The sequence below is a fragment of the Streptomyces sp. C36 genome (genome assembly GCF_040932295.1).
In the GTDB taxonomy this organism is placed as follows: Bacteria; Actinomycetota; Actinomycetes; order Streptomycetales; family Streptomycetaceae; genus Streptomyces; species Streptomyces triculaminicus.
In genome coordinates, this window is the sequence record NZ_JBFQGI010000004.1 from 1 (window position 1) to 112,071 (window position 112,071).

Annotated in this window: 102 protein-coding genes and 1 pseudogene (1 of these 103 only partly in view); 43 read left to right on the plus strand and 60 right to left on the minus strand. The window is 72.3% G+C overall.

Features of this window, described 5'->3' with window-relative positions; all coding sequences use genetic code 11:
- Positions 1-89: 89 nt before the first annotated feature.
- Both AB4K12_RS13475 and AB4K12_RS13480 read right to left on the minus strand, forming a co-directional pair.
- A complete protein-coding gene (locus AB4K12_RS13475) occupies positions 90-635 on the minus strand; it encodes a hypothetical protein (protein ID WP_368434466.1) in 546 nt (181 codons plus the stop codon).
- 122 nt (positions 636-757) lie between these two features.
- On the minus strand, positions 758-1,039 hold the full coding sequence (locus tag AB4K12_RS13480; protein WP_368434467.1) for an SH3 domain-containing protein: 282 nt from the start codon (positions 1,037-1,039) through the stop codon (positions 758-760).
- 127 nt (positions 1,040-1,166) lie between these two features.
- Between AB4K12_RS13480 and AB4K12_RS13485 the strand changes: the two genes are divergently transcribed.
- A complete protein-coding gene (locus AB4K12_RS13485; RefSeq protein ID WP_368434468.1) occupies positions 1,167-3,320 on the plus strand; it encodes a serine/threonine-protein kinase in 2,154 nt (717 codons plus the stop codon).
- A gap of 155 nt (positions 3,321-3,475) precedes the next feature.
- Here the strand turns inward: AB4K12_RS13485 and ilvD are convergent, their stop codons facing one another.
- The 4 genes from ilvD to AB4K12_RS13505 all read right to left on the minus strand — a co-directional run bounded on the left by ilvD (position 3,476) and on the right by AB4K12_RS13505 (position 8,102).
- Positions 3,476-5,326, minus strand: a complete 1,851-nt coding sequence (ilvD, locus tag AB4K12_RS13490; RefSeq protein ID WP_368434469.1) for a dihydroxy-acid dehydratase — start codon at positions 5,324-5,326, stop codon at positions 3,476-3,478.
- Between the two features lie 191 nt (positions 5,327-5,517).
- Positions 5,518-6,147, minus strand: a complete 630-nt coding sequence (locus AB4K12_RS13495) for a TetR family transcriptional regulator (RefSeq protein WP_368434470.1) — start codon at positions 6,145-6,147, stop codon at positions 5,518-5,520.
- Entirely contained in the window at positions 6,144-6,956 is an 813-nt protein-coding gene (locus AB4K12_RS13500; protein ID WP_368434868.1) for a sugar phosphate isomerase/epimerase family protein, read from the minus strand. The genes AB4K12_RS13495 and AB4K12_RS13500 overlap by 4 nt, the downstream gene beginning before the upstream one ends.
- A 213-nt stretch (positions 6,957-7,169) precedes the next feature.
- Complete coding sequence (locus AB4K12_RS13505; protein WP_086569791.1) at positions 7,170-8,102, minus strand: Ppx/GppA phosphatase family protein; 933 nt, start codon at positions 8,100-8,102, stop codon at positions 7,170-7,172.
- A 45-nt stretch (positions 8,103-8,147) separates the two neighbouring features.
- Here AB4K12_RS13505 and AB4K12_RS13510 point away from each other — a divergent pair, with 45 nt between their 5' ends.
- Positions 8,148-9,017: a hypothetical protein gene (locus AB4K12_RS13510; protein ID WP_368434471.1), complete on the plus strand. Its 870-nt coding sequence runs from the start codon at positions 8,148-8,150 to the stop codon at positions 9,015-9,017.
- A gap of 88 nt (positions 9,018-9,105) precedes the next feature.
- Here the strand turns inward: AB4K12_RS13510 and AB4K12_RS13515 are convergent, their stop codons facing one another.
- Positions 9,106-10,701 carry an RNA polymerase sigma factor gene (locus AB4K12_RS13515; protein ID WP_368434472.1) on the minus strand — a complete coding sequence of 532 codons (1,596 nt, stop codon included), beginning with the start codon at positions 10,699-10,701 and terminating at the stop codon, positions 9,106-9,108.
- A 186-nt stretch (positions 10,702-10,887) separates the two neighbouring features.
- Here AB4K12_RS13515 and radA point away from each other — a divergent pair, with 186 nt between their 5' ends.
- A complete protein-coding gene (gene radA / locus AB4K12_RS13520) occupies positions 10,888-12,378 on the plus strand; it encodes a DNA repair protein RadA (protein ID WP_368434473.1) in 1,491 nt (496 codons plus the stop codon).
- A 168-nt stretch (positions 12,379-12,546) separates the two neighbouring features.
- Positions 12,547-13,680, plus strand: a complete 1,134-nt coding sequence (disA, locus tag AB4K12_RS13525) for a DNA integrity scanning diadenylate cyclase DisA (RefSeq protein WP_362255444.1) — start codon at positions 12,547-12,549, stop codon at positions 13,678-13,680.
- Positions 13,681-13,798: 118 nt separating this feature from the next.
- Here disA and AB4K12_RS13530 read toward each other — a convergent pair whose 3' ends face one another.
- A complete protein-coding gene (locus AB4K12_RS13530; RefSeq protein ID WP_368434474.1) occupies positions 13,799-14,638 on the minus strand; it encodes a hypothetical protein in 840 nt (279 codons plus the stop codon).
- A gap of 175 nt (positions 14,639-14,813) precedes the next feature.
- Entirely contained in the window at positions 14,814-15,314 is a 501-nt protein-coding gene (locus tag AB4K12_RS13535) for a pyridoxamine 5'-phosphate oxidase family protein (protein WP_368434475.1), read from the minus strand.
- A gap of 257 nt (positions 15,315-15,571) precedes the next feature.
- On the opposite strand from AB4K12_RS13535, the gene AB4K12_RS13540 reads away from it, so the two are divergent.
- The 7 genes from AB4K12_RS13540 (at position 15,572) to AB4K12_RS13570 (ending at position 22,180) form a co-directional block, all read left to right on the plus strand.
- Complete coding sequence (locus tag AB4K12_RS13540; RefSeq protein ID WP_368434476.1) at positions 15,572-16,495, plus strand: A/G-specific adenine glycosylase; 924 nt, start codon at positions 15,572-15,574, stop codon at positions 16,493-16,495.
- 377 nt (positions 16,496-16,872) lie between these two features.
- On the plus strand, positions 16,873-17,421 hold the full coding sequence (locus AB4K12_RS13545; protein ID WP_086566376.1) for a SigE family RNA polymerase sigma factor: 549 nt from the start codon (positions 16,873-16,875) through the stop codon (positions 17,419-17,421).
- 77 nt (positions 17,422-17,498) lie between these two features.
- Positions 17,499-18,098: a hypothetical protein gene (locus AB4K12_RS13550; protein ID WP_242645474.1), complete on the plus strand. Its 600-nt coding sequence runs from the start codon at positions 17,499-17,501 to the stop codon at positions 18,096-18,098.
- Positions 18,099-18,105: 7 nt separating this feature from the next.
- Positions 18,106-18,816 carry a two-component system response regulator CseB gene (gene cseB / locus AB4K12_RS13555; RefSeq protein WP_368434477.1) on the plus strand — a complete coding sequence of 237 codons (711 nt, stop codon included), beginning with the start codon at positions 18,106-18,108 and terminating at the stop codon, positions 18,814-18,816.
- 60 nt (positions 18,817-18,876) lie between these two features.
- On the plus strand, positions 18,877-20,181 hold the full coding sequence (cseC, locus tag AB4K12_RS13560; RefSeq protein WP_368434478.1) for a two-component system sensor histidine kinase CseC: 1,305 nt from the start codon (positions 18,877-18,879) through the stop codon (positions 20,179-20,181).
- 116 nt (positions 20,182-20,297) lie between these two features.
- Positions 20,298-21,356: an ATP-binding cassette domain-containing protein gene (locus AB4K12_RS13565; protein WP_368434479.1), complete on the plus strand. Its 1,059-nt coding sequence runs from the start codon at positions 20,298-20,300 to the stop codon at positions 21,354-21,356.
- Positions 21,353-22,180 carry an ABC transporter permease gene (locus tag AB4K12_RS13570; RefSeq protein ID WP_368434480.1) on the plus strand — a complete coding sequence of 276 codons (828 nt, stop codon included), beginning with the start codon at positions 21,353-21,355 and terminating at the stop codon, positions 22,178-22,180. The genes AB4K12_RS13565 and AB4K12_RS13570 overlap by 4 nt, the downstream gene beginning before the upstream one ends.
- Positions 22,181-22,303: 123 nt before the next feature.
- Here AB4K12_RS13570 and AB4K12_RS13575 read toward each other — a convergent pair whose 3' ends face one another.
- Positions 22,304-23,038, minus strand: a complete 735-nt coding sequence (locus AB4K12_RS13575) for a M23 family metallopeptidase (protein ID WP_368434481.1) — start codon at positions 23,036-23,038, stop codon at positions 22,304-22,306.
- 338 nt (positions 23,039-23,376) lie between these two features.
- Here AB4K12_RS13575 and AB4K12_RS13580 point away from each other — a divergent pair, with 338 nt between their 5' ends.
- Complete coding sequence (locus AB4K12_RS13580; protein ID WP_368434482.1) at positions 23,377-23,718, plus strand: trypco2 family protein; 342 nt, start codon at positions 23,377-23,379, stop codon at positions 23,716-23,718.
- On the plus strand, positions 23,715-27,005 hold the full coding sequence (locus AB4K12_RS13585) for an NACHT domain-containing protein (protein ID WP_368434483.1): 3,291 nt from the start codon (positions 23,715-23,717) through the stop codon (positions 27,003-27,005). The genes AB4K12_RS13580 and AB4K12_RS13585 overlap by 4 nt, the downstream gene beginning before the upstream one ends.
- A 73-nt stretch (positions 27,006-27,078) precedes the next feature.
- On the opposite strand, the gene AB4K12_RS13590 is transcribed toward AB4K12_RS13585, so the two are convergent.
- Complete coding sequence (locus AB4K12_RS13590) at positions 27,079-29,604, minus strand: ATP-dependent Clp protease ATP-binding subunit (protein ID WP_086572809.1); 2,526 nt, start codon at positions 29,602-29,604, stop codon at positions 27,079-27,081.
- A 501-nt stretch (positions 29,605-30,105) separates the two neighbouring features.
- On the opposite strand from AB4K12_RS13590, the gene AB4K12_RS13595 reads away from it, so the two are divergent.
- A complete protein-coding gene (locus AB4K12_RS13595; RefSeq protein WP_368434484.1) occupies positions 30,106-30,876 on the plus strand; it encodes an SCO3374 family protein in 771 nt (256 codons plus the stop codon).
- Here AB4K12_RS13595 and AB4K12_RS13600 read toward each other — a convergent pair.
- The 12 genes and pseudogenes from AB4K12_RS13600 to AB4K12_RS13655 all read right to left on the minus strand — a co-directional run bounded on the left by AB4K12_RS13600 (position 30,807) and on the right by AB4K12_RS13655 (position 40,055).
- The gene (locus AB4K12_RS13600) at positions 30,807-31,151 is read right to left on the minus strand and encodes an Lsr2 family protein (RefSeq protein ID WP_362255403.1); all 345 of its coding nucleotides are present in this window, start codon (positions 31,149-31,151) and stop codon (positions 30,807-30,809) included. The genes AB4K12_RS13595 and AB4K12_RS13600 overlap by 70 nt on opposite strands.
- A 164-nt stretch (positions 31,152-31,315) precedes the next feature.
- Entirely contained in the window at positions 31,316-31,834 is a 519-nt protein-coding gene (locus tag AB4K12_RS13605; RefSeq protein ID WP_086572806.1) for an amino-acid N-acetyltransferase, read from the minus strand.
- A 9-nt stretch (positions 31,835-31,843) separates the two neighbouring features.
- On the minus strand, positions 31,844-32,239 hold the full coding sequence (locus tag AB4K12_RS13610; RefSeq protein ID WP_362255397.1) for a BlaI/MecI/CopY family transcriptional regulator: 396 nt from the start codon (positions 32,237-32,239) through the stop codon (positions 31,844-31,846).
- A gap of 133 nt (positions 32,240-32,372) precedes the next feature.
- Entirely contained in the window at positions 32,373-32,552 is a 180-nt protein-coding gene (locus AB4K12_RS13615; protein WP_086572804.1) for a hypothetical protein, read from the minus strand.
- Positions 32,553-32,752: 200 nt separating this feature from the next.
- Positions 32,753-33,496, minus strand: coding sequence for a hypothetical protein (locus tag AB4K12_RS13620; protein ID WP_368434485.1), 744 nt, complete (start codon positions 33,494-33,496; stop codon positions 32,753-32,755).
- Between the two features lie 89 nt (positions 33,497-33,585).
- Entirely contained in the window at positions 33,586-34,185 is a 600-nt protein-coding gene (locus AB4K12_RS13625) for a hypothetical protein (RefSeq protein ID WP_368434486.1), read from the minus strand.
- Between the two features lie 170 nt (positions 34,186-34,355).
- On the minus strand, positions 34,356-35,153 hold the full coding sequence (locus tag AB4K12_RS13630; protein WP_368434487.1) for a type III pantothenate kinase: 798 nt from the start codon (positions 35,151-35,153) through the stop codon (positions 34,356-34,358).
- The gene (gene nadC, locus AB4K12_RS13635; protein WP_368434869.1) at positions 35,153-36,169 is read right to left on the minus strand and encodes a carboxylating nicotinate-nucleotide diphosphorylase; all 1,017 of its coding nucleotides are present in this window, start codon (positions 36,167-36,169) and stop codon (positions 35,153-35,155) included. The genes AB4K12_RS13630 and nadC overlap by 1 nt, the downstream gene beginning before the upstream one ends.
- A 27-nt stretch (positions 36,170-36,196) precedes the next feature.
- Positions 36,197-37,858, minus strand: a pseudogene (locus tag AB4K12_RS13640) (L-aspartate oxidase); the annotation flags it as partial.
- A complete protein-coding gene (panC, locus tag AB4K12_RS13645; RefSeq protein WP_362255387.1) occupies positions 37,855-38,730 on the minus strand; it encodes a pantoate--beta-alanine ligase in 876 nt (291 codons plus the stop codon). The gene panC and the pseudogene AB4K12_RS13640, both read right to left, overlap by 4 nt.
- Positions 38,727-39,647, minus strand: a complete 921-nt coding sequence (locus AB4K12_RS13650; protein ID WP_307842921.1) for a DUF2520 domain-containing protein — start codon at positions 39,645-39,647, stop codon at positions 38,727-38,729. The genes panC and AB4K12_RS13650 overlap by 4 nt, the downstream gene beginning before the upstream one ends.
- A gap of 111 nt (positions 39,648-39,758) precedes the next feature.
- Positions 39,759-40,055 carry a hypothetical protein gene (locus AB4K12_RS13655; RefSeq protein ID WP_368434488.1) on the minus strand — a complete coding sequence of 99 codons (297 nt, stop codon included), beginning with the start codon at positions 40,053-40,055 and terminating at the stop codon, positions 39,759-39,761.
- 99 nt (positions 40,056-40,154) lie between these two features.
- On the opposite strand from AB4K12_RS13655, the gene AB4K12_RS13660 reads away from it, so the two are divergent.
- Positions 40,155-41,273 (plus strand): DUF5937 family protein, encoded by a 1,119-nt coding sequence (locus AB4K12_RS13660; RefSeq protein ID WP_368434489.1) that lies wholly within the window; start codon positions 40,155-40,157, stop codon positions 41,271-41,273.
- A gap of 46 nt (positions 41,274-41,319) precedes the next feature.
- Here AB4K12_RS13660 and AB4K12_RS13665 read toward each other — a convergent pair whose 3' ends face one another.
- Together AB4K12_RS13665 and AB4K12_RS13670 are read right to left on the minus strand one after the other, a co-directional pair.
- On the minus strand, positions 41,320-42,000 hold the full coding sequence (locus tag AB4K12_RS13665; protein ID WP_368434490.1) for a response regulator: 681 nt from the start codon (positions 41,998-42,000) through the stop codon (positions 41,320-41,322).
- Positions 42,001-42,046: 46 nt separating this feature from the next.
- Complete coding sequence (locus AB4K12_RS13670) at positions 42,047-43,243, minus strand: sensor histidine kinase (RefSeq protein WP_368434491.1); 1,197 nt, start codon at positions 43,241-43,243, stop codon at positions 42,047-42,049.
- A 121-nt stretch (positions 43,244-43,364) separates the two neighbouring features.
- On the opposite strand from AB4K12_RS13670, the gene AB4K12_RS13675 reads away from it, so the two are divergent.
- Together AB4K12_RS13675 and AB4K12_RS13680 are read left to right on the plus strand one after the other, a co-directional pair.
- Positions 43,365-44,390, plus strand: a complete 1,026-nt coding sequence (locus AB4K12_RS13675; RefSeq protein WP_368434492.1) for an SAM-dependent methyltransferase — start codon at positions 43,365-43,367, stop codon at positions 44,388-44,390.
- A 12-nt stretch (positions 44,391-44,402) separates the two neighbouring features.
- Positions 44,403-45,545, plus strand: coding sequence for an NADH-quinone oxidoreductase subunit D (locus AB4K12_RS13680; protein WP_086566622.1), 1,143 nt, complete (start codon positions 44,403-44,405; stop codon positions 45,543-45,545).
- An 88-nt stretch (positions 45,546-45,633) separates the two neighbouring features.
- On the opposite strand, the gene AB4K12_RS13685 is transcribed toward AB4K12_RS13680, so the two are convergent.
- The 4 genes from AB4K12_RS13685 to AB4K12_RS13700 form a co-directional block, all read right to left on the minus strand.
- Entirely contained in the window at positions 45,634-46,716 is a 1,083-nt protein-coding gene (locus AB4K12_RS13685) for a hypothetical protein (protein WP_368434493.1), read from the minus strand.
- 83 nt (positions 46,717-46,799) lie between these two features.
- Positions 46,800-47,783: an ABC transporter substrate-binding protein gene (locus tag AB4K12_RS13690; RefSeq protein WP_086566618.1), complete on the minus strand. Its 984-nt coding sequence runs from the start codon at positions 47,781-47,783 to the stop codon at positions 46,800-46,802.
- 16 nt (positions 47,784-47,799) lie between these two features.
- Positions 47,800-48,492 (minus strand): ABC transporter permease, encoded by a 693-nt coding sequence (locus tag AB4K12_RS13695; protein WP_368434494.1) that lies wholly within the window; start codon positions 48,490-48,492, stop codon positions 47,800-47,802.
- Positions 48,492-49,223 (minus strand): ABC transporter permease, encoded by a 732-nt coding sequence (locus tag AB4K12_RS13700; protein WP_368434495.1) that lies wholly within the window; start codon positions 49,221-49,223, stop codon positions 48,492-48,494. The genes AB4K12_RS13695 and AB4K12_RS13700 overlap by 1 nt, the downstream gene beginning before the upstream one ends.
- Before the next feature lie 131 nt (positions 49,224-49,354).
- Here AB4K12_RS13700 and AB4K12_RS13705 point away from each other — a divergent pair, with 131 nt between their 5' ends.
- Entirely contained in the window at positions 49,355-50,527 is a 1,173-nt protein-coding gene (locus AB4K12_RS13705; RefSeq protein ID WP_368434496.1) for an ABC transporter ATP-binding protein, read from the plus strand.
- A 66-nt stretch (positions 50,528-50,593) separates the two neighbouring features.
- On the opposite strand, the gene AB4K12_RS13710 is transcribed toward AB4K12_RS13705, so the two are convergent.
- The 6 genes from AB4K12_RS13710 to AB4K12_RS13735 all read right to left on the minus strand — a co-directional run bounded on the left by AB4K12_RS13710 (position 50,594) and on the right by AB4K12_RS13735 (position 55,740).
- Positions 50,594-51,085, minus strand: coding sequence for a DUF3180 domain-containing protein (locus AB4K12_RS13710; protein WP_368434497.1), 492 nt, complete (start codon positions 51,083-51,085; stop codon positions 50,594-50,596).
- A 54-nt stretch (positions 51,086-51,139) separates the two neighbouring features.
- The gene (gene folK / locus AB4K12_RS13715; RefSeq protein ID WP_368434498.1) at positions 51,140-51,736 is read right to left on the minus strand and encodes a 2-amino-4-hydroxy-6-hydroxymethyldihydropteridine diphosphokinase; all 597 of its coding nucleotides are present in this window, start codon (positions 51,734-51,736) and stop codon (positions 51,140-51,142) included.
- The gene (folB, locus tag AB4K12_RS13720; protein ID WP_362255359.1) at positions 51,733-52,092 is read right to left on the minus strand and encodes a dihydroneopterin aldolase; all 360 of its coding nucleotides are present in this window, start codon (positions 52,090-52,092) and stop codon (positions 51,733-51,735) included. Before folB ends, folK begins: the two co-directional genes overlap by 4 nt.
- A gap of 296 nt (positions 52,093-52,388) precedes the next feature.
- Positions 52,389-52,871: a nuclear transport factor 2 family protein gene (locus tag AB4K12_RS13725; RefSeq protein WP_086566607.1), complete on the minus strand. Its 483-nt coding sequence runs from the start codon at positions 52,869-52,871 to the stop codon at positions 52,389-52,391.
- Positions 52,868-53,752, minus strand: a complete 885-nt coding sequence (gene folP, locus AB4K12_RS13730) for a dihydropteroate synthase (protein ID WP_368434499.1) — start codon at positions 53,750-53,752, stop codon at positions 52,868-52,870. The genes AB4K12_RS13725 and folP overlap by 4 nt, the downstream gene beginning before the upstream one ends.
- Before the next feature lie 134 nt (positions 53,753-53,886).
- A complete protein-coding gene (locus tag AB4K12_RS13735) occupies positions 53,887-55,740 on the minus strand; it encodes a phosphatidylglycerol lysyltransferase domain-containing protein (protein WP_368434500.1) in 1,854 nt (617 codons plus the stop codon).
- Positions 55,741-55,910: 170 nt separating this feature from the next.
- Between AB4K12_RS13735 and AB4K12_RS13740 the strand changes: the two genes are divergently transcribed.
- Positions 55,911-57,023 (plus strand): alpha/beta hydrolase, encoded by a 1,113-nt coding sequence (locus tag AB4K12_RS13740; protein WP_368434501.1) that lies wholly within the window; start codon positions 55,911-55,913, stop codon positions 57,021-57,023.
- 193 nt (positions 57,024-57,216) lie between these two features.
- Here the strand turns inward: AB4K12_RS13740 and folE are convergent, their stop codons facing one another.
- From folE to dacB, 6 genes are all read right to left on the minus strand, one after another.
- Positions 57,217-57,822 carry a GTP cyclohydrolase I FolE gene (gene folE / locus AB4K12_RS13745; protein ID WP_368434502.1) on the minus strand — a complete coding sequence of 202 codons (606 nt, stop codon included), beginning with the start codon at positions 57,820-57,822 and terminating at the stop codon, positions 57,217-57,219.
- A gap of 156 nt (positions 57,823-57,978) precedes the next feature.
- Entirely contained in the window at positions 57,979-59,994 is a 2,016-nt protein-coding gene (ftsH, locus tag AB4K12_RS13750; protein WP_368434503.1) for an ATP-dependent zinc metalloprotease FtsH, read from the minus strand.
- A 253-nt stretch (positions 59,995-60,247) separates the two neighbouring features.
- Positions 60,248-60,787, minus strand: coding sequence for a hypoxanthine phosphoribosyltransferase (gene hpt, locus AB4K12_RS13755; protein ID WP_086566629.1), 540 nt, complete (start codon positions 60,785-60,787; stop codon positions 60,248-60,250).
- Between the two features lie 34 nt (positions 60,788-60,821).
- Positions 60,822-61,844: a tRNA lysidine(34) synthetase TilS gene (gene tilS / locus AB4K12_RS13760; protein ID WP_362255338.1), complete on the minus strand. Its 1,023-nt coding sequence runs from the start codon at positions 61,842-61,844 to the stop codon at positions 60,822-60,824.
- 212 nt (positions 61,845-62,056) lie between these two features.
- A complete protein-coding gene (locus tag AB4K12_RS13765) occupies positions 62,057-63,178 on the minus strand; it encodes a zinc-dependent metalloprotease (protein WP_368434504.1) in 1,122 nt (373 codons plus the stop codon).
- Positions 63,179-63,412: 234 nt separating this feature from the next.
- Positions 63,413-64,876 (minus strand): D-alanyl-D-alanine carboxypeptidase/D-alanyl-D-alanine-endopeptidase, encoded by a 1,464-nt coding sequence (gene dacB, locus AB4K12_RS13770; protein ID WP_368434505.1) that lies wholly within the window; start codon positions 64,874-64,876, stop codon positions 63,413-63,415.
- Between the two features lie 83 nt (positions 64,877-64,959).
- Here dacB and AB4K12_RS13775 point away from each other — a divergent pair, with 83 nt between their 5' ends.
- Positions 64,960-65,457 (plus strand): inorganic diphosphatase, encoded by a 498-nt coding sequence (locus tag AB4K12_RS13775; RefSeq protein ID WP_071962293.1) that lies wholly within the window; start codon positions 64,960-64,962, stop codon positions 65,455-65,457.
- 106 nt (positions 65,458-65,563) lie between these two features.
- Here AB4K12_RS13775 and AB4K12_RS13780 read toward each other — a convergent pair whose 3' ends face one another.
- On the minus strand, positions 65,564-67,261 hold the full coding sequence (locus tag AB4K12_RS13780) for a threonine/serine exporter ThrE family protein (protein ID WP_368434506.1): 1,698 nt from the start codon (positions 67,259-67,261) through the stop codon (positions 65,564-65,566).
- A 221-nt stretch (positions 67,262-67,482) separates the two neighbouring features.
- Positions 67,483-68,709 (minus strand): DedA family protein, encoded by a 1,227-nt coding sequence (locus tag AB4K12_RS13785; protein WP_368434870.1) that lies wholly within the window; start codon positions 68,707-68,709, stop codon positions 67,483-67,485.
- A 204-nt stretch (positions 68,710-68,913) separates the two neighbouring features.
- Between AB4K12_RS13785 and AB4K12_RS13790 the strand changes: the two genes are divergently transcribed.
- On the plus strand, positions 68,914-69,282 hold the full coding sequence (locus AB4K12_RS13790) for a YbjQ family protein (RefSeq protein WP_086567616.1): 369 nt from the start codon (positions 68,914-68,916) through the stop codon (positions 69,280-69,282).
- Positions 69,283-69,326: 44 nt separating this feature from the next.
- Here AB4K12_RS13790 and AB4K12_RS13795 read toward each other — a convergent pair whose 3' ends face one another.
- Positions 69,327-70,325, minus strand: a complete 999-nt coding sequence (locus AB4K12_RS13795) for a GlxA family transcriptional regulator (protein ID WP_368434507.1) — start codon at positions 70,323-70,325, stop codon at positions 69,327-69,329.
- A 95-nt stretch (positions 70,326-70,420) separates the two neighbouring features.
- On the opposite strand from AB4K12_RS13795, the gene AB4K12_RS13800 reads away from it, so the two are divergent.
- Positions 70,421-71,362, plus strand: coding sequence for an NADP-dependent oxidoreductase (locus AB4K12_RS13800; protein ID WP_368434508.1), 942 nt, complete (start codon positions 70,421-70,423; stop codon positions 71,360-71,362).
- A 79-nt stretch (positions 71,363-71,441) separates the two neighbouring features.
- Positions 71,442-72,041 (plus strand): Uma2 family endonuclease, encoded by a 600-nt coding sequence (locus AB4K12_RS13805; protein ID WP_368434509.1) that lies wholly within the window; start codon positions 71,442-71,444, stop codon positions 72,039-72,041.
- A 4-nt stretch (positions 72,042-72,045) separates the two neighbouring features.
- On the opposite strand, the gene AB4K12_RS13810 is transcribed toward AB4K12_RS13805, so the two are convergent.
- A complete protein-coding gene (locus AB4K12_RS13810) occupies positions 72,046-72,471 on the minus strand; it encodes an ATP-binding protein (RefSeq protein WP_368434510.1) in 426 nt (141 codons plus the stop codon).
- Between the two features lie 128 nt (positions 72,472-72,599).
- Here AB4K12_RS13810 and AB4K12_RS13815 point away from each other — a divergent pair, with 128 nt between their 5' ends.
- The 3 genes from AB4K12_RS13815 to AB4K12_RS13825 all read left to right on the plus strand — a co-directional run bounded on the left by AB4K12_RS13815 (position 72,600) and on the right by AB4K12_RS13825 (position 74,762).
- Positions 72,600-73,415, plus strand: coding sequence for a helix-turn-helix domain-containing protein (locus AB4K12_RS13815; RefSeq protein ID WP_368434511.1), 816 nt, complete (start codon positions 72,600-72,602; stop codon positions 73,413-73,415).
- Positions 73,412-73,621, plus strand: a complete 210-nt coding sequence (locus AB4K12_RS13820) for a DUF397 domain-containing protein (RefSeq protein WP_368434512.1) — start codon at positions 73,412-73,414, stop codon at positions 73,619-73,621. The genes AB4K12_RS13815 and AB4K12_RS13820 overlap by 4 nt, the downstream gene beginning before the upstream one ends.
- Positions 73,622-73,856: 235 nt before the next feature.
- The gene (locus AB4K12_RS13825) at positions 73,857-74,762 is read left to right on the plus strand and encodes a hypothetical protein (RefSeq protein WP_368434513.1); all 906 of its coding nucleotides are present in this window, start codon (positions 73,857-73,859) and stop codon (positions 74,760-74,762) included.
- Here AB4K12_RS13825 and AB4K12_RS13830 read toward each other — a convergent pair.
- Together AB4K12_RS13830 and AB4K12_RS13835 are read right to left on the minus strand one after the other, a co-directional pair.
- On the minus strand, positions 74,705-76,981 hold the full coding sequence (locus AB4K12_RS13830) for a DPP IV N-terminal domain-containing protein (protein ID WP_368434514.1): 2,277 nt from the start codon (positions 76,979-76,981) through the stop codon (positions 74,705-74,707). The two genes, AB4K12_RS13825 and AB4K12_RS13830, sit on opposite strands and share 58 nt — an antisense overlap.
- A gap of 48 nt (positions 76,982-77,029) precedes the next feature.
- Complete coding sequence (locus AB4K12_RS13835) at positions 77,030-77,698, minus strand: DUF4097 family beta strand repeat-containing protein (RefSeq protein WP_368434515.1); 669 nt, start codon at positions 77,696-77,698, stop codon at positions 77,030-77,032.
- A gap of 223 nt (positions 77,699-77,921) precedes the next feature.
- On the opposite strand from AB4K12_RS13835, the gene AB4K12_RS13840 reads away from it, so the two are divergent.
- Positions 77,922-78,677 carry a helix-turn-helix domain-containing protein gene (locus AB4K12_RS13840; RefSeq protein ID WP_368434516.1) on the plus strand — a complete coding sequence of 252 codons (756 nt, stop codon included), beginning with the start codon at positions 77,922-77,924 and terminating at the stop codon, positions 78,675-78,677.
- Positions 78,678-78,801: 124 nt separating this feature from the next.
- On the plus strand, positions 78,802-79,299 hold the full coding sequence (locus AB4K12_RS13845; RefSeq protein WP_368434517.1) for a hypothetical protein: 498 nt from the start codon (positions 78,802-78,804) through the stop codon (positions 79,297-79,299).
- Here AB4K12_RS13845 and AB4K12_RS13850 read toward each other — a convergent pair.
- Positions 79,296-79,781, minus strand: coding sequence for a nuclear transport factor 2 family protein (locus AB4K12_RS13850; protein ID WP_368434518.1), 486 nt, complete (start codon positions 79,779-79,781; stop codon positions 79,296-79,298). The genes AB4K12_RS13845 and AB4K12_RS13850 overlap by 4 nt on opposite strands.
- Before the next feature lie 91 nt (positions 79,782-79,872).
- Here AB4K12_RS13850 and AB4K12_RS13855 point away from each other — a divergent pair, with 91 nt between their 5' ends.
- Entirely contained in the window at positions 79,873-80,475 is a 603-nt protein-coding gene (locus AB4K12_RS13855; protein ID WP_368434519.1) for a PadR family transcriptional regulator, read from the plus strand.
- A 37-nt stretch (positions 80,476-80,512) separates the two neighbouring features.
- Here AB4K12_RS13855 and AB4K12_RS13860 read toward each other — a convergent pair whose 3' ends face one another.
- The 4 genes from AB4K12_RS13860 to AB4K12_RS13875 form a co-directional block, all read right to left on the minus strand.
- Positions 80,513-81,103: a PadR family transcriptional regulator gene (locus AB4K12_RS13860; protein ID WP_368434520.1), complete on the minus strand. Its 591-nt coding sequence runs from the start codon at positions 81,101-81,103 to the stop codon at positions 80,513-80,515.
- 127 nt (positions 81,104-81,230) lie between these two features.
- Positions 81,231-81,770: a DinB family protein gene (locus AB4K12_RS13865; protein WP_368434521.1), complete on the minus strand. Its 540-nt coding sequence runs from the start codon at positions 81,768-81,770 to the stop codon at positions 81,231-81,233.
- Positions 81,771-81,881: 111 nt separating this feature from the next.
- The gene (locus AB4K12_RS13870) at positions 81,882-83,357 is read right to left on the minus strand and encodes an aldehyde dehydrogenase family protein (RefSeq protein WP_368434522.1); all 1,476 of its coding nucleotides are present in this window, start codon (positions 83,355-83,357) and stop codon (positions 81,882-81,884) included.
- 85 nt (positions 83,358-83,442) lie between these two features.
- A complete protein-coding gene (locus AB4K12_RS13875; RefSeq protein WP_368434871.1) occupies positions 83,443-84,306 on the minus strand; it encodes a helix-turn-helix domain-containing protein in 864 nt (287 codons plus the stop codon).
- Positions 84,307-84,629: 323 nt separating this feature from the next.
- Between AB4K12_RS13875 and AB4K12_RS13880 the strand changes: the two genes are divergently transcribed.
- Positions 84,630-85,124, plus strand: a complete 495-nt coding sequence (locus AB4K12_RS13880; RefSeq protein ID WP_368434523.1) for an ATP-binding protein — start codon at positions 84,630-84,632, stop codon at positions 85,122-85,124.
- 78 nt (positions 85,125-85,202) lie between these two features.
- On the opposite strand, the gene AB4K12_RS13885 is transcribed toward AB4K12_RS13880, so the two are convergent.
- Entirely contained in the window at positions 85,203-85,442 is a 240-nt protein-coding gene (locus AB4K12_RS13885; protein ID WP_368434872.1) for a DUF397 domain-containing protein, read from the minus strand.
- A 551-nt stretch (positions 85,443-85,993) separates the two neighbouring features.
- Between AB4K12_RS13885 and AB4K12_RS13890 the strand changes: the two genes are divergently transcribed.
- The 3 genes from AB4K12_RS13890 to AB4K12_RS13900 all read left to right on the plus strand — a co-directional run bounded on the left by AB4K12_RS13890 (position 85,994) and on the right by AB4K12_RS13900 (position 89,464).
- Positions 85,994-87,022, plus strand: coding sequence for a rod shape-determining protein (locus tag AB4K12_RS13890; protein ID WP_368434524.1), 1,029 nt, complete (start codon positions 85,994-85,996; stop codon positions 87,020-87,022).
- A gap of 133 nt (positions 87,023-87,155) precedes the next feature.
- Complete coding sequence (locus tag AB4K12_RS13895) at positions 87,156-87,611, plus strand: tellurite resistance TerB family protein (protein ID WP_086565990.1); 456 nt, start codon at positions 87,156-87,158, stop codon at positions 87,609-87,611.
- Between the two features lie 191 nt (positions 87,612-87,802).
- Entirely contained in the window at positions 87,803-89,464 is a 1,662-nt protein-coding gene (locus AB4K12_RS13900; RefSeq protein ID WP_368434525.1) for a S8 family serine peptidase, read from the plus strand.
- 19 nt (positions 89,465-89,483) lie between these two features.
- Here AB4K12_RS13900 and AB4K12_RS13905 read toward each other — a convergent pair whose 3' ends face one another.
- Both AB4K12_RS13905 and AB4K12_RS13910 read right to left on the minus strand, forming a co-directional pair.
- Entirely contained in the window at positions 89,484-90,605 is a 1,122-nt protein-coding gene (locus AB4K12_RS13905; protein WP_368434526.1) for a type III polyketide synthase, read from the minus strand.
- Between the two features lie 180 nt (positions 90,606-90,785).
- Positions 90,786-91,139, minus strand: a complete 354-nt coding sequence (locus AB4K12_RS13910; RefSeq protein WP_368434527.1) for a winged helix-turn-helix transcriptional regulator — start codon at positions 91,137-91,139, stop codon at positions 90,786-90,788.
- Between the two features lie 280 nt (positions 91,140-91,419).
- Between AB4K12_RS13910 and AB4K12_RS13915 the strand changes: the two genes are divergently transcribed.
- Positions 91,420-92,064 (plus strand): ScbR family autoregulator-binding transcription factor, encoded by a 645-nt coding sequence (locus AB4K12_RS13915; RefSeq protein ID WP_368434528.1) that lies wholly within the window; start codon positions 91,420-91,422, stop codon positions 92,062-92,064.
- Between the two features lie 56 nt (positions 92,065-92,120).
- Here the strand turns inward: AB4K12_RS13915 and AB4K12_RS13920 are convergent, their stop codons facing one another.
- Positions 92,121-92,621 carry a flavin reductase family protein gene (locus tag AB4K12_RS13920; RefSeq protein ID WP_086569031.1) on the minus strand — a complete coding sequence of 167 codons (501 nt, stop codon included), beginning with the start codon at positions 92,619-92,621 and terminating at the stop codon, positions 92,121-92,123.
- A gap of 222 nt (positions 92,622-92,843) precedes the next feature.
- Here AB4K12_RS13920 and AB4K12_RS13925 point away from each other — a divergent pair, with 222 nt between their 5' ends.
- Together AB4K12_RS13925 and AB4K12_RS13930 are read left to right on the plus strand one after the other, a co-directional pair.
- The gene (locus AB4K12_RS13925; RefSeq protein WP_368434873.1) at positions 92,844-94,388 is read left to right on the plus strand and encodes an acyl-CoA carboxylase subunit beta; all 1,545 of its coding nucleotides are present in this window, start codon (positions 92,844-92,846) and stop codon (positions 94,386-94,388) included.
- 325 nt (positions 94,389-94,713) lie between these two features.
- Entirely contained in the window at positions 94,714-95,127 is a 414-nt protein-coding gene (locus AB4K12_RS13930) for an SgcJ/EcaC family oxidoreductase (RefSeq protein ID WP_368434529.1), read from the plus strand.
- Positions 95,128-95,191: 64 nt separating this feature from the next.
- Here AB4K12_RS13930 and AB4K12_RS13935 read toward each other — a convergent pair whose 3' ends face one another.
- Positions 95,192-96,772, minus strand: a complete 1,581-nt coding sequence (locus tag AB4K12_RS13935) for an MFS transporter (protein WP_368434530.1) — start codon at positions 96,770-96,772, stop codon at positions 95,192-95,194.
- A gap of 109 nt (positions 96,773-96,881) precedes the next feature.
- Complete coding sequence (locus AB4K12_RS13940; RefSeq protein WP_368434531.1) at positions 96,882-97,511, minus strand: ScbR family autoregulator-binding transcription factor; 630 nt, start codon at positions 97,509-97,511, stop codon at positions 96,882-96,884.
- Between the two features lie 225 nt (positions 97,512-97,736).
- On the opposite strand from AB4K12_RS13940, the gene AB4K12_RS13945 reads away from it, so the two are divergent.
- The 7 genes from AB4K12_RS13945 (at position 97,737) to AB4K12_RS13975 (ending at position 110,412) form a co-directional block, all read left to right on the plus strand.
- On the plus strand, positions 97,737-98,711 hold the full coding sequence (locus tag AB4K12_RS13945; protein WP_368434532.1) for a DUF1702 family protein: 975 nt from the start codon (positions 97,737-97,739) through the stop codon (positions 98,709-98,711).
- Between the two features lie 110 nt (positions 98,712-98,821).
- Positions 98,822-99,790, plus strand: coding sequence for a DUF1702 family protein (locus AB4K12_RS13950; protein WP_368434533.1), 969 nt, complete (start codon positions 98,822-98,824; stop codon positions 99,788-99,790).
- Positions 99,791-99,862: 72 nt separating this feature from the next.
- Complete coding sequence (locus tag AB4K12_RS13955) at positions 99,863-101,713, plus strand: CRTAC1 family protein (protein ID WP_368434874.1); 1,851 nt, start codon at positions 99,863-99,865, stop codon at positions 101,711-101,713.
- 5 nt (positions 101,714-101,718) lie between these two features.
- Complete coding sequence (locus AB4K12_RS13960) at positions 101,719-102,705, plus strand: enediyne biosynthesis protein (protein ID WP_368434534.1); 987 nt, start codon at positions 101,719-101,721, stop codon at positions 102,703-102,705.
- Positions 102,702-108,566 (plus strand): SDR family NAD(P)-dependent oxidoreductase, encoded by a 5,865-nt coding sequence (locus tag AB4K12_RS13965; RefSeq protein WP_368434535.1) that lies wholly within the window; start codon positions 102,702-102,704, stop codon positions 108,564-108,566. The genes AB4K12_RS13960 and AB4K12_RS13965 overlap by 4 nt, the downstream gene beginning before the upstream one ends.
- A complete protein-coding gene (locus tag AB4K12_RS13970; protein ID WP_362255255.1) occupies positions 108,563-109,021 on the plus strand; it encodes an acyl-CoA thioesterase in 459 nt (152 codons plus the stop codon). The genes AB4K12_RS13965 and AB4K12_RS13970 overlap by 4 nt, the downstream gene beginning before the upstream one ends.
- Entirely contained in the window at positions 109,018-110,412 is a 1,395-nt protein-coding gene (locus AB4K12_RS13975) for a cytochrome P450 (RefSeq protein ID WP_368434536.1), read from the plus strand. The genes AB4K12_RS13970 and AB4K12_RS13975 overlap by 4 nt, the downstream gene beginning before the upstream one ends.
- 111 nt (positions 110,413-110,523) lie before the next feature.
- Here the strand turns inward: AB4K12_RS13975 and AB4K12_RS13980 are convergent, their stop codons facing one another.
- Positions 110,524-111,291: a helix-turn-helix domain-containing protein gene (locus AB4K12_RS13980; RefSeq protein WP_207246860.1), complete on the minus strand. Its 768-nt coding sequence runs from the start codon at positions 111,289-111,291 to the stop codon at positions 110,524-110,526.
- A gap of 45 nt (positions 111,292-111,336) precedes the next feature.
- Positions 111,337-112,071, minus strand: the 3' portion of a protein-coding gene (locus AB4K12_RS13985) for a ParB/RepB/Spo0J family partition protein (RefSeq protein WP_368434537.1). Its footprint extends 240 nt past the window's final position; only the last 735 of its 975 coding nucleotides appear in the window; the start codon falls outside the window, past its right edge; it ends in the stop codon at positions 111,337-111,339.

The window sequence follows — 112,071 nt, forward strand, 5'->3', positions numbered from 1 at the left end:
TCGGGCAAGCCGAAATTCTTCCCGTTCAGGGGCCGTGCAGGTAGTGGAGGTTGTTGCCGCCTGGCAACTCGGAGAACTCTACACGACGTTCAGGGGTGCTTGCGCCGCCGCTTCGCCGCCCTCGCCGCCGGGTTGCCCGCGCGGGTGGAGCGACGGCGCTCGTAGCGGGTGCGGGCCTGCTCGTACTCCTCGCGGTGGAGCTTCTCGCCCGGGGCTTCGACGAGGCCCCGGAAGAAGTAGGCGAGGAGGGTGCCGATGAAGCCGATCATCATGAGGCTCTGCATCGACCGCTCGACGGCCGCGTCCTCCGCGGTGTGCGGGCGGCGGCGTACGAAGCCTTCCCACGTCCTACGGAAGGCCAGTGAGCTGCACACGGCAAAGGCGACGACGACCAAGGCCTTGATCAGCCCGCCCACCTCGGCGATGGCGAGGCCCTCGTAGCCGAGGCGCAGGACGAAGGCGCCGACCGCCGCCGCGGCGAGGGAGCCGACCACGAGGCCGGCTCGGCGCAGGGCGTAGCCGCCGTCGTGATCGACCCACGTCGTGCCGAAGAAGCGGATCGGTTCGGGGCGGGGGCCTGCCGTGCCGTCTGCCGGCGCGTGCTCATCGCTCACCGGCGCGTGCTCATCGCTCATACGCCGATTATCGCCAGGGGCGCCGTCTGCGGCCCCGGCTCCCCCGCCGTCGCGGATCCGCCGTGGGCCCCCGGCCGCCGGACTCCCCCGTTGTCCGACCCTGCCGTCGCGGACCGCCGTCGTCAGCCCGCGCAGCGCTCGGCCACGTAGCCGGTGCTGCCCGTCTTCACATAGGCGTCGGACACGTACTGCCCCGGCGCGATGCAGTCCCAGACGTCGGTGGTGCCGCAGGGGCCGGAGACCGTCTCGCCGCGGGTCTGGCAGCGGATGGGAACGCTGGAGCCCTGCGGAAGCACCTTGACGAGTCCGCTGTCGGTGCTGGGGCCCGTGCGGACGTTGACCTGGTGTCCGGGCGCGAGCGGGTAGTAGGCCATCTGGTTGTCCCCCCGAGGAGTGGATGACATGTGCAGGCCTAGTAACGCCACCGGCACGCCTCCCGGTTCCCACCTGCCGCATCGTTTAGGCTCCGCAAGCCGCCGAATGCGGCCAAATGACACGGGTGACACGCACGGGTGACACGGGGGTGGGGGCATGCCGCCACTGGGCGGTGCCGGGACGGGACCGCAAGCGGACGATCCGGAATATGCGGGTCAGTACCGCCTGGAGCGCCGCCTCGGCTCCGGTGGCATGGGTGTGGTGCACCTGGCGCGCTCGGCTTCGGGGCTGCGGCTCGCGGTGAAGGTGGTGCATGCCGAGTACGCGGTGGACCCGGAGTTCAGGGCGCGTTTCCGGCAGGAGGTCGCGGCGGCGCGGCGGGTCAGCGGGGCGTTCACGGCTTCGGTGGTCGATGCCGATCCGGACGCCGGGCGGCCCTGGATGGCCACCCTCTACGTACCCGGGCCCACCCTCTCCGACCGGGTGAAGCGGAACGGTCCGTTGGCACCCGGTGAGGTGCGGCGGCTGGCGGCCGGGCTCGCGGAGGCGTTGCGCGACATTCATCGTGCGGGGCTGGTGCACCGGGACCTCAAGCCCAGCAATGTGCTGCTGGCCGAGGACGGGCCGAAGGTGATCGACTTCGGCATTTCCCGCCCGTACGACAGCGAGCTGCGCACGGAGACGGGAAAGCTGATCGGTACGCCGCCCTTCATGGCGCCGGAGCAGTTCCAGCGGCCGCGTGAGGTGGGGCCGGCGGCGGATGTGTTCGCGTTGGCGTCGTTGCTGGTGCACGCGGCGACGGGGCGGGGGCCGTTCGAGTCGGAGAGTCCGTACATCGTCGCCTATCAGGTGGTGCACGACGAGCCGGATCTGACGGGTGTGCCCGACGATCTCGTCCCGCTGATCCGTGCCTGTCTGGCGAAGGAGCCGGCCGACCGGCCGACCCCGGACGCGATCATGGCCATGCTGCCGGTGGTGTCCGAGGGCACGGATGCCCTCGCGGCCGCCGCGAGGCCGGGCGAGCCGCTCTCGCGGGCCGGTGGCCTGCCCGAGCGTCCGTCGTCCGGCGATGACGGTCCCGGCGACAGTGCCCGGGGCGGCGCTCGCCGCCGTGCCCGCTGGATCGCCCTCGCCGCTACGGTCGTGGTGGCGCTGGCGGCGGGCGGGGCGTGGGCTCTGAACGAGATCGACGGCCTGGGCAGGCAGCCGTCGCACGCGCGGCCCGCGCCCGCCGGGGCGTCGTGGAAGCCGTGGGAGACGTCCGTGCCCGAGGACCCGGCGGGCAAGGGGGAGGTGCGCGCCGGCTTCTGTACGCACGCGGACGGCGCGCTCTACTGCTCCGCGCGCGGGGTGCACGCGGCCCGGATAGACGCCGCCACCGGCAAGGTGGCCTGGCGGCGGGCGGGCGAGGCCGCGCGACCCGGCGGCGGGACGCCCCGTGCGCCCGTCGTCTCCGGCGGGCTGGTGCACTCGCTGTCGCCCGACAAGCGCGAGCTGGTCGCGCTCGATCCGGCCACGGGCGATCCGCGCTGGAAGCGGGATGTGTCCGCGTACGGGGGGCGGGTCTATCACGCGGGGGACGCCGTGCTGCTGGTCGCCGCGGACGGCACGGTCACCGCCGTCGACGGCGGCACGAACCGCGAGCTCTGGCGGCACGGGCTCCCCGGCGGCATCAAGCCGGTCTTCGCCTTCTACGGCGGCGGTCCCGCCTACGCCCTCGCGCCGTCCGCCGACGGCCGGCGTACGACCGTCGTCGCCGTGGACGCCGTACGGGGTACGACGTCGTGGCAGTGGACGACGGACGGCGCGCTGACGGCCGTGGGGACCGGGCCGGGGGGCGTCCTCTATCTGACGGAGAGCGATGCCCGTACGCGAGTGACGGCCGTCGTCCGTTACGCCCCGGGGATCGGGCGGGAGCGGCGGATTCCGCTGTCGACGCCGCTCGAGGCGACGAGCGTGGTTCCGTACGGCGAATCGGTGTACGTGCTGTCCTCGGACGGCGGTCTGACCGCGCTGCACACGGGCAGGGGCGTGACGGACTGGCGGCTGGACACGTCGGTGGCGAACGCGTCGGCGCTCGTCGCGGCGGAGGACCGGCTGTACTTCTCCGCCGCCGACGGACGGCTGCTGGCCGTGGACACGACGAAGGGCGCGCTGCTCGGAACGACGTCGCCCCGCCTGGCCAGGGCCGGGCGGGGCTACCTCGAGATGATGCCGGCACCGGTGACGGCCGAGGGGAAGGTCTTCGGGGCGGCACCGGACGGGACCGTGTTCGCGGTGGACGGGCGGAACCCGTCCAGGTGGCGCTAGGGGGTGTCCGACGGGCCGGCACGGGCCCTGCGGCGCCTGGCACGGCAGGACCCCGCACCGACCCGTCGGACACGCCCTACTCCGTCGGCCGGTGAGCTCCCCGGCGTACCGCGGGATCCGCACCGGCCCATGGGGCCCGCCTTCGGACCCGCGTGTCAGCCCAGCTTGCCGACGTCCCTCACCGCGCCCTTGTCGGCGCTGGTCGCCATGGCCGCGTACGCCTTGAGCGCCGCGGAGACCTTGCGCTCGCGGTTCTTAGGCGCGTACGTACCGCCGAGGGCCTCTCGGCGGGCCGTCAGCTCGGCGTCCGGAACGAGCAGTTCGATCGACCGCTTGGGGATGTCGATGCGGATGCGGTCGCCGTCCTCGACGAGCGCGATGGTGCCGCCGGATGCGGCCTCCGGCGAGGCGTGGCCGATGGACAGGCCCGACGTACCGCCGGAGAAGCGGCCGTCCGTGACCAGGGCGCAGGCCTTGCCCAGGCCACGGCCCTTGAGGAAGGAGGTCGGGTAGAGCATCTCCTGCATGCCGGGGCCGCCGCGCGGGCCCTCGTAGCGGATGACGACGACGTCGCCCTCCTTGATGCTCTTGGTGAGGATCTTCTCGACGGCCTCCTCCTGCGACTCGCAGACGACGGCCGGGCCCTCGAACGTCCAGATCGACTCGTCGACGCCGGCCGTCTTCACCACACAGCCGTCGACGGCGAGGTTGCCCCGCAGGACGGCGAGCCCGCCGTCCTTGGAGTAGGCGTGCTCGACCGAGCGGATGCAGCCGCCGGCGGCGTCCACGTCGAGGGAGTCCCAGCGCTCGGACTGCGAGAAGGCGGTGGCGGAGCGCACACAGCCGGGGGCGGCGTGCCACAGCTCGACGGCCTCGGCGGAGGGGGAGCCGCCGCGCACGTCCCAGGTCTTGAGCCAGTCGGCGAGCGAGGCGGAGTGGACGCTGTGGACGTCCTCGTCGAGCAGCCCGCCGCGGTAGAGCTCGCCGAGGATGGCGGGGATGCCGCCGGCGCGGTGCACGTCCTCCATGTAGTACGTGCCGCCGGGGGCGATGTTCGGGGCGACCTTGGCCAGGCACGGGACGCGGCGGGAGACGGCGTCGATGTCCGTGAGGTCGTAGTCGAGGCCCGCCTCCTGGGCTGCGGCGAGCAGGTGCAGGATCGTGTTGGTGGAGCCGCCCATGGCGATGTCGAGGGCCATGGCGTTCTCGAAGGCGGCCCGGGTGGCGATGTTGCGCGGCAGGACGGACTCGTCGTCCTGCTCGTAGTAGCGCTTGGTGATCTCGACGACCGTGCGGCCGGCGTCCTCGTAGAGCGCCTTGCGGGCGGTGTGGGTGGCGAGGACGGAGCCGTTGCCGGGCAGGGACAGGCCGATCGCCTCGGTGAGGCAGTTCATCGAGTTGGCCGTGAACATGCCGGAACAGGAGCCGCAGGTGGGGCAGGCGTTCTCCTCGATGCGCAGGACGTCCTCGTCGGAGACGTTCTCGTCGACCGAGTCGACGATCGCGTTGATGAGGTCGAGCTTGCGGACCGTGCCGTCGACGAGGGTGGCCTGGCCGGCCTCCATGGGGCCGCCGGAGACGAAGACGACGGGGATGTTCAGGCGCAGCGCGGCCATGAGCATGCCGGGCGTGATCTTGTCGCAGTTGGAGATGCAGATCAGCGCGTCGGCGCAGTGCGCCTCGACCATGTACTCGACGGAGTCGGCGATCAGGTCGCGGGAGGGCAGCGAGTAGAGCATGCCGGCGTGGCCCATGGCGATGCCGTCGTCGACGGCGATGGTGTTGAACTCGCGCGGGATGCCGCCCGCCGCCTTGATCGCGTCGGAGACGATCCGGCCGACCGGCTGGAGGTGGGTGTGGCCGGGCACGAACTCGGTGAAGCTGTTCGCCACCGCGATGATCGGCTTGCCGAAGTCCTCGCGCGCTACGCCCGCGGCCCGCAGAAGGGCTCGGGCGCCCGCCATGTTGCGGCCGTGGGTGACAGTGCGGGACCTCAGCTCGGGCATCCTGCTCCACTCCTCGAATCCTGGAATCGGGTGATTCCGGGTTGGGGATTACGCGTCTTTCGAGCCTACGCCGCAGATCCGGGATCCGGACATGGTTTCCGGTATACGAGACGGCGCGGGGCGTGTCGGGCGCCTGCGGGGGCGCGGTGGCTGCGGGCGGCCGTCGCCGGGGGCGCGGTCGCCGGGAGGGCTCAGCCGCCCATGAGGTGGCGCTGCACCGCCGGGGCCGTCATGGCGACGACCTGCTCGATGTCGGCCGAGGCCAGCGGCTCGATCTTGATGACGTGCCGCAGCATGGACACGCCCACCAGATGGGCCGCGGCCAGCTCGGCGCGCAGCCGGGCGTCGGGGCCGCCGAGCTCGGCGGCGACGCGGATCATCACCCTGCTGCTGATCAGGTCGCGGAAGACACCGGCCGCCGTGTCGTTGGCCAGCGCCGAGCGGAGGATCGCGAGCATCGGCTCACGGGTGGCCGGGTCCTCCCACACGCCCAGGACGAACCGTGCCAGCCGTTCCCCGGCGCCTTCGGCGGGCCCCTCCGCGACGGCGGCCGGCGCCTTGAGGGCAGGGGCCACGGCCTCCTCCACGGCGGCGGCGAAGATCCGTTCCTTCGGGCCGAAGTAGTGGTGGACCAGCGCGGGGTCGACCCCGGCGATCTTGGCCATGCCGCGGATGGAGGCCTTGTCGTAGCCGTGCTCGGCGAATTCGGCGCGGGCGGCGGCGAGGATGCGCTCGCGCGCGCCGGGCCCGGCGGCCGCGTCCGTACGGGCGGGGCGGCCGCGCCGACGGGGTGCGGGCGGCGGATCGGCCGGGGCCGTCATGACCGTGGGACGCCAGTCGGGGAGGCGAGGTGCAGACGGGTGAAGGCCAGGGCCTCCGCCAGGTCGGCCTCGCGCTCGGCGGCGGACATCGCGCGACGGGTGTTGACCTCGATCACGACGTGCCCGTCGAAGCCGCTGACCGCGAGCCGTTCCAGCAGCTCGGCGCAGGGCTGCTTGCCGCGGCCGGGGACGAGGTGTTCGTCCTTGGCGGAGCCGTTGCCGTCGGCCAGGTGGATGTGGGCGAGCCGGTCGCCCATACGGTCGACCATCTGCAGGGCGTCGACGCGGGAGGTCGACGTGTGCGAGAGGTCGACGGTGTAGTGGCGGTAGTCGTCGTTGGTGACGTCCCAGTCGGGCGCGTAGGCGAGCATCTCGCGGTCGCGGTAGCGCCAGGGGTACATGTTCTCGACGGCGAACCTGACATCCGTCTCGCCCGACATCCGCCAGATGCCGCGGATGAAGTCCCGGGCGTACGAGCGCTGCCACCGGAACGGCGGATGGACGACGACCGTGCTCGCGCCCAGCTTCTCGGCGGCCGTGCGGGCCCTTTGGAGCTTGACCCACGGGTCGGTCGACCACACCCGCTGAGTGATCAGGAGGCAGGGGGCGTGGACCGCGAGGATGGGCACCTGGTGGTAGTCCGACAGGCGGCGCAGGGCCGCGATGTCCTGGCTGACGGGGTCGGTCCACACCATGATCTCGACACCGTCGTAGCCCAGGCGCGCGGCGATCTCGAAGGCCGTCGCCGTCGACTCGGGGTACACCGATGCCGTTGACAGCGCGACCTTCGCATCCGGAATGCGCACCACTGGCTCTGTCACGAAGGACAGCGTATGCCCGCCCCTCCGGCGGCGGGCAGGTGGTCCGGGTGCGGCCTGTGTCACCTGTCGGCGACGACGCCGTCACCCACAGGTGGTCACACCGGTGGTCAGGCCGGAGGCCACGTGGGTGGTCACGTGGGTGGTCATTGGTGGTCACGCAGGTGGTCGCACCGTCGCGCCCGGGCCTCCCGCCACCGGCCGCTACGGCGTCGGCAGGTGATCCAGCCTGCGCAGGATGACGCCCTCGCGCAGCGCCCAGGGGCAGATCTCCACTTCCTCCACGCCGAACAGGTCCATCGCCGCCTCGGCGACGAGCGCGCCGGCGAGCAGCTGCTGGGCGCGTCCCTCCGACACGCCGGGGAGCGCGGCGCGGCGCCCGGAGGGCATGGCGGCGAGCTTGGTCACCCAGTCGGCCAGCGCCTTGCGGCTGAGGGTGCGCTGGACGTACAGACCGTCGCCGGAGCGGGCGGCTCCGGCGATCCGGGCGAGCTGCTTGAAGGTCTTGGAGGTGGCGACGGCGTGGTCGGGGGTGCCGTGGCGGGCGAAGGTGCCGACGTGGCGGGCGATCTCCGCGCGGACGTGGCGGCGCAGGGCCCGTACGTCCGTGGGGTCGGGCGGGTCGCCGGGGAGCCAGCCGGTGGTGAGGCGGCCGGCGCCGAGCGGGAGGGAGGCCGCGGCGTCGGGGTCCTCGTCGAGTCCGTAGGCGATCTCCAGGGAGCCGCCGCCGATGTCGAGGACGAGGAGTTTCCCTGCCGACCAGCCGAACCAGCGGCGGGCGGCGAGGAAGGTGAGCCGGGCCTCCTCGGCGCCGGTGAGGACGGGCAGGGTGACGCCGGTCTCCTGCTGGACGCGGGCGAGCAGGGCGTCCGCGTTGGTCGCCTCGCGGACGGCGGAGGTGGCGAACGGCAGGACTTCCTCGACGCCCTTGTCCTCGGCGGCCTGGAGGGCCTCCTGGATCACGGCGACGAGGCGGTCTATCCCGGCGTCGCTGATGGCGCCGTCGTCCTCGAGCAGTTGGGCGAGGCGCAGCTCGGCCTTGTGGGAATGGGCGGGCAGCGGGCGGGCACCGGGGTGCGCGTCGACCACCAGGAGGTGGACCGTATTCGAACCCACGTCGAGGACACCGAGTCTCATGGCCTGAACGCTACTGCTGCCACTTCTGGCGCATAGGCTGGAGGGGTGGCGAAGACGAAGAAGGCGAATCCGGACAAAACACGGGACAAAGCCTCCAAGAAGCAGACAAAGGGTGCCGGCAAGGCTCCCAAGACCGTGACGGTCGCCGCCGATGCCGCCGTCGGCGCACCGGACGAGGTCGGGCTGGATTTCGCCCGCGCCTGGGTGGAGTTTCCCGATCCGGCCGATGACGAGCAGATCTTCCGCTGCGACATGACCTGGCTCACCTCCCGCTGGAGCTGCGTCTTCGGCAGCGGCTGCCAGGGCATCAAGGCGGGCCGCGCCGACGACGGCTGCTGCACCCTCGGGGCGCACTTCTCGGACGAGGACGACGAGAAGCGCGTGGCGGGGCACGTGGCCCGGCTGACGCCCGACATCTGGCAGTTCCACGACGTCGGCACGGAATCGGGCTGGACACAGCTCGACGAGGACGACGGCGAGCGGCAGACCCGGCGCTGGAACGGCTCGTGCATCTTCCAGAACCGGCCGGGTTTCGCGGGCGGCGCCGGCTGCTCGCTGCACATCCTGGCCCTGAAGGAGGGCCGCGAGCCGCTGGAGACCAAGCCCGACGTGTGCTGGCAGCTGCCGGTGCGCCGCACGTACGACTGGATCGACCGGCCGGACGACACGCAGGTGCTGCAGATCACGATCGGGGAGTACGACCGGCGCGGCTGGGGCCCCGGCGGGCACGACCTGCACTGGTGGTGCACCTCCGCGCGGTCCGCGCACGGGGCCGGGGATCCGGTGTACGTCACGTACCGGGCCGAGCTGATCGAGCTGATGGGCAAGAAGGCGTACGCGCGGCTGGTGGAGCTGTGCGAGGAGCGGATGGCGTCGCTCCTGCCGATGGCGCCGCACCCGGCGGACGCCCGCTGAGGCGACTGCGGCGGCTGTGGCGACTGAGGCTGCTGTGGCTGCTGCGGCAGGGGCCCGGCTCCGCGACGGCGGGTGGCGAGGGGCGGCGTCATGACGGGGCCCCGCCCTTTCCCTCCAGCGTCACCACCGAGCCGCCCGGCGCGACGGCCACGCGCGCCCGCCAGGCCCGGGCGGGCTCCCGGGCCCGGTCCACGGTCACCACGACCGTCACCGTCCGACCCGGCCGCAGGACGCCGCCGGGCTGGCTCAGCCGCAGCCACGGCGCGTCCGCCGACATGGACCAGCCGACCAGCTCGCCGCCGCTGGCGGTGAGCGTGATGTGCGTGGCGGCCCCGCCGGGCTGCGCCTCGACGGTCAGCCGCCCGGGCCCGGTGCCCAGGACGGCGACCGAGACCTCGGACAGCCTCTGAACCGCCGGCCGTCCCGTCGGCGGCGCCGGTTCCGCCGCCGCTTCCTCCTCGTATCCGTACGGATGGTCGTACGAGCCCTCGCCCGGGCTGCCGCCCAGGCTGTCGGGGGCGGATACCGAGGCGGCGCCCTGCCCCTCCCCCATCGGGCCGCCTCGGTAGGCGGCCCACAGCGCGAGGACGGGCGCGGCGACGACCGTCGCGACGACGGTGGTGGTCACCGCCCGGCTGCGCAGGCGACCGCGGCGGGCGGCGCGGTCCTTGGGCGCGAGCGGGAAGCCGCCACGGTCGAAGCGCGGGGCGGCATGCGCGGTGGCCCCGCGCCGGCGCGCGGGGCGCGGGCCCAGGGCGCGCAGCAGCGCGGAGTGCACCGCGGGCCGGGGGGCCTCGAGCACGGGCAGGGGCGCGGAGGACGCCGCGGTACCGGGCCAGGGCTCGCCGGCGGTGGCCCGCTCGGCGGTGCGCCGGCAGTCCGCGCACTCGTCGACATGGCGCACGAGCTCGCGCCGGAGGGCCGCGCCCAGCAGCACCTCCGTGTCGCCCACGAAGCGCGTGACGGTCGCGCAGCGGCCGGACTCCACGACGGCGAGCGCGGTGCGGGTGCGCTCGACCTCGCAGGCGGCGCTGGACAGCAGGCCCCGCGCGGCCTCGTGGTCCATGCGCAGCACGGCGGCGACCTCGTGGGAGGCGAGGCCGTGGCGTACGGCCAGCTCGAGCGCCTCGCGCTGGCCGGCGGTGGTGCCGGCGGCCTCGGGCCAGGCGAGCAGGGCCAGTTCCGCGCGGGCCCGGGGGCCGGTGGCCGAGGCGGGGTCGGCGGGGGGCGTGCCGGGGGTGGCGAGACGGCGCAGGCACTCCCAGCGGGCCAGGGCGTACAGCCAGGCGCGGTGGGCCTCTTCGGCGGCGGGGGCGCGGTCGGTGCGGCGCACGGCGAGGGCCAGGACCTCGCCGAGGGCGGCGACGGCGGCGTCGTGGTCGCACAGGACGGACAGGCAGTAGGTGAACAGGCCGTCGAGGTGGGGTTCGTAGCGGTGCTCGGGGGAGGCCTGGTCCAGGGCTTCGTGGTCCCGGTCGTCGTGGTCGGGGGCTTCGTGGTCCAGGGCTTCGTGGGCGGCGGCCGGCGTGGTCGCGGCCTCGTGGGCGGGGCGGGGGGCCGGGCGGCAGAAGTACGCGGTCCCGACGGCGGGGTTCTCGACGACCGGGGGCTGGGCCGCGCGCGGCGCACGGCGGGATGCGCGGTGCGCGCCGGTGGCATGCGTGGGGGGCTCGGGCGTCATCATCCCGGCGACGGTAGGCGGGTGGTGCCGCCTCGTTCGTCCTGCCCTCCCAGGTTTAACCCATACGGGTGACTCTCTCCCTCAAAGGGGGACAGGAGCCATCCATTCCGCCCCGAAAGCGGCATGCGGCGCGTATTGGTGGACGACGCCCCCCCGACGCTGTCAGTGCCCACCGCTACGGTGGTCCGCATGGCTGCCCGTACCTCCCGCTCGTCCGCCAAGGACCGGCCCTCCTATCGCTGCACCGAGTGCGGCTGGACCACCGCCAAGTGGCTCGGCCGCTGCCCCGAGTGCCAGGCCTGGGGGACGGTCGAGGAGTTCGGCGCGCCCGCCGTCCGTACGACCGCCCCCGGCCGGGTGACCTCGGCGGCCGTGCCCATCGCGCAGGTCGACGGCCGTCAGGCCACCGCGCGCGGCACGGGCGTGCCCGAGCTCGACCGCGTCCTGGGCGGCGGGCTGGTGCCCGGCGCCGTGGTGCTGATCGCGGGCGAGCCCGGCGTCGGCAAGTCGACCCTGCTGCTGGACGTGGCGGCCCGCGCCGCCTCCGACGAGCACCGCACGCTCTATGTGACCGGCGAGGAGTCGGCGAGCCAGGTCCGGCTGCGCGCCGACCGCATCGGCGCGCTCTCCGACCACCTCTACCTCGCCGCCGAGACGGATCTGTCGGCCGTCCTGGGGCACCTGGACTCGGTCAAGCCCTCCCTGCTGATCCTGGACTCCGTCCAGACCGTGGCCTCCCCCGAGATCGACGGCGCGCCCGGCGGCATGGCCCAGGTGCGCGAGGTGGCCGGCGCCCTCATCCGCGCCTCCAAGGAACGCGGCATGTCCACGCTGCTGGTCGGCCACGTCACCAAGGACGGCGCCATCGCCGGCCCCCGGCTGCTGGAGCACCTGGTCGACGTCGTGCTGTCCTTCGAGGGCGACCGGCACGCCCGGCTGCGCCTGGTGCGGGGCGTGAAGAACCGCTACGGCGCCACGGACGAGGTCGGCTGCTTCGAGCTGCACGACGAGGGCATCACAGGCCTGGCCGACCCCAGCGGCCTGTTCCTGACCCGCCGCGACGAGCCCGTGCCCGGCACATGCCTGACGGTCACCCTCGAGGGCCGCCGGCCGCTGGTGGCCGAGGTGCAGGCGCTGACCGTCGACTCCCAGATCCCCTCCCCCCGCCGCACCACCTCGGGCCTGGAGACGTCCCGGGTGTCGATGATGCTCGCCGTCCTCGAGCAGCGCGGCCGCATCAGCGCCCTGGGCAAGCGCGACATCTACAGCGCCACCGTCGGCGGCGTGAAGCTCTCCGAGCCCGCCGCCGACCTCGCCGTCGCCCTGGCCCTGGCGAGCGCCGCCAGCGACACCCCCCTGCCGAAGAACCTGGTGGCCATCGGCGAGGTGGGTCTGGCCGGAGAGGTCCGGCGGGTCACCGGCGTCCAGCGGCGGCTGGCCGAGGCGGCCCGACTGGGCTTCACCCACGCCCTCGTGCCGGGCGACCCCGGCAAGGTGCCCAGCGGCATGCGGGTCCTGGAGGTCTCGGACATCGGCGAAGCCCTGCGGGTGCTGCCCTCCAGACCCCAGCGCGAGAGCCGTGGGGAAGGCCGTGGAGAAGGCCGTGGCGAGAGCGCTCGCGAGGGCGGTCGCGGCGGCGGTCGCCGGGCGGTGGCCGGAGCCCGACCTGAGGAGAGCTGAGGACAGCCCCCTAATAGGCTGGGCGCCAGTAGACTTTGCCCTGGTCCCGCCCGTACGTACGCACCGATGCACACGACCCGCGCGACGCGCACGGCGTGTACGGCGGCGCGTACGCGACAGCCGGGCGGCGGCCCAAGGCACCGTTGACCTTGCGACCGGAGGAGTGCAGTGGCAGCCAACGACCGGGCATCGGGCCCCGGCAAGGCCGGAGGCGCCTCCGGTGGCTCCGGAGTCGACGGGCTGATGCGCTCCTCGTTGAGCGCCGTCGCGCCCGGCACACCCCTGCGCGACGGCCTCGAGCGCGTCCTTCGCGGCAATACGGGCGGTCTCATCGTGCTCGGCATGGACAAGACCGTCGAGGCGATGTGCACCGGCGGCTTCGTCCTCGACGTGGAGTTCACCGCCACCCGGCTGCGCGAGCTGTGCAAGCTGGACGGTGCGCTGATCCTCGACAAGGACTGCAGCAAGATCGTGCGGGCGGGCGTCCAGCTCTACCCCGACGCCTCGATCCCCACCGAGGAGACCGGCACCCGCCACCGCACCGCGCAGCGCGCCTCCATCCAGTCCGGCTTCCCCGTCATCTCCGTCAGCCAGTCGATGCGGCTGATCGCGCTGTACGTGGGCGGCGAGCGCCGCGTCCTGGAGGAGTCGGGAGCGATCCTCTCCCGCGCCAACCAGGCGCTGGCCACCCTCGAGCGCTACAAGCTCCGCCTCGACGAGGTCGCCGGCACCCTCTCCGCGCTGGAGATCGAGGACCTGGTCACCGTCCGGGACGTCACGGCCGTCTCGCAGCGGCTGGAGCTGGTGCGCCGCATCGCCACGGAGATCGCGGAGTACGTCGTCGAGCTGGGCACCGACGGCCGGCTGCTCTCCCTGCAGCTGGAGGAGCTCATCGCCGGCGTCGAGCCCGAGCGCGAGCTGGTCGTACGGGACTACGTCCCCGAGCCGACCGCCAAGCGCACCCGCACGGTCGCCGAGGCCATGTCCGAGCTGGACTCCCTCAGCCATCCCGAGCTCCTCGAACTGCCCATCGTCGCCCGCGCCCTGGGCTACAGCGGCTCCCCCGAGACGCTGGACTCGGCGGTCTCCCCGCGCGGCTACCGCCTGCTGGCGAAGGTTCCCCGGCTGCCCGGCGCCATCATCGAGCGCCTCGTGGACCACTTCGGCGGGCTGCAGAAGCTGCTCGCCGCCAGCGTGGACGACCTGCAGACGGTCGACGGCGTCGGCGAGGCCCGCGCCCGCTCGGTCCGCGAGGGGCTGTCGCGGCTCGCGGAGTCCTCGATCCTCGAGCGGTACGTCTAAAGGCTGGTCCAAGGCCTGGTCCAAGGGCTCCGGGACGACTTCCCGGATATGGGTGAGGGCCCCGCGGCCGCGGGGCCCTCACCCATATCCGTAGCGCTTCAGGCCTGTCCGTGGCGCTTCATGCCTTCTCGAGGACGAATTCCGTCCGCTCGGTGACGCCCGCGACCTTCACCTCGACCCGGTACCTGCCCGGCGTGACCGCCGCGGCGCCGGACGGCGTCGCGCAGTGCGGGGCGGTGCGCCTGCGGTCCCACTCCAGCGTGCGCTTGGTCTCGCCCGAGCCCGGCACCTCGAAGAGCACGGCGCCGTTTCCGCGCGGGCAGTCGTCGGACGCCCACACGTGCTCCTCGCCCTTGCTGTCGGTGATCTTCAGCAGGGCGGCGGCCGCGCCGAAGTTCACCTTGCAGGCGCTGCTGCCGGAGTTCTCCACGACCAGTTCGAACGTGGGCTTCTCGTCGGGCTTGTAGGAGTCCTTGACCGGACGGATGCTCAGCTTCACGGAGCCCGCCGTGCAGTCGGGCAGGTCGGTGCCCGCCGCGACGGTCCTGCCCTCGCCGGTCACCACCACCCCGGCGCCACCGCCGAAGCCGCCGCCACCGCTCCCGCCGGCCGAGCCGCCGGAACCCGCGCCCGTACCGCCGGAGCCGCCGTTCCCACCGCCCGAACCGGAACCTCCGCCGCTGCCTCCGCTGCCGCCGCTGCCCGAATCACCACGCCCGCCCGGGCGTTGGCTGATGTGCGGACCGGAAGGGGTGGGTCCAGGCGTGATCGTGGTGTCCGTCTGCCCCTTACCGTCAGAGCCCTTGCTCTGCCCGTCCTCGGAGCCGCCGTCACCTCCGAAGGCGAGCAGCCACAACACCACCAGTACGAGAAGGCCGAGCAGGCCAAGCGCAACTGCCCTCCGCCGCCAATAGATGGAGGAGGGAAGCGGCCCGATCGGATTGCGCAGAGATCCCACGCGAAGACTCTACGAGAGATCGGCCGGGGCACCAGCCAGTACCCGCCGTAGGAGTGCCTACTTTTCCCATCATCTGTACGGAAGCGGGACTGTTGACGCCCTTCCGGGGCCGACCGCATACGGAGCGTTGTCGTCGCTTTCGGAGCGTCGCCGTCGCTTTCCGGCCGAATGCGCTTCAGGCCGAATCGGCGTGCGGCCACTCGGTTTTGTGCCCGAAGCCGCGCGCATTGTCGATCAGACGCAGCCAGTCGGGCCGCAGTTGCCACAGCGCGGTGCGCTCCATCGCCGCGCGCAGCCGGTCGTCACGTTCCACATAGGGGAAGCGTGCGCTGTACGCGCGCCAGGCCGCCGCGCGCTCCGCGCCCTCCAGCGGGCGGCAGCGGCCCCGCCCCTGAACACCGGTCAGCTCGGTCCACCGCTGACCGTCGTGCTGTGCGGTGAAGGCGACGCGAGCACCGCCTTCACCGGCACCGGCGCCCGCGGTGAGCGCGCGGCCGTGACGGGTGGTGGCGGAGGTGACGAAGAGAAGGGAGGGGACGGGGCCCTCGTCGACCGCGTAGAGCACGGCGCACGCCTGCGGGCCGTCCTCGTCGGCATAGGCCAGGGTGAGGGTCGTATGCGCCTGGAGGGCGGCCGTGATCTCGGCCGGCGGCGGGGCGGCCTGCGTGTCGGTCATGGATCAAGCCTATGAAGCCGGCCGCCCGCGGGAGCCTGCCGCCCATGGCGGCGGCCCTCCACGGAAGCCGGCCCGAAGACCCGAGGAGAGGCCCTCCGCAGGTCGTCCGCCCGCGGTCGCCCGCAGTCGCCCGCAGTCGCCCGCCCACGGTTGGCGGATCCGGTCACCCGATCGAGGCGTGGTGGGCACAGGCGTATGGCCGAGCCGGGCCCGGCGCGTTTCGTCGCTTCACGCGGGCGTGCCAGGATCGAAGAGTCATGACTTTGATGCCTGCCACTCCGGCTCCGCCGGCCACCACGCCCCAGACGTCCACCCTCCTGCACGCCCCCGTCATCGACTGGTTCCGCGCGCACGCCCGGGACCTGCCCTGGCGCTGGCCCGAGGCCGGGCCGTGGGGGGTGATGGTCAGCGAGTTCATGCTGCAACAGACCCCGGTCAACCGGGTGCTGCCGATGTACGAGCAGTGGCTGGCCCGCTGGCCGCGCCCCGCCGACCTGGCGGCCGAGGCGCCCGGCGAGGCGGTCCGCGCCTGGGGCCGGCTCGGCTATCCGCGCCGCGCGCTGCGGCTGCACGCCGCCGCCTCGGCCATCACCGAGCGGCACGGCGGCGAGGTGCCGAGGGACCACGCCAAGCTGCTGGCCCTGCCGGGCGTCGGCGAGTACACGGCCGCGGCCGTGGCGTCCTTCGCCTACGGACAGCGGCACGCGGTGCTCGACACCAACGTCCGCCGCGTCTTCGCCCGCGCCGTGACCGGCGCCCAGTACCCGCCGAACGCCACCACGGCCGCCGAGCGCCGGCTGGCCCGGGCGCTGCTGCCGGACGACGAGCCGGTGGCCGCCAGCTGGGCCGCGGCGACCATGGAGCTGGGGGCGCTGGTCTGCACGGCCCGTACGCCCTCCTGCGCCCGCTGCCCGATCGCGGACCGGTGCGCGTGGCTGGCCGCCGGCTCCCCGGCCCACGACGGGCCGCCGCGCCGGGGGCAGACGTACGCGGGTACCGACCGGCAGGTGCGCGGCAAGCTGCTGGCCGTGCTGCGCGAGGCGGTGTCGCCCGTTCCGCAGGCGGCGCTGGACGCGGTGTGGCACGAGCCGGTGCAGCGGGCCCGGGCGCTGGACGGGCTCGTGGCGGACGGTCTGGTCGAGCCGCTCCCCGGCGGGATGTACCGGCTGCCGCTCGCGTAACGGCGGTCGCGTAACGCCGGTCTTGTAACGCCGGTCTTGTAACGGCGGTCGGGTAACGGCGGTCGCGTAACGCTCGCCCCCGCGCCGCCGCCCGGTTCGCCACGGCGTGCTGGTGAAGACGCACCGCCCGTCGTCACCACACGCCGCACCAGCCATCACTGGCGTCACAAACCCCTGGTCACAGCCCTGCCCGAATCGGACAGAGCCGCCCTTTCCCCACCCCCCGCTCACAGCTGTTACACAACCTATGGACAGCTGTGCACCAGCCGAAGGGCTCCCGCACATCGCGTCGCAACAGCCCGTCCGTAGCGTCCTACCCGTGCTGGACGACTGCCAGCGTCGCGGGGAACGCAAAGCGGGAATGGAGGCTGTTGAGCATGGCCAGCAGCGGCAAGGTTCTGGACTTCGAAGAGTACGTACGCAACCGTCAGGACGCCCTCCTGCGCAGCGCCCGGCGGCTCGTCCCGGACCCCATCGACGCCCAGGACCTGCTCCAGACCGCCCTCGTCCGCACCTACGGCCGCTGGGAAGGTATAGCGGACAAGTCGCTGGCCGACGCCTACCTGCGCCGCGTCATGATCAACACTCGTACGGAGTGGTGGCGCGCCCGTAAGCTCGACGAGGTGCCCACCGAGCAGCTCCCCGACGCCAGCGTCGAGGACGGCACCGAGCAGCACGCCGACCGTGCCCTGCTGATGGACATCCTCGGCGTCCTGGCACCGAAGCAGCGAAGCGTCGTCGTCCTGCGACACTGGGAGCAGATGAGCACCGAGGAGACCGCGGAGGCGCTCGGCATGTCGACCGGCACGGTCAAGAGCACGCTGCATCGTGCGCTGGCCCGGCTCCGCCAGGAGCTGGAGAGCCGCGACCTGGACTTCCACGCCCTGGAGCGCACCGATCGGGGGCGCGAACGGTGCGCGGCCTGAACGGGTCGGCGGGTTCCCGCCCCGGCAGGGGGCGCAGAGCCACGCCGGCACTGATCACCGGTGGTGCGGTCACCGCGATGGCCGCCACTGCCGGTCTTCTGCTGGCCGGATGCGGTACGAGCAGTGAGGGTGTGCGCAAGGAGGGGCCCGCGCAGACCCAGCCGGCGGCCAAGGCCGCCTCCCCCCGGACGCCCTCGGCGTCCGCGTCGGCCGCCTCGCCCCAGGACAAGGTCGACGCCGTCAAGCTGATCAAGTCCGACCCCAAGGTCGGCGAGCAGGTCAAGAAGAACCTCAAGCCGTGCGTGAAGGACCAGTACCCCGTCGATGTGATCTACGGGCAGCTGACCGGCGGCTCCCGCCCCGACGTCGTGGTGAACGTCCTGACGTGCGGCGATTCCGTCGGCGTCGGTTCCTATGTGTACCGTGCCAAGGGCAACACGTACGAGAATGTGTTCGTGGCCGAGCAGGCGCCCGTCTACGCCGACATCGACCGGCGTGATCTCACGATCACCAAGCAGGTCTACGGCCCGGGCGACGCCGTCTGCTGCGCCTCGGGTGAGGACGTCCTGACCTATCACTGGTCGGACAACACCTTCCGCGAGACCGGCCGCACCCACACCGACTTCGGCAAGGTCGGCAACACCGGCAAGGTGCCGAGCGAAGGAACGGAGGGCTGAGAGCAGCGTGGCCGATACGCATGTCCTCTTCGTCGAGGACGACGACGTCATCCGCGAGGCTACGCAGCTCGCCCTGGAGCGCGACGGCTTCGTCGTCACGGCGGTGCCGGACGGGCTGTCGGGGCTGGAGAGCTTCCGCGCCCGGCGGCCGGACATCGCGCTGCTGGACGTGATGGTTCCGGGACTGGACGGGGTCAGCCTGTGCCGCCGGATCCGTGACGAGTCGACCGTCCCCGTGATCATGCTCTCGGCGCGCGCCGACTCCATCGACGTCGTCCTCGGCCTCGAGGCCGGCGCCGACGACTATGTGACCAAGCCCTTCGACGGCGCCGTGCTCGTCGCCCGGATCCGCGCGGTCCTGCGCCGCTTCGGCCACGCCAGCGGTGCCGTCGGCGGCGGAGCGGCGGACTCCGCCGACGAGACCCTCGAGGGCGGCGTGCTGCGCTTCGGCGACCTGGAGGTCGACACCGAGGGCATGGAGGTCCGCAAGGCCGGCACGCCCGTCGCCCTGACCCCCACCGAGATGCGGCTGCTGCTGGAGTTCTCGTCCGCGCCGGGCACCGTCCTCTCCCGCGACCGGCTCCTGGAGCGGGTCTGGGACTACGGCTGGGGCGGCGACACCCGCGTCGTCGACGTCCACGTGCAGCGCCTGCGCGGAAAGATCGGCCAGGACCGGATCGAGACGGTCCGTGGCTTCGGCTACAAGCTCAGAGGCTGAGCCTCCGGTGGATCGTGGATCGTCCGGTGAACCCCTCGTGAACCCCTCGTGGAACCTCTCGTGGTGAAGCTCGCCCTCCGCAGCGGCCTGCGCTGGAAGGTCAGTCTGGCGATCGCCGCCGTCGGCGCGCTCGTCGCCGTCGCGCTCAGCCTCGTCGTCCACAACGCGGCGCGCGTCTCCATGCTCAACAGCAGCCGCGACCAGATGGACGACCGCGTCCAGATCGCCCAGCGGTACTACGAATCCACCGGCGGCAAGCTGATGCTGCGCGCCAAGGTGGACGACCCCGCGCTGCCCAAGCCGCTGCGCGACGCCGCCGACGTGGGCCTGCGCGCCACCTACCTGCAGGACAACGGCAGCGGGGCCCCCGAGGTATGGGCCTCCACCCCCCTGCGCAACGGCCGGATCCTGTCGATCCACACCCGCTTCAAGGACCGCTACGACATCCTCAACGACCTCGACCGGGCGCTGATCATCGGCTCGGTCTCCGTCGTCCTGGGCGGCTGCGCCCTCGGCATCCTCGTCGGCGGCCAGCTCTCCCGCCGCCTGCGCAAGGCCGCCACCGCCGCCCGCAAGCTCGCCGACGGCGACGACCCGGACGTCCGCGTGCGCGACGCCATCGGCGGCCGGGTGCGCGACGAGACCGACGACCTCGCCCGGGCCGTCGACGGCATGGCCGAGGCGCTGCGCGACCGGCTGGAGGCCGAGCGGCGCGTCACCGCCGACATCGCCCACGAACTGCGCACCCCCGTGACCGGCCTGCTCACGGCCGCCGAGCTGCTGCCGCCGGGCCGGCCCACCGAGCTCGTACGGGACCGGGCCCAGGCCATGCGCACGCTCGTCGAGGACGTGCTCGAGGTCGCCCGGCTGGACGGCTTCGCCGAACGCGCCGAGATGCAGGACATCGAGCTCGGCGAGTTCGTACAGCGCCGGGTGCGGTCCGCGGCCCCCGACGCCAAGGTCACGGTCGTGCGCAACGCCTACGCCTCCACCGACCCGCGCCGCCTGGAGCGGATCCTGGGCAACCTGCTCGCCAACGCCGCCAAGCACGGCAGGGGCCCCGTCGAGGTCTCCGTCGAGGGCCGGGTGCTGCGCGTGCGCGACCACGGCCCCGGCTTCCCCGAGGAACTCCTGCGGGAGGGGCCGAGCCGCTTCCGTACGGGCAGCAAGGACCGGGCCGGCAAGGGCCACGGCCTGGGCCTGACCATCGCCGCCGGCCAGGCCCGCGTCCTGGGCGCCCGCCTGACCTTCCGCAACGCCGACCCGGAGGCGGAGGGGGGCGGCGGCGCGATCGCGGTGCTCTGGCTCCCCGAGTCGTCCCCCACCAGCACGGGCAGCTTCCCGATCATCCAGGTGCCGGACTAGGGCGTGTCCGATGGGTCGGTCACGCCCTAGGGCCTCTCCGCCCGCGGGCGGCCAGCGGGCGCGCGTTGTCAGTGGCATGGGTCACAGTTGAGGGAGTCGCTCCAAGGGGGACTGCCATGACCACCGCCACGACGTACGCGATCCGGGCCGAGGCCCTGGTGAAGCGGTTCAAGGAGACCCAGGCGCTGGCCGGGGTCGACCTGGCCGCGCGCCCCGGCACCGTCCTCGGCCTCCTCGGCCCCAACGGCGCCGGCAAGACCACCGCCGTACGAATCTTCGCCACCCTCCTGCGCCCCGACGCCGGCCGGGCCGAGGTCGCGGGCCACGACGTCGTGCGCGAGCCGGGCCGGGTCCGCGCCGTCGTCGGGCTCACCGGCCAGTACGCGGCCGTCGACGAACAGCTGACCGGCTCCGAGAACCTGCTGCTCATCGGCCGCCTGCTGGGCATGACCCGGTCCGACGCCCGCGCCCGCGCCAGAGAGCTGCTCGAGCGCTTCCACCTCGCCGACGCCGCCGCGCGGGCCGCCAAGACGTACTCCGGCGGCATGCGCCGCCGCCTCGACCTCGCGGCGAGCCTCGTCGGCCGGCCGCGCGTCCTCTTCCTCGACGAGCCGACCACCGGACTCGACCCGCACAGCCGCGGCGAGCTGTGGGACATGCTGCGCGGCCTGGTCGCCGACGGGGTGACCGCGCTGCTCACCACGCAGTATCTGAACGAGGCCGACCGGCTCGCCGACGACATCGTCGTCATCGACCGGGGCAAGGTGATCGCCGAAGGCACCCCGGACCAGCTGAAGTCGCAGGCCGGCGGGCAGGTGCTCCAGCTCAGACCGGTGCACCGGGCCGATCTGGCGACGGCCCACGCCCTGATCACGGAGGCGGCGGGCCCGAAGGCCCGGATCGAGGGCGACGAGATCACCGCACCCGTCAACGACCCGGCGCTGATGCCCTCGGTCGTGCGGCGGCTGGACCAGGCGTCGATCGCGGTCGGCGAGCTGAGCCTGCGCCGCTCCTCCCTGGACGAGGTGTTCCTCGCCCTGACCGGCCACCGCACGGGGCCGGACGGGGAGAGGCCGGAGGGCGGGGGCCCACCGGACGGCGGGAGGCCTGCCGGTGGGGGGCCGGACGGCGGGAGGCCGGACAACGGGAGGCCGGACAGCGGGAGGCCGTCATGACCGCCGCGAGCCGGGCCCCCGCCCCGGTCGTCGCGCCCCGGTTGCGCGGGAGCGGCCGTGTGCGCCCGCTGGACGCCCTGCGGCAGACCGCCACGCTGGCCTGGCGGAGCCTGGTGTCCATCAAGCACAACCCCCTGGAGCTGGTCGACTACAGCATCACGCCGATCATGTTCGTGTTCCTGTTCACCTACGTGTTCGGCGGGCAGATGGCGGGCTCGCCCGAGGAGTACCTGCGGTACGCGCTGGCCGGGGTGATCGTCCAGAACACGCTGTTCATGACCACGTACACCGCGATGTCGCTGAACACCGACCTGACCAAAGGCGTCTTCGACCGGCTGCGGAGCCTGCCCATCGCCCGGTCCGCGCCGCTGTTCGGCCGGATCGCCGCCGACCTCGTCAAACAGCTGTGGGCGATGCTGCTGATGATCGCGCTGGGCGTGGCCCTCGGCTTCCGGATCACCGGCGGCCTGGGCGGCTTCCTGGGTGCCACGCTGATGCTGCTGATCTTCGCCGCCGCCGTCTCCTGGATCGCGGTGCTGATCGGCATGCTGGCGGGCGACGCCGAGAAGGTGCAGGTCTTCGCCTTCGTCCTGATCTTCCCGATCACGTTCACCAGCAGCGCGTTCGTCCGGGTGGAGACCATGCCGGGCTGGCTGCAGGCCTGGGTGCACCTCAACCCCGTCACCCACCTGTCGGACGCCTTCCGGGGGCTGCTGCTCGGCGACGCGTCGAGCAGCTCGGTGCTGTGGACGCTGGCGTGGGCGGTCGGCATCGTGGCGGTGTTCATGCCGCTGGCGATGCGGGCCTACCGCGCCCGGACGTAGCCGGCCCGCGGCGGGCTTCCGGGCGCTCGTACGACGAAGCCGGCGCACCGCGGGTGAGGCGGTGCGCCGGCTCGTGACGCTGTCGGGCCATGCGTGGCCCGTGCAGAGGCGGATCCGGTGGGATCAGAGGTTCTCGCCGTGGGCCTTCAGGAAGCCGACGGGCTCGATGCCGGAGCCGTAGTTCGGGGTGGTGCGGATCTCGAAGTGCAGGTGGGGACCGGACGAGTTGCCGGTGGAGCCGGAGAGACCGATCACCTGGCCGGTGGTCACGGTCTGGCCGACGGACACCTTCACCTGCGAGAGGTGGGCGTACTGCGAATACGTGTTGTCGTCGTGCTTGATCACGATGGCGTTGCCGTACGCCGGACCGTCGCCGCCGCCGTTGGGGCCGGCCTTGACGACCGTACCGCCGTGAACGGCCATGACGGAGGTGCCGGTGCCCACGACGAGGTCCTGGCCGCTGTGCTTGTGGGCCCACATGGAACCGGCCTTACCGAAGGGCTGGCCGATCTGGTAGCCGGCGACGGGGGCGACCCAGCCGTCGGCACGCTTGCGCGAGGCCTCGGCCTGCTTACGGACCTCCTCGGCACGCTTGGCGGCGTCCCGCTTGGCCTGCTCGGCGGCCTGCTTCTCCTTCTCCGCCACCTTCAGCTGGGTGGCGGCCTGCGTGTTCAGCGAGTCGCCCAGGGAGGCGACGGACGCGAACGCGGGGAACCCGCTCACCGTGGCGGTGGTGTCGGCTGCGAGCGCGACCCCGGAACCCAGCGCGACCGAGGCTCCCAGACCGGCTGCCACGACGGCGGCACGGGTACGGAGAACGGCCTTGCTCGAGTTACGGAAAGCGGTGCGCTTCGACATACGGATAAACCTCCAGGCAATAAACAGGTCCCGACTGCGGGCCGGGATCGCCATACCTTGGTAACCAGCGCTTCCCGGTGCTGTCGAGTGGCCCTCTTACTAGCCGACGCCGTAATCGGGGCCGGAATTCAGAGAAGGGCCGACCGCCGTCTCCCCCGGAATTTCGGGGTAATTCCCGAGATCGACTTTTCCGCTATGCGGCGTAGTAGCGCCGAAATGACCTGTGCCCCATATCACCGCGGAGGCCGGTCCGGACCCCGCATTCCGGGCTCGGAGACCCGAGATCGGCGGTACGCTCCGGGCGGCAGATGTGTACGCACCGTGCGGGGGGTCTCGCAGTGAGCAACGGTTTCGAGGACATAGAGCTGGCGGAGGCGGTGCGGGCGATCCGCGACGGCCTGGCGGAGGCGGCGGAGGCCGGGGCCGGGGAGCGGCTGGCGTTCGACGTCGGCGAGATCGCCCTGGAGTTCACGGTGGAGCTCCGCCGGGACGCCAAGGGAACGGGCGGAGTGAAGGCCTGGGTCGTCGATACGGGCACGGAGGCCTCGCGCGGCTCGACCCGCACCCACCGGGTCGCCTTCACCCTCACCCCGAAGGACCGGCACACGGGCGAGGGCTGGAAGGTCGGCAACGACCGGGCGGCGGGACTGTCGGGGTTCAGCCCAGCCGCTGAGCGATGAGGTCGGTGGAGGACCGGCTGGTGGTGGTGCTGGCCGCGCAGCAGGGCAGTGGGGTGTTGCTGACCCCGAACCTGATCCTCACCAGCAGCCACATCTTCGACTTCAGCCGCAGTGCGGTCGCCGAGGCGGCCGCACCCGGCGGCTCCGGCACGGTGAGCTGCGAAGTCCTGTGGGCCGGCCATCCCGACCGCTGCGACGCCGCGCTCCTCCGGGCCCGGCGCGACCTGGTTCCCGCCGACCGCCTGCCGCCGCTGCGCTGGGGCACCCTCGCCGTCGAGCAGCCGGTGGCCGACTGCCAGATCCTCGGCTTCCCGCAGGTTCAGCGGTACCGGGGCGACGAGCTGGAGGCCGCACAGATCGTCGGCACGCTGACGCCTCTGTCCGGGCGGATGCGCGGCAGATACGTACTGCACAGCGACCACCACCCGCCCGGGGCCTACCTGGAGGGATCCCCCTGGGCGGGCCTGTCCGGCGGCCCGCTCTTCGCCGGGTCGGTGCTGCTGGGGATCGCCGCCGAGGACCCCCAGGGCTGGGAACACTCGGCCGTCGACGCCGTGCCCGTCGCGCGCATCCTGGCCGAGGGCCTGTCCGAGGTGCTCGAGCGGTACTGGCCCGACGCCCCGCCCCTCGAGGAACTCAGCAGTCCCGACCCCCGGGACCTTGCCTACGAAGAGCAGTACGCGAAGGCCGTCAAGGCCCGATACAGCCGGATGGAGATCTTCGGGCTCGACGACCTGGGCACGAACGAGAACAGCTGGGACCTGGACACGGCGTATCTGAGCCTGGAGGCGCGGAAGGCAGGCCCGGAGACCTCGCTCCGGCCCGAACGGCGACGCATCGAGGATCTCCTCGGCTCCCGCCCCCGAACCGTCCTGCGGGGCGAGGCCGGCGCGGGCAAGACCACGCTGGTGTGGTGGCTGGCCTCCCATGCCGTCTGCCGCACCATGCCCGAGGAGCTGAGCGCGCTCGACGGCCTGATCCCCTTCGTGATCCCCATGCGCAGCCTCGCCGCCCAGGGCATCACCAACCCCACGCCCGCCCAGCTCCCCACCATCGCCCAGCTGCCGGCGGACGACCCGCCGGCCGGCTGGGCGGGCCGGGTCCTGACAGCGGGCCGCGCGCTCCTGCTGATCGACGGCCTGGACGAGCTGCCCCAGGCCGATCGCGCCCCGGCCCGGCAATGGCTCGCCCAGTTCCTGCGGATGCACCCGGGGACGCGTTGTCTGGTCACGGTGCGACCGCTCGCCGTCGAGCAGTCCTGGCTGGAGTCGGAGGGCTTCGAGGAACTGCAGCTTCTGCCGATGAGCGACGGCGATATCCAGTCATTCGTGACCGCCTGGCACGAGGCCGCCCGCCTGGAGTGCGGCATCTTCTCCGAGGAGCTGCGGGCCGGACAGGAACGCTCCCGCCTGGCCGCCCTCGAGCGCGATCTCTCCCAAGAGTTCCGGCGCAACCCGGGCCTGCGCGACCTGGCCCGTACGCCGCTGCTGTGTGCCGTGATCTGCGCCCTCCACCGCCGCCGCAGCGGTCTGCTGCCGCGCACCCGCTGGCACCTCTACCAGGCCGCCCTGGCGATGCTGCTGGGCAACCGCGATGCCTACCGCCGCGTCGGCGCCCCCGAAGGCATCGACCTAACGGTCGAGGACGGGCAGCAGCTCCTGCAGCACATCGCCGTCTGGCTGGTACGGAACAACCGCACCGAGCTTTCCCACGGCCAGGCGGTGCACCAGCTGAAGTCGGCCATGAATGGCCTACGACAGGTGCGCGAGCAGGGCACAGCGGAACAGGTGCTGACGCATTTGCTCAACCGCAGCGGTCTGCTGCAGGAACGCACGGCGGATTCCATCCAATTCATTCACCGCACCTTCCAGGACTATCTCGCGGCGAAGGAGTTCCAGGACAGCGACAGCCTCGACGAACTGCTGGGCCATGCGCCGGAAGAGCAATGGCAGGACGTCATCCGACTCGTCATCGGGCACTGCGGGAGGAGCGAGGAGCGGCGGGTCATCAAGGCGCTCGTCATGGTGGGTAAGGCCCCGAAGGCGAGTCGGGAGGAAAGGTGGTCGGTACGGACGCTCGCGGCGCAGTGCGCGATGAGCGCGGCATCTCTGGACAACGAGCTGCACGCGGCGGTGTGGGAGGGACTCAGGGAGCTGGGGCCACCACGCAACACGGCAGAGGTCGGCCATCTGTCCTCGCTGGGTCCGGAGGTGCTGGAGATTCTGCCCGGGCCAGAAGAGCTGGACGAGGAAGCCGCCCGACATGTGGTGTGGGTCCTGAGCCCGCTGGGTGATGCGGCGATTCCCCTCATGGCACGTTACGGACAGCATGAGGCGGTCGAGGTCCGCGAGCTCGTCGCTTACGGCTGGCGGAACTCGGATGCGCAGCGGTACGCGGAAGACGTCCTCGCTCCCATTCGGCTCGACGACGTCCGCCTCAGCATCGCGACTGCGGAAGAGCTCTCGCAGCTGCCGCGTCTGGGGGCCGTCAAGACCTTGGCCATCGAAGGCGACCACTCATCGGACACCCTCCGTCACGTGTTTCAAGGCCGTGAGGTCCGCAAGCTGGTCATCACGGGCAACGATGCGCTCTCGGACACGGATTTCCTGCACAGCCATCGGGAAATCGGCTTCCTGTCGGTGTCGGCCTGCCCCCTGTTGCGGGACATTTCTGCGCTGCACCGCTCTAACCTGCGCGAGCTGCACCTCGATGTGTCCGAACTCCCGCCGGAGTGCCTGGCGACCCTCGAGCTGCCGAATCTCTCGTATCTCGGCCTGCGCGGTGTCCCGGACGCGGTGGGCGGTGGCAGACTGCCACCCCCCTTCAGTAGCGTCACCGAGCTGGTGATCAGCGACAGCGACCCCATATCGCTCCAGGGCATCGAAGGCTGGGAAAGCCTTCGCCGCCTGGTTCTTCTGGACTGCCTGGCCTCCCCCGAGGAGCTCAAGCACCTCGCGGGCCTCCCGCAGCTTTCTTCCCTCATGCTCGAGGGCCCCCTCGACGGTCTCCTGAAGCTGGAGGCACTGCCCCAAATAACCGAGCTGGAGCTCGGCCTCACCGAGACCTTCACCGTGGAGGGGAAAATCCTCGAGGCCTTCCCCGCCCTGCACACCCTCTATGTCGAGCGAGTCGGCTCAGGCACCACCGTCGTCGACTTCACGGACGTGGAAGAACTGCCCGGGCACGGACTCGAGCTCTCCAGCCCCACCTGGCAAAAGCTGACAGTTCTGGGTGCAGACCACTTCGGTGATCGCCTCACCATCGGGCACAGGGATGATTACGACTGACCGCCCGCGCAAAACGAAACCGGCCCCGGAACCGTGTCTCCACGGTTCCGGGGCCGGCCCACTCACTTATTCGTTACGCGTCCTTCGACAGGTTGGGCCCGGCCCCGCCCGTCGTGGACTCCACCGGCGGGGTGTCGGGGAGTGCCGACTTCTCCTCGCCGCGGAAGGTGAACTTCTTCTCCTCGCCTTCGCCCTCCGTGCCGACGACCACGATGTGGCCCGGACGGAGCTCGCCGAAGAGGATCTTCTCGGAGAGGATGTCCTCGATCTCGCGCTGGATGGTGCGGCGCAGCGGGCGGGCGCCCAGGATCGGGTCGTAGCCCTTCTTCGCCAGGAGCAGCTTCGCGTCCGCGCTGAGCTCGATGCCCATGTCGCGGTCCTTGAGGCGCTCGTCCACCTTGGCGATCATCAGGTCGACGATCTGGATGATGTCTTCCTCGGACAGCTGGTGGAAGACGACCGTGTCGTCGACGCGGTTGAGGAACTCGGGCCGGAAGTGCTGCTTGAGCTCTTCGTTGACCTTGGCCTTCATCCGCTCGTACCCGGTCTTGACGTCGCCCTGGGCGGCGAAGCCCAGGTTGAAGCCCTTGGAGATGTCCCGGGTGCCGAGGTTCGTCGTCATGATGATGACGGTGTTCTTGAAGTCGACGACGCGGCCCTGGGAGTCGGTCAGGCGACCGTCCTCCAGGATCTGCAGCAGCGAGTTGAAGATGTCCGGGTGGGCCTTCTCGACCTCGTCGAAGAGGACCACGGAGAACGGCTTGCGGCGCACCTTCTCGGTGAGCTGGCCGCCCTCTTCGTAACCGACGTATCCGGGCGGGGAGCCGAAGAGGCGGGAGACGGTGTGCTTCTCGCTGAACTCCGACATGTCGAGGGAGATCAGCGCGTCCTCGTCGCCGAAGAGGAATTCGGCGAGCGTCTTGGACAGCTCCGTCTTACCGACACCGGACGGGCCGGCGAAGATGAACGATCCGCCGGGGCGCTTGGGGTCCTTCAGGCCCGCACGGGTGCGTCGGATGGCCTGGGAGAGCGCCTTGATGGCGTCCTTCTGGCCGATGACGCGCTTGTGCAGCTCGTCCTCCATGCGCAGCAGGCGGGAGGACTCCTCCTCCGTGAGCTTGAAGACCGGGATGCCCGTGGCCGTGGCCAGGACCTCGGCGATCAGCTCGCCGTCGACCTCGGCGACGACGTCCATGTCGCCGGCCTTCCACTCCTTCTCCCGCTTGGCCTTGGCGGCCAGGAGCTGCTTCTCCTTGTCGCGGAGGGAGGCGGCCTTCTCGAAGTCCTGCGAGTCGATCGCGGACTCCTTCTCCCGGCGCACGTCGGCGATCTTCTCGTCGAACTCGCGGAGGTCCGGCGGCGCGGTCATCCGGCGGATGCGCATCCGGGAGCCGGCCTCGTCGATCAGGTCGATCGCCTTGTCCGGCAGGAAGCGGTCGGAGATGTAGCGGTCGGCGAGGGTGGCGGCCTGGACCAGCGCCTCGTCCGTGATGGAGACGCGGTGGTGGGCCTCGTAGCGGTCGCGCAGACCCTTGAGGATCTCGATGGTGTGGGGCAGCGACGGCTCGGCGACCTGGATGGGCTGGAAGCGGCGCTCGAGGGCGGCGTCCTTCTCCAGGTGCTTGCGGTACTCGTCGAGCGTGGTGGCGCCGATCGTCTGCAGCTCGCCTCGCGCCAGCATGGGCTTGAGGATCGAGGCGGCGTCGATGGCGCCCTCGGCGGCACCCGCACCGACCAGCGTGTGGAGCTCGTCGATGAACAGGATGATGTCGCCGCGGGTGCGGATCTCCTTGAGGACCTTCTTCAGGCGCTCCTCGAAGTCACCGCGGTAGCGGGAGCCGGCGACCAGGGCGCCGAGGTCGAGGGTGTAGAGGTGCTTGTCCTTGAGGGTCTCGGGCACCTCGCCCTTGACGATGGCCTGGGCCAGGCCCTCGACGACGGCGGTCTTGCCGACGCCGGGCTCGCCGATGAGAACGGGGTTGTTCTTCGTACGGCGGGAGAGCACCTGCATGACCCGCTCGATCTCCTTCTCGCGCCCGATGACCGGGTCGAGCTTGGATTCGCGGGCTGCCTGCGTCAGGTTGCGGCCGAACTGGTCCAGGACGAGCGAGGTCGAGGGGGTGCCCTCGGCCGGGCCGCCGGCGGTGGCGGCCTCCTTGCCCTGGTAGCCGGAGAGCAGCTGGATGACCTGCTGCCGGACCCGGTTCAGGTCGGCGCCCAGCTTCACGAGGACCTGGGCGGCGACGCCCTCGCCCTCACGGATCAGGCCGAGCAGGATGTGCTCGGTGCCGATGTAGTTGTGGCCGAGCTGGAGGGCCTCGCGGAGCGACAGCTCCAGGACCTTCTTGGCACGGGGAGTGAAGGGGATGTGCCCGGACGGGGCCTGCTGGCCCTGGCCGATGATCTCCTCCACCTGCTGGCGGACCGCCTCGAGCGAAATCCCGAGGCTCTCCAGGGCCTTAGCGGCGACACCCTCACCCTCGTGGATCAGGCCCAGGAGGATGTGCTCGGTGCCGATGTAGTTGTGGTTGAGCATCCGGGCTTCTTCCTGAGCCAGGACGACAACCCGCCGCGCACGGTCGGTGAACCTCTCGAACATCGTTAATCGCTCCTCAGAGCGGTCAGGCAGTTAGGGGTCGGTCCCCTCCCTGTCCTTCCGCATGCTAGTCCCGCTGGGCGGGACAGCTCATTCCAACTGCCGACACCCGTCCGGATCACCCCCGCGCCGGCGGGGAAACCTGCTGCCGAACAGCCGACATCTCCTCCAACCCGATGGTGGGAGACGATGTTCCCGCAGGCCAGGCATATACGCCCACCACCACTACGCCCATGGCGAACGCCCGGCCGGGCCGACACGCCCGTCCATGGCCCCGCCGCCACCCCTGATGACGCGGTCCGGGCCCCGTTGTACAGCCTCTTCCCACGGGGAATGTCTTACCCGTGGGGACTGACACTCCATGCGGCGCGGGGCTTTTCCATCCGCTACGGGCGAACACCCTCGCACCATCCGGAGCGCCTGTGCGCCCCTGCCCTCTTATACGGAGCGTGCCCAACTATCCACCCAGCGTAACCTCTTGGGTTTTCCACAGTTGCACCGTTCATGACGGTAGCCCTCCCGCGCCCGTGCCGCCCCCCGGACGACCCGCACGCGGCTCCGCCCACGGGCCCACCTGCGGTTTCCGCCGCGGACGCGGTGTCACCCGCGGATCCGCGCGGTCGGCGGCAATGGCGCCAGTGGTACGAGTGCGTCCTGGGCTGGCCCACTTGGCCGGCCGCGGAGGGCCGGCCGCTGGAGCTGATCACCGGGGTCCGCTTCGACGCGCTGGGGATGCCCGCCGAGGCCGGGTTCGCCGTGCTCGGCCGGGTGCCGGCCACAGGGCCGGTGGCGCTGGACGGGCGGGCCCGGAGGATGTGGTTCCTGACCGCCGTCGGCAGCGCCGACGAGCTGCCGGGGCTGCTCGCCTGGCTGGAATGGGGCGGGATCGCCCTGGAGCTGTCCGTGCTGGGTCCGGGAGGCCGGCTGGTCGCTCCGGAGCCCTCGGGGGCCCGGCGGGCGCTCAGGGGGCCCTACGGGCCCGGGGGCGCCGTGGAGGCCGTATGGGTGCGGCCTCCCGAGCCCGGGGGCGCCGTGGAGCCGACGCTGCCGGTGGCCGGCCTCGGGGGCGACGGCGGTGCCCCCGATCTCGTACGGCTCGTGAGCGCGGCGGCCACGGAGTGCCACCGGAACCGGCTGCTGCGCGCCGCTCGGGCGCGCAGGGACCAGCCGCCGGACCGGCCCGCGGGGCCGGGGGATCCGGACGATCAGGCGTTGGCCTTCTCGTACGCCTCGCGGATCTCGGCGGGGACACGGCCGCGGTCGTTCACGTTGTAGCCGTTCTCCTTGGCCCAGGCGCGGATCTTCGCGGTGTCCGGGCTGCCGGCGGCCGCGGTGGCACCGGCGCGGGCCTTGCCACGGCCTCCGGCGGTACGGCCACCGGTACGACGGGCCGCCTTGACGTAGTCCGCGAGCGCCTCACGCAGCTTGTCCGCGTTGTCGGTGGTGAGGTCGATCTCGTAGGACTTGCCGTCCAGGGCGAACGTCACGGTCTCGTCGGCCTCGCCGCCGTTGAGGTCGTCGACAAGAAGGACCTGAACCTTCTGCGCCACGGGGGATTCCTTTCATCAGCGTAAAAGGGATTACGAAGGAATAGCAAACCGCCTTTCCCTGAAAAACACAAACCCCCCGGGAAGGTTCAGTCCGCCTTCGGCGTGGGAACGATGGCTTCCGGGCCGGCACGATAGGGGCGCGATTCGGACATAGAGACCGCGCTTCACAGATGCAGAAGCATCCGGCTGTTGCCAAGGGTGTTCGGCTTCACTCGTTCGAGACCCAGGAACTCGGCAACGCCCTCGTCATAGGAACGCAGCAGCTCGCTGTAGACATCACCGTCCACCGGGGTCTCTCCGATCTCGACGAAGCCGTGCTTCGCGAAGAAGTCGACTTCGAAGGTGAGGCAGAAAATGCGCCGCACACCCAGCCAGCCGGCCGTGCGCAGCAGCTTGTCCAGTAGCAGGTGGCCGACTCCGCCGCCGCGGACATCCGGGTCGACGGCGAGAGTGCGTACCTCCGCGAGGTCTTCCCACATCACGTGGAGCGCGCCGCACCCGATGACCGTACCGTCCTCGTCCCGCTCCGCGACCCAGAACTCCTGGATGTCCTCGTAAAGCGTCACCGTGGCTTTGTCGAGCAGGATGCGGTCGCGCACGTAGCTGTTGAGGAGGCGGCGCAGCGCGGGGACATCGCTGGTGCGGGCCCTGCGGACGGTGACGACTTTAGTGAGAGCGGGCATGTCCGGACGCTATCGTCCCGGGGCTTGCGGGGCCTCGTCGGGCCCGTCGAGTTGGGCGACCCGGATCGCGTCGCGGAGGGCTTCGCGTTGTTCGGCCGACATCATGCCGAAGAAGGCGACGAGAGCGGCCGCGGGGTTGTCGCTGAGGGACCAGGCTTCGTTCATCAGTGCGGCCGAGTAGGCGGCACGGTTGGAGACCGCTTCATATCGATAGGCGCGGCCTTCGGCTTCCCGCCGCAGCCAGCCCTTCTGATACAGGTTGTCCATTACGGTCATCACGGTGGTGTAGGCGATGGACCGTTCCTGCTGAAGGTCTTCCAGCACTTCCCGAACAGTGACCGGCCGGTTCCACTCCCACACGCGCGTCATCACGGCGTCTTCCAGATCACCCAGGCGTCGAACCACACGCGAATAATAGTGGGAGATGTCTCGAATGCCGGTTTATCGGGGCGGCAATCCCCCGACTAAAAAAGGGCGCACGGTCCGAGAATTCGGTCCCGGTACGTACGCCCCGGTGCGCCGAGCGTCGTCGCTCGGCTCAGGCCGCGGTGCCCTTGGAAGGCTGCCGGGCGGCCTCGGCGCGGGCCAGCGCGGCGTCGACAATGGCGTCTTCCTTGGCCTTGTTCGCACCACCCTGGCTCTTGATGATCGTCACAACCAGAGCGGTGAAAGCCACCGCCATCACCACGGGCGGGACCAGCGCGGCGACATAGTCCATGGCCTTCGGCTCCTTCTGGATCGGGTCTGCGCATGCGCATGCTGAGCGACCCGACCAGATTACGCGCCCGCCCCGCACGCGGACCGGTCGGGTGGGGCCGGGGCGAACGGGGCGAGTCGGACGGCCGCCCGGCGCCGCGGCGCGGCGGCGATGCGTACCGGCCGGTCGGTCAGAGCGGGGGCGGGCGGGGTCGGGCGGGGTCAGGCGGGGCGGGCCGCCGTCAGGGCGAGGACGGCCGGCGGGGCCGGCTTGCGGCGCGGTGGGAACACCTCGCCGGGCGTCGGGATGGGCCGGCCCGGCTGCGGCTTCGGCGTGGCGGGGGGTGCGGCCGGCGGCGGGGCCGGTGCGGGCCTGTTCGGCGGCGCGGGGGTCTCCCCCGGCCGCGGGCCGGGCCGCGGTTCGGCGGCGTACGGCGTCGGCCCGCCGCGCAGCGCGAGCAGACGGCCGCCCCCGGACTCCGGCCGGGAGCCCGGCACGGTGGGCGCCGCGCGGGCCGTCAGCCGGTCCCGTACCGCCCGCTCGGCGAGATGCTCGCAGCGCAGCAGCAGGGCCCTGCGGCGGGTCGCCTCGGCCTCGCCGGAGGGGGCCGCGCACAGCGAGCGCAGGGCGGCGAGGTCCTCGGCGCCGGGTCCGTAGCCGTCCGCGAGGGCGTCCTGGAGTCGGCGCACATAGCCGGGGGCGGCGCCCGGCAGGGCGTCGCGGTAGCGGGCGAGGTCGGCGAGGAGGAAGGCGCGCAGCCGGGCGCCCTCGCGGGCGGCCTCGGTCATGGCCTCCGAGAGCCGGAGGCGGTCGCGCAGCTCGGCGTCCCGTTCGGGGCCGGACCGGTCGGGGAGGGAGTCGGTGAGGGAGTGGGGGCGGAGTGCGATGTCGAGGGCACGGCGCAGCACGCGCAGCTCGTCCGCGCTGAACGCCATGCCGCCGCGGGATCCATAGGGCGTGGGCATGGGCTGACTTTAAGTGCTAAGCGGACAAAATTCGCTTAGCACACCATCTCGGGCGTGGCATGACGGCCGCACGGCTCGAACGCGCGGGCTCAGTTCTCCCGGCGGCGGGCGGCGCCCAGGGCGATGGCGCCGGCGGAGAGCGCGGTCCCGGAGGTGGCGGCGATGAGCAGGGTGCCGGAGGCGACCCGGTCGCCGGTGGTGCGGTGCGGCGTGCCGGAGCCCGTCACCTCGACGGGGATCGGCGCGGAGTCGTTGCCGGGGTCGGCGTCCGGGTCGGGGTCCTCGTCGCGGTCGACCACGCGGACCCAGCCCTCGGCGCCGTCGATCCGCTCGTCGATGCGGACCCGGAAGCGCAGCGTCTCCCGGGCGTCCGCAGGGAAGTCGGCGCCGATGGCGCAGCGGTACGTACGGGGGTCGGCGTCGCCCGGCGCGCAGGCGGCCGCCGAGACGATCGTGGTGCCCTCCGGCGCCGTGACCTCGTACGCCCGGTCCGCCAGGGCCCGGCCCGTGCCGGCCTTGCGCACGCCCAGTTCGACGGCGACGGTCTCGCCCACGCGGCCGGTGACCGGGTGGGCGATGGCCTGGTAGTCGGCGCGGGCGGCCGCCTCGGCGGCGACGGCGGCGGTCGGGACCAGGCCGGCCGCCGCCACGAGGGCGGCCGCCGCCGCCAGTCGCAGTGATCGCTTCACGCTGCCCACGCCCCAGCCCGTCCGGTGTCCTGATCCGCTCTGACAGCAGTCAGGACAGTCCTGGACGCCGGTTGGTTGCCTCAAGGGGGTGACGGGCGGGCACGGCTGAGGCGGTTTCAGGCCCACCTTCAGGCCCACCGGACGCGCCTTAGCCCTAGCCCTAACCCGCCCTAGCCCCGCGCGACGTTCCGCTCGTAGACCAGCCGCAGGCCGATCAGCGTCAGCCAGGGCTCGTGCTCGTCGATGACGCTCGCCTCGCCGAGGACCAGCGGCGCCAGGCCGCCCGTGGCGATGACCGTGACGTCGTCGGGGTCGTCCGCCAGCTCGCGCGCCATGCGGCCGACGACGCCGTCGACCTGGCCCGCGAAGCCGTAGAGGATGCCGGACTGCATGGCCTCGACGGTGTTCTTGCCGATGACGCTGCGCGGCCGGGCGATCTCGATCTTGCGGAGCTGGGCGCCCCTGACGCCCAGCGCCTCCGTGGAGATCTCGATGCCGGGGGAGATCACGCCGCCGACGTACTCGCCGCGCGCGCTGACCGCGTCGAAGGTGGTGGCCGTGCCGAAGTCGACGACGATGCACGGGCCGCCGTAGAGCTCGACGGCGGCGACCGCGTTGATGATGCGGTCCGTGCCGACCTCCTTGGGCTGGTCCATCAGGATCGGCACGCCGGTCTTCACGCCCGGCTCGACGAGGATGGCCGGTACGTCGCCGTAGTAGCGGCGGGTCACCTCGCGCATCTCGTGCAGCACGGAGGGGACGGTGGAGCAGATGCAGATGCCATCGATGCCTTCGCCCAGTTCGTCGCCGAGCAGCGGGTGGCGGCCCATCAGCCCCTGCAGCAGCACGGCGAGTTCGTCGGCGGTGCGGCGGGGGTCGGTGGAGATGCGCCAGTGCTCGACGATGTCCTCGCCGTCGAACAGGCCGAGGACGGTCTGGGTGTTGCCGACATCGATGGTGAGCAGCATCAGTTGTCCTCTTCCCGCAGGTCCAGCCCGATGTCGAGGATCGGGGAGGAGTGGGTGAGGGCGCCGACGGCCAGGTAGTCGACGCCGGTGTCCGCGTAGGCGCGGGCGTTGGCCAGCGTCAGGCGGCCCGAGGACTCCAGCTTGGCGCGGCCGGCGACGAGTTCGACGGCCTCGCGGGTCTGCTCGGGCGTGAAGTTGTCGAGCATGACGAGGTCGGCGCCCTCGGCCAGGACCGGCGCGATCTGGTCGATGCGGTCGACCTCGACCTCGATCGCCACGTCGGGGAACTCGCGGCGCACGGCCCGGAAGGCCTCGGCCACGCCGCCGGCGGCGATCACGTGGTTGTCCTTGACCAGGGCGGCGTCGGACAGCGACATGCGGTGGTTGACGCCGCCGCCGCAGCGGACCGCGTACTTCTCCAGGGCGCGCAGCCCGACCGTCGTCTTGCGGGTGTCGCGGACGGCGGCGCCGGTGCCCTCCAGGGCGTCCGCCCACGCGCGGGTGGCGGTGGCGATGCCGGAGAGGTGGCACAGGATGTTGAGCATGCTGCGCTCGGCGGTGAGCAGGTCGGTGGTGCGGGTGCGGACCGTCAGCAGCTTCTGGCCGGCCTCCACCCGGTCGCCGTCCTCCACGTGCCGCTCGACCTCGAACTCGTCGGTGCAGGCCACCGAGAGGATCGCCTCGGCGACGCGCAGGCCCGCGACCGTGCCGGCCTCGCGGGCGGTGAAGTCGCCGGTGGCCACCGCGTCCTCGGGGACGGTCGCGAAGGAGGTGATGTCCTTGCCGCCGTCGAGGTCCTCCTCGATGGCCAGGTGCGCGATGTCCTCGATCTGCAGCGGGTCCAGCCCGGCCGCGGCCAGCAGGCGGACGAGCTCGGGGTCGAGCCCGCACTCGTAGGCCTCGCCGTCGTACGCGCCGCAGCCGCAGCCGTCGCCGCAGCCACCGGACGCGTCCTCGGCGGACTCCTGGCCGGACAGGCCGATCTGGTGCAGCGGACGGTCGTCGTTGGTGCTCACGCGGATCTCCTTGGGGGCGGGAGTCAGGGGCGGGAAGGCGGCCGATTCCGTGGCGGAAACCGTAAGCGTACGGTCCGGGCGCAGCGCCACGATCAGGTGACGGCGCCAGGCGGCGTCGTCGCGGTCGGGGTGGTCCTCGCGCCAGTGGCAGCCGCGGGTCTCCTCCCGGCGCAGCGCGGCGGCGACGAGGACCTGGGCGACGTGCAGCAGGTTGGTGGTCTCCCAGGCCTCCGTTCCGGGCTCGGCGGCCTTGTCGGCCTCCTCCTGGATACGGGCCAGCTCGGCGGCGGCCTGCTCCAGGCTCCGCCGGGAACGCAGCACGCCGGCGCCCCGCGTCATGACGCGCTGGACGGCCTGGCGGGCCTCGGGGGCGAGCAGCGGCAGCGTCGCCGTGCCGGCCACCGGTTCACCCGCCGGACGGACGCCGTCGGCGACGTCCGCGATGTCCGCGGTGATGTCCGCGGCGATGCGCTCGGCGAAGACCAGCCCCTCCAGCAGCGAGTTGGACGCCAGCCGGTTCGCTCCGTGCACACCCGTGCAGGCGACCTCGCCACAGGCGTAGAGACCCTCGATCGTGGTGCGTCCGCGCAGATCCGTGCGGACGCCGCCCGAGGCGTAGTGCGCGGCGGGCGCGACCGGGATGGGCTCGGTGACCGGGTCGATGCCGTGCGCCCGGCAGGCGGCGAGGATCGTGGGGAAGCGGTGCTCCCACATCGCCGCGCCGAAGTGGCGGGCGTCGAGGTACATGTGCTCGGCGTCCTGCTCCTGCATGCGCCGCATGATGCCCTTGGCGACGATGTCGCGCGGGGCGAGCTCGGCCAGTTCGTGCGCGCCGACCATGAAGCGGTGGCCGTCGGCGTCCACCAGGTGGGCACCCTCGCCGCGCACCGCCTCGGAGACCAGCGGCTGCTGACCCTCGGCGTCCGGGCCCAGCCACAGCACGGTGGGGTGGAACTGCACGAACTCCAGGTCGGAGACCTCCGCGCCGGCCCGCAGCGCCAGCGCCACGCCGTCGCCGGTGGAGACGGCGGGGTTGGTGGTCGCGGAGAACACCTGGCCCATGCCGCCGGTGGCCAGCACCACGGCCGAAGCCCGCACCGAGCCGACGCCGTCGTGCTGCCCCTCGCCCATGACGTGCAGCGAGACGCCGGCCGTCCGGCCCTCGGCGTCCTTGAGCAGGTCCAGCACGAGGGCGTGCTCGATCGTCTCGATGCCCGCCGCGCGCACGGCCTCGACCAGGGCGCGGGAGATCTCGGCGCCGGTGGCGTCGCCGCCGGCGTGGGCGATGCGGTTGCGGTGGTGGCCGCCCTCGCGGGTCAGCAGGATCTCGCCGGTGCCGGCGTCGGTGTCGAAGCGGGCGCCGGCGGCGATCAGGCGGCGCACGGCGTCGGGGCCCTCGGTGACCAGGGTGCGTACGGCCTCGTCGTCGCACAGCCCGGCCCCGGCGACGAGGGTGTCGTCCAGGTGCTGGGCGGGGGTGTCGCCGTCGCCGAGGGCGGCCGCGATGCCGCCCTGGGCCCAGCGGGTCGAGCCGTCGTCCAGGCGGGCCTTGGTGACGAGGGTGACCTTGCGGCCGGCGGCGGCGCAGCGCAGCGCCACGGTGAGGCCGGCGACTCCCGAGCCGATGACGACGACGTCGGCACTGGCCGCCCAACCGGGGCGGGGCGCGTGCAGTCGTATACCGGTCATCGGTCTGCTCCAGGTGCCTCGAATTCCAGCGGGACGTTGTCGATCAGGCGCGTCGTGCCGACCTTGGCGGCGACGGCGAGGACGGCCGGGCCGGTGTGGTCGTCTGCGACCTCGGTGAAGTCGGAAGGGTCGACGAGAGCCAGGTAGTCCAGGTCGGCCGGCGGGGTCATCCCGGCGGCCTCGTGCAGGACGACGTGGGCGGCGTGGCGGACGGCCGCGGGGCCGAGCTCGACGACGTTGTGGGCGGCGAGCAGGGCGCGGGAGAGCTCGAGCGCGGTGGTGCGGTCGGCGGCGGAGAGGTAGCGGTTGCGGCTGGAGAGGGCCAGGCCGTCGGCCTCCCGGACCGTGGGCACGCCGACGATCTCCACGGGGAAGTTCAGGTCGCGCGCCATGCGGCCGATCAGGGCCAGCTGCTGGGCGTCCTTCTGCCCGAACAGCGCCACGTCGGGCGCGGTGAGGTGGAGCAGCTTGGCGACGACGGTGAGCACGCCGTCGAAGTGGCCGGGGCGGAAGGCGCCCTCGAGGCGTTCGCCCATGGGGCCGGCGCTGACCCGGACCTGCGGCTCGCCGCCGGGGTAGACCTCGTCGACGGACGGGGCGAACACGGCGTCGGCGCCGGCCTCCCGCGCGATCTCGACGTCGGCGTCCAGCGTGCGCGGATAGCGGTCGAGGTCCTCGCCGGCGCCGAACTGCAGCGGGTTGACGAAGACCGTGACGACGACCTGGCCGTCACCGCCCACGAGCTCGCGGGCGGCGCGCACGAGGGTGGCGTGGCCCTCGTGCAGGGCGCCCATGGTCATCACCACGGCGCGGCGGCCGGCTCGCGGGAGGGCGTGCAGCTCCTCGGCGGTGCGGGTGAGCTGGATGGTCACTGATTGCCTCCGTCCGCGAGGACGCCGAGCAGGTCCTCCGCCAGTTCGGGCTTGAGCAGGCCGTGCGCGAGGGCGCGGTCCGCGGTCGTACGGGCCATGGCCAGGTATCCGGCGACGGCCTGGGGGGCGTGCGCGCGCAGCTCGGCGATGTGCGCGGCGACCGTGCCGGCGTCGCCGCGCGCGACGGGGCCGGTCAGGGCGGCGTCACCGCTGCGCAGGGCGTTGTCGAGGGCGGCGCCCAGGAGCGGGCCGAGCATGCGGGCGGGGTGCCCGACGCCGGCGGTGCGCAGCAGCTCCATGCTCTGGGCGACGAGGGTGACGAGGTGGTTCGCGCCGATGGCCAGGGCCGCGTGGTAGAGCGGGCGGGCGCTCTCCTCGATCCACTCGGGCTCGCCGCCCATCTCGATGACCAGCGCCTCGGCGGCCAGCCGCAGCGCCTCGGGCGCGGTGACGCCGAAGGAGCAGCCGGCCAGGCGCTGGACGTCGACCGGGGTGCCGGTGAAGGTCATCGCGGGGTGCAGGGCCAGCGGCAGGGCGCCCGCGCGGGTGGCCGGGTCGAGCACGGCGGTGCCGTGCCGGCCGGAGGTGTGCACCAGCAGCTGCCCGGGGCGCACGGCGCCGGTCTCCGCGAGCCCGGCGACGAGGCCCGGCAGGGCGTCGTCCGGCACGGTCAGCAGGACCAGTTCGGCATGCGCGAGCACATCGGCGGGGGCCATGACCGGCACGTCCGGCAGCATGGCGGCGGCGCGCCGTAGGGAGGCGTCGGAGACGCCGGAGACGGCGACCGGACGGTGCCCGGCGAGCTGCAGGGACGCCGCGAGGGCAGGGCCCACGCGGCCCGCGCCGACGACGCCGACGGTGAGCCGGGCGGGACGGTCCTTGGGGCTCGCATGCTCGGGCGAGAGGTGTGCGTTCACGCGGCGGGATGCCTTCCGTTCCAGTCCGCGGGGGTACCGGACGATTCCCTTGTCATGCTACGCGAGGACCCGCACGCCTCCTCCGTCGTCCCCAGCCCTGTGGACGACGGTTCAGCGCCGGGCGCCGGGCACCGTCCGGGCGGTGCGCCCGGCGGCGGCCGGACCGGACTCGGCGGTGTGGGCGGGGCCGGTACGGACCGGGGCGGCCGGGCGCCGCAGGCGGCCGAGGACGGCGGCCCACCGGGCCCGCCGGGCGGCGACGCGCTCGTCGACGACGGCGCGGAAGGCCCGCCGGGTGCGCATCCCGCGGATCAGCCGCCACTCGCCGGTCCCGGGGGCGGGCGGTGCGGGCACGTCGTGCCGGGCGGAACGGTAGAGGTCGAACATGTGCTGCTGAGTGGCGTCCATGTCTCTACGGTGCGAACCGGCGGCCACTTTCGCATCGCGGATTGACGAGGAACGTCAATCGGCGGCCCCGACCTGCGAAAAGAGAGGCACGATGGCCCCATGAGCGTGATGATCGACATCGCGGGCCTGTCACCCGAGCGCCTGGTGTTCCGCCCCTCTCCCCTCGCCGAGCTGTGCACCGCGCTGCACGCCCTGGCCGAGCCCGGGCACCACCCGGGCCTGCACGGCTGGACGACGGCGACGAACTCCTCCCTCAAGCCGGACCTCGCGGACCGGCTGTGCGAGGCGGACTTCCTGTGGACCTCGACGTTCTCGGACATCAACATGCCGTTCGCCGCGCTGCCGGACACCCACGGCCAGCCGGGAGCCACGCTCACCGAGGACCTCGACCAGCTGGACCGGCTCGACGACGAGCTCTTCGCCGACGCCGCCCTGGAGATCTCCTGCTCCCAGCTCTACGCCCAGAAGGGCCCGTCGCCGCTGGTGGACGCCAGGGCCAGGGAACTGGCCCTGGAGCGGGCCACCGCGCGCGGCCCGCGCCAGCTGGACTTCGCCAAGCGGCTGCTGGAGGACCCGCCGGCCGTACGGGCCTGGCTGCGCCGTCTCTTCGAGGACTGCGCGGAGGCGTTCTTCAACGACCTCTGGCAGCGGGTGCGCGTCCAGCTGGCCGCCGACGCCCGGCACAAGACGGAACTGCTGCGGCACAAGGGCCTCGCCGAGGCGCTGGCCGAGGTGTCGCCCGCCATGACGCTGACGGAGAACGGCACCCGGATCGTCGTCGACAAGCTCGGCGGCGGCCGGACGACCGCGCTCGACCCGGCGGTCGGCGCGGGCGTCACCTTCGTGCCGTCCTCCATCGGCTGGCCCCATCTGTGGGTGCTGCGCGCCCCCGGCTGGCGCCCGGTGGTCCACTACCCCGTGGCCGCGCCCGAGCTGCCCGGCCCCGCCTCCCTGGACCTGCTCAAGCTGCGCCTGGAGGCCCTGTCCCACCACATGCGGATGCGGATGTGCCGCTACCTGTCACGGGCCGCGTACAGCACGGGCGAGCTGGCCACCGCGCTCGACATCACCGCCCCCGAGGTCTCCCGGCACATCGCGGTGCTCAAGAAGGCCGGCCTGGTCACCACCCGGCGCCGCGGCCGGTACGTCCTGCACCAGCTCGACCTGACGGTGGTGGCCCGGCTCGGCAGCGACTTCGTGGAGGGCGTGCTGCGCTGAACGCGGGAGGGGGAGCGGGCGCGTGAGGCGGAGATGGGAGCGGGCGCTAGTGCGCCGCGCCGCCACCGCCGGCCCGGACCAGCCCGCTCTCGTACGCCATCACCACGACCTGCACCCGGTCGCGCAGGCCCAGCTTGGTCAGGATCCGGCCGACATGGGTCTTCACCGTCGCCTCCGACAGCACCAGGCGGGCCGCGATCTCGCCGTTGGACAGGCCCTGGGCCACCAGCAGCATCACCTCGCGCTCCCGCTCGGTCAGCCGGCCGATCTCCGCGGTGGTGGGTTCGTTGCCGGCGCTGGGCAGCATCGGGGTGAAGCGGTCCAGCAGGCGGCGCGTGGTGCTGGGGGCGACCACCGCGTCGCCGCTGTGCACGGCGCGGATCGCGCCCAACAGCTCGGCGGGCGGCACGTCCTTGAGCATGAAGCCGCTCGCGCCGACCTTGAGCGCCGAGAACGCGTACTCGTCGAGGTCGAAGGTGGTCAGGATGAGCACCTTGGGCGGGTCGTCCTGGATGCAGATGCGCCGGGTCGCCTCCACCCCGTCCATCCGCGGCATGCGGACGTCCATCAGGACGACGTCCACCGCCGTGCGGGCCAGCACCTCCAGCGCCTCCTGACCGTCCCCGGCCTCGGCGACGACCTCCATGTCGGGCTGGGCGGCCAGCACCATGCGGAAGCCGGTGCGCAGCAGCACCTGGTCGTCGACGAGCATCACGCGGATCGACATGCGAGGTCCCTCTCGAAGTAGTGGTACACGCAGGGTACGCAGCCGCTCAGCGGCCGGACCTGATGGGCAGCAGCACGCTGATGCGGAATCCGCCGCCCGGCCGCGGGCCCGCGTCCAGCGTGCCCCCGACCATGCCCACGCGCTCGCGCATCCCGATCAGGCCGTGCCCCATGCCGTCCGCGCCGCCCGACTCGTACAGCTCGTGCTGGGCGCCGCGGCCGTCGTCCTCGACCAGCAGGCCCAGCCCGTCGTCGAAGTAGGTCAGCCGCACGCTGGCGCCGACGTCGGGGCCGCCGTGCTTGCGGGTGTTGGTCAGCGCCTCCTGGACGATGCGGTAGGCGGTCAGCTCCACGCCGCTCGGCAGCGGCCGCGGCGCGCCCTCGATGCGGAACTCCACCGGCAGCCCCGCCCGGCGCACCTGCTCGACCAGGTCGCCGATCTGCTCCACGTCGGGCTGCGGGACGTACTCGCCGCCCTCGGCGGCGTCGTCCGTGCGCAGCACGCCCAGCAGCCGCCGCATCTCGGCCAGGGCCTGGCGGCCGGTGCCGGAGATCGTCTCCAGGGCCTGTTTGGCCTGCTCGGGCGAGGAGTCCAGGACGTAGGCGGCGCCGTCGGCCTGCACCACCATCACCGAGACGTTGTGCGCGACGACGTCGTGGAGCTCGCGGGCGATGCGGGCGCGTTCGGCGGTGACCGCGATCTGCGCCTGCTGCTCGCGCTCCTTCTCCAGGCGGGTGGCCCGCTCCTCCAGCTGCGCCCAGTAGGCGCGGCGGGTGCGGACGGAGTCGCCGAGGACCCAGGCGAGGATGAAGGGGACGGTCAGGAAGACCGCGCCGATGACGTTCTTGCCCGCCGACGTCACGGGGTCCGGCCAGCGGACCGTGGCCAGCAGCGGCGCCAGCAGGCCGCCGACGAGGGCGTAGCGGGAGGCCCAGCGGGTGTTGCCGGACGCCACCGTGTAGATGATCACCAGGAAGGCGAAGTCCCAGATGTTGGGGCCCACGTCGAACGCCAGCTGGGCCAGCCCGGCCGCCGTCGCCAGCAGCAGCATCTTCTCGGGCCACCGCCGGCGCAGGGCGATCACGGCGCTCAGCGCCACCGCCGTGAGCACGTGCAGGGCCAGCCGCGCGTGCCCGCCCGTCTCCGAGACGACGGCCAGGCCGCTGAGCGCGAGGAGCAGGAGGGCCCAGAAGCTGTCCACACCCGTCGGGTGCCTGCGGAGGAAGTCGTAGAGGCGGTGCACGTCACCCAGCGTAGGCACGCCGGATCGCCGCCGGGGTCAGCCCGGCGATCGATCCGGTCGCCTCCCTTCTACTCCCCAAGGTGGAGGCCCTCCCGCCGCCGCCCCGGCTTACCGTGTGCATATGGCAAGCGGAACGGACGGAACGAGAACCTGGCGGGAGGCCGCCGAGGCCGCCCTCTACGGCCCCGGTGGCTTCTACCGCCGCCCCGAGGGCCCTGCCGGCCATTTCCGTACGTCCGTGCACGCCTCCCCGCTCTACACCGGGGCCGTCGTGGAGCTGCTGCGCCGCGTCGACTCCGCGCTCGGGCACCCGGCGGAGCTGGCGTTCGTCGACGTCGGGGCGGGCCGCGGCGAGCTCGTCACCGGCGTGCTCGACCGGTGCCCGCCCGAGCTCGCCGGGCGGCTGCGCCCGTACGCCGTGGAGCTCGCCGCCCGCCCGCCCGGCCTCGACGCGCGCGTGCGCTGGCTGGACACTCCCCCGGACGGCGTCGAGGGCCTGCTCTTCGCCAACGAGTGGCTGGACAACGTGCCGCTGGACGTCGCCGAGACCGACGGCGGGGGCACCCCCCGCCAGGTGCTCGTCCGGCCGGACGGCGAGGAGCTGCTCGGCGACCCCGTCACCGGCGAGGACGCCGGCTGGCTGGCCCGCTGGTGGCCGCTGGAGGGCGCGCCGCCCGGCTCCCGCGCCGAGATCGGCCTCCCGCGCGACGCCGCGTGGGCCCGCGCGGCCGGCGGTCTGCGGGCCGGGCTCGCGGTGGCCGTGGACTACGCGCACGAGCGCGCCACCCGCCCGCCCTTCGGCACCCTCACAGGCTTCCGCGAGGGCCGCGAGGTGCGGCCGGTGCCGGACGGCTCCTGCGACATCACCGCCCATGTGGCCCTCGACGCGGCCGCCCTGCCGGGCGGCTCGGTCACCACCCAGCGCGAGGCGCTGCGCGCCCTGGGCGTGGACGGCTCCCGCCCGCCGCTGTCCCTCGCGTCGGCCGACCCGGCCGCGTACGTACGGGCTCTGGGAGCGGCCGGCGAGGCGGCCGAGCTGACGTCCCCGGCGGGTCTGGGCGGCTTCGGCTGGCTGCTGCAGCCGGTGGGCGAGGCCTGCGCGGGGCTGCCGGGCGGCGCCCCGGGCGAGCCCGCGGCCGGGGGCTGAGAAACTAGCCCCATGACGGAGACGACAGTCGGCATCGGCGGCGCGGCGGAGAGCACCGACATGGTGCTCAACATCGGGCCTCAGCACCCGTCCACCCACGGTGTGCTGCGGCTGCGCCTCGTCCTGGACGGCGAGCGGGTCCAGCACGCCGAGCCGGTCATCGGCTATATGCACCGGGGCGCGGAGAAGCTCTTCGAGGCGCGCGACTACCGGCAGATCATCATGCTCGCCAACCGCCACGACTGGCTGTCGGCCTTCTCCAACGAGCTGGGCGTCGTCATCGCCGTCGAGCGGATGCTGGGCATGGAGGTCCCCGAGCGGGCCGTGTGGACGCGCACCCTCCTGGCCGAGCTGAACCGGGTGCTCAACCACCTGATGTTCCTCGGCTCCTACCCGCTGGAGCTCGGCGGCATCACCCCCGTCTTCCACGCGTTCCACGAGCGCGAGGAGCTGCAGACGGTGATGGAGGAGGTCTCCGGCGGCCGGATGCACTACATGTTCAACCGTGTGGGCGGCCTCAAGGAGGACCTGCCCGCCGGCTGGCTCGGCCGGGCCCGGCACGCGGTGGCCCAGGTCCGCTCCCGGATGGACGTCTACGACCGGCTGGTGCTCGGCAACGAGATCTTCCGGGGCCGTACGCGCGGCGTCGGCGTCCTCTCGCGCGAGGCCGTGCACGCCTACGGGGTCAGCGGGCCGATCGCCCGCGCCTCCGGCGTCGACTTCGACCTGCGCCGCGACGAGCCGTACCTCGCCTACGGGGAGCTGGGCGACGTCCTGAAGGTCGTCACCCGCGAGGAGGGCGACTGCCTGGCCCGCTTCGAGTGCCTGCTGGACCAGACGCACAACGCGCTGGACCTCGCCGACGCCTGCCTGGACCGGATCGCCGAGCTCGCGCCCGGCCCGATCAACCAGCGGCTGCCCAAGGTGCTCAAGGCGCCCGAGGGCTCGACCTACGTGTGGACCGAGAACCCGCTGGGCCTCAACGGCTACTACCTGGTCTCCAAGGGCGACAAGACGCCCTACCGGCTCAAGCTGCGCTCGGCGTCCTTCAACAACATCCAGGCGCTGACCGAGCTGCTGCCGGGGACGCTCGTCGCCGACATGGTCGCGATCCTGGGCTCGCTGTTCTTCGTCGTCGGCGACATCGACAAGTAACGCCGCCGGTTCGTGGGCAGGCGTTCCGCATACGCCCGAGGGCCGGCCCGTTACGGGCCGGCCCTCGGGCGTATGCGGAAGCAGCCCGCTACGAGATCGCCGTGCGCAGCTCGGCGAGGTCTATCTGCTCGGTCTCGTCGTGCGCGGTGAGGTCGATGACCTCGTCCGACTCGGCGGCCTCGACGGTCCCGACGGCCCGGACGGCCTGCGCGTCGGCCAGGGCCTCCTCGCCGACGACGTCCGCGAGGTCCTGCTCCTCGACGGGCTTGGGGGCCGGGGCCCCCTTCTTGTTGCCGAAGAAGTCGAAGCCGCCCTGGGCCCGGGACGCCGGGCGCCGCGCGGCGGGCAGCGCCACGGCGGTGCCGGCCGGGGGCAGGGCGGCCTTCGCGGGGGCGAGGGCCTTGGCCGGTGCCGGGGACTTCGCGGGCGTCACGGCCTTGGGCGTGGTCATGGACGCGGGAGCGGGCGCCGGCGCGACCGGGGGCGTCGGCCCGGGCTCGGTCCGGGGCTCGGCGGCCTTCGCCTCGACGGGCGCGGGCTCGGCCTCGGCCTCGGGCTTCGCGGCCGCCGCGGCGCGCTGGGCGGCGGCGTTGCGCTCGAGGTCCCGCAGGGCGTCGGCGGCCCGGCGGAAGGCGGCGGCGTCGGGGGCCGTGGCCCCGGAGTGCGTGGCGGACGTGCCCGCGGCCTCCAGCTCGAGCGTCTTGGCCTTCGCGGACGCCGTGCCCTTGGCGAGCAGGCGGCGGCCCTCCAGCGCGCTGGCGCGCCCGGTCTCGGCGGCGGCGTAGCGGCGCAGCAGGTCGGCGTGTTCGGTGCGGAGGCGGGCGAGCTCGGCGCGCTTGTTGCGGAGCTTGGACTCCATGCGCTTCCGGGCCAGACGGGTCTCCTCGACGTCCGTCTCGAGCTCGGCTATGCGCTCCTCGGTCTTCCACTCCTCGCGCGTGCGGGCGGCGGTGAGCTGGGCGACGCGCCGGCCGGCCGCGCGGTCCCAGCGGCGCGTCAGGACCGAGCCGACGACGGTGGCGGCCGCGGCGGCCACGGCGAGGCCCCGTATGACGGTCGTTTCACCCACCACCAGGGCGCCGGCGGCGCAGGCGACCGATGTCGCGGCGACCGTCAACGGTGGAAGAAGCCGGTGCAGGGGTGCGGAATGGCGGTGGCGTCCTCGTGGCATGGCCTGAAACTTACCGTGCGTTGCCACGACCGTGGGACTCCCCCACCAAACTGTTCCCTTGATCTTACTTCTCCCTTACACGGTCACTTCGTCAGAAGCCGCTTCTCCTTGAGGTACTGCGCGGCCACATCGGCGGGCTTGAGGCGCTGCGCGTCGACCTTCTTGTTGAGTTCGGTGAGATCGGCCGTGGTCAGCACCCGGGTGAGCTTCCCCAGGGCATCGGTGATCTTCTGCGAGCCGGCCTTCTTGGCATTCACGACCGGCAGGACGTTGTCGGAGTTCTGCAGCTTCTTGTCGTCCTCGAGGAGAACGAGCCCGAACTGTTCGAGCGTGGCGTCCGTGGTGGTGGTCAGCAGCAGCTGGTCCTTGCCGTCCTTGACCGCCTGCTTGGCCTGGGTGCTGCCGACCTCGAGGGGGTCGATGCCGCTGATCTCGATGCCGTAGGTCTTCTCCAGGCCGGGCTTGCAGAAGGGGCGCTGGGAGCATTCGTCGCCCGCCGCGAGCTTGACCGGCTGCTTCGCCTTTCCCAGGTCGGAAAGGGTCTTGAGCTGGTGTTCCTTGGCGAACTCGGCGGTCACCGCGAAGGCGTTCTGGTCGACGGCGCCGCCCGCGTCGAGCACCTTCAGACCACGCGGCTCCGCGAGTTTACGGAGGGCCTTCACCGTGGCCTCGGCATCGGCCGAGGCGACCTGGGGGGCGTCCTTGCCGTTCTGCTTCTTGTTGAGGAATTCGGCCAGGGTGGCGGCGTACTCGGGAACGACGTCGATCTCGCCCTTCTCCAGCTCCGGTTCATAGAGCTCGCGCGCGTCCGCGGTCTTGATCGACGTGGAATATCCGGCGTCCCTGAGCAGCCGCGCGTATATCTCCGCAAGAATCTTCGATTCCGTGAAAGAAGCGGAGCCGATGACCAGGGACTCCTGTCCCGGCTTCGCGGGGCCGCCCGCCCCGCCGGCGGACTTCTCCAGGCTGTCGCCGCCGCACGCGGCGAGACCCGCCGTCAGGGCGGTGACGCCGGCCGCCGCCAGCAGGGCGCGAACGGTCCGCGCCCGGCGCGGGGTCCTGGGCATACGCTTCTCCATCCAGTCAGGCGAGTCGATCTTGAACAGACGTCACATGCCCGCGCATCGGGTCCAGAAACCGCTGCGCCAGCACGAAGGCGCCCTCGACCAGCAGCGCCAGCACGGCCACCAGCAGGGCGCCCGCCACCACCTGGGCGGTGTCGGTGAGCCGGAAGCCGGCCGTGATGATCCGGCCGAGGCCGCCGCCGCCGGGCAGCGCGGCGAGCGTGGTCGTGGCCACCACCTGCACGGCGGCCGACCGCACCCCGGTCACGATCAGCGGGAAGGCCAGCGGGAGCTCGACCCGGGCGATGACCTGAACGCCCGTCATGCCCATGCCCCGCGCGGCCTCCACCATGTCGCGGTCGACCTCGCGCATCCCCACATAGGCGTTGGTCAGCAGCGGGGGTATCGCGAAGAGCACCAGCGCGATGACGGTGGGCCAGGAGCCGTGCGTACCCAGCGGGCTGAGCAGCAACAGCACCAGCACCGCGAACGTGGGCACCGCCCGCCCCACGTTGGCGATGTTCACCGCGAGGGCGCCGCCCTTGCCCAGGTGCCCCAGCACCACGGCGACGGGCAGGGCGATGGCGCACGAGACCAGCAGGCACACCACGGTCAGGAAGAGATGCTCGCCCAGGCGGTGCCAGACACCGTCCGTGCCGCTCCAGTGGGCGGCGGTGGTCAGCCAGTCCCACGTCCGCTCGACGACTCCCATCAGGCCACCGCCTTCTCGGGTCGGCCGGCCCCGCGGGCGGCGGGCCCGCGGGACGTCGTACGGCGCTTGGGCCGCGCCCAGGGCGTCAGCAGCCGCTGCACCAGCAGCAGGGCGAGGTCGGCGACGACCGCCAGCACCACGCACAGCACCGACGCGGTCAGCACCTGGGCCTTGAAGTAGCTGCGCATGCCCTCGTAGACGAGGTTGCCCAGGCCGCCGTACCCGATGATGGCCCCCACCGTGGTCAGCGAGACGGTCGAGACCGTGGCGATCCGCAGACCCGCCATCATGGCGGGCAGGGCGAGGGGCAGTTCGACCCCGAACAGCAGGCGCACCGGGCCGTATCCCATGCCGCGCGCGGCCTCCCGGGCCTCATGGGGCACCGACGCGAGGCCGGCGAGGATGTTCCGCACGAGGATCGTCAGCGAATACAGCACCAGGCCGGTCACCACGACCGCCGCCGACAGCCCGAACACGGGCACCAGCAGCGAGAACATGGCCAGCGACGGGATCGTGTACAGGATGGTGGTGGAGGCGAGGACCGGCCCCGCGACGGCCCGCCATCTGCGGGCGAGCAGGGCCAGGGGGAAGGCCACGAGCAGGCCTATGGCGACCGACGCCAGGGTGATGCCGATGTGCTGGAGGGTCGCGTCCGTCAACTCCTGGCCGCGCGTGCGCACGTACTCGCCGCAGATCCAGTCATTGGCGATCAAGCAGTTCCCGTCCGCCATCCGTGCCTCACCTCCCCCTCGGCCTTCACGGTCTGTCACGGCGACCCTAACCCGGGGCACTGACATTCGCCTCCGGCCGTGCGGATCCCTGCCACCATTTTCGAGCGGCAGTACGGCGACAATGGGGAACCATGATCCGTTTCGAGCACGTCACCAAGCGCTACGCCGACGGCACCACCGCGGTGGACGACCTGTCCTTCGAGGTGGCGGAGGGCGAGCTGGTCACGCTCGTCGGACCGTCGGGGTGCGGCAAGACCACCACCATGAAGATGGTCAACCGGCTGATCGAGCCCAGCAGCGGCCGGATCCTCGTGGACGGCGAGGACATCTCCGCCGTCGACCCGGTGCGGCTGCGCCGCCGCATCGGCTACGTCATCCAGCAGGTCGGGCTCTTCCCGCACAAGACGGTGCTCGACAACACCGCGACCGTGCCGCACCTGCTGGGATGGCAGCGCAAGCGCGCCCGCGCCCGGGCGGCCGAGCTGCTGGACCTCGTGGGCCTCGACCCGACCGTCTACGGCGACCGCTACCCCGACCAGCTCTCGGGCGGCCAGCGCCAGCGCGTCGGCGTGGCCCGCGCGCTGGCGGCGGACCCGCCCGTACTCCTGATGGACGAGCCCTTCGGTGCGGTCGACCCCGTGGTGCGCGAGCGGCTGCAGAGCGAGTTCCTGCGCCTGCAGTCACAGGTGCGCAAGACCGTGCTGTTCGTGACGCACGACATCGAGGAGGCCGTCCGCCTCGGCGACCGCATCGCGGTCTACGGGAACGGGCGCATCGAACAGTTCGACGCTCCGGCGGCGGTGCTCGGGGCTCCCGCCACGCCCTACGTCGCCGACTTCGTCGGGGCCGACCGGGGCCTGAAGCGGCTGTCGGTGACGCCGATCGAGGCCGGCGACCTCGAGCAGCCGCCGGTGGTCCGGCTGGACGACCCGCTGTCCACGGCGGCCGAGCGGCTCGCCGAGGAGGGCGCGCGCTGGGCCGTCGTCGTGGACGACTCGGGACGGCTGCACGGCTGGGTGTCGGCGGACGCGGTGGCCTCCGGCGATCCCGACGCCCGGGTGCGGTCGCGGGCGCGGCGCATGGACGCGTGGCTTCCGCTGGGGGCGTCGTTGAAGAAGGCGTTCAGCACGATGCTGCAGCACGACGCCGGGTGGATCGCCGTGCTGGACGGCGACCAGGCCGATCACTACCTGGGCGTGCTCACCCCGGCCCGGCTGCACGAGGCGCTGCGGCGCTCCATCGAGGCCGACGCGCGGGGCGGGGCGCGCAGCGAGGTGGATCTGGAGACGGTTCCGGGGCTCTAGGGCGTGTCGGATGGGTCGGCACGGGCCCTAGGGACACCCCCTGGGCCTACGCCCTGACGTCACGCCTCACGCGCGGGTGGCGTCCGCTCCGCCGTTCTCGTCGTCGTCCTCCGGGAGCTTGCACACCCGCTCCATGAAGAAGGCCGCGGCCACGACGCACGCGCCCGCGAGGACGGAGGCACCGGCGTAGATGGCCTGATCCCGCCGTGCGGGGACGTCGAGTCCGTCGATGAGGAGGAACACGCCGACGCCGCCGTACACGCCCGCGACCAGGGCGGCGACCAGGGCGCTGGCCTGCCCGAAGACGACGGCACGGGCGGCCAGCAGCGGGTCGACGCCCTTCGCGCCGGGCCGGCGCTCGCGCTGGGCGCGCAGCCTGGCCCGCAGGGACAGGGCCGTCGCGGCGAGCACGACGGCGATCACCGCCAGCACGATCGGCGCGGCCACCGGCACGCTCGGGAGCGTGCCGAAGGAGTCCCACAGGCGGGCTCCGGCCCACGACAGCACCCCGGCCACGGCGAACAGCCCGACCAGCACCCCGATCCGAAGTTGCTTCACCGAGCCGTCGCCCCTCATCGTCGTTCTCCCTCGACCACTACACACGCCGAACGGCTACTCCGGCAGTCGGAGTTCCAGGTCGGTACGGGGTTCGACCCCGGCACTGCCGATCCCGGCCAGCAGCTCCACCACCGGGCCCCGGCCCGGAACCTCGGCCTCAGGGTCCACGTCGTACCACGGCACGAGCACGAAGGCGCGCTCGTGGGCCCTCGGGTGCGGCAGCGTCAGCCCCGGGTCGTCGGAGACGACGTCCTGGTACGTGACGATGTCCACATCCAGCGTGCGCGCGCCCCAGCGGCGCTCCCGCACCCGCTCGAAGGCCTCCTCGATCGCGTGACCGCGCTCGAGCAGGGAGTCCGGCGGAAGGGTGGTCTTCACCAGCACCACCGCGTTGAAGTACGACGGCTGGGTGCCCGGCTCGACGCCCCACGGCTCGGTCTCGTAGACCGGGGAGACGGCCTTGACCCGCAGGCCCGGCGTGTCCTCCAGCGCGTCGATCGCGCCCTGGAGGATCTCCAGGCGGTTGCCCAGGTTGCTGCCGATGGAGATCACGGCTCGCTTGGGGTTGCTCAGCGTCACATCGGCGGCGTCCACCCGCTCCACCACGGAGGCGGGCACCGGCTGCACGGTCGGGTCGCTGCTGCTGCTCATACTCGGCTCCGGGTGATCGTGATGGTCACATCGTCGAACGGCACGGTGATCGGCGCGTCGGGCTTGTGCACGACGACCTCCACCTCCCGCACCGGATCGTGCTTGAGGCATTGCTCGGCGATCCGCTCGGCGAGCGTCTCGATGAGGTCGACGGGCTCGCCCTCGACGATGCCGACGACCTCCTCCGCCACGATGCCGTAGTGCACTGTCTTCGCGAGGTCGTCGTCGGCCGCGGCAGCCCGCGTGTCCAGGCTCAGCACCAGGTCCACGATGAAGGTCTGACCCTCCTCGCGTTCCCGGGGGAACACCCCGTGGTGCCCGCGAGCCTTCAAGCCGCGCAGCGCGACACGATCCACACGAATCACTCCTGCTGGTTGTCGGTATGGGCCGGTACGGGAGCGCCCCGGCCCATGGCCGGCGCGGCGCCCGGACCCGGTCTCGGACCGGGTCGCCCACGTTCGAATCTACCTGCGGGCACCGACAGTGCCCGTCCACGGGTGCTATGGACAAAGGACGCCGAGGGTGCTAGCCGGCTCCCGCCGCGCTTACCCGGGGCTCCGCGATCCACCCCTACCCGGGCAGCAGGCAGCTCGAACGAGTGGTCACATACCCTTCACGCTGACGTGTCGTACCCGCCCGTCACCCCGTCGGCTCAGCCCGCCGGCTCGGTCGGCCCGGACTCCTCGTCCTCCTCGTCCTCGTCCTCGCGCCCCGCCAGCACCGGCGAGCCGTGGTGCGACCAGACCTTCCACTCGTCGCCGGCCCGCCGGAAGACGTTGGTGGCCACGACCAGCTGGCCCACCAGCGGGCCCAGCTCGCCCTCGTTCTCCGCCGGGGCGCCGCTGAGGATGTTCTCCGTGCAGGTCACCAGGGCGGTGTCGCCGGAGACGGACACCTCGACGTCCGTGAGGAAGAACTGGATGTAGTCCGTGCTGGCCATGATCAGGGCGTACGAGCGCAGCACCTCGTTCCGCCCGCGCAGCACCGGCCAGCCGGGGTGCACGCAGGAGACGTCGGTGCGGGGATCGTTCAGCCAGAGGCGGTCCATCGCCGCGGTGTCCCCGCGCTCCACCGCCTCGTACAGGGCGGTGTTCGCCAGCTCGACCCGCTCGCTGTCCGTACGGGCGGCGCTCACACGGCCCCCTCGGCGGCCGCGGCGGCCTGGACGGCCCGGACGACCCGTACGGCGTCCGCGCTGGCCCGTACCTCGTGCACCCGCACCGCCCAGGCCCCCTCGTACGCCGCGAGCGTGGAGACGGCGGCCGTGGCGGCGTCCCGCTCGCGGGCGGGCGGCGGATCCCCCTCGGGGCCGGCCAGCACCCGGCCCAGGAAGCGCTTGCGGGAGGCGGCCACCAGCAGCGGCAGGTCCAGCTCCCGGCGCAGCCTGGCCAGCCCGGCCACCAGCGCCAGGTCGTGCTCGGCGTTCTTGGCGAAGCCCAGCCCCGGGTCGACGACCAGGCGGTCCGGCTCCAGGCCCGCCGCGATCACCTCGTCGATCCGCCGCCGCATCTCGGCGAGGACCTCGCCGGTCACGTCGGGCCCGTAGACCGCCCGGCTGTTCATGTCGGCGCTGAAGCCGCGCCAGTGCATGACCACGAACGGCACCCCGGCGGCGGCCACCACGGGCACCATCGCCGGGTCCGCCAGGCCGCCGCTGACGTCGTTGACCAGCACCGCGCCGGCCGCGACGGCGGCCTCGGCGACCGAGGCGCGCATGGTGTCCACCGACACCACCACCCCCTCGCCGGCCAGCTCGCGGACGACCGGGACCACCCGGCGCAGCTCCTCGTCCTCGTCCACGCGCACCGCGCCGGGGCGGGTGGACTCCCCGCCCACGTCGACCAGGTCGGCGCCGGCCGCGACGAGCTCCAGGCCCCGCTTGACGGCGAGGGCGGTGTCGAACCAGTGCCCCCCGTCGGAGAACGAGTCGGGGGTGACGTTCACCACGCCCATCACCGCACACCGGTCCCACGCGGGCAGTCCGACCGGCCCGACCGGGCCGCGCAACGTACTCATACCGACCAGCCTAGGGCGTAGGCACGGCCCGGCACCGCCCGCGGGGAGGCCACAAACGGGCCCGGACGGCGCGAAGGCCCTCCCGGAACGTTCCGGGAGGGCCTTCGGGGATGCCGTCGGCGACGGGCGCGCCGTCACGCCGCGCGCGTGACCTCGCCCTGCTCGGCGAGGGCGCCCTCGTCGTCCAGCTCCGGCTTGGGCTCCGTCGGGCGGCGGCGCAGCAGGCGCGGCAGCTCCAGGAAGCCCTCCGCCTGCATCATCGCGAAGCCGATGCGGGGCAGGTCGCGGCTGGTCGGGAAGACGATGAAGCGCGGCTCCCAGCGCGGCCGGAACTTCTCGTTGAACTTGTACAGCGACTCGATCTGGAACCAGCGCGAGAGGAAGATCAGCACCGTGCGCTGGATGCGCACGACCGGGCCGGCGCCCAGCTTGCCGCCGCGCTCGAGGGCGGAGCGGAAGAACGCGAAGTTCAGCGACAGGCGCTTGATCTTGAGCTCGGGCGCGGCCTGGAGGAAGGCGACGATCAGCAGCTCGTTCATGCCCGGGTCGGCGCTGCGGTCGCGGCGCATCAGCTCGAGCGAGCTGCCGTCCTTGCCCCACGGCACGTAGTGCTGCATGGCGCGCAGGTCGCCGAAGGGGAGGTCCTCGCCCTCCTCCGGGTCCTTGTGGGCCGTCGCGATGATCGCGTCCAGGTCCTTGGGGTCGCCGATGCGGCCCAGGGCCATGGAGAAGCCGCGCTCGTCCTCGGTGTCGCGCCAGGCGTTGGCGGCCTTCTGGACGGCCTCCAGCTCCTCGGGGGTCAGGTCGCCGACGCGACGCACCTTGGTGGAGTAGCCGTTGCGCTCGATGCGCTTGACCATCTGGCGGACGTTGCGCATGGAACGGCCGCTCAGGCTGAAGTCGGCGACGTCGACGATGGCCTCGTCACCCATCTCGAGGGCGTCCAGGCCCGTCTCGCGGGTCCAGACCTCGCCACCGGTCTCGCTGCAGCCGGCGACCGCGGGGGTCCAGGAGTGGCGCTTGGCCAGCTCCATGAACTGCTCGATCGCGCCCGGCCAGGCCTCGACGTCGCCGATCGGGTCACCGCTGGCCAGCATCACGCCGGAGACCACGCGGTAGGAGACGGCGGCCTTGCCGGAGGGCGAGAAGACGACGCTCTTGTCGCGGCGCAGCGCGAAGTGGCCGAGCGAGTCGCGCTCACCGTGCTTGGCGAGCAGCTCGCGCAGCTTGTCCTCGTCCTGCTCGGTGAGCACGGGCGCGGGGTACGCCGGGAGGAAGGCCAGGTACGCGGTGGTGGCCACGGTCAGCAGGCCGAGGGCGCCCAGGGAGTAGCCGACGGTGTAGTCGATGCCGCCCGTGTAGCGGATCGATCCCTCGAAGCCGAACAGGCCCCAGATGACGTGCTCGATCTGCTCCAGCACCGGCGGGTCGCCGACCATCTGCTTGGGGTGCGAGCCGACGATGACCCAGCCCAGGCCGAAGCTGAAGGCGCCCATCAGGATGAAGTTGGCCAGCGCCTTCCAGCGGCTGCGCGGGTCGGGCAGCGCGTAGAAGGCCTTGCTGTGGCCGACGAGGTAGATGAACAGCAGCAGCGACAGGATCGCGCCGGCGTAGGAGTGGCGGTAGATCAGCTGGGCGGCGGCGCCGATCGGCAGCACCACGACGGCGGCGAGCCAGGCCCGCTTCTTGGCCCGCTTGAGGCCGTGGGCGAGCATGAGCAGCAGGATGCCGACGATGATCGAGCCGGCCGCGGCCAGCTGGGTCACGCTGCCGGGCAGGACCTCGGCGAGGGAGTGGACCTTGCTCCAGCGGAACCGGGGGATGACCCCCGCCGCGATGTCGGCCAGACCGATGAGGGCGGCGACCGTGCCCACGACCGCCGGAACGCTCTCCGGCCTGGGTCCCCTGGCGATACGCGCAAGCCCCGACAGCCACTTGGGCCCCGAGGGAACCCCATCGGACTTTTTGCCATCTACCCTGACAGACATCTCTTCCCGTCGTCCATGTCGAGAGGACCTGCGCCGTTCGGCGGCAGCGCCCGGACAATGTGCGCCCTGTAGGACGACGGTTTCGGGGTTGAGGTTCCGTGGGGGGCCGAGCCCGGAAAGAAGTAACCATTCCGCGACTCGGCGCCGGGTCGCTCGGCAGAAAGCACCTCATGGGTCTCACCAGCATGCCAGTACTCCTGCTGGCCATCGTGGCTGCGGTAGTGCTCTTCGCATTGACCATTTGGCTCTGGCCCCGGCTCGGCAAGAAGGGCATCGGTCCCGTCAGCGCCCGCATCGGCATGATGCTGGCCACACAGCTGTCGCTGTTCGCCGCGATCGGCCTGTGGTCGAACCAGTCCTTCGGCTTCTACGGATCCTGGGCCGACCTCTTCGGCCAGGTCAAGAACGAGGGCGTCGTCGTCGACCACAGCGCGGGCGCCAAGCGGGTGCAGGTCGTCAGCGCCCAGGCCGTGAAGGTCCCGCGCGGTGACGTGCCGCGCGTCGGCGGCAAGATCGAGAAGATCAACATCGTCGGCCCCGAGTCGAAGATCACCAGCCCGGCCTACGTCTACCTGCCGCCGGAGTACTTCCAGCCGGAGTACGCGAACAAGACCTTTCCGGCCTCCGTCGCCCTGACCGGCTACCCGGGCACCGCCGAGGCCCTGGTCAAGGGCCTGGACTACCCGGTGCGCGCGCACAAGCTGGCCAAGGACAAGAAGATGCAGCCCACCATCCTCGTGATGATGCGGCCCACCGTCGCCCCGCCGCGCGACACCGAGTGCATCGACATACCCAACGGCCCCCAGACCGAGACCTTCTTCACGAAGGACCTGCGCAAGGCCGTCTCCGAGCACTACCGCGTCGGCACCCAGGCGAAGAACTGGGGCATCATCGGCGACTCCACCGGCGGCTACTGTGCCCTGAAGTTCGCCATGCGCCACCCCGACGCGTACTCCGCCGCCGCCTCCCTGTCCGGCTACTACAAGGCCCCGCAGGACGCCACCACCGGCAACCTCTTCGGCAACAGCAAGTCGCTGGAGAAGGAGAACGACCTGCTGTGGCGGCTGAAGAACAAGGAGCTGCCGCCCGTCTCGCTGCTGGTGACCTCCAGCAAGAAGGGCGAGCACAACTACAAGGACACCCTGAAGTTCATCGACATGGCGTCGAAGTCCCCCACCCGGGTCTCCTCGATCATCCTCGAGAGCGGCGGCCACAACTTCAACACCTGGCGCCGCGAGCTGAACCCCACCCTCAAGTGGATGAGCAGCCGCCTGAGCGCCTAGTCGCCACCAGCCCGGGGCCCGCCGTCGTGCGGGCCCTTTTCCATGTCCGGGGGCGGTACGCCGTGGCCCGGGACCGGTACGCCGTGACCCGGGGCCGGTATGCCGTGGCCCGGGACCGGTACCCCGTGGCCCGGGGCCGGTACGCCGGGCTCTCGCCCGGCGCCGTCTCGGCGGGCCGTGATCGGGCTCGGCGTCAGCGGGCCATGATCAGGCTCATGGCCTCGGCACGCGTGGCCGCGTCGCGCAGCTGGCCCCGCACGGCGGAGGTCAGCGTCTTGGCGCCCGGCTTGCGGATGCCGCGCATGGACATGCACATGTGCTCGCACTCGACGACCACGACGACGCCGCGCGGCTCCAGGATCTCCATCAGCGAGTCCGCGATCTGCGTCGTCAGCCGCTCCTGCACCTGCGGGCGGCGGGCGTAGACGTCCACCAGCCGGGCCAGCTTCGACAGGCCGGTGATCTTGCCGGTGGTGGAGGGGATGTAGCCCACGTGCGCCACGCCGTGGAACGGCACCAGGTGGTGCTCGCAGGTGCTGTAGACCTCGATGTCGCGGACCAGCACCATCTCGTCGTGGCCGAGGTCGAAGGTCGTGGTGAGCACGTCCTGCGGCTCCTGCCACAGGCCGGCGAATATCTCCTTGTACGCCCGGGCCACCCGCGCCGGGGTCTCCCGCAGGCCCTCCCGGTCCGGGTCCTCCCCGACCGCTATCAGCAGCTCACGGACGGCGTTCTCGGCCCGCTTCTCATCGAACTCACCGATGGAGCCCTCGGCGTCCAGCGTCACCGGGTCGGTCATGGGCTTGCCTCGTTCTCTCGTGCCTATGCGCTGCGTGCGGCCCCACCGGAAGGGGAAAATGCGCGATGCCGCGCCCCCAAGGCTAAAACCTGGGTGGCGCGGCATCCATTCCGGGCCCTGTACGGCCCCGGGCGGCGGCTCGCGGGGAGCCGCCGATCAGCTCTCCGGAGTGCTCGGCGCGTCCTTGGACAGCTCGACCGAGTCGACCGACGGCGAGGCGCCGTTGTTGGTCGGGGCGAGCTCCTTGGGCGAGAGCACCGGCGGGCGGCTGGAGGGCGTACGGCGCGAGGAGCCGGTCCACGCGGGGCGGGCCGGGCGCCTCACGACGTGCTTGAAGATCTCGGCGATCTCCTCCTTGTTCAGCGTCTCCTTCTCGAGGAGGGCCAGAACGAGGTTGTCGAGAATGTCGCGGTTCTCGACGAGGATCTCCCACGCCTCGTTGTGCGCGGTCTCGATGAGCTTCTTGACCTCTTCGTCGACCAGCGCGGCGACCTCTTCGGAGTAGTCGCGCTGGTGCGCCATCTCGCGGCCCAGGAACGGCTCGGAATTGTCGGAGCCGAACTTGATCGCGCCGAGGCGCTCGGTCATGCCGTACTGGGTGACCATCGCGCGGGCCGTGGCGGTGGCCTTCTCGATGTCGTTCGCGGCGCCCGTGGTCGGGTCGTGGAAGACCAGCTCCTCGGCCGCGCGGCCGCCCAGCATGTAGGCCAGCTGGTCGAGCATCTCGTTGCGCGTGGTGGAGTACTTGTCCTCGTCGGGGAGGACCATGGTGTAGCCGAGCGCGCGGCCCCGGGACAGGATCGTGATCTTGTGAACAGGGTCGGAGTTCGGGGAGGCCGCCGCGACCAGGGCGTGTCCGCCCTCGTGGTACGCGGTGATCTTCTTCTCCTTGTCGCTCATGATCCGGGTCCGCTTCTGCGGTCCGGCCACGACGCGGTCGATCGCCTCGTCCAGCATGTGGTTGTCGATCAGCTTCTTGTCGCTGCGGGCCGTCAGCAGGGCGGCCTCGTTCAGCACGTTCGACAGATCGGCACCCGTGAAGCCGGGGGTCCGGCGGGCGACGGCGGCCAGGTCGACGTCGGGCGCGACCGGCTTGCCCTTCTGGTGGACCTTGAGGATCTCCAGACGGCCCTGCATGTCCGGACGGTCGACGGCGATCTGCCGGTCGAAACGGCCCGGGCGCAGCAGCGCCGGGTCGAGGATGTCCGGGCGGTTGGTGGCGGCGATCAGGATGACGCCGCCCTTGACGTCGAAGCCGTCCATCTCGACGAGCAGCTGGTTCAGGGTCTGCTCGCGCTCGTCGTGACCGCCGCCGAGGCCCGCGCCACGGTGCCGGCCGACGGCGTCGATCTCGTCGACGAAGACGATGGCGGGGGCGTTGGCCTTGGCCTGCTCGAACAGGTCACGGACCCGGGAGGCACCCACACCCACGAACATCTCGACGAAGTCGGAGCCGGAGATGGAGTAGAACGGCACGCCCGCCTCGCCGGCGACGGCGCGCGCGAGCAGGGTCTTGCCCGTACCGGGCGGGCCGTAGAGCAGCACACCCTTGGGGATCTTGGCGCCGACGGCCTGGAACTTCGCGGGCTCCTGCAGGAACTCCTTGATCTCGTGGAGCTCCTCGACGGCCTCGTCGGAGCCGGCCACGTCGGAGAAGGTCGTCTTCGGGGTGTCCTTGGTGATCAGCTTGGCCTTGGACTTCCCGAAGTTCATGACCCGGGAGCCGCCGCCCTGCATCTGGTTCATCAGGAACAGGAAGACGACGACGATGAGGACGAACGGCAGCAGCGAGAGCAGCACACCCAGGAAGGGGTTCTGCTTCGACGTCGAGACGTTGTACCCGTCGGGCAGCGTGCTGGTGTCGTCGTCATCGGCCTTGGCCTGGAGATCCTTGGAGATCTCGACGCCCTGGTCGCCGATGTAGTTCGCCTGGACCTTGCTCGAGCCCTTGATCTTGACGCCGCTCTTGAGCTCGATCTTGATCTTGTTCTCGTCGCCGGTCGTCAGTTCGGCCGACTTCACCTGGTTCTTGTCGATCGCATGGACGACCTGACTGGTGTCCACCGACTTGTAGCCGCCGGACGAGCCGACGACCTGCATCAACACGACCACGGCGAGGACGGCCAGCACGATCCACATGACCGGCCCACGGAAGTAGCGCTTCACGTCCATCCATACGGGGCGCGAGCGCCCCGTCCCTCCTGCCACAGTGAGGCACGGCGACCCCGGATCGGGGTGCCTGTGCGTGCGGTGTCGTGCTCGACCTTGAAAAGATTGAAAAGACTGACCTTCGGACGGTACCCCAGCATTGTCACCCGACGCCGCCAAGGACGGTCAACACCCGCCCTCCCCTGCTCCAACGGCGGGAAGCCGAATTCGGTTCCCGCCCGTCGGAATACCCCGTCCGTCAGGGGAGCGGGGACGCTCAGCCGCCGTAGACGTGCGGCGCGAGCGTGCCCACGAAGGGCAGATTGCGGTACTTCTCCGCGAAGTCGAGACCATAACCGACGACGAACTCGTTGGGGATGTCGAAGCCGACCCACTTCACGTCGATGGCGACCTTGGCCGCCTCCGGCTTGCGCAGCAGCGTCACGACATTGAGCGACGCCGGCTCGCGGGAGCCGAGGTTCGACAGCAGCCACGACAGGGTCAGGCCGGAGTCGATGATGTCCTCGACGATCAGGACGTGCTTGCCCTTGATGTCGGTGTCGAGGTCCTTGAGGATGCGGACCACTCCGGAGGACTGGGTGCCCGCGCCGTAGGAGGACACGGCCATCCAGTCCATGGTGACGGGGTTGGACAGGGCACGCGCCAGGTCCGCCATCACCATCACGGCGCCCTTGAGAACGCCCACGATGAGCAGGTCCTTGCCCGCGTAGTCCGCGTCGATCTTCGCGGCCAGCTCAGCCAGCTTCGCGTCGATCTCTTCCTTGGTGATGAGCACCGACTTCAGATCGGTGCCCATGTCCTTGTCGTCCACCCGCGCCACTCTCGCTCGTTCACGATTGCCGGAGGACCAGTCTGCCACCCTGCCTGCGCACCGCGACGCGCCCGGGCAGGTTGATGGCCCCCTGGCCGCGCCAACCGGTGATCAGCCGGTCGACCTCTTCCAGGTGCCGGGCGAAGAGGGAACCGGCCGGGGAGCCCGCCTCGATGGCCGCGCGGCGCAGCACCCGGCGGCGGACGGCGGGCGGCAGGGCGAAGAGCTTGGCGACCTCCAGGTCGCCGGCGTCGTCCCGGACGGAGGGCTCCACGGCGGCGGCCCAGGAGTCGAGGGCGTCGGCGTCGTCGCGGGAGAGCTGGGCGGTCCGGGCGAGCGCTTCGACGACGCCCTTGCCCAGGGCCTTCTCCAGGACCGGCAGGGCTTCGTGGCGGACCCGGGAGCGGGTGTAGGCCGGGTCGGCGTTGTGCGGGTCGTCCCAGACGGGCAGGGACTGCACCATGCAGGCCTTGCGGGCGGTCTGGCGGTCCAGGCCGAGGAAGGGCCGGCGGTAGCGACCGCCGGCGCCGGAGGCGGTGGCCATGCCGGACAGCGAGCGGATGCCGGAGCCGCGGGCGAGGCCCAGCAGCACGGTCTCCGCCTGGTCGTCACGGGTGTGGCCGAGCAGGATCGCGGCCGCGCCGTGCCGGTCGGCGACGGCGTCCAGGGCGGCGTAGCGGGCGTCGCGGGCGGCGGCCTCGGGGCCGCCCTCACGGCCGACGTCGACGCGCACGGCCTCCACGGGGTCGAGGCCGAGAACGGCGAGGCGGCTGACGACCTCGGCGGCACGCAGGTCGGAACCGGCCTGGAGGCCGTGGTCCACGGTCACACCGCCGGCCCGGACTCCGAGACGGGGGGCCTCGAAGGCGAGGGCGGAGGCGAGGGCCATGGAGTCGGCGCCACCGGAGCAGGCGGCGAGGACGAGCGGCGGCCGGTCGCCGGCCGCGCTGGGTACGGAGGCGGGCGGAGCGAGGGTGAGTACGTCGTGGAGAACGCGGCGGACCGCCAGGCGTATCGCCGCGACCGCGGGGTGTGGACCCATGTCCGTGTGTCCAATCGTTCCATGCGAAAGGGGGGTGGCGGAGCCGACCTCGGCGCCTTGCCGGCTCCGAGTATCCGCCGTCTCCGTCACGCTGTGTGCGTCGATGGTGACAGAGACGAGCCTTTACCCGAGCATCGCACGCCCACCCTTGGCAAACGGTCCCTCGGACGGGTGATTACGGGAGCGTTCTTCCGGCACGGCGCGTGCCGACGTCACCCTTCGGTACGGCCGTGCACCCGTGCGACCCAGTCCGCCGGTTTGGCGATCTCGGCCTTGGTGGGCAGCGTGTTCGGCGACGTCCAGACGCGGTTGAAGCCGTCCATGCCGACCTCGTCGACCACGGCCCGCACGAACCGTTCGCCATCACGGTACTGCCGCAGCTTGGCGTCCAGACCCAGCAGCTTGCGCAGCGCCGCGTCCAGCCGGCCCGCGCCGCTGGCGCGCCGCTTCTGGAACTTCTCCCGGATCTCCGCGACGCTCGGCACGACCTGAGGGCCCACGCCGTCCATCACGTAGTCGGCGTGCCCCTCCAGCAGGGACATCACGGCCGTCAGCCGGGTGAGGATCTCCCGCTGCGCGGGCGTCTGCACCAGCTCGACGATGCTGCGCCCCTCCTGCGGAGGCCGCGCGCCCGTCAACGACTGCGCCGCCTCCCGCACCCGCTCGAGGAGCGTGGCGGGGTCCACGTCCGTCTCCGCCAGGAAGGTCTGGATCTCCCCCTCGATGTGGTCCCGCAGCCAGGGCACGGCCGTGAACTGCGTCCGGTGGGTCTCCTCGTGCAGGCACACCCACAGCCGGAAGTCATGCGGGTCGACGTCCAGCTCGCGCTCCACCTGCACGATGTTGGGCGCCACGAGCAGCAGCCGCCCGCCGCCCTCGGAAGACCCCGGCAGGTCGCGCGTCACCGGCGCGAACGTCTCGTACTGCCCCAGCACCCGCGACGCCAGGAACGACAGCAGCATCCCCAGCTCGACGCCGGTCACCTTGCCGCCGACCGCCCCCAGCACGGCACCGCCCGGCAGGCCCGCGCGGCGGCCCTGCATCTTCTCCAGCAACGGCCCGAGCACCGCCCGGAACCCGGCGACGTTCGCCTTCACCCACCCCGCCCGGTCGACGACCAGCACGGGCGTCCGCACCCCGGCCTCGCCCTCCCGCAGGCCCATGCGCGTGAACCCCCGCACATGCCCCTCCGACGCCTCGGCGTGCCGCCGCAGTTCGGCGACCACCTCACGCGCCTCGTCCCGGCTCACCTCCGGCCCCGGACGTACGAGCCGGGTCGCGGTCGCGACCGCGAGCTTCCAGTCGACCATCTCCGTGCCACCGACGCTCGTCATGCCTTCACCGTACGTGCTGCGCATGGCTCCGAGTGAGGTCTTACCCCGTCCCCCACGGGGTTTGTGGGCAGTCGTTCCGCAGGGCTGGGGGCACCTCCCAGCGGTAGCTGGGGGAGGGTGGGCACAAACCGGCCCACCGGGCCGCACCTGGACGGCCGGTTCGGCACCGCCGGGCACCTTGCGGTGAGCTGAACACCGTTGCGGCGGAAAGAATCCCGGGGCTGCGCCCCGCCCTCAGTCAGCCGTGGCCACCGCCGCCGCCAGGCGGTCGAGGGCCCGCTGCGCCGCGTCGCCGTCGGTCGTGCCCGAGGCCATGAAGCCGAAGGTCAGGAGGCGGCCCGAGGGGGTCACCGCCGTGCCGGCGAGGGTGTTGACGCCGGTGAGGGTGCCGGTCTTGGCGCGGACGATGGCACGGCCGGCGTTCTCGCGGGGGTAGCGATCGCGGAGGGTGCCGCTGAAGCCCGCCACCGGCAGGCCGGTGAGGACGGGCCGCAGGCGTGGGGTGCGCGGGTCCGCGGAGCGGGCCAGGAGGCGGGCCAGGAAGCCGGCGGAGACCTGGTCGGCGCGGTCGAGGCCGCTGCCGTCGGCGATCCGTACGCCCTCCATGGGCAGCCCCAGCCCTGCCAGCCGGTCCGTGACGGCCTTGGCCGCGCCCTCGAAGTCGGCCGGACGGCCGGAGGCGAGGGCGGTCTGGCGGGCGAGCGCTTCGGCGATGTCGTTGTCGCTGTTGGTCAGCGCCCGATCGACTAGATCGGCCACCGGTGCCGACGCGACGGCGGCGACGCGGGCCGCCTTGGCGTCGGCCCGCGTCTCCGACACGTCGCCCTCGACCTCCACGCCCCGCTCGCGCAGCAGGTCCGCGAACTTCCGCGCCGCGTCCGCGGCCGGCTCGGCCGTGCGCTCGGCGGGTCCGCGGGCGGAGTCGTCGAGGCGGCCCTCGTCGACCATCAGCGCGCTGACGGGGGCGATGTTCACGTTGACGCCGATGGGGTGCCGTGCGGGGCCGGAGTAGCGCGAGGCGTCGTAGGCGAGCCGGGTGCGGGCGGTCCCGCGCGCTTTCAGGGAGCGGGCCGTGGAGTCCGCGAGGTCGGCGAGCGAGGCGAAGCGCGGTCCGCCGCCCTTGCCGGGGGGCGCGGCGGTGAGCGTGGGGTCGCCACCGCCCACCAGCACGATGCCGTCCGAACCGGCGACCACGGTGGTCTCGATGCGGTGCTCGGGCCCCAGCGCGGCGAGCGCGGCGGCGGCCGTGGCGAGCTTGATCGTCGAGGCCGGGGTGTACGCGGTGCCCTCGCGGGACCCGTAGAGCTGCTCCCCGGTGGGGACGTCGACGACGGACGCGGCGTGGTCGGTGCCCAGCGCGGAGTCGCCCAGCAGCGGTTCCAGCGCTCCGGCCAGGCTCTCCCGGGAGGCTGCCGCGCCCCGGGTGCGGAGCGCGCCGAGCACGGGAGGCGCCGTGACCGGCCCGGCGGCGCGCGCGGCGCCACGCGGGGCGTCACCCCCCGGGCGTACCTCGGCGGCGGCCCGGGCCCGTTCGGCCTTACGCTGGCCTCCGTCCCAGGGGCCGGAGGCCGCCACCGCACCGGTCGCGATCACGATTCCGGCCACGGCTGACGCGGCGACGAACCCCATGGTCCGGCGCTGCGCCAGGGGGGCGTCCCGCCACTGTCTGACCTGCCACCATTCGGCTCCAGGCTCCACGGACCAGCCCCTTTCGCCACCACACACCTACGTGGGGGACACTTAATCACCAGACGTATGTGTTGATCATGAAGGAGCCACCCGTGGAGTTCGACGTCACCATCGAGATCCCGAAGGGTTCGCGGAACAAGTACGAGGTGGACCACGAGACCGGTCGCATCCGTCTGGACCGCCGACTCTTCACCTCGACCTCCTACCCGGCCGACTACGGCTTCGTCGAGAACACCCTCGGCGAGGACGGCGACCCGCTGGACGCGATGGTCATTCTGGACGAGCCGACCTTCCCCGGCTGCCTCATCAAGTGCCGCGCCATCGGCATGTTCCGCATGACGGACGAGGCCGGCGGCGACGACAAGCTGCTGTGCGTCCCGGCGAACGACCCCCGCGTGGAGCACCTGCGCGACATCCACCACGTGTCGGAGTTCGACCGCCTGGAGATCCAGCACTTCTTCGAGGTCTACAAGGACCTGGAGCCGGGCAAGTCCGTCGAGGGCGCCGACTGGGTCGGCCGCGCCGAGGCCGAGGCCGAGATCGAGGCCTCCTACAAGCGCCTCGAGGCCGCCGGCGGCTCGCACCACTGAGCCGTCTGAAGGCTCGCACCACCGAGCCTGAAGCACCCGCGACGCGCGGCTTCCACGTCCTACGTGACAGTCCTACGTGACAGTCCTACGTGACAGTCCTACGTGACTAGAAGCCGCGCGTCCGCTTCGCCGCCCGGCGCCCGGCGCCCTCGCCGGGCACCTTGAGGAACAGCCGGGCCATCTCGGAGCCGAGATTCACTCCGATGGCGATCGCCAGCGCCAGGGCCGCCGCCTTGGTGAGGCTGGAGATGCCGGTGTTGAGCTCGTTCTTCGCGAAGTTCAGCAGCGCGAAGTACACCGCGCTACCGGGCAGCAGCGGCCCGATCGCCGCCGTGATGTACGGCAGCGCCGAGGCGTGCCGATAGCGCGCCAGCAGCTGCCCGAAGAGGCCCACGAGACCCGCGGCCACCGCCGTGGCGGGCACCGGGTCGGCCCCCATGGTGTCGGCGAGCGCCGCGTAGATCACCCAGGCGACCCCGCCGTTGAGCGTGGTGACCCACACGGTGTGACGTTCCTGCTGAAGCAGCACCGCGAAGGCGAAGGCCAGCAGCATCGCCGCGACGATCTGGATGACGGGCCGCTCCTTGTGCTGCAGCGCCGCCTCGGGGTTCAGCGTGCCGCCGCCGATGTGCACGCCCCCGTAGAGCACGACGAGCACACCGCAGACGATGCCCACGATGAGGTAGCCGACCTCCAACAGCCGAGCCGCCGCGGTGATGTAGAAGCCGGTCAGGCCGTCCTGTACGCCCGCGACCAGGGCCCGCCCGGGAATCAGGGCGAAGAGACCACCGGTGATCACGGCGGAGGCCTGGATGTCCGGGCGGCTGGCGCTCAGCGCCACGCCCATCGCAGCCGGCGGCAGCGCGGCGGCGACGAACTGGTAGAACTCCGGCAGCCCGCGCCCCGCCGCCAGCCACGCCAGCCGGTCGCCGAGCATCGCGCCGACCGCCGCCGCGAGGAACACCACCGGCCCGCCCCCCACCAGCATGCTCGCCGCGCCCGCCAGCAGCCCGGAGGCCAGCGTCAGCGCCCAGCCGGGGTAGGGGTGGCGGTTGCGGCGCATCTCGGCCAGCCGGCCGTACGCCTCCTCCAAGGTCAGACCGTTGGAGGTGATGTCGTGGATGAGGCGGTAGACGGCGTTGAGCCGGGTGTAGTCGGTGCCGCGCCGGCGGACCGTGCGGTGGGCGGTGACCGGGTCGTCGACGAGCGAGGCCTGGTAGCTGACGGTCAGGAGGGTGAAGGTGACGGTGGGCTCGCAGCGCCCGAGCCCGTAGGCGTGCGCGACGCCGAGCATCGCCGTCTCCACGTCCTCGGCCCCCTCGCCGCCGGCGAGCAGCAGCTCGCCGATGCGCAGCGTCAGGTCGAGCACGCGCGGCACGGCCGGGCCCGCTTCCTCCTCCTGGCGCGGCGGGCGGTCGGGCATCGGGCGCTCGGCGAGCGGCATGCGCAGCATGGTGCGCATGCGGTCCTGCCAGGGCGCCTCCTCCTTGATGAGGCTGACCTTGGGTATGCCGTGGGGCGGTGTGAAGGCGGGGAAGGAGGCGGCCGGGCCGGCGCCGGGCCGGGTGAAGGCCGACCCCTCGGGCTCGCTCTCCGGCTCGGGCGCGACGCCCTCGGGCAGCGCGAACTCCGACGTGGGGTGCTCGTCCTCCGGTACGGGCGGCAGCGGCACCCCCAGCGGCGGGGTGAAGGCGCTGCGCGCCTCGTCGGACTGCGGCTTGCGGTCCTCGGCCGGATCACCCGCCCGGTCGTCCGCCGGACCCCCCGGGCCCGAACCGCCGCCTCCCCGCTGCCGATCCGCCACCACACGCTCCTCGTCAGGCCCTCGTGCACCGTCCTGCTCAGTGCCACCATGCCTGATGGGCCGTACGGGCGCGCATCGGGGGCCCGGATATACGGAACGGCAGCCTCAGCGGGGTGCCGCGGAGACTGCCGTGGTGGGTTCTGGGGGCCGTGGTGGGCCGTAGTGGGCCCTGGGGGCGGGCCGTGGGAGCCGAAGCCGGAAGCCGGGAGCCGGCCCGGGGCTCAGCGCCGGGCGTGCCGGCCGCGCGGGCCGGGCGGCTGCTGGTCGTCGGGGTTGTAGCCGCCGTCGTCGTCGGGGCTGTAACCGCCGTCGTCGGCGGGGCCGTAACCCCCGTTGCCGGGGTTGTAGCCGCCACCGTTGGGGTTGTAGCCCCCGTTGCCGGGGTTGTGGCCGCCGTTGCCGGGGTTGTAGCCACCATTGCCGTAGCCGCCCTGGTTGCCGTAGCCACCGCCGTGGCCACCGCCGTAGCCACCCTGGCCGTGGCCGCCGCCGTTGCCACCGTTGCCGTAGCCGCCCTGACCGCCACCGTTGCCGTAGCCGCCCTGGTTGCCGTAGCCAGCGCCGTGGCCACCCTGGCCGCCGTAGCCGGCACCGGCACCGGCGCCGCCGTAGTAGCCGCCGCCGTTGCCCTGGCCGCCGTAGACGCCGTCCTGACCGCCGCCGAAGCCCCCGTCGCCACCGCCGTAGCCGCCCTGGTTGCCGCCGAAGCCGCCCTGGTCGGCGCCGTAGCCGCGCTGGGGGCCGCCGAAGCCGCCCTGGTCGGCGCCGTAACCGCCGGCCATCGGGGCCGGCGCCGCCGGGGTCGCCGGCGCCTGGGCCGCGGCCTTCTTCGCCTTGGACCGGGCGCGCAGGAACTCGATGGCGATCGGCACCACCGAGATCAGCACGATCGCGACCAGCATCATCTCGATGTGCTGGTGAACGAAGTCGATCTTGCCCAGCGACGCACCGAGCAGCGTCACGCCGACGCCCCACAGGAGGCCGCCGATGATGTTGAAGATGAGGAACGAGCGGTAGTTCATCCGGCTCACGCCGGCGATGATCGGCGTGAAGGTCCGGATCACCGGCACGAAGCGGGCCAGGACCAGTGACTTCGGGCCGTACTTCTCGAAGAACTCGTGGGCCTTCTCGACGTTCTCCTGCTTGAAGAGGCGGGAGTCCGGCCGCTTGAAGAGCGAGGGGCCGACCTTGCGGCCGAAGAGATAGCCGGCCTGGTCGCCGAGGATCGCCGCGGCACCCACCAGCGTGCACACCAGCCACAGCGGCTTGTCGATCTGGCCGGTGGTGACCAGCAGACCCGTGGTGAACAGCAGCGAGTCACCCGGGAGGAAGAACCCGATCAGGAGGCCGGACTCCGCGAAGACGATGGCCAGGACGCCGATCAGACCGAATTGCTCGATCAGATAGTTCGCGTCGAGCCACTGGGGGCCGAGCGCGAGAGTGGTCATGGGAGTCACGGGTGACAGGCTCCTGAATGGAGGGCACAGGCTCGTGCGAGGTCCGGGCACAGGCGGGGAGTGTGGTGTGCGGCCCAAAGTTATCAACGCCACCGGGCCCGTCACGGTTCCACCCGATCGGCGCAACCCCACGCCTCCAGGGTGCGTCACGGACAACGAACGGCAAAACTGCACAGACAGACGGAGGTGGGCTCGATGGGCATCGACGAGTACGGCGGCGGCCAGCACGAGAAGTCCGATGTGTTGGTCGTCACGACCAATGACGTGCCCGGCTACCGGGTCGACCGGGTCATCGGAGAGGTGTTCGGCCTGACCGTCCGCTCCCGCCACGTCGGCAGTCAGATCGGCGCCGGCCTGAAGTCCCTCATCGGCGGCGAGCTCAAGGGCCTGACCAAGACCCTCGTCCAGACCCGCAACCAGGCCATGGAGCGCCTGGTCGAGCAGGCCCGCGCGCGCGGCGCCAACGCCGTGCTCATGTTCCGCTTCGACGTCACCGAGGCCGCCGACGTCGGCACGGAGGTCTGCGCGTACGGCACGGCCGTGGTCATCACGCCGCTGGCCTGACCCCGCTGGCATGCCCCCCGCCGGCATGAGCCCGGGCGCCGCCGTCAGGCGGCGTCCCGCATGGCCCGGAACGTCCTCCGGTACGTCAGGGGGGACACCCCGATGGCGGTGTGCAGATGCTGCCGCAGCGACGCGCCCGTACCGAAGCCCGCGCGGTGCGCCACCAGGTCCACCGGCCAGTCGGTGGTCTCCAGCAGATGCCGCGCCCGCTCGACGCGCTGCCGCAGCAACCACCGCCCCGGGCTGTCGCCCGTCTCGGCGCGGAAGCGCCGGGTGAACGTCCGCACGCTGACCCGCGCGTGCGCGGCCAGATCGGCCAGCGTCAGGGGCTCCTCCAGGCGCTCCAGCGCCCACGCGCGCGTGGGCGCGGTGCCGCTGCCGTCCGGCTCGGGAACCGGCTGCCTGACGAACTGCGCCTGCCCGCCGTCACGCCAGGGCGGCACCACGCACATGCGCGCCACCGCGTTGGCGATCTCGCTGCCGTGGTCGCGCCGCACGATGTGCAGGCACAGGTCCACCCCGGCGGCCACACCGGCGGACGTCAGCACGTCCCCGTCGTCGACGAACAGCACACCGGCATCCACCCGGACGGCGGTGAACATCCGGCGCAGCTGCTCCGCCTCCTTCCAGTGCGTGGTCGCGGGCCGCCGGTCGAGCAGCCCCGCCGCCGCCAGTACGTACGAGCCGGTGCAGATCCCCACCATGCGCGTCCCCGGCCGCACGGCGGCCAGCGCGTCCCGCAGGTCTCCCGGCAGCAGCCCGGTCTCCTGGATCTCCCCCAGGGCGTGCGACGGCGGGATCACCACGGTGTCGACGTCCGCCAGCGCGGACGCGTCGTGGCCGACCACCAGCTCGTAGTCCGCGTCCGTGCGCACGGGCCGGCCGTCGACGCTGCAGGTCGTCACCGAATAGAGCGGCTCCCCGGCCGCCGAGACGGCGGCACCGAAGATCCGGGCGGGAATGCCCAGCTCGAAGGGGACGACACCGTCCAGCGCGAGGACTCCGACGCGGTGCGTGGTCTGATTCCGCACGGCCTGATTCATGGCCCGATTCTTTCAGACGTTGGCCATCGGGCCACTACTCGGCGGCGGCGGGCCCGGGGAATCTTGAGCCACACCCCCACCGAAGGAAGCGAAACATGCGCGCCATCAGCCAGAACGCCCCCGGCGGCCCCGACGTCCTCGAGCTCGTCGAGACCGACCGCCCCGAGCCCGGCCCGACCGAGATCCTCGTCCGCGTCCACGCCGCCGGCGTCAACCCCGTCGACTGGAAGAGCCGCGACCGTGGCGTCCTCGTCTCCGGCGCGACCACGCCGTTCACCCTGGGGTGGGACGTGGCGGGCGTCGTGGAGGCCGTCGGCGCCGGCGTCACCCTCTTCGCCCCCGGCGACGAGGTCTACGGCATGCCCCGCTTCCCCCACGCCGCCGGCGCCTACGCCGACTACGTCACCGCCCCCGCCCGCCACTTCGCCCACCAGCCCGCCGGCCTCGGCCACGTCGGCAGCGCGGCCCTCCCCCTCGCCGCCCTCACCGCCTGGCAGGCCCTCGTCGACACCGCCGACATCCGTCCCGGCCAGCGCGTCCTCGTCCACGCCGCCGCCGGCGGCGTCGGCCACCTGGCCGTACAGATCGCCAAGGCCCGCGGCGCGTACGTCATCGGCACGGCCCGCGAGCCCAAGCACGCCTTCCTCCGCGACCTGGGCGCCGACGAGCTCGTCGACTACAGCCAGCAGGACTTCGCCGAGGTCGTCCACGACGTCGACGTCGTCCTCGACACCATCGGCGGCGACTACGTCCACCGCTCCCTGCGCACCCTGCGCCCCGGCGGCACCCTCGTCACGATCGTCCCCCCGGACGACACCTTCCCGGCCGAGGCCGCCCGCGCTGCGGGCGTACGGGCCACCTTCGTCCTCGTCGAACCCGACCGCACGGGCCTCCGCGAGATCGCCGCGCTCGTGGAGAGCGGTCAGCTGCGTGTCGAGGTGGACGCGGTGTTCCCCCTGGAGGAGGCCGCCAAGGCCCACGAGCTGGGGGAGCGGGGGCGGACCACCGGGAAGATCGTGCTGACGGTGGCGCCCTGACCGCCCGCCCTCACCCGGGCGGGTGACCGCGCCACCGCCCCGGGGACACGCGTGCGCAGATCCGTCCACGATCACGACCATGAACGCGCGCGACCGGGCCACCCCGGAGACCTGGATGCACCCGCCGCCGGACGGCTGGACGTACGACCAGGTGAAGGGGCTGGGCCTGCAGTTCAACTGGGAATTCGTGGACGGGGGCATCGTGGTGCGCGAGATGACCGATTGGTGGCACGACGCGGTGCGGGACAAGCTCTACCTGGCGCTGATGAGCGCCATGGTGGAGCCGTTCACCGCCAACATCGAGCGATGCGTCATGGTCGACGAACGCACCGTGGTGAAGTCCGACATCGTGCTCTTCGACAAGCGCGGCCTCGACGTGCACACCCTGGACTGCGTCCCCGCCGACAGAGTCGTCCTCGCGATCGAGGTCTCGTCCACCGGCACGCGCCCTGTGGAGCGCTTCCTCAAGCCCGGCCTGTACGCCGAGGCAGGTACCGGCTCTTACTGGCGCGTCGAACGAGGCGACGGGGACGTCCCGGTGGTGCACGAACTCTCGCTGCACGCCGAGACCGCCAGGAACGGCGCCCCCACCCGCGAGCGCGCCGCGCACGTCGGCACGCTCAAGACGGACGTCCCCTTCCCCGTCGAGATCGACCTGCGCGACCTGATCGAGCTCTGAGACCTCACTCCTGTCGGAGCCTCAGCTCGCACCACACCGTCTTGCCGGTGCCGTGCGGGCGCAGGCTGACGTTCCACACGTCGGCGAGGGCGGCGACGAGCGCGAGCCCCCGGCCCGCCTCCTCGTCGTCCCTCGCCTGCCGCACGCGGGGGACGCCGCGCCCGGCGTCCGACACCTCGATCCGCAGCTTCTCCCCGTCGACCGTGCACAGCGCCCTGACCTCCCGCTCGGGCGTCGTCCGGCCGTGTCTGCACGCGTTGGCCATGAGCTCGCTCAGCAGCAACGCGGCCACGTCGGCCGTCTCCTTCCCGACCGGCCAGTCCCGCGCCTCCTCCCGCAACAACCTGCGCGCCCGCCCGACGCTGCGGGGATGACAGGGGAAGCACCAGCCGACGAACTTCAGCGGGGTGCGAGGTCGTGCTGCTCTCATCGATGTCCTCGGAGCGGTGAGTTTCGGCGTTCAGGCTGAAACCGTGGCTGGCGGAGGAGCACCATCGGGAGTAGCGAGGTGGGTACGACCCTTGTCGTACCCGGCAGGGCACCGGAGGGGACCGCGCGGTGACAAACGAGAGCTCTCAGCCGCCGATGGCATGGCGGTACTGCGGCAACCAGCTCAAGCTCTGGCGCACGCAGGCCGGCGTCAGCCGCGAGGAGCTGTGCAAAGAGGCCGGGTACGGGTACGAGACCGTCAAGTCGATGGAGCAGGGGCGGCGGAGGCCGACAGTTCGACTGCTCGAGGTCGCGGACGAGATGTGCGGGGCGCGAGGCAAGTTGGTCGCGGCGAGGGACTACCTGCAGCCGGAGCGGCAGCCCGGACACGTCCGGGAGTACATGGAGGTCGAGGCCGAGGCAATCGCGATCTACTCCTACGAAACCCTCTTTGTCCCGGGCCTGTTGCAGACCGAAGAGTACGCAAAAGCCCTGATGGCCAGCCATTGGCCGCCCATCGATGACGACACGCTCGAAGACCGCGTGACAGCCCGCCTACGACGCCAGGAAAAACTGACGCGCAAGCCAGCCGCACTGTTCAGCTTCGTGGTCTACGAGGCCGCGTTGCGCACCAGCACTGGCGGCACAGCGGTCATGAAAGACCAGCTGAGCCACATGCTCGACGTGGGCACTCTGCGCAACGTGTCGATCCAGGTGCTTCCCGCCGATCGGTACGCACCCTCCCACTTGAACGGCCCCTTGCTGCTACTGGAGACCGAGCAACACAGCCACTATGGCTACGTGGAAGGCCAGAACACCCACGTGCTGTATTCCGACGCACCTACCGTCAGCACCCTGACCAAGCGCTACGGGATGATCCGCATGCAGGCGCTCAGCGCGGAGGAGTCGGAACAGTTCATCAGAAGGGCACTGGAAACGCTATGAGCAACAAGCTGGCATGGCTCAAGTCCAGCTACAGCGACAACGTGGGCGGCAACTGCATAGAGGTCGCCACCCTCCCTGATGTCATTCACGTCCGGGACTCGAAGCTCGAGCTTCGGGAACGCGGCCCCCGGCTGACGATCCCCCCGAAAACATGGGGGACCTTCATAGCCGAGCTTCGGGCGTCGAGCCTCGAGCGCCCTCTTTAGGGAATGGGAGGTGGGGTTGAACCCACCCACCCTCCCAACCCCCGCGTAAGCACACGCAGATGACTTTGCGCAACTGCGTCGCGACAGCCCGCGTTCGCCGTGTAGCGTGCGCAGCAAGAAGCAACCCCCGCCGGTGCGCCAACACCGGGACGGGGGTCTGACCACCGAGATCGAAAAGAGCGATCCCGTGGCTGTGGCCAACACTATCGTCGCCCCCCGCCCCTACGCTCCCCCAATGGCCGCACCCGGCTACGGAAAACGTTCCGCACCGGACCAGGCAGCCCGCGACCGGCGGACCTTCGCTCATCTGCCCGAGCGCGAAGCGCACATCGCGGCGCACATCGATCGACTGCCCGACGGCGCCGCGATCGACGTGAAGACCCTGGCCAAGGAGCTGGCGGCATACGGCCAGCAAGCAATCCGCACAGCCCTCACCGCGCTCACCACAGCCGGGCACGTCTTCCGCAAGCGTGAACCCATCGGCGAAGGCCGCACCCAGTGGGTGTGGCGCTCGTACTTCTCGCGCACGCCGCGTAGCGAAGCGTGGTGGAAGCGCTTCCTGAAGGGCGACACGGCCGGAGAGCCGCAAGCGGCGGAGGAGGAACCGCGCCGCTCAGAGGCCTACGAGGCCCTGGCGGTCGTCGGCCGGACGGACCCCCGTCTCCCCCTGTCCGCTGCGGAGTGCGCGGACCTGGAACCGCTGGCGGCGGAATGGCTGGCGCGCGGCATCACTCGCTCCCAACTCGTCCGAGCACTCACGGCGAACCTGCCGGGACACATCCACGCCCCGGCCGCCTTCACGCGCAGTCGCCTGCTCACGAAGTGCCCACCGGAGCTGCCTCCCCCCGCTCAGCAGCACGCCTCACCCACACCCACCCTCTCGGAATGCGCCGGCTGCGGCACCCCAGGCCGCCCGGAAGCTCTCCCCGACGGCCTCTGCCACCCCTGCCACGGCGCCCCGCCCGAGCCGACCGAGCCGCCCGAGCCCTCACCCGCCCCCACCCGAGCCGCAGCAGCGGCGGCGGCGAGAGCCGCCCATCAAGCCGGGCGAGCCCGCTTCCTCGCTCGCCCCAAACGGGCTGCTCAGGCGAACAGTTCGCCGAGCAGCTCGGGGCCGAGGGGGATAGGGGCGGGCCGGTAGGCGGGCGGCTGGGCGCCCATCAGCTCGCGGACCAGGAAGTCCCAGCAGCGCTTGCGGACGTAGGACAGGCAGTCGATGAAGGTGTGCTCGGCGCCCGGGACGATGAGGAGCTCGAAGTCCTTGTCGGCGGCGAAGAGCCGGTCGGCCAGCCGCAGCGTGTGGTGCGGGTGGACCTGGTCGTCCATTTCGCCGTGGACGAGCAGCAGCTTGCCCGCCAGGCGGTCGGCGAGGTCGACGTTGGAGGTGCGGGCCCAGGCCTCGGGGTTGTCCGCGCCGTCGTAGGTCTCCACGAAGCCCAGGTTGAAGTGGCGGGCGTCGTGCGAGCCGGAGAGGGCGACTCCGGCCTTGTAGACCTCGGGGAAGTCGAGCATCGCCCGCGCCGCGGCGAAACCGCCTCCGGAGTGGCCGAACGAGCCCACCCGGTCCAGGTCCATCCACGGCCGGGTCCGGGCCAGCTGCCGCAGCGCCGCGACGTGGTCGGCCAGGCAGCCCGCGTCGGCCAGGTGGCCGTAGGAGGCGTCGTGGAAGGACTTGCTCCGCCCGGGGGTGCCGCGTCCGTCCAGCGCGATCACCACGAAGCCCAGCGCGGCGAGGGGCTCCGCGTCGAGGCCCATGCCGCCGGGGTCGAAGCAGGGGGCGACCCGGGCGACCTGCGGGCCGGGGTAGAGGTTGTCCACCACCGGGTAGCGCTCGGCGGGGTCGAACCCGCGCGGCCGGTACAGCACGCCGTAGATGTCCGTCACGCCGTCGGCCGCCTTGACGCGGAAGCGTTCCGGCGCCGTCCAGCCGGTGGCGGTGAGCTTGCCGATGTCGGCGCGCTCCAGCTCGGCCAGCACCCGCCCGGCCCAGTCGCGGACGCGGGTGACCGGCGGGGTGTCGACGGTGGACGCGGAGTCGATGAAGTAGTCCTGGTCGTCCGGCATGGTGACGACGTGGTCCAGCTCGTCGTCGGTGACCTTGGCGAAGCCGGTGCCGTCCAGGCCGACCCGGCACACCGTGCGCCGGTACGGGTCCTCTTCGACCAGCCCGGAGGCGGTGAAGTACACGACCCGCTCGGCCTCGTCGACGCGCAGGATCTGCCGGACCGCCCACTGTCCGGAGGTGACCTGCCCGAGCAGTTCGCCGGTGCGCAGGTCGTACCGGTACAGGTGGCCCCAGCCGTCCCGCTGCGAGTACCACAGCACCTCGTCGGCCAGCACCCGCACGATCGGCGGCTCGTACATCCCCTGGTTGGGCTCGACGCGGGTGGCGCCGGTCTCGGTGAGCACGGTGGTGACCTCGCCGGTGGCCGGGTCCATCCGGTGCAGGGTGAGCGTGCGCAGGTCGCGGGGGCGGGAGAGGTAGTAGACGGCCGAGCCGTCCGGGGCCCACCACGCCCACTTGCTCGTGATCGGCGACATCATCGGCATGAGCAGCGGCTCGGCCTGCGCGCGGACCACGGTGCCCTCGGCGACGTCCAGTACGACGAGCTCGGCCAGCGGCATGTTCTCGTCCCCGGCGTAGGCGTACCGCTGGGTGTGCAGGAGGGGGGCGCCGCCGTCGGCGGGCCGGGCCTCCACGAGGTGGGTCTGCCGGACGTCGCGCTCGTCGGTCCGGTGCGCCAGAACCTTCGTCGAGTCGGGCGACCATGCCACCGCGGGCGGCAGGTACGGCAGGCCGATCTTGCGCAGCAGGGTGCCGTTGCTCGTGCAGTCCGGGCCGGGGCCGTACTGGTAGTCCGGCTCGCCGTCGGTGGTCAGCGCCCACTCGCGGCCGTCGGACAGCGAGCGCGCCCACAGGTCGTAGCCCCGTCGGGACACCGCGACCTTCTTGTCGGGGGACGGCACCTCCAGCGGGCTGCCCGGAGGTGTGAACTCGGCCCGCTCGCAGGTGTAGTCGTCGAGGCGGCAGCGCCAGTACTCACCGAACGCGGCGAACTCCACGGCGTTTCCCGCTGGTTCGACGGCTATGAACGGCAGGGCCTCGGGGTCGGCCTGCTGCCCGGAGGCGGCGGTCAGCGCGGTGGCGAGCCGGGCGTGGTCGAAGGCCGGTTCGCGGGTGCCCGCCGCCGGGTCGACCAGGACGAACCGTCTGCCGACGCCGTTGCTCACCGCGTACAGGAAGCGGGCGCCTCCGTCGATCCACTGCGGCCTGACCTTGTCGCCGATGACCAGCTCGCCGGGGCGGGCGGGGCGGCGGAAGAGTTGCTCGGCGGCCTGGTAGTCCTCAGTGGTGCTCATTCTTTCTTCCCCCATGATCGTTTTCGGTTTTGGCGCGAAGAGTACTTGTCAGAGGCTGCGGGCGGTGATGTTGCCGTAGGACGTGGTCGCGTGGATGGTCACGTCGGCGGTGCCGTCGGTGTTCTTGAGCGTGTTGTGGATGCGGCCGTAGGCGGTGCCGGCGTCCAGGGAGGCGGAGACTCCGCGGGCGGCGCCGACCGAGATCTCGCCGTGCTCGGTGCGCAGCGTGACCGTGCCGTGCGTGGCCTCGGCGATGTGGAGGTCGCCCTTCTGGGTGCTGATCTGCGCGTCGCCGCGCAGGCGACCGACGGCGATGTCGCCGGCCTGGAGGGCGAGGTGGGTGCCCTCGGCCTCGTCGAGCTTGACCGTGCCGTGCGCGGCCTCGAAGGCGACGTCGCCGAGCCGCCCCACGCCCCGGAGTTCGGCGCTGGCCGCCTTGGCCTCGACGCGGGAGCCGGCGGGCAGCTGGACGGTGACCTCGACGGAACCGGGGTTGCCCAGGAGCCGGTTCTTCGCCTCCAGGGCCTCGATCCGCAGGACGCCGTCGGCGTACGCGACCTCGATCCGCTCCGCCGCCTTCACGTCGCGGCCCTTCGAGGCGTCCGCGGGCCGGACCTCGACCGTGGCGTCGGCCCGGTCGGCGGCGATGAACTGGATGCGGCCCGCGGGGATGTCGAGGACGGCGGCGATCGGGGCGGCGGTGGCGAACTTCTGCATGATGTCTTCCTTCGACTCGTCGTTTCTGACGAGGGAAAAGCTACGTTGCGTTTCGAGAACTGGCAACACACTCGTTGCGAATAATCAGCATAACTGCAGGTCACAGCCGTAATATCGTTGCAACGGTCCTGAATTTAACGCAATGACAGCCCTCCGTTCGTTGCAATGGATTGGAAGTGAAGGCTATGCTCGGAGGCACCTAGGACCCACGAAGGAGATCGCGATGCCGGGAGGCAGGCTCACCCAGCAGGAACGCCAGCAGATCGCGCTGGGCATGGCCGACGGCCTCGCCTACGCGGAGATCGCCAGGCGTCTCGACCGCCCCACCTCCACGGTCACGCGTGAGGTGATGCGCAACGGCGGCCCCACCGCCTACCGCGCCGACCTGGCCCACCGCGCCACCGAACGCCGCGCCACCCGGCGCAGGCAGGCCGCGCCCCGGGAGTCGCAGGCGCCCGCGCAGGCCCATGGACGCGACCCCGAGGCCGTACGCGAGTACGAGGAGGTGCTCACCACCGTCCTCATCGGAACGGGCACGCCCAAGATGATGGCCCGGGTGCTGACCTGCCTCTACACCACCGACGCGGGCAGCCTCACCGCGTCCGAACTCGTCCAGCGCCTCCAGGTCAGCCCGGCGTCCATCTCCAAGGCGATCGCGTTCCTCGAAACCCAGGGCCTCGTGCGCCGGGAACGCGACGAACGCCGCCGCGAGCGCTACGTCGTCGACGACGACGTCTGGTACCAGTCCATGATCGCCAGCGCCCGCGGCACCACGTACTTCGCCGAAGCGGCACGGCAGGGCGTCGGCGTCCTCGGCCCCGACACCCCCGCCGCCCAACGCCTCGAGAACATCGCCCGCTTCGTCGACTTCGTCTCCGAGAGCATCACCCGCGCCGCGGAGCAGGCCCGCGACCTCCTCTACACGAAACCCGAAACGGCCCTGGACAGCCCTGACACGCCGCCTTCGGATCGCGGATAGACGGCCCCCGGCCCGCCCGAGCGAGCTCGGGCCGCCGCTCGCCCCTGTGGGTGATTGCCCCCGTTCGCACCCGCCAAGAGGATTGCCTTCGTAACGCACGCTCCCCCGGCAGGAAGGCCGAGTGATGAGCAGGCACACCCCGCGGCATACCCCGCGGCGACCCGCGTTCCGGAAGCTGACCCTCGCCGTGGCGGCGGCAGCGCTCCTCCTCACCGCCCCCGCCCCGGCGCCCGCGGCCGCCGCTCCCAAGGCGGTGTCGACCCTTCAGTCCGCCTCGATCCGCTTCCACACCGAGGACGAGGACAAGGACGGCGACACCCGGGTGACCATCACGGTCCGGGACCACAACCACACGGTCGTCGCCGAGCAGAGCGGCGACCTGGGGCAGTGGGACGAGGGCGAGGACTCGCCGGAGATCGGCCTGGTGGTCCGCGCGGCCAGTCCCCTGCCCGATCTGAGCGGCGGCACCGTCCACATCCGCATCGACCCCGTCGGCCACGACACGTGGTCGTTCACGTTCCGCGCGACCATGAACTACTCGGGCGGCGAGGGCGTGACCGTCAACCGGACCCAGCGCATCACGCTCAGCCAGGACAACCGCGACGCGGACACGGTGATCTAGCGATCTGCCACCGGGCGGCCGTCCGGCTCCGGGACGAGGCCGTCGGCGACCAGGCCGGCGAACACCGCCTCGCCCAGGGCCCGTACCGCGGACTGGGGCCGGACCATCACGGTGAACTCCTTGACCCGGCCCGCTTCGTCGAACTGCAGCAGGTCGATGCCGTGGACCTCCTTGCCGCCCACGCCGGCGCGGAAGAGGAGGATCTCCGAGGGGGTCTCGGCGCCGTCGGTGCTGGTCTCGGCGGTGCCGTCGAAGCGTCCGACGTAGCGGAAGTCCTCGAACGTGCGCAGGAGGACGTTGAGGAGGCCCAGGACCATGGTCCGGCCCTCGAAGGGCGTGAACTTCACAGGGCTGTAGAAGCGGATGTCCTCGGTGAACAGGTCGTTCATCGCGGCGAGATCGCGCGCCTCGACGGCGGCGCGGAAGCGCGTGGCGGTGGCGGCGGCAGCGGCGGTGGCGGTGGCGGTGGTCTCCGTGGACATGAACCCTCCGATACTCAAGAAGAGGACTACTCAGATTCTTGAGTAGGTATGCTGCCCCGGCGGACGAGGAAAAGGGAAGGGGTGGTCTCGCATGGCCTTGCGGCACGCGGTGCTGGCGGCGCTGCTGGACGGCGAGTACAGCGGCTACCAGCTGGCCAAGGCGTTCGACGTCGGCGTCGCCAACTTCTGGCACGCGCTCCCTCAGCAGCTCTACGCCGAACTGACCAAGCTGGAGCGGGAAGGCCTGGTCATAGGCCGGCAGGTGGTGCAGGAGACCCGGCCCAACAAGCGCCTCTTCCGGACCACCGACGCCGGCCTCGCCGAGCTGGAACGTTTCGCGGCGGCCGCGTCGAAGCCCTCGTTCATCCGTGACGACCTGCTCGTCAAGGTCCAGGCCGCCGACCGCACCGGCACCGGGCCGGTGATCGAACAGCTGGAGGAGCGCGCGGCCGCGGCCGACGCCAAGATCAGGCTTTTCGGTGAGATTCTGCGGCGGATGCGCGGCGACACGGACGAGGAGGAGTTCCTGCGCCACGGCGAGCGGATCGGCCCGTACCTCACCTGCCTGCGCGGCCTGGACTTCGAGCGGGGCAACCGGGACTGGTGCCTGCGCACAGCGGCCGTCCTGCGCGAACGGCAGACGGCCGAAGCGGGCGCACGCGACGACTCCCCGGTCCGCCCGGCGACGCGCTGAGCCCCTAGGGGGTGTCCGACGGGGCAGCGCAGACCCACTAGACCAACGGGCCGCCGGCCTCCCACTGGTCGCCCTCGCCCGCCATCACGTACGCCCCGTCCTCGAGGCGCCCGATCAGCCCCCGCGTCCACTCCGCGCCACTGTCGGCCATCTGGACCCACATCCCCATGACCTCACCGATGTGGCCCCAGTCCTCGCCCTCGGCCGGGGTCCAGCGGGCGCGGATGTCCTCGCGCCACTCCTCGAGCGCGGCGAGCCGCCGCTTGAGGAGGGCGACGGCCTCGGCGCGCGGCAGGTCGACGATGAAGCCCACGCCCGCCGTCAGGACGTCGGTCCTCTGGTCCGCCGAGGTCAGCGCCTCGCGCAGCAGGCGGAGGTACTCGCGGTCGCCCGCCTCCGTCAGCTCGTACTCCGTACGCGGCGGGCCGCCGGCCTCGCTGGGCGCGACGTCGTGGGCGAAGAGGAGGTCCTGGCGCGCCATGGCCTTCAGCGCGTGGTAGATCGACCCGGGCTTGGCGTTGGACCACTCGTGGGCGCCCCAGAACTCCAGGTCGCTGCGGACCTGGTAGCCGTGGGCACGCCCGCGCCGGCGGACGGCGCCCAGCACGAGCAGCCGGATGGCTGACATCTCTCGCCTCAGTCTCTCTGTGCCGCCTGGGCCGTGGGACAGCGCGGGTGCCGGTGCGACCACGTGCCGTTACGGCCCAGCGTAGACGGGGCGCGTACGGGTCCGGCGCCCCGCCCGGGGCCGCCGCTCAGCCCGCCTGCTGCTCCGCGAGCAGCTCGAACGCCGTCTTGCCGTCCAGCGACTCGCGGACGATGTCCGCGTGGCCGGCGTGGCGGGCGATCTCCTCGATGAGGTGGAGCAGCAGCCAGCGCACGGAGACGCCGGCGCCCTGCGGGAACCACGGCGCGTCGGGCAGCGCGAACGTGTCCTCGAGGTTCACCGAAAGGACGAAGCGCTCGGTGTCCGCGGCGACCGCGTCCCAGCGGGCGAGGAGCTCGGCGACGGTCTCCTCCTCCGTGGGGCGCCAGCTGGCCTGCCAGTGCGCCATGGACTCCTCGAAGTCCTCGGGCGCCAGGCCGCGTGCCCGCTCGACCCAGCCGCGCTCGCCCTCGACGGCGTGCTTCAGGAGCGCCCGGAGCGAGAGCTCGCTGGCGCTCGGCGTGGCGTCGACCTGCTCGTCGGTCAGTCCGAGGACGGACCTGCGGATGCCGCCGCGCTGGGCGTCGAGGAAGTCCAGCAGCGTGCCGCGCTCGTCGGCGACGTTCTTCTCGACCACATGAGTAGGCATGGGGCTTCCACCGTCTTTCTCGTCTGTTCCTGCGTTCCTGTGTTCCTGTGTTGCTGTTCGACGAGTTCACAGTAGGAGCCATGTAGGCCAGATCCCGACCTATATTGATCGTCAGAAGGGGAATCTGCTCCTTCCATGCTGTATCGAGATCCACTTCGTCGTCGTGAACGCCTCCACCATCGAGTCGCCGTTCAGCCGCCCCACACCCGAGTGCTTCTCGCCCCCGAACGGCACGATCGCCTCGTCGTGCACCGTGGCGTCGTTGACGTGCACCATCCCCGATTCGACGCGCTTGGCCAGCCGTACGCCCCGCTCCACGTCACCCGTGTGGACGGCGCCGCTCAGGCCGTACGGCGTCGCGTTCGCGAGGCGGATCGCCTCCTCCTCTCCGTCGAAGGGGATGATCAGCGCGACCGGGCCGAAGATCTCCTGGCCCAGGATCGGCGCGTCCTGCGCCAGCCCCGTCAGCACCGACGGACCGACCAGCGTGCCCTCCGTACGGCCGCGCAGGAGGGCGGTGGCGCCGTCCGCGACCGTCTGCTCCACCAGTGTGGTGATCGCCTCCGCCTGGCCCGCGTTGATGAGCGGGCCGATGTGCGTAGCCGGATCGCCCGGGTCGCCGACCTTCAGGGTGCGCACCTTGGCGACGAACTTCTCCGTGAACTCCCGCTCCACCGAGCGGTCGACCAGCACCCGGTTGGCGGCCATGCAGACCTGCCCCTGGTGGATGAACCGGCTGAAGACCGCGGCGTCCACGGCGTAGTCGACGTCGGCGTCGTCGAGGACGATCAGCGCGCTGTTACCGCCGAGTTCGAGGATCGTGCGCTTGAAGTGCGAGGCGGCGACGGTGGCCACATGGCGGCCGACCTTGTCGGAGCCGGTGAAGGAGATGACCTTGGGAACGGGGTGCTCTATGAGGGCGTCGCCTATCTCCGCTATGTCGGTGACGACGACGTTCAGCACGCCCGCCGGAAGACCGGCGTCCGCGAAGAGCCGGGCCACCAGGCCGCCGCCGCACACCGGGGTGTTCTGGTGCGGCTTGAGGACGACCGCGTTGCCCATCGCCAGCGCGGGTGCCACGGACTTGATCGACAACAGGAACGGGAAGTTGAACGGGCTGATGACCCCGACGACCCCGACCGGCACCCGGTAGAGACGGTTCTCCTTGGTGTCGTCCGGGGACGGCAGAATGCGCCCCTCCGCACGCAGGGCCAGGTGGATGGCCTCACGTAAGAACTCCCGGACCAGGTGCAGCTCGAACGCTGCCTTGACCGCCGTGCCGCCGCACTCCGCCGTGATGGCGGCGGTCAGCTCCGCCTCATGGTCGTCGATGACGCGCAGCGCCCGTTCGAAGACGAGCCGGCGGGTGTACGGATTGGTGGCCGCCCAGCCCGGCTGGGCACGCTCGGCGGCGCGGTAGGCCTGGTCGATCTCGGTGACCGTGGCCACGGTGATCGACGCGAGCTTCTCCCCGTCGTAGGGATTGAAGTCCACGATGTCCCAGGAGCCACTGCCGGCTCGCCATTCCCCGTCGATGTACTGGTAGGCGAGGTCGGTGAAAATCGAATCGTAAGTGCCGTCGGACATGCGCCATCCTGTCTGCGAATAGCGGGGCGCTCGTGACGCCCGTAACGATTGCGTACTCCCGATGTGACGTCATCGTACTGATGAGTCAGCGGAGTTGAAGTAGGCGTCCGATCAGCTCGCGGCTGCCCGCCGGGGAAAGACTGTCGGCGTGCAGCCGGTCCATGACCCGCTCGTACTGGGCCACGTCCTCGCGCTTGTCCAGGTAGAGCGCGCTGGTCAGCTGCTCGAGATACACGACGTCGGAGAGGTCCGACTCGGGGAAGCGCAGCATCGTGAAGGCGCCGCTCTCGCCCGCGTGTCCGCCATGGGCGAAGGGCATCACCTGCAGCGTGACGTTCGGCTGCTCGGAGATGTCGATGAGATGCTGGAGCTGGTTGCGCATGACCGTTTCACCGCCGTACGGACGGTGCAGTGCGGCCTCGTCCAGCACGGCGTGAAAGCGCGGCGCCCGCTCGGAGAACAGCAGCTTCTGGCGCTCCATGCGCAGCGAGACGCGCCGCTCGACCTCGGCGGCGTCGGCCCGGGGCTGGCCGCGCACCACGACGGCGTGGGCATAGCCCTCGGTCTGCAGCAGGCCGTGCACGAACTGGACCTCGTAGATCGAGATGTGCGACGCGGCGCCCTCCAGGCCCACATAGGTCTGGAACCAGCTGGGCAGGACGTCGCCGTAGCTGTGCCACCAGCCGGCGACGTTGGCCTCCCGGGCCAGCCCCAGCAGCGGATCGCGCTCGGCGCCGTCGGTGACTCCGTAGAGCGTGAGCAGATCCTCGACGTCCCGTGCCTTGAAGCTCACCCGGCCCAACTCCATACGGCTGATCTTCGACTCCGACGCACGGATCGAGTACCCGGCTGCCTCGCGCGTGATGCCCCGTGACTCCCGCAGCCGCCTGAGCTGGGAGCCCAGGAGTATGCGCCGCACCACGGAACCGCTCGACTCGCTCGTGGCCATCATGGCGACCTTCCTCTTCCGGTCCTGTGCCAGGTTTTTTGTGGTCTCGTCGCTTCCGCACCCCTCTGAGGGCGACCCCCGCTACCCCCGGCGCCGAAGTCTGCCACTTCCGGGCTCCGTTGAGTGCATGTCCGGTTACGCAGACAAGCCAACGACGGGAGCGCTACCGAAGGAGGCGTAGGGAGAATTGCGCCGTAACCCCCCTGTGCGCCCCCAAATCCCTCTCGTGCACGTGCATCTGCCCTTGCATCCGCCCCGCGCATTGGCAACCATGGAGCTCGCACACGTGCACGTCACGTCCTCGATTGCCAGGAGTGCCTCGGATGGGTACCGAAGGATCGACTGTGCTCTCCCCTTTATGGAGAGGGCTGCCCCCGATCGACTCATCCGCCGTCTCCACCTCGGCCTCATGCGGACTGCCACCCCGCTTCGAAGCCGTGGGCACCGCCCGCAAGTTCACCCGATCCACGCTGGGCCAATGGAATCTGAACGGGCTCTTCGACGAGGTCGCCCTCGTCGTCTCCGAGCTCGTGACCAACTCCATGCGTTATGCCATACCGGCCGACCACAGGAGTGTCGGCACGGAGTACGAGCCGCCCGTACGTCTCCACCTGCTGCGCTGGACGTCGCGGCTGGTATGCGCCGTACGCGATCCGAGCGAGGCGAGCCCGGTCGCGGGCGAGGCCGGCGCCGGGGACGAACGCGGGCGAGGACTGTTCCTCGTGGAGCAGTTCACAGACGCGTGGGGATGGCATCCCCTCGCGGGGGCGTTGCACGGCAAGGTCGTCTGGGCGCTGTTCCGCCTGCCGCGCGACTGACGGCGCCGTTCGCGGCCTCGGCCGCCGCCCCGGCCCCCAAGCGCTCGTCACGACTACTCCCCTTCGCGATTCGGGGGGCTAATCGCGAACGAGGTAGTCGAATTCCCCGTCCTTGATCCCGAGGAGCATGGCCTCGATCTCGGCCGGGGTGTACACGAGCGCCGGGCCATCCGGGTGGCGGGAGTTGCGCACAGCGACCCCGCCACCCGGCAGCTTGGCGAACTCGACGCAGGAACCCTGGGAGTTGGAGTGGCGGCTCTTTCGCCAGACGACATCTTCGATGTCCGAGGCGGCCATGCCGTTGTGCGCCTGGGGCACTGGACTCTCCCGGATCATTTGCAGGGGGACACCCTCACCCGGAACAGGGATTCGAGGATGGCAACTGCTCCGGATCATAGCGGCGTTCATGTGCCGATGCATGAGCCGATGCACGTGCACTCAGGGTGTTCCCGCCACTACTTCACGACTTCTTCCCGGAAGCTGAACCTCCAGCAGAAGAGCCTCCGGAAAAGGGCATCGGCCTCATCTCACGGCATTCTTGATCCCTCGCGTGCGCCGCCGCCGGCGCCGCCCCGGGCGAGGGCGGTGGAAACGACCGGAATCCGACGTACCGCCGGGCCGGCCGGACCGGCGGGACGAGCCGGCAGCCGCCGCGAGCCGAGGTCACGGTGATTGTCAGACCCCCCTGGCAGACTCACATCCGTGAGCCGGGGGTGGAGGCGGGCCACGGGGGTGCTCGCCTCCGCCCCCGGCTCACGGGCCTGCCCGGCACTGCCCCATGCGGCCCATTTCAGCGGGCAGTACGGCGGGTCGCCTTGCACGATGGCAATGGACCCCCATTTCTCCCGCACCCCAGGGCAGGTTCCGCCATGACCCTCTGTCTCGACCAGCTGAACCGCTGCACCGTCGCCGTCGACCTCGGGGCGGCCAGGACCCGCGTCTACCTCAAGGACACCGGCCTGGTCGTGGACGAACCCAGCCTGGCGGCGGTCAACACCAGGACGGGTTCGCTGATCGCGGTCGGGGAGATGGCCGGCGGGATGGCCGGGCGGACGCCGGGCCACATCAGGGTCGTACGGCCGATCTCCGGCGGCACGGTCGTCGACATCGACATGGCCCAGCGGATGCTGCGCTTCCTGGTGGACGACAAGATCCGCCGGGCCTGGCGGCGCAAGCCGATGCTGCGCGCGGCCGTCTGCCTGCCGCACGACGCCGAGCCGATCGCCCAGCGGGCGGCCGTCGAGGTGCTCGGCGCGCTCGGCGCCCGCAAGGTCGAGATGGTCGACACGCTCATCGCCGCGGCGGTGGGCTGCGGGCTGCCGGTCGAGCAGCCCGAGGCGACGATGATCGTGGTGTGCGGCGCCGCGTCGACGCAGGTCGCGGTGTTGTCGCTGGGCTCGATCGTGGCGGCCGAGAAGGTCCAGGTGGGGGGCGACGCGATCGACTACGCCGTCGTCCAGCACCTGCGCAGCGAGCACGAACTGATGCTGGCCTCCAAGGGGTTGCACCCCCTGCACCTGGCGCTGTTCGACCCGATGCGGATCGGCACGGAGACCGAGGTGCGCGGCCGGGACGTGGCGACGGGGCTGTCGCGTACGGTCCTGGTGAACACCGCCCACGTCCGTGAGGCGATCCACACCCCGCTGACCGGCGTGCTGGACGCCATCGGGCGCGTTCTGCGCGAGTGCCCGCCGGATCTGGTGGCCGACCTCGCCGAGCGCGGGGTGATGCTCGCGGGCGGCAGTGCGATGCTCCCGGGGCTGGACACGATGATCGAGCAGGCGACCGGCATGGTCGTGCGCGTCGCGGACAACCCCGACACCTGTTCCGTCGTCGGGCTGGGCGCGATGATGGAGGGCAAGATCCGGCCGATGAAGCTGGACCCGATGGTGAGCTGAAATCCGACCCGGAGAGCGATTCCCCCATCGAATCCCCTCCGCGATCGAATCCCACCCGCCGCCTTGGGAACTTCTTTACCGTCCGGAACGGTTCTCCCTGTGCACCCCTATTCGCACAAGGAGATACACGCACATGGCGCTCTGGGACCGGCTCAAGGAATCGGCCACGACGATGCAGGGCCAGTTGCTGGCGAAGAAGAACGACCTGAAGAGCGGGGCGTTTCGTGACGCGAGCATGGCAATGTGCGCTCTGGTGGCGGCCGCTGACGGTTCGATCGACGCGTCCGAGCGGCAGCGCGTCGCCGCGCTGATCGCCACCAATGACGTTCTGCGGAACTTCCCCGCCGACGATCTGCAGGCACGTTTCAACGACTACTGCCAGAAACTCACCACCGATTTCGCCTTCGGCAAGGTCAGCGTCATGCAGACCATCGGCAAGGTGCACAAGAAGCCGACCGAGGCACGTGCCGTCATCCAGATCGGCATTGTCATCGGCGGCGCCGACGGCGACTTCGACAAGTCGGAACAGGCCGTCGTCCGCGAGGTCTGCTTCGCCCTGGGCGTCAACCCCGCCGAGTTCGACCTCTGAGCCCTCTGAGCCCTCTGACGGCGGGCGGGCGGGCGGCGGCGGATAACCGACCGCCGTTCCGCCCGCGGCACGGGCCCGGGTCGCCTCGGTGACCTGCGCCCGTGCCGCTGAGGGGCACCCGCCGTCCGGACTGCGGTGTCCGATCCGCCGGCCTTGCCGGCCGCTCGCCCGCCCCAGCAGATTGGGGGCCCATGGCGGACCGGCATCGCCCCCGCGCGGGCGGCTTCACCTACCTCCCCCTGGACCGCGAACTGATCGTGGTGGCGCGCGCCGAGGCGCGGCTGCGCGCGGGCCCCTCGGGCGTACGCTCCGAGGCGGGGGCCGACCTGCGCGCACTCGACGCGTTCCTGGCCGACGAGCGCCTGACCCTGGAACCCCTCTTCGGCGCCGGCCGTACTCCCCCGCTGGGCCTCTTCCACCGGGTGCACGGCACGGACCGGCGGCAGGAGGAGATCGCCGCCCGGCTGACCGCGCTGCCGGGCGTCGAGGCGGCGTACGTCAAACCGAGCGCCATGCCCGCCCGAGCCCCCGGCGACCCGGCCGAACCGCCCTCCGAGCACGGTGATCTCACTCGGCGTCAGGGATTTCTGGACCCCGCCCCCGCCGGGGTGGACGCCCGCTGGGCCTGGACCCTGCCGGGCGGCACCGGCGAGGGCGTACGGGTCGTCGACGTGGGGGCCGCCTGGCGGCTCGGCCACGAGAACCTGGGCCATCAGCTCGCCGGGATCGTCGCGGGCACGCCCGTGGCGGACCTGGCCTGGCGCAACCACGGCACGAACGCGATCGGCGTCGTGTGCGGCGACCGCGGCGGACCCGGCACCACCGGGCTGGCGCCCGGCGCCCACGTCGGCGCCGCCTCCTTCCACGGCATCGGCACCGCCGCCGCCATCCACCAGGCGGCGGCTCGCCTGTCGCCGGGGGACGTCGTCCTGGTCGGGCTGCACCGGCCCGGCCCCCGCTTCGGCTACCGCGACCGCGACGACCAGCGCGGCTGCGTCCCGTTGGAGTGGTGGCCCGACGACTTCGCGGCGATCCGGCACGCCACGGCGAACGGCGTCCTGGTCGTGGCGGCCGCCGGCAACGGCGCCGAGTGCCTGGACGACGCGCTGTACCGGGAGCGCCCGGACGGCTTCCCCGCCTGGTGGGACAACCCCTTCGACGCCCACGGCCCCTCGTCGGGCGCCGTCGTCGTGGGCGCGGGCGCCCCGCCGCCCGGCACCCACGGCCGCGACCACGGCCCGGACCGCTCCCGGCTCGCCTTCTCGTGCTTCGGGACGCGGGTGGACGCGCAGGGCTGGGGCCACGAGGTCACCACGACCGGCGGCCACTGGGACGGGCCCGGCGACCTGTGCGGCGGCCCGGACGAGGACGCCTGGTACACCGACGCCTTCCGGGGCACCTCCGCCGCGGCGGCCGTCGTCGGCGGCGCTCTGGCGTCCGTACAGGGCGCGCTCGGGGCGGCGGGCCTGCCGCCGCTGACGCCGCGGCGGGCGCGCGAGCTGCTGCGGACCACCGGCTCGCCGCAGCGGGACGCGCCCGGCCGACCCGCCGCCCAGCGCATCGGCGACCGCCCCGACCTGCGCGCGGCCCTCGCGCGGCTGCTGCCCGGCCCGGTCGGCTCCGGCGTCGCCGAACGGCTGTGGGACGAGCTGATGCCCTACCCGCCCGGGTCGGGTCCGCGGCTGCGGCTGTACGTGGCCGGGGCCTGGCGCGGGCTCGAGCGCCCCGGACCGGACGTCCGCCACGCGGTGCACGCCGCGTTCGCGGGCGGGCGGGCCGGGGACGTCCGCGTCTGGTACGCGGGCGACCGGGTCGTCGGCCTCGTCGTCGGCGACCCCGCCGACGGCGGGTGACCCCGCCGGGCCCCCGGCCTCAGACCGGCTGGGTCACGGGGGCGGCGCGCTCGCCGCCCCCGTGACCGTCGCCGTTCGCGCCGCCGTGGCCGTTGCTCCCGGACCAGGTCCCCAGCGCGATCTCCGCGGTGATGCCCGGTCCGAAGCCGGCGATGATGCCCCGGGCCTGGTGGTCGGCGCCGCCGTCCTGGAACAACCGCTCGAGGGCGTCGAAGATGACCGCGCTGGCGATGTTGCCGCGCTCGGTGAGGGTCTCCCTGCTGTAGCGGAACGTCTCCGGCGCCAGGCCCAGATAGTGGCTGAGGTCGTCCAGGATGCGCGGACCGCCGGCGTGCACGATGTAGAAGTCGAGCTCGGAGACGTCCCACTGGTGGGGCTCGGCCATGTCGCGCATGGCGGGCGCGAGCATCGCCATCGTGCCCGGCACCCGCTTGTCCAGGATGAAGTGGAAGCCGGTGTCCCGTACTCCGTAGGAGATCCACTCCTCGGTGTCGGGCACCAGATGTGAGCCGTTGGCCTGGATCCGCACGCCCGTGCCGCCCTCGCCGCGCACGACGGCCGCGGCCAGGGCGTCGCCGAAGAGCCCGTTGGAGAGCAGATTGCCGACGCCCAGGTCGGTGGGCTGGTAGAGCAGTGAACAGAATTCGCAAGCCACGATCAGCACGTTCGCCCCGGGATAGGCCCGGCAGAAGTCGTGGGCGCGGTTGATGGCCGCCCCGCCCGCCGCGCAGCCCAGCTGGGCGATGGGCAGCTGCCGGGTCTCGTTCCGGAAGTCCATGGTGTTGATCAGCCATGCCGTCATCGACGGCATCATGAAGCCGGTGCACGAGACGTAGACGATGAGGTCGATGTCACGGGTGGTCAGCTCGGCATGGTCGAGCGCACGCCGTACGACATCGGGAACGCGCGCCTTGGCCTCCCGTTCGTAGCGGGCGTTGCGCATGGTGAAGCCCGGATGTTTGAGCGTGTCCTCGATCGGTTGCACGAGGTGTCGTTTCTGCACACCCGTATTGCCGATCAGCCGGAGCGCGAGCCCCAGCTGCGGGTGATCGGCATGCAGCGTACGGGCGAGCTCCAGAGTCTCTTCCCGCGTGATCACATGCTCGGGGACGGCGATGGCCGGTCTGCACAAAGTTGCCATGACGGCCTCTCCCAGTCGCGTCGGTATCGATGCTCGATGCCCAGGACCGCCGAAATGATCCGGCAGGCTATGTCCAGTACATGCCGCATTGGGAAGACCGACACACATTTGGGTGGGAACTTCACCCGAAGAGTGGAATTTCCCATAGGGGCCGGGGTCGGCTCAAGGGCACGCCTTCCGTCACCGCCCGGCCCGTGGCGCGCGCTGTTCGTGCTGTTCACCCCAGGCGGCGAGGGGCCGCAGGCTCTCGTGCAGGGCGAGGCCGAGCTCGGTCAGCGAATAGCGCACGGAGCGGGGCAGGGTCCGGGAGCACTCGTCGCGGTGGACGACGCCGTCCAGCTCCATCTCGCGCAGCTGCTGGCTGAGCACCTTCTCGCTGACGCCGGGGATGGCGCGCCTGAGTTCGCCGAAGCGGAACGGATGGCGGTGCAGCTCGGTCAGGATCACGGGTTTCCACTTCCCGCCGATGACGCCCAGGGCGGCCACCAGCCCACCGGTGAACGACGGCAAGATCGGTAACGACTGGCCTCTCATGCCCCACCCCTTACCCGGCACCACGACCGCGGCTGACTGAGTCTCACCAATGACCAGCAGACCATACCGCATAAGCGGTATTTTTTCCTTTCGGAAGGGCTGCCTTTCCGCCCGACGGTCCCCCGCCCTCCGCGCCGAATTCCGGTTCCCGTACCCGCTCCTGTCGATTCGGAATTCTCTCTTCCAACGTGCAGGATTACTCCACCGCCACGGACACGGCCCCCCTGGAATGCCGGCAATCGGGGACCGTCAGACCCGTCGAAACAGAAGGAGGGTTTGCATGGCGCAGCAGGAGCGTGCGATCCGGACCCGGTGGGCGATTCTCGAGGCCGCCGGAAAGGTCTTCGACGAGTGGGGTTACGAAGCGGCCACCATCGCCCAGATCCTGGCGCAGGCCGAGGTGACGCGGGGCGCCCTGTACTTCCATTTCAGTTCCAAGGAGGACCTGGCGCGGGGCGTGCTCGACACGGCCGTCACCACGGAGGGCGTGCTGCCCCAGGAGCTCAAACTGCAGGAGCTGGTGGACGCCTCGCTGCTGCTGGCATACCGGCTGACGCGGGAGCCGCTGCTGCGGGCCTCCCTGCGGCTGTCCGTGGACCCGCGGGCGCGGGCGCTGTTCGGCACCAGGTGGCCCGACTGGATCGAGGTGCTCGCCGAGCTGTTGCGGCAGGCCGGCGCCAACGGGGAGACGCTGCCGGGCGTGGACCCCGTGCAGGTCGCGCGGCTGCTGGTCGGGTCCTGGACGGGGGTGCAGCTGGTCTCCGAGGCCGTGCCGCAGGAGGGGGAGCTGGTGCACGAGATCGCCGCGCTCTTCCGGCTGGTCCTGCCGGCCATCACCGTGCCCGAGGTGCTGCCCCGGCTGGACGTGGCGGCGGACCGGCCCTTGCGCCTGATGTCGGAGGCGGGCGTTCCGGCCCCGAACTGAGCGGTTCGCGCCGGGGCCGGTCGCCGAACCGGTCGCGGGGCCGGTCGCGGGGTGGGTCAGCCGGCGGGCGTCAGGTCGTGGAACCGGCGCTGGAAGTAGACCAGCGGCTCGCCCTCCCGCTCCGAGGCCTGGTGCACCTCGCCGATGAGGATCAGGTGGTCGCCGCCCGGAACGCGCCGCTCGGTGCGGCACTCCAGGCGTGCCAGCGCGCCCGGCAGGAGCGGCTGCCCGGCCGGCGAGAGCGTCACCCCCGACCCCGCGAACTTGTCCGCCCCCTTGCTGGCGAAGCGCCCCGCCAGCTCCTGCTGGTCCCGCGCCAGCAGGTGGACGACGAAGCCCTCCGAGCTGTCGAAGGCGTCGAAGCAGTTCGCTCTGTTGTCGAGGCACACCAGCACGAGCGCCGGGTCCAGCGACACCGAGGAGAACGCACTGGCCGTGAACCCGTGGTTCTGCCCGGCGGCGTCGCGCGTCGTCACCACGGTGACGCCGCTGGCCCAGTGGGAGAGCGCGGCGCGGAACAGGTCGGGGGAAATCGTCTCTGTCGTCTCTGTGAGCACGCCGCCAGACTGGGCGGCCCCACTCGAGGCGGGATCGAGGTACGGGTGAGAGGCGGTGGGGCGCGCCCCAGGCCGGAGTCCACCTCGCTTCGAGCCGCCGTATAGCGGCCCTCGCCACGCTGGCGGCGCCGAGCGCCACCCTACGACGGGGCGTTCCCGACCGGAGAAGAGGTCCGCGTGAGCATCGTCGAGGACAAGCCGCTGAACAGCACCCCGGACGGCATGGCCGACCGCGTGGCGGAGCTGGCCGAGCTGCGCGAGCAGATCCTCGAGGGGCCGAGCGCCAAGGCCACCGAGGCACAGAAGGCCAAGGGCAAGCTGACGGCCCGCGAGCGACTGGAACTCCTCTTCGACAAGGGGACCTTCAGCGAGACCGAGGCCTTCCGGCGGCACCGCGCCACCGGCTTCGGCCTGGAGGCGAGGAAGCCGTACACCGACGGCGTCGTCACCGGCTGGGGCGAGGTCGACGGCCGCACGGTCTTCGCCTACGCCCACGACTTCCGGATCTTCGGCGGCGCGCTCGGCGAGGCCCACGCCCAGAAGATCCACAAGCTGATGGACCTGGCCGAGACCGCGGGCGCCCCCATCGTGGGCCTGTGCGACGGCGCCGGCGCCCGCATCCAGGAGGGCGTCACCGCGCTGGCCGGCTACGGCGGCATCTTCCAGCGCAACGTCCGCAACTCCGGCGTGCTGCCCCAGATCAGCGTCATCATGGGTCCCTGCGCGGGCGGTGCCGCCTACTCCCCCGCCCTGACCGACTTCGTCTTCATGGTCCGGGGCACCTCGCAGATGTTCATCACCGGCCCCGACGTGGTCCAGGCGGTCACCGGCGAGCAGATCACCCAGGAGGGGCTCGGCGGCGCCGACGTCCACGCCGAGACCTCCGGGGTCGCCCACTTCGCGTACGACGACGAGGAGGCGGCCCTCGAGGACGTACGGCACCTGCTGTCGCTGCTGCCCTCCAACAACCGCGAGATGCCGCCCTCCGAGATCGCCCACGACCCGGCGGACCGGACCACCGAGCGCCTGCTCGACCTGGTGCCGGCCGACGGCAACCGCCCGTACGACATGCGCGCGGTCATCGAGGAGATCGTCGACGACGGCGACTTCTTCGAGGTGCACGAGCGCTGGGCGCCCAACATCATCTGCGCGCTGGCCCGGCTGGGCGGCGAGGTGACCGGGATCGTGGCCAACCAGCCGCAGCGGCTGGCCGGCGTGCTCGACATCGAGTCCTCCGAGAAGGCCGCCCGCTTCGTCCAGATGTGCGACGCCTTCAACATCCCGCTGGTCACCCTCGTGGACGTGCCCGGCTTCCTGCCCGGCGTCGACCAGGAGCACGGCGGCGTCATCCGGCACGGCGCCAAGCTGCTCTACGCCTACTGCAACGCCACCGTGCCCCGGATCTCCCTGGTGCTGCGCAAGGCCTACGGCGGGGCGTACATCGTGATGGACTCCCGCTCGATCGGCGTCGACCTCGCCCTGGCGTGGCCCACCAACGAGATCGCGGTCATGGGCGCCGAGGGCGCCGCCAACGTCGTCTTCCGGCGCGAGATCGCCGCCTCCGACGACCCGGAGGCCACCCGCCAGGCCCGCATCGCCGAGTACCGCGACGAGCTCATGCACCCCTACTACGCCGCCGAGCGCGGTCTGGTGGACGACGTCATCGACCCGGCCATGACCCGCACCGCCCTCATCGACGCGCTGACCATGCTCCGCAACAAGCACGCCGCGCTGCCCGCCCGCAAGCACGGCAACCAGCCGCAGTAGACGCGGGGCGGCCCCCGGCCCCGCAACGGAAAAGGCCCGGACCGTCGTGGACGGTCCGGGCCTTTTCCCGGGGGACGGGACAGGTGGCCTGCCCCGATTTACGCAGGTCCAGGCGTGCGGGGGCAAGTACCTACCTGAAAGTGCCCACTTACCTCGAAGTGCTTACCGTGACGTAAGCGCCGGGCACGGGGCGCGAGTGAAGTCACCTGTACGACCGGGTGGTTGACGTTCCACACCGCAACCCGGGAGTTGTCCGCCCCGAGCCGCCGAACGGACGATGAGGCGTTCCGAGGCCGACACCCGAACGCGGAAGGCGGGAACCCTCATGACGACGAACGGCGTGCACCCCGACCCCGAGCTGGCGGCCGCGGCCGCCGTGCCGCAGCGCATCGTCGAGGCCTGGGCGGCCCACGACGCCGAGGCCTTCGCCGAGGTCTTCACCGAAGACGGCACCATGATCCTGCCCGGTGTCTACGAGAAGGGCCGGGAGGGCATCCACCGGTTCATGACCGCCGCCTACCAGGGCCCCTTCAAGGGCACCCGGGTCACCGGCACACCCCTCGACCTCCGCCGGCTGGACGCCGGCACCGCACTGCTGATCACCCAGGGCGGGATACTGGCGGACGGGGAGAGCGAGGTCGCCGAGGAGCGGGGCGTACGGGCCTCCTGGCTGCTCGTACGGCGGGACGACACCTGGCTGCTGGCCGCCTACCAGAACACCCCGCGCCACGAGGCGTGAGCGCGACGACGACCGGCCCCGGCGGCTCCCGCCGACGGCCGGTCGTCCCGCGTCCCGGCCCGCGTCAGGGCGTGGCCGCGCCCTCCGGCTCCGCGGACCGCTCGCCGTCGCGGCCCGGGCCCGGGGCGTCCGCCGCCCGGCCGGCGGTCTCCTTGCCCCGCATCGCGACGGCCGTCGTGGCCAGCGCCATCGGCACCGCCACCACGGCGGCCACCCGGCTCAGCGACATGAAGGACGTCATCCAGGCGATGAGCGGCGGCCCGAACATGCCGCCCGACTTCCCGCACGCCGCCGCCAGCCCGCTGCCCATGCCCCGGAACGCCGTCGGGTAGGTCTGCGCGGCGTACGGTCCGAGGACCGCGACCACGCCGCTGGTGCCCGTCAGCAGGCCCATCAGCACGAGGATGACGGCGGGCGCGCTGTGCAGCGGGATCACCAGCAGGGCGAGCAGGGACACGGAGGCGACGGCGCCGTAGAGGGCCATCGTCTTACGGGACGACCAGCGGCTGTAGAGCCACGCGCCGACCGCCGTGCCGGGGATGGACAGCAGCGACGCCACGAAGAGGATCTGCGGGGGCTTCACCCCGACCCCCACCTTGGACAGCAGGCTCGGCAGGAAGGTGAGGAAGCCCCAGTAGATCAGGCCCCAGGCCAGCCCGTAGCCGCAGATGATCAGCGTCTGGACCAGGTAGCCGCGGCCGAAGAGGGCGCCCGGCCCCTGCCGCGGGCCCGGCTCGGCCCGGGGCGTGGTGTTCAGCCCGAACAGGCGGCTCATCCGCCGGGCCTCGGCGAGCCGGCCCCGGGAGGCCAGGAACGCCGGCGACTCCGGGATCCAGCGGTTGAGCACCAGCAGGGCCAGGGCCAGCGGCAGCTGGACGAACCACAGGATGCGCCAGCCGGCGATCGGCTCGAAGACGGCGGCCAGGCCGCTGGCCGCCAGATAGCCGCCCACGGTCGTCAGACCGGCCTGCAGGACCATCACGCCGCTGCGCCCGGGCAGCACCTCGGACATCAGCGCGTAGACGATGGGCAGCATGCCGCCCGCCGACATGCCCATCAGCAGGCACATGAACACGCTGGCCTCGAAGCTCGGCATCGCCCCGCAGACCGTCGTGGCCACGAACAGCAGGGCCGCCAGCAGCACGGCGGCGCGGCGCCCGATGCGGTCGGCCAGGTGCCCCCACAGCAGCGACCCGGCGACCGTCCCGGTCAGGCCGCCCATGGGCAGCCAGGCCACCTCGGAGGCGGACAGCGCGTACTCGGCGCGGGCGCCGGGCAGCATGAACGCCAGCGTGGCGGGCTTCATCTGGTCGACGACCAGCGCGAAGGACAGCACGGCCACCAGCCGCCTGCGGGCGAGCGTGCGGCGGGCCTCCGGCACGGGTTCCGGCTCCGGCTCGAGGACCTCGCGGGCCTGCGCGGCGGGCAGCCGGCGGGGGACGAGCCCGCCCGCCGCCATGACCAGCCCGGCCACGATCGCCACCATGGCCAGCCACATGGAGGCGTCCACCGGCATGTGGGCCATGCGGTAGTCCATCGACGCGGAGTCGGCGAACATCACGACGTGCTCGCCCACCCCGGCCGAGCAGACGAGCACGCCCGCCCAGAACAACGGGGGACGGGGTATCAGGACATGGCTCTCCACTCGTACTCCTCACAGGGGACGGGGAACGCGGGCCACCAGAATGCTGGGGGCCGTGGACCCTGTCTTCTCCCCCTGTGCTGTGTCACCCGCCCGGGGGTTCCGTGCCGTGTCACCCGCCCGGGGGTTCCTCGAGCACCGCGTACATCTCGGCGGCGCAGGGCGCGGTGACCAGGCCGGGCAGCAGCGAGCGCCACAGGGCCGTCGCCCAGCCGACCGGGTCGGCGGGTTCCGCTCCGGCCGCCAGCGCCTGCGGCAGCCCGGCGAACGCCGAGACGATCACCACGGCGGTCGGCCCGGGCAGCACGTCCGGCCGCAGGTCGCCCTGCTCGCGCGCCTCCGTCAGCAGCCCCTCGACGGCCGTCACCCAGGAGACGAACGGGCGCGGCACGGAGGGGCCGATGAGGTTGCGCTCGGACATCAGCCGCAGGCCGGCCCGCACCCCGGTCTGGTGCAGCAGCATCTGCGCGATGCGCCGGGAGAGTTCGATCAGCAGCCGTACGGCCCGGGGATGTTCGGGCCGCAGCCGGTCGGTCAGCTCGGACCATAAGTCGTAGTGCTCACGGACCACGGCCGCCGCGAGGGCCTCCTTCGAGGGGAAGTGGAAGTAGAGCGCGCCCTTGCTGATGCCCTGGCCGTCGACGACGTCCTCGAGGCGGGTACCGACGTACCCCCGGTCGTCGAAGACCGTGGCGGCAGCCCGGAGGATCACCTCACGGGTCCGGCTCGCGCGATCCTGCATGTGCCCCTTACCGCCCTGTGTGCTCCGCACTCCTCGGTATCCCAGCGCCTGGGCGTCCTCCCCGGCAACCTCGAGAATGCTCGCCGCTCCCGCCGTCCCCACGGCCCCGCTCCGCTCGATCGGGGGGCAGGCTCCGCACGTCCAAAGATGCCGAAGCCGCCCCGCCGGCACGACCATGAGCTCTCCGCCACCGGCGGACCGGTGGCCCAAGGCCAGGAGGCACCCGTGCCCACCGTGCTCGGATCGCTGCGCAGACTCGTCCTGACCCCGTCACCCGCGAGCGTCGGGTTCTCCGAACGCCGCTTCCCCGGCGCCTCGTCCCCCGCCGCCGGGCACCTCGAGGCCATTCCCCGGGCGGTGGTCTGCGGCTTCGAGTGGGCGATCGACGCCCGCGACCTGTGGGAGATCGAACGCCGGCTCGAACTGGCCGACCCGCCGCTGCGCGGGTTCGCCTACGAGGGCGCGACCATGGCCCTGACCGTGCGGGACGCGATGGGGCCTGGGCGGGGCAACCGCACCCGGGAGCTGCTGTCGGGCCGCGGCGGGCTGCCGCACATCTTCCTCAACTACATCGGCGTCGGCTTCGCGATGGCCCGCCTGCCCAGGGTGCTGTGGGGGAAGGTGCTGCCCGCGGTCAGCGGCTCGCCCTACCACCCGGTGATGAGCTGGCTGGCCGTCGACGGCTACGCCTTCGACCGCGCCTACTTCGACACCGGACGCTGGGTGGACCGGCAGTACCGGCCCGCCCCGTACCCCTGGCAGGGCTCGCCGGAGTACTTCCGGCGGGCCGCCGACCAGGGCGTGGGCCGGGCCCTGTGGTTCGTCCACGGCGCGCGGCCCGACCATGTGGCCGCTGCCGTGGGCCGGTTCGCCGGGGACCGGCACGGCGACCTGTGGAGCGGGGTGGGCCTCGCGGCGGTGTTCGCGGGGGGCGCCTCGCCCGCGGACCTGGCCGCCCTGCGCCGGGCGGCGGGCGCGTACGCGGGCGAGCTCGCCCAGGGCGCGGTCTTCGCCGCCAAGGCGCGCGACCACTCGGGGACCGTGCCCACGCACACCCACGCCGCCGTCACGGCGCTGGCGGGCGTCGGCGTCGAGAAGGCGTCCGCGCTGGCCGACGACTGCGCGGTGCCGCCCTCCGAATCGGGCCGCGTTCCGGCCTATGAAACCTGGCGCCGGAACGTGCGAATCCGCCTGCAATAGCAGGGGAATCGAGCACTCCTGAAGTAGACGGAAGTTCGTCGCGCGTGTGTACATTCGAATTCGGCTGACCGAGCACCACGAGGCATATCAACGAGGGGCGGTACAGCGCGTTGTCAACTCTTCTGCGTGCGCTCAGGCGCAAGATCCTCACCCCCGGCGTATCGGCCACGAGCCTGGAGCGACGTGGCTTCCACAAGAAGAATTCCGATGCCCGGGATTTGCTGGAGATGATCGGCCGGACGTTTCTCGAGGGCTATGGCCACGCGGTCGGTGAACGCTCGATCGCCGACGCCGAGGCCCGCCTGGAGTCCGTGCCCCGGCAGTTCCGCGGATTCGCCTACGAGGGCGCGGCCATGGGGGCCACCGTCCTCGACGCGCTGCCGGGCGGCGGGCGGCGGCTGCCCGCGCTGTTGTCCGGGCAGGGCCGCCACCACGCGTACATGGCCTACGTCGGCGTGGGCTGGGCCATGGCCCGGCTGCCGAGGTTCCTGTGGCCCGACGTGGCGACCACCGACCCCATGCTGCGCTGGCTCGTCCTCGACGGATACGGCTTCCACCAGGCCTACTTCCACACCGAGCGCTATGTGCGCGGGCAGTTCGAGGGCCCCGGCCTCGCCTGGGGCGCGGAGCCGGCCTCGTACCACCGGCACGCCGTCGACCAGGGCATCGGACGCGCACTGTGGTTCGTGGCGGGCACCGACCCCGAGCGCGCGGCGGACCTCATCGACGCCTATCCGGCACATCGCCGCCCCGACCTGTACAGCGGCACGGGACTGGCGGCCACCTACGCGGGCGGCGCCGACGAGGCCGAGCTGCGCCACCTCGCCGAGCGCTCCGGCCCGTACCGCCCCCAGCTGCTGCAGGGCGCGGCCTTCGCCGCCGAGGCGCGGGAGCGGGCCTCGCTGACCGTCGACCACACCCGACTGGCGACCCGGGTGCTGTGCGACATGGACCCGGCGCAGGCGGCGAAGCTGTGCTCCGGCACCCGCCCCGACGTGAGCGTCGGCGGCGACGTTCCCGCCTATGAGATCTGGCGGCGGCGGATCGCCGAAGAACTCGTTTCCCGGGGAAGGGGCTGATTCCCCATGGCGATACGGGCGATACGGCCCTGGCTCTTCAAACAGCTTCCCGGGATTGTCGCACTCGTCGTGATGGTCGGCATGTTCATCGCCGTTCAACCGCCGTCGACCTCGGCGGCCGACACGGCGAAGATGGCGGACGGTTACGCGTTCACGCCGATGACCATCGAGATGCCGGGCGGATACAAACAGCAGAACGTCCGTAAGGTCAACAAGGCCTACAAGCACATCGAGGCCTGGATTTCCTCGGTCGGCGCCGGCATCGCGATGAACGACATCGACGGCGACGGCCTGGCGAACGACCTGTGCGTCACCGACCCCCGCATCGACCAGGTGGCCGTGACGCCGGTGCCCGGCAGGAACGCGGGCCGCTACCGGCCCTTCGCGCTCGACCCGGCCCCGCTGCCGATGACCCGGACGATGGCCCCGATGGGCTGCGCGGCCGGCGACTTCAACGAGGACGGCCGCCCCGACCTGCTCGTCTACTACTGGGGGCGCACCCCCATCCTCTACCTGGCCAAGCCGGGCTCCGACGGGCGCAGTGCCGCCGCCTTCGAGCCCACCGAGCTGGTGCGGGGCGTGAGCTCCGGCGGGAAGTACACCGGCCCGCTGTGGAACAGCAACGCCACCACCATCGCCGACTTCGACGGCGACGGGCACGACGACATCTACATCGGGAACTACTTCCCCGACAGCCCGGTCCTCGACGACACCAAGGACGGCGGCGTGGTCATGAACGACTCGCTGTCCAACGCCCACAACGGCGGCGAGGACCACATCCTGCGCTGGACGCGGGGCGGCTTCGAGGAGGCGAAGGACGCGCTGCCCAAGCAGGTCCGGCACGGCTGGACGCTCGCCGTCTCCGCCACCGACCTCGACGGCGACCAGCTGCCGGAGATCTACCTCGCGCACGACTTCGGCACCTCGAAGCTGCTCTACAACAAGTCCACGCCCGGGAAGATCTCCTTCGCCGTGGTGGACGGGGCGCGGGACGCGATGACGCCCAAGTCCAAGCAGATCGGGCGGAGTTCCTTCAAGGGCATGGGCGTGGACTTCGGCGATCTGAACAACGACGGCCTGTACGACATGTTCGTCAGCAACATCACGACCTCGTTCGGCATCCAGGAGAGCAACTTCGCCTTCTTCAACCGGTCGAGCGACCAGAAGGCCGTGCGGGAACGTTTCCGCAGCGGTGAGGCGCCGTACGAGGACCGCAGCGCACCGCTGAACCTGGCCTGGTCCGGCTGGGGCTGGGACGTCAAGACGGGCGACTTCGACAACGACGGCACCCTGGAGATCGCCCAGGCCACCGGCTTCGTCAAGGGCAAGACCAACCGCTGGCCGCAGCTGCAGGAGCTCGCCACCGCCAACGACCAGCTGACGCACAACCCCCTGTGGTGGCCCAACGTCCGCTACGGCGACGACCTCGCCGGCAACCAGGTCATGCGCTTCTTCGCCAAGGGCGGAGACGGCCGCTACACCAACCTGTCCAAGCCCCTGGGCCTCGCCGTGCCGATCCCCACCCGGGGCATCGCCACCGGCGACGCCGACGGCGACGGGCGCCTGGACATGGCCGTCGCCCGGCAGTGGGGCGAGCCGGTCTTCTACCACAACGTCTCCTCCCACCCCGGCGACTTCCTCGAGCTGAAGCTCACCCATCCCTCCGGCTCGCCGGTGGTCGACGCCCAGGTCACCGTCACCCTGCCGGACGGCACCAAGCGGATCTCCCGCGTCGACGGCGGCGGCGGTCACTCGGGCAAGCGCAGCCACGAGGTCCACATCGGCCTGGGCAAGCGGGCCGACGGGCCGGTGCGGGTCCACCTGAAGTGGCGGGACCGCTCCGGCGAGGTGCGCGAACAGGACCTTCGTACGAGCCCGGGCCGGCACTCCTTCCAGCTCGGCTCCGAAGCCAAGGAGAAGTGACACAGATGGCCACTCAGGCAAGCAGCCCCCCGCCGCATCACGACCCCAAGGTCGTCACCGCGCTGCGCCGCTTCGCGATCTCCATCACGGTCCTGAACATCCTCGGCTACACCGTGCTCGGCTTCGAACAGCCCTGGACCTGGCCCCTGATCGCGGTGGCCACCGCCTACACGGTGGAGATCTCGCTGGAGGCCATCGCGGCGAAGGTCGACGGCCGCGCCCCGCGCTTCATGGGCCGGGGGCGGCGCGGCATGGTGGAGTTCCTCTTCCCCTCGCACATCACCGGCCTCGCGGTGAACATGCTGACCTACGTCAACGACCGCGTCTGGGTGATGATCTTCGGCGTGGTGGTGGCCGTCGGCACCAAGTGGGTGCTGCGGGCCCCCGTGCGCGGCCGCATGCGGCACTACATGAACCCGTCGAACTTCGGCATCGCCGTCATCCTCGTCCTGTTCCCCTGGGCCAGCATCGCCCCGCCGTACCACTTCACCGAGAACATCTCCGGCCCCTTCGACTGGGGCCTGCCCGTGGTCATCCTCGGCCTCGGCACGCTGCTGAACTCCAAGCTCACCGGGCGGATGTGGCTGATCGGCGCCTGGCTGATCGGCTTCGCCCTGCAGGCCGTCGTACGCGGCCTGGTCTTCGGCACCTCCATCCCGGCGGCGCTGGGCATGATGACGGGCACCGCCTTCGTGCTCTTCACCAACTACATGGTCACCGACCCCGGCACCTCCCCGTCCAAGCGCACCTCCCAGATCGCCTTCGGCGGCGGCGTCGCCGCGATGTACGGCCTGCTCACCGCGCTGGGCATCGCGTACGGCATCTTCTTCGCCACCGCCGCCGTCTGCCTGCTGCGCGGCGGCTACCTGTGGTGGCTGCACCTGAGCGAGAAACAGCGCGCGGCCACGGCGGCGGACCCCGCCGCGGCGACCGCCGGAACCGAGCGCCCCACGCCGTCCACCGGAGCGGGGAAGGAAGCGGTGGCTGCATGAGCAGGATCGCCATCGTCGGCATGGCGTGCCGCTATCCGGACGCCTCCTCCCCCCGCGAGCTGTGGGAGAACGCCGTCGCCGGACGCCGTGCCTTCCGCAGGCTCCCCGGCGTCCGGATGAACCTGGAGGACCACTGGGACGCGGACCCGGCCACCCCGGACCGCTTCTACGCGCGGGAAGCCGCGGTCCTCGAGGGCTACGAGTTCGACCGCATCGCCCACAAGGTCGCCGGCAGCACCTACCGCTCCACGGACCTCACCCACTGGCTCGCGCTCGACGTCGCCGGGCGGGCGCTCGCGGACGCGGGCTTCCCGCTGGGCGAGGGCCTGCCCCGCGAGCGGACCGGCGTGATCGTGGGCAACACCCTCACCGGCGAGTTCGCCCGGGCCAACGTCATGCGGCTGCGCTGGCCCTACGTACGGCGCGTGATGGCCGCGGCCCTCAAGGACGAGGGCTGGGACGACGACCGGCTCGCCGGCTTCCTCGAGGGCGTCGAGGTCGCGTACAAGAGCCCGTTCCCCGCCGTCGACGAGGACACCCTCGCCGGCGGCCTGTCCAACACCATCGCCGGACGCGTCTGCAACCACTTCGACCTGGGCGGCGGCGGATACACCGTCGACGGCGCCTGCTCCTCCTCGCTGCTGTCCGTCACCACCGCGGCGGCCGCCCTCCTCGCCGGCGACGTCGACGTCGCCGTCGCCGGCGGGGTCGACCTCTCCCTCGACCCGTTCGAGATCACCGGCTTCGCCAAGACCGGCGCCCTCGCCCGGCACGAGATGCGGGTCTACGACCGGGCCGCCAACGGCTTCTGGCCCGGCGAGGGCTGCGGCATGGTCGTGCTGATGCGCGAGGCCGACGCCCTCGCCGACGGGCACCGGATCTACGCCTCCGTCGCGGGCTGGGGCATCGCCTCCGACGGCCAGGGCGGCATCACCCGCCCCGAGGTCGGCGGCTACCAGCTGGCGTTGCGGCGCGCCTACGAACGGGCCGGGTTCGGCATCCAGACCGTGCCGCTCTTCGAGGGCCACGGCACCGGGACGGCCGTCGGGGACACCACCGAACTCCAGGCCCTGTCGCTGGCCAGGACCACCGCCGACCCCGAGGCCGCGCCCGCCGTCATCAGCTCGGTCAAAGCCATGATCGGCCACACCAAGGCCGCCGCCGGCGTCGCCGGCCTGATCAAGGCCGCGATGGCGCTCGACGCCCGGATGCTGCCCCCCGCCCTCGGCTGCCCCGACCCCCACGACCTGCTCACCGGCCCCCACCCGGCCCTGCGGGTGCTGCGCCGGGCCGAACCCTGGCCGGACGGCGCCCCGCCGCGCGCCGGCGTCACCGCCATGGGCTTCGGCGGCATCAACACCCACGTCGTCCTCGACCGGCCCGGCGCCCACCACCGCGCCGTCGCCGGCCCCCGCGACCGGACCCTGGCCTCCTCCGCGCAGGACGTCGAACTCCTCCTGCTCGACGGCGACTCCCCGCAGGAGCTCGCCGCCCGCCTCGACCGGCTGACCGGCTTCGTACCCCAGCTGTCCTACGCCCAGCTCGCCGACCTGGCCGCCGCCCTCCAGCGCGAGCTGCGCGACGCCCCCTACCGCGCCGCCGCCGTGGTCTCCTCGCCCGAGGACGCCGAACGCAGGCTGCGGCAGCTGCGCGACGCGGTGGACGCGGGCGAGACCAGCCTGTTCGCCGCCGACGGCCGCGTCTTCCTCGGCCGCGCCCGCGGCCCCGCCCGGATCGGCTTCCTCTTCCCCGGCCAGGGCTCCGGGCACGGCACCAGCGGCGGAGCGCTCGGCCGGCGGATGGCCGAGGCGGCCCAGGTCTACGAGCGGGCCGCGCTGCCCGCCGCCGGGGACATGGTGGCCACCGCCGTCGCCCAGCCGCGCATCGTCACCGGCTCGCTGGCCGGCCTGCGCGCGCTGCGCGCCCTGGGCGTGGAGGCGACCGTCGCGGTCGGCCACAGCCTGGGCGAGATCTCCGCGCTGCACTGGGCCGGCGCCATGGACGAGGAGACCCTGCTGCGGGTGGCCACCGTCCGCGGCGAGGCCATGACCGAGCACGGCGACTCCGGCACCATGGCCTCCCTCGCCGCCGCGCCCGAGGCGGTCCTCGCGCTGACCGCCGGGCTGCCGGTGGTCGTCGCCGGCTACAACGGGCCCGAGCAGACCGTCGTCGCCGGGCCCGCCGACGCCGTCGAGGCCGTGGCGGCCCGGGCCCGGGAGGCCGGCGTCGGCTGCACCCGGCTGCCCGTCTCGCACGCCTTCCACTCGCCCCTGGTCGCCCCCGCCGCCGAGGCCTTCGGCGACTGGCTCGCCGGCGTGGACTTCGCGGCGACGGACCGGCGGATCGTCTCCACCGTCACCGGCCGGGCCCTGGCGCCCGGCACCGACGTCCCCGCCCTGCTGCGCCGCCAGATCACCGACCCGGTGCTCTTCGCCCAGGCGGTCGAGCTGGCGGCCAAGGACGTCGACCTGTTCGTGGAGGTGGGCCCCGGACGGGTGCTCAGCGGCCTCGCCGCGACCACCACCGACGTACCCGCCATCGCGCTGGACACCGACGACGAGTCGCTGCGCGGGCTGCTGCAGGCGGCCGGCGCCGCCTACGTCGCCGGCACGCCCCTGGCCCACGAACGCCTCTTCCACGACCGGCTGATCCGTCCCCTGGAGATCGGCGCCGAACTCCGCTTCCTGGCCAGCCCCTGCGAGCAGGCCCCGGCGCCCCCGCCCCGTACGGACCGCGCCGCCGCCCCCGCCCCGTCACCGCGCCCGGCGGCCGGCCGGGACGCCGCGCACGGCCCGTCCGCCGCTCCCGGCGGCGCGGCGCGCGACACGGCGTGCGACACGGCGGACGACGGCACCGGCGCGGACGGCGAGCGCGCCGCCGCCCTGCTGCGCCGCCTGGTCGCCGAACGCGCCGAACTGCCCCTGGACCTCGTCGGCGACGACAGCCGGCTCCTGGACGACCTGCACCTGAGCTCGATCACGGTGGGACAGCTCGTCAACCGCGCCGCGCGCCGGCTCGGCGTGCCGCCCGCCCAGGTGCCCACCAACTTCGCCACCGCGACCGTCGGCGAGCTCGCCGAGACCCTCGACACCCTCGCCGGCACGGACCGGGACGGCGACGCCGCCCCCGTACCCGTCGTCGCGGGCGCCGCACCCTGGGCCCGCGCCTTCGCGCCCGGGTACGACGAACTCCCCCCGCCCGCCGGGCCGCTGCCCGAGCCCGACGGGCCCTGGCGGCTGTTCACGCCCGGCGGCACGCCGCTCGCCGAGCCACTGCGCACCGCGCTGGAGAGCGCGGGGGCCGGCTCCGGCGTCCTGGTGTGGCTGCCGCCCGACTGCTCCGAGGAGCAGCTGGAGCCGGCGCTCGAGGCCGCCCGGGCGGCACTGGCGGACACGACCGCGAGCCGGTTCGTCCTCGTCCAGCACGGGCGCGGCGCGGCCGGTCTCGCCAAGACGCTGCACCTGGAGGCGCCGCGCCTGCGCACCACCGTGGTGCGGGTGCCCGAGGTGCCGGAGCTTCCGGAGGCGGTCGGCTGGGTGGTGGCAGAGACCGCGGCGACCACACGCTTCTCCGAGGTCCACTACGACGCCGACGGCACCCGCCGGGTGCCCGTCCTGCGCGCGCTGCCCATGGCGCCCGCGCACCCCGAACAGCCGCTGGACGACGGCGACGTGCTGCTGGTGACCGGCGGCGGCAAGGGGATCTCGGCGGAGTGCGCGCTGGCCCTCGCCACGGACACCGGCGCCCGCCTGGCCGTCCTGGGCCGCTCCGACCCGAAGGCGGACCCGGAGCTGGCGGCGAACCTGAAGCGGATGGCCGAGGGCGGAACGACCGTGCGCTACGCGCGTGCCGACCTCACCGACCCGGAGGCCACCCGCGCCGCCGTCGAGGAGCTGACGCGGGACCTGGGGCCGGTCACCGCCGTGCTGCACGGCGCGGGCCGCAACGAACCCACCGCCCTGACCGGGCTGGACATGGCGGCGTTCCGGCGGACGTTCGCGCCCAAGGTCGACGGGCTGCGCCACCTGCTGGACGCGCTCGACCCGGCGCGGCTGCGGCTGCTGGTCGCCTTCGGCAGCGTCATCGGCCGCTCCGGGCTGCGCGGCGAGGCCCATTACGCCACCGCCAACGAGTGGCTGACCGACTTCACCGAGGAGGTGGCACGGCGGCACCCGCACTGCCGTGCGCTGTGCCTGGAGTGGTCGGTGTGGTCCGGGGTGGGGATGGGCGAGCGGCTGTCGGTCGTGGAGTCCCTCTCCCGCGAGGGCGTCACCCCCCTCTCCCCCGACCAGGGCGTGGCCGTCCTGCGGCGACTGCTCGCCGACCCCGAGGCCCGCGGACCGGTGGTGGTCACCGGCCGCACCGAGGGCGTCGCGACCCTGCGGCACGACCTCCCGCCGCTGCCGCTGCTGCGCTTCACCGGCAAGCCGCTCGTGCGCTACCACGGCGTGGAGCTGGTCACCGAGGTCGAACTGAACGCCGGCACCGACCCCTACCTGGCCGACCACCTCCTCGACGGCGACCTGCTCTTCCCCGCCGTGCTGGGGATGGAGGCCATGACCCAGGTCGCCACCGCCGCCACCGGCTGGACGGCCGTACCGGTGATCGAACGGGCGGAGTTCCTGCGGCCCGTCGTGGTGCCCCCCGCTGGCAGCACGACGATCCGCGTCGCCGCGACCGTCACCGGCCCCGAGACCGTCGAGGTCGCCGTGCACAGCGAGGAGACGGGCTTCGCCGCCGAGCACTTCCGGGCCCGCCTGGTCTTCTCCGGGGCCGCCGTCCCCGACGGGCCGCCCCTGCCGGCGGAGGACGACGCGCCGCCCGTGCCGCTGGACGCGGCGGCCGACCTCTACGGAAGCGTGCTGTTCCAGGGCCCGCGCTTCCAGCGGCTGCGCCGCTTCCACCGGGCCGCCGCCCGGCAGGTCGACGCCGACGTGGCCACGGCCGGACCGGCCGGCTGGTTCGCGGGCTTCCTGCCGGACCGGCTGCTGCTGGGCGACCCCGGCATGCGGGACGCGCTGATGCACGGCAACCAGGTGTGCGTACCGGACGCGACGCTGCTGCCGTCCGGCGTCGAGCGGGTGTACCCCCTCGGCGGCGGCACGGCACCCCAGGGCCCACTGCGCTACCGCGCCACCGAGCGCGAACGCGACGGCGACACCTACGTCTACGACATCGCGGTGCGCGACGGGCGGGGCGAGGTCGTCGAACGCTGGGAGGGGCTGCGGCTGCGGGCAGTACGCCAGGGCGACGGCGGCGGACCCTGGGCGGCCCCCCTGCTGGGCCCCTACCTGGAGCGCGCGGTGGAGGACGTCCTGGGTACGCGCATGGCCGTCGTCGTGGAACCGCACGGCGGCGAGGGCGATCGCAGGGCCCGTACCGCGCTCGCGGTGCGACGGGCCCTGGGCCGCCCGGCCGAGGTGCGCCACCGCCCCGACGGCCGCCCGGAGACCGACGGCGGCGACGTCGTCTCGGCCTCCCACGGCGCCGGGATCACCCTGTGCGTCGTCGCCGGCTCGACGGTGGCCTGCGACGCCGAGACCGTGACCGCCAGGCCCGCGGACGAGTGGGCCGCGCTCCTGGGCGCCCACGCGCCGCTGGCCGCCCTGCTCGCCGAGCAGTCGGGCGAGGCGTACGACAGCGCCGCCACGCGCGCGTGGACCGCCCTCGAGTGCCTGAAGAAGGCCGGGATCATGACCGACGCCCCGCTCACCCTCGACCCGCCGCGCGGCGACCGCTGGGCGGTCCTCGCCTCGGGCGGCCTGCGCGTCGCGACGTTCGCCACCGCGCTGCGCGGCGAACCCCGGACGGTCGTCCTGGCATTCCTGACCGAAGGAACCGAAGGAGCGGGACGCGGATGACCGACTACTTCGAGTACCGGCACACGGTGGGCCTCGAGGAGACCAACCTCGTCGGCAACGTCTACTACGTGCACTACCTGCGCTGGCAGGGCCGCTGCCGGGAGATGTTCCTCAAGGAACGGGCACCCGGTGTCCTCGCCGAACTGCGCGAGGACCTCAAGCTGTTCACGCTCAAGGTGGACTGCGAGTTCTTCGCCGAGATCACCGCCTTCGACGAGCTCTCCGTCCGCATGCGGCTGTCCGAACTCGCCCAGACCCAGCTCGAGTTCACCTTCGACTACATACGGCTGGGCCCGGACGGCGACCAGCCGCTCGTCGCCCGCGGCCGCCAGCGCGTCGCCTGCATGCGCGGGCCCAACACCGCCACCGCCCCGGCGCTGGTGCCCGAGGCCCTGGCCCGGGCGCTCGCGCCGTACGCCGCCGGGGGCCCGGCGCTCACGGGGAGGCCGGCATGACACCACCGCACGGCATGACACCGCACGGCACGCGGCGGAACGGCACCGGCCGCACCCCGCCGGGGCCACCGCGCAGGGCGCTGCCCGGCCTGCTGAAGAAGCTCGCCACGGACCGGCTCGCCCTCATGCGGGACGCGGCGGACCTCGGCGACGCGGTGCGGGTGTCCATGGGCCCCAAGACGCTCTACGTCTTCAACCACCCCGACCACGCCAAGCACGTCCTCGCCGACAACAGCGCCAACTACCACAAGGGCATCGGCCTGGTGGAGGCCCGCCGCGCCCTGGGCGACGGCCTGCTGACCAGCGACGGCGAGCGCTGGCGGGCCCAGCGCCGCACCATCCAGCCCGTCTTCCAGCACAAGCGCGTCGCCGGGCAGGCCGACGTCGTCGCCGAGGAGGCGGCGAAGCTGGTGGCCCGGCTGCGCGCCCACGAGGGCGGCGACCCCGTCGACGTGGTGCGGGAGCTGACCGGGCTGACCCTCGGCGTGCTCGGGCACACCCTGCTGGACGCCGACCTCACCACCCACGCCACGGTGGCCCACGACTTCGAGGCCGTGCAGGACCAGGCGATGTTCGAGATGGTCTCCCAGGGCCTGGTGCCCATGTGGGTGCCGCTCCCCCACCAGCTGCGCTTCCGCCGCGCCCGCAGGCGGCTGCGGGAGGTGGTCGACCGTCTGGTCGCCGAGCGCGGCGGCCGCCCCGGCGGCGCCGACGGCGACGACGCGCTGTCCCGGCTGATCGCCTCGACCCGGCTCGACGCCGCCGGACCCCGCGCCGGTCGGCAGCGGCTCCACGACGAACTGGTCACCCTGCTGCTCGCCGGGCACGAGACCACCGCGAGCACGCTGGGCTGGACCTTCCACCTGCTCGACCGGCACCCCGAGGCACGGGCCAGGGTGCGCGAGGAGGCGGTGACGGTCCTCGGCGACCGGGCGCCCCGCTACGAGGACCTGCGGCGGCTGACGTACACCACGGCGGTCGTCCAGGAGGCGATGCGGCTCTACCCGCCGGTGTGGATCCTGCCCCGCAGGGCCCAGGGAGCGGACGACGTGGACGGCTGGGCGGTGCCGCCCGGCTCGGACGTCCTGATCTGCCCGTACACCCTCCACCGCCACCCGGCGTTCTGGGACGCGCCCGAGCGCTTCGACCCGGACCGCTTCGGCCCGGACGGCGGGGGCGACCGGCCCCGCTACGCCTACCTTCCCTTCGGCGCCGGCCCCCGCTTCTGCGTGGGCAGCAATCTCGGCATGATGGAGGCCGTCTTCGTGACGGCCGCGGTCGTACGGGAACTCACCCTGAGCACACCGCCGGGCCACCGGGTGATCCCCGAGCCCATGCTCTCCCTGCGGGTGCGGGGCGGGCTGCCGATGGCGGTCCGGGCCGCGGCATGACCGCGGCCCCGAGCGGGACTTCCCGCGTGCCGCGGCCGCACGGCCGGCCCCCGGCCCTCAGCCGGCCCCCGGCCCTCAGCCGGCCCCCGGCCCTCAGCCGGCTCCCGACCCTCAGCCGGCGACGGCCTCGAGGGCCGCCATCCGCAGGTCGAGCAGCGCCAGCAGCACCGGCGGGTCCAGCGTCCGCACGCCGCGCAGCCAGATGTCGGCGGGGGCGAGGACGGTGTCGGGAAGGACGGTGAGGGGGCCGAAGGCCCCGACGGACGGGGTCACGGCGTCGCCGAGACCCGAGGGCACGCCCTCGTATCCGAAGGGAACCGAGTGCACCAGCAGATGCCAGGTGCCCACGGGCACGTCCGGCAGCTCGTAGGCGCCGGGCCCGTCGAGCACCGCGCAGCGCACGGGCTGGCCCTGGGGAACGCAGCCGGGGAAGAGGCCCATGAAGACGAAACCCGGCGACCGGGCGGGCGGAAGGAGGACCTCGCCCCGCAGCGACTGCTGCCGGCCGCCCGTCCAGTGACTGTCGTCGGTGCGGATCTCCGAGGTGAATCCGCCCATTTCGCGATACGCGGAGGGAGCGACGCCCACACATATCTTGAAACGTGAACTGAACGTCCCGACGCTGCTGTAGCCGACCTCGCTGCTGATGTCGGCGATGCTCATCGACGTACCGACGAGAAGGCGTTTGGCCTCCTGGAGCCTGAGCGCGGAAAGGAAGCGCCCCGGTGAGACCCCGGTGGTGTCCCGGAAGATCCGGGTGAAGTGGAACTTGCTGAACATCGCCGTACGGGCCATGTCGTCGATGGTGAGCTCTTGGCCGAGATTGGCGTGCATGTCATCGATGACCCTTTTGACGGCCAACTCGGTGGAATTCAGCATGACCCCTCCCTGATTCGATGAAGATGCATCACGGTGTGGCGGCGGTCATTCGGCGGACGTGCGGCGGTGCATTTCCCGGGCGATCTGCCGCCAGGTGTCCGAGCACTGCCGGGCCAGTTCGGCCACGGCGTCCGCGCAGTGCGGCGGGACGGCGTCCATCCGCCTTTTCCAGTCGTCGCCCATGGCGACCTGAGTGTGCAGCCAGCGCAGCAGTTCCCGGCCCGACTCGCTCTGCCGCAGCGAGGGGTCGCCGGCGAGCCTGCGCAGCGTGAAATGAGGATCTCGTGTGCCGTCGTGTTCGTCCGGTCCCGTCCGCGCGGTCGTCCCCGCGGTCGTCCCCGCGCGCCCGGCGCCGTCGCCGGTCGCGGTGCGCGTCGCGGGGACGGGGGCCTCCCCGCGGCGAAGCCGGGTGCGGACGTCGTGCGCGGTGCCCACGGAAATGCCGGCGACCCTGGCGATCTCGCGAAGGGGCAGGTCGGGCCGCTCGGCGATGACCTCCGAGGCCCGGATGCGGCCGGCGGCGCGGTTGAGCGGGTGCGGCTTGCCGTCGGTGCCGATGCGGACGTTCACCCGCAGCGAATCCGCGGCTGAACGCCGCCGCACGGCTCCCACCGACCGGGCGGCCAGGCCCGTGTAGGCGGCGACGGCGCGGTCGGAGAGGAGGGGGTGCGAGGTCAGGATCCGGCCCGCCGCGGCCTTGCGGTCGGCCATCGACAGGGGGAGTCCGTGCGAGATGTTGGCGACGACCGAGCGGAGGAACGCCTCCGCGGCGGAGCCGTC

What these genes read in the sequence shown, in the direction of transcription:
- AB4K12_RS13805 (WP_368434509.1), top strand. Translation starts at nt 71,442, where the DNA reads ATGAACGCGCGCGACCGGGCCACCCCGGAGACCTGGATGCACCCGCCG.
- AB4K12_RS13665 (WP_368434490.1), bottom strand. Translation starts at nt 42,000, where the DNA reads ATGTCGATCCGCGTGATGCTCGTCGACGACCAGGTGCTGCTGCGCACC.
- AB4K12_RS13740 (WP_368434501.1), top strand. Translation starts at nt 55,911, where the DNA reads ATGGGTCTCACCAGCATGCCAGTACTCCTGCTGGCCATCGTGGCTGCG.
- AB4K12_RS13615 (WP_086572804.1), bottom strand. Translation starts at nt 32,552, where the DNA reads ATGGACTATGTCGCCGCGCTGGTCCCGCCCGTGGTGATGGCGGTGGCT.
- AB4K12_RS13695 (WP_368434494.1), bottom strand. Translation starts at nt 48,492, where the DNA reads ATGGGAGTCGTCGAGCGGACGTGGGACTGGCTGACCACCGCCGCCCAC.
- AB4K12_RS13880 (WP_368434523.1), top strand. Translation starts at nt 84,630, where the DNA reads ATGGGTACCGAAGGATCGACTGTGCTCTCCCCTTTATGGAGAGGGCTG.
- AB4K12_RS13765 (WP_368434504.1), bottom strand. Translation starts at nt 63,178, where the DNA reads ATGACGAGCGTCGGTGGCACGGAGATGGTCGACTGGAAGCTCGCGGTC.
- AB4K12_RS13630 (WP_368434487.1), bottom strand. Translation starts at nt 35,153, where the DNA reads ATGCTGCTCACCATCGATGTCGGCAACACCCAGACCGTCCTCGGCCTG.
- AB4K12_RS13585 (WP_368434483.1), top strand. Translation starts at nt 23,715, where the DNA reads ATGAGGTCGGTGGAGGACCGGCTGGTGGTGGTGCTGGCCGCGCAGCAG.
- AB4K12_RS13835 (WP_368434515.1), bottom strand. Translation starts at nt 77,698, where the DNA reads ATGCAGAAGTTCGCCACCGCCGCCCCGATCGCCGCCGTCCTCGACATC.
- AB4K12_RS13795 (WP_368434507.1), bottom strand. Translation starts at nt 70,325, where the DNA reads ATGAATCAGGCCGTGCGGAATCAGACCACGCACCGCGTCGGAGTCCTC.
- AB4K12_RS13535 (WP_368434475.1), bottom strand. Translation starts at nt 15,314, where the DNA reads ATGACCGACACGCAGGCCGCCCCGCCGCCGGCCGAGATCACGGCCGCC.
- AB4K12_RS13855 (WP_368434519.1), top strand. Translation starts at nt 79,873, where the DNA reads ATGGCCTTGCGGCACGCGGTGCTGGCGGCGCTGCTGGACGGCGAGTAC.
- AB4K12_RS13960 (WP_368434534.1), top strand. Translation starts at nt 101,719, where the DNA reads ATGGCCACTCAGGCAAGCAGCCCCCCGCCGCATCACGACCCCAAGGTC.
- AB4K12_RS13810 (WP_368434510.1), bottom strand. Translation starts at nt 72,471, where the DNA reads ATGAGAGCAGCACGACCTCGCACCCCGCTGAAGTTCGTCGGCTGGTGC.
- tilS (WP_362255338.1), bottom strand. Translation starts at nt 61,844, where the DNA reads ATGGGTCCACACCCCGCGGTCGCGGCGATACGCCTGGCGGTCCGCCGC.
- AB4K12_RS13825 (WP_368434513.1), top strand. Translation starts at nt 73,857, where the DNA reads ATGGCCGCACCCGGCTACGGAAAACGTTCCGCACCGGACCAGGCAGCC.
- AB4K12_RS13700 (WP_368434495.1), bottom strand. Translation starts at nt 49,223, where the DNA reads ATGGCGGACGGGAACTGCTTGATCGCCAATGACTGGATCTGCGGCGAG.
- AB4K12_RS13705 (WP_368434496.1), top strand. Translation starts at nt 49,355, where the DNA reads ATGATCCGTTTCGAGCACGTCACCAAGCGCTACGCCGACGGCACCACC.
- AB4K12_RS13680 (WP_086566622.1), top strand. Translation starts at nt 44,403, where the DNA reads ATGACGGAGACGACAGTCGGCATCGGCGGCGCGGCGGAGAGCACCGAC.
- AB4K12_RS13660 (WP_368434489.1), top strand. Translation starts at nt 40,155, where the DNA reads ATGAGCGTGATGATCGACATCGCGGGCCTGTCACCCGAGCGCCTGGTG.
- AB4K12_RS13865 (WP_368434521.1), bottom strand. Translation starts at nt 81,770, where the DNA reads ATGCCTACTCATGTGGTCGAGAAGAACGTCGCCGACGAGCGCGGCACG.
- AB4K12_RS13790 (WP_086567616.1), top strand. Translation starts at nt 68,914, where the DNA reads ATGGGCATCGACGAGTACGGCGGCGGCCAGCACGAGAAGTCCGATGTG.
- folE (WP_368434502.1), bottom strand. Translation starts at nt 57,822, where the DNA reads ATGACCGACCCGGTGACGCTGGACGCCGAGGGCTCCATCGGTGAGTTC.
- AB4K12_RS13830 (WP_368434514.1), bottom strand. Translation starts at nt 76,981, where the DNA reads ATGAGCACCACTGAGGACTACCAGGCCGCCGAGCAACTCTTCCGCCGC.
- AB4K12_RS13565 (WP_368434479.1), top strand. Translation starts at nt 20,298, where the DNA reads ATGACCACCGCCACGACGTACGCGATCCGGGCCGAGGCCCTGGTGAAG.
- AB4K12_RS13910 (WP_368434527.1), bottom strand. Translation starts at nt 91,139, where the DNA reads ATGAGAGGCCAGTCGTTACCGATCTTGCCGTCGTTCACCGGTGGGCTG.
- AB4K12_RS13545 (WP_086566376.1), top strand. Translation starts at nt 16,873, where the DNA reads ATGGCCAGCAGCGGCAAGGTTCTGGACTTCGAAGAGTACGTACGCAAC.
- AB4K12_RS13690 (WP_086566618.1), bottom strand. Translation starts at nt 47,783, where the DNA reads ATGCCCAGGACCCCGCGCCGGGCGCGGACCGTTCGCGCCCTGCTGGCG.
- hpt (WP_086566629.1), bottom strand. Translation starts at nt 60,787, where the DNA reads ATGGGCACCGATCTGAAGTCGGTGCTCATCACCAAGGAAGAGATCGAC.
- AB4K12_RS13955 (WP_368434874.1), top strand. Translation starts at nt 99,863, where the DNA reads ATGGTCGGCATGTTCATCGCCGTTCAACCGCCGTCGACCTCGGCGGCC.
- AB4K12_RS13785 (WP_368434870.1), bottom strand. Translation starts at nt 68,709, where the DNA reads ATGACCACTCTCGCGCTCGGCCCCCAGTGGCTCGACGCGAACTATCTG.
- AB4K12_RS13850 (WP_368434518.1), bottom strand. Translation starts at nt 79,781, where the DNA reads ATGTCCACGGAGACCACCGCCACCGCCACCGCCGCTGCCGCCGCCACC.
- AB4K12_RS13605 (WP_086572806.1), bottom strand. Translation starts at nt 31,834, where the DNA reads ATGCCCGCTCTCACTAAAGTCGTCACCGTCCGCAGGGCCCGCACCAGC.
- radA (WP_368434473.1), top strand. Translation starts at nt 10,888, where the DNA reads ATGGCTGCCCGTACCTCCCGCTCGTCCGCCAAGGACCGGCCCTCCTAT.
- AB4K12_RS13575 (WP_368434481.1), bottom strand. Translation starts at nt 23,038, where the DNA reads ATGTCGAAGCGCACCGCTTTCCGTAACTCGAGCAAGGCCGTTCTCCGT.
- AB4K12_RS13890 (WP_368434524.1), top strand. Translation starts at nt 85,994, where the DNA reads ATGACCCTCTGTCTCGACCAGCTGAACCGCTGCACCGTCGCCGTCGAC.
- AB4K12_RS13570 (WP_368434480.1), top strand. Translation starts at nt 21,353, where the DNA reads ATGACCGCCGCGAGCCGGGCCCCCGCCCCGGTCGTCGCGCCCCGGTTG.
- folP (WP_368434499.1), bottom strand. Translation starts at nt 53,752, where the DNA reads ATGAGTACGTTGCGCGGCCCGGTCGGGCCGGTCGGACTGCCCGCGTGG.
- ftsH (WP_368434503.1), bottom strand. Translation starts at nt 59,994, where the DNA reads ATGGACGTGAAGCGCTACTTCCGTGGGCCGGTCATGTGGATCGTGCTG.
- AB4K12_RS13800 (WP_368434508.1), top strand. Translation starts at nt 70,421, where the DNA reads ATGCGCGCCATCAGCCAGAACGCCCCCGGCGGCCCCGACGTCCTCGAG.
- AB4K12_RS13485 (WP_368434468.1), top strand. Translation starts at nt 1,167, where the DNA reads ATGCCGCCACTGGGCGGTGCCGGGACGGGACCGCAAGCGGACGATCCG.
- folK (WP_368434498.1), bottom strand. Translation starts at nt 51,736, where the DNA reads ATGAGCAGCAGCAGCGACCCGACCGTGCAGCCGGTGCCCGCCTCCGTG.
- AB4K12_RS13925 (WP_368434873.1), top strand. Translation starts at nt 92,844, where the DNA reads ATGGCCGACCGCGTGGCGGAGCTGGCCGAGCTGCGCGAGCAGATCCTC.
- AB4K12_RS13515 (WP_368434472.1), bottom strand. Translation starts at nt 10,701, where the DNA reads ATGATGACGCCCGAGCCCCCCACGCATGCCACCGGCGCGCACCGCGCA.
- ilvD (WP_368434469.1), bottom strand. Translation starts at nt 5,326, where the DNA reads ATGCCCGAGCTGAGGTCCCGCACTGTCACCCACGGCCGCAACATGGCG.
- AB4K12_RS13970 (WP_362255255.1), top strand. Translation starts at nt 108,563, where the DNA reads ATGACCGACTACTTCGAGTACCGGCACACGGTGGGCCTCGAGGAGACC.
- AB4K12_RS13980 (WP_207246860.1), bottom strand. Translation starts at nt 111,291, where the DNA reads ATGCTGAATTCCACCGAGTTGGCCGTCAAAAGGGTCATCGATGACATG.
- AB4K12_RS13840 (WP_368434516.1), top strand. Translation starts at nt 77,922, where the DNA reads ATGCCGGGAGGCAGGCTCACCCAGCAGGAACGCCAGCAGATCGCGCTG.
- AB4K12_RS13870 (WP_368434522.1), bottom strand. Translation starts at nt 83,357, where the DNA reads ATGTCCGACGGCACTTACGATTCGATTTTCACCGACCTCGCCTACCAG.
- AB4K12_RS13495 (WP_368434470.1), bottom strand. Translation starts at nt 6,147, where the DNA reads ATGACGGCCCCGGCCGATCCGCCGCCCGCACCCCGTCGGCGCGGCCGC.
- AB4K12_RS13475 (WP_368434466.1), bottom strand. Translation starts at nt 635, where the DNA reads ATGAGCGATGAGCACGCGCCGGTGAGCGATGAGCACGCGCCGGCAGAC.
- AB4K12_RS13900 (WP_368434525.1), top strand. Translation starts at nt 87,803, where the DNA reads ATGGCGGACCGGCATCGCCCCCGCGCGGGCGGCTTCACCTACCTCCCC.
- AB4K12_RS13505 (WP_086569791.1), bottom strand. Translation starts at nt 8,102, where the DNA reads ATGAGACTCGGTGTCCTCGACGTGGGTTCGAATACGGTCCACCTCCTG.
- AB4K12_RS13860 (WP_368434520.1), bottom strand. Translation starts at nt 81,103, where the DNA reads ATGTCAGCCATCCGGCTGCTCGTGCTGGGCGCCGTCCGCCGGCGCGGG.
- AB4K12_RS13930 (WP_368434529.1), top strand. Translation starts at nt 94,714, where the DNA reads ATGACGACGAACGGCGTGCACCCCGACCCCGAGCTGGCGGCCGCGGCC.
- AB4K12_RS13595 (WP_368434484.1), top strand. Translation starts at nt 30,106, where the DNA reads ATGACGGTAGCCCTCCCGCGCCCGTGCCGCCCCCCGGACGACCCGCAC.
- AB4K12_RS13940 (WP_368434531.1), bottom strand. Translation starts at nt 97,511, where the DNA reads ATGCAGGATCGCGCGAGCCGGACCCGTGAGGTGATCCTCCGGGCTGCC.
- AB4K12_RS13685 (WP_368434493.1), bottom strand. Translation starts at nt 46,716, where the DNA reads ATGCCACGAGGACGCCACCGCCATTCCGCACCCCTGCACCGGCTTCTT.
- AB4K12_RS13480 (WP_368434467.1), bottom strand. Translation starts at nt 1,039, where the DNA reads ATGTCATCCACTCCTCGGGGGGACAACCAGATGGCCTACTACCCGCTC.
- AB4K12_RS13975 (WP_368434536.1), top strand. Translation starts at nt 109,018, where the DNA reads ATGACACCACCGCACGGCATGACACCGCACGGCACGCGGCGGAACGGC.
- AB4K12_RS13540 (WP_368434476.1), top strand. Translation starts at nt 15,572, where the DNA reads ATGACTTTGATGCCTGCCACTCCGGCTCCGCCGGCCACCACGCCCCAG.
- AB4K12_RS13550 (WP_242645474.1), top strand. Translation starts at nt 17,499, where the DNA reads ATGGCCGCCACTGCCGGTCTTCTGCTGGCCGGATGCGGTACGAGCAGT.
- AB4K12_RS13675 (WP_368434492.1), top strand. Translation starts at nt 43,365, where the DNA reads ATGGCAAGCGGAACGGACGGAACGAGAACCTGGCGGGAGGCCGCCGAG.
- AB4K12_RS13735 (WP_368434500.1), bottom strand. Translation starts at nt 55,740, where the DNA reads ATGTCTGTCAGGGTAGATGGCAAAAAGTCCGATGGGGTTCCCTCGGGG.
- AB4K12_RS13845 (WP_368434517.1), top strand. Translation starts at nt 78,802, where the DNA reads ATGAGCAGGCACACCCCGCGGCATACCCCGCGGCGACCCGCGTTCCGG.
- AB4K12_RS13820 (WP_368434512.1), top strand. Translation starts at nt 73,412, where the DNA reads ATGAGCAACAAGCTGGCATGGCTCAAGTCCAGCTACAGCGACAACGTG.
- AB4K12_RS13875 (WP_368434871.1), bottom strand. Translation starts at nt 84,306, where the DNA reads ATGGCCACGAGCGAGTCGAGCGGTTCCGTGGTGCGGCGCATACTCCTG.
- AB4K12_RS13905 (WP_368434526.1), bottom strand. Translation starts at nt 90,605, where the DNA reads ATGGCAACTTTGTGCAGACCGGCCATCGCCGTCCCCGAGCATGTGATC.
- AB4K12_RS13620 (WP_368434485.1), bottom strand. Translation starts at nt 33,496, where the DNA reads ATGCCCACGCCCTATGGATCCCGCGGCGGCATGGCGTTCAGCGCGGAC.
- AB4K12_RS13965 (WP_368434535.1), top strand. Translation starts at nt 102,702, where the DNA reads ATGAGCAGGATCGCCATCGTCGGCATGGCGTGCCGCTATCCGGACGCC.
- AB4K12_RS13895 (WP_086565990.1), top strand. Translation starts at nt 87,156, where the DNA reads ATGGCGCTCTGGGACCGGCTCAAGGAATCGGCCACGACGATGCAGGGC.
- AB4K12_RS13655 (WP_368434488.1), bottom strand. Translation starts at nt 40,055, where the DNA reads ATGGACGCCACTCAGCAGCACATGTTCGACCTCTACCGTTCCGCCCGG.
- AB4K12_RS13590 (WP_086572809.1), bottom strand. Translation starts at nt 29,604, where the DNA reads ATGTTCGAGAGGTTCACCGACCGTGCGCGGCGGGTTGTCGTCCTGGCT.
- AB4K12_RS13915 (WP_368434528.1), top strand. Translation starts at nt 91,420, where the DNA reads ATGGCGCAGCAGGAGCGTGCGATCCGGACCCGGTGGGCGATTCTCGAG.